93 protein-coding genes and 23 pseudogenes (2 of these 116 only partly in view) are annotated in these 115,343 nt (G+C 68.0%); 35 read left to right on the forward strand and 81 right to left on the reverse strand.

The features are described from left to right. On the reverse strand, positions 1-179 hold the 5' portion of the coding sequence (locus OG462_RS42240; RefSeq protein ID WP_406054091.1) for a zinc-ribbon domain-containing protein. The gene continues 121 nt to the left of window position 1, outside the view; 179 of the gene's 300 nt are visible here — the first part of the coding sequence; the start codon lies at positions 177-179; its stop codon lies beyond the left edge, outside the window. A gap of 496 nt (positions 180-675) precedes the next feature. Here OG462_RS42240 and OG462_RS42245 point away from each other — a divergent pair. Beyond that, a pseudogene (locus tag OG462_RS42245) lies at positions 676-895 on the forward strand (transcriptional repressor NrdR); the annotation flags it as partial. 417 nt (positions 896-1,312) lie between these two features. On the opposite strand, the gene OG462_RS42250 reads toward OG462_RS42245, so the two are convergent. Continuing rightward, positions 1,313-1,486: a hypothetical protein gene (locus tag OG462_RS42250; protein WP_406054090.1), complete on the reverse strand. Its 174-nt coding sequence runs from the start codon at positions 1,484-1,486 to the stop codon at positions 1,313-1,315. 626 nt (positions 1,487-2,112) lie between these two features. Beyond that, a complete protein-coding gene (locus tag OG462_RS42255; protein ID WP_406054088.1) occupies positions 2,113-2,484 on the reverse strand; it encodes a hypothetical protein in 372 nt (123 codons plus the stop codon). Between the two features lie 1,029 nt (positions 2,485-3,513). Between OG462_RS42255 and OG462_RS42260 the strand changes: the two genes are divergently transcribed. Beyond that, complete coding sequence (locus OG462_RS42260) at positions 3,514-4,074, forward strand: winged helix-turn-helix domain-containing protein (RefSeq protein ID WP_266977486.1); 561 nt, start codon at positions 3,514-3,516, stop codon at positions 4,072-4,074. Further along, a complete protein-coding gene (locus OG462_RS42265) occupies positions 3,960-4,568 on the forward strand; it encodes a transposase (RefSeq protein WP_406066281.1) in 609 nt (202 codons plus the stop codon). The genes OG462_RS42260 and OG462_RS42265 overlap by 115 nt, the downstream gene beginning before the upstream one ends. Before the next feature lie 524 nt (positions 4,569-5,092). Here OG462_RS42265 and OG462_RS42270 read toward each other — a convergent pair. The 11 genes and pseudogenes from OG462_RS42270 to OG462_RS42320 all read right to left on the reverse strand — a co-directional run bounded on the left by OG462_RS42270 (position 5,093) and on the right by OG462_RS42320 (position 17,337). Next, entirely contained in the window at positions 5,093-6,730 is a 1,638-nt protein-coding gene (locus tag OG462_RS42270) for an ABC transporter substrate-binding protein (protein WP_406066329.1), read from the reverse strand. 566 nt (positions 6,731-7,296) lie between these two features. Further along, a complete protein-coding gene (locus tag OG462_RS42275; RefSeq protein WP_406054086.1) occupies positions 7,297-7,431 on the reverse strand; it encodes a hypothetical protein in 135 nt (44 codons plus the stop codon). A 523-nt stretch (positions 7,432-7,954) separates the two neighbouring features. Then, positions 7,955-10,648 (reverse strand): class IV lanthionine synthetase LanL, encoded by a 2,694-nt coding sequence (gene lanL / locus OG462_RS42280; protein ID WP_406054084.1) that lies wholly within the window; start codon positions 10,646-10,648, stop codon positions 7,955-7,957. Between the two features lie 118 nt (positions 10,649-10,766). Beyond that, entirely contained in the window at positions 10,767-11,624 is an 858-nt protein-coding gene (locus OG462_RS42285; protein WP_406054082.1) for an ABC transporter permease, read from the reverse strand. Then, positions 11,621-12,676 carry an ATP-binding cassette domain-containing protein gene (locus tag OG462_RS42290; protein ID WP_406054080.1) on the reverse strand — a complete coding sequence of 352 codons (1,056 nt, stop codon included), beginning with the start codon at positions 12,674-12,676 and terminating at the stop codon, positions 11,621-11,623. Before OG462_RS42290 ends, OG462_RS42285 begins: the two co-directional genes overlap by 4 nt. 1,175 nt (positions 12,677-13,851) lie before the next feature. Then, a pseudogene (locus OG462_RS42295) lies at positions 13,852-14,106 on the reverse strand (DDE-type integrase/transposase/recombinase); the annotation flags it as partial. A gap of 608 nt (positions 14,107-14,714) precedes the next feature. Continuing rightward, the gene (locus OG462_RS42300; protein WP_406054078.1) at positions 14,715-15,191 is read right to left on the reverse strand and encodes an ATP-binding protein; all 477 of its coding nucleotides are present in this window, start codon (positions 15,189-15,191) and stop codon (positions 14,715-14,717) included. Between the two features lie 442 nt (positions 15,192-15,633). Further along, positions 15,634-15,807, reverse strand: a pseudogene (locus OG462_RS42305) (putative ATP-grasp-modified RiPP); the annotation flags it as partial. A 589-nt stretch (positions 15,808-16,396) separates the two neighbouring features. Continuing rightward, positions 16,397-16,531, reverse strand: a complete 135-nt coding sequence (locus OG462_RS42310; protein ID WP_406054076.1) for a hypothetical protein — start codon at positions 16,529-16,531, stop codon at positions 16,397-16,399. Positions 16,532-16,617: 86 nt separating this feature from the next. Then, on the reverse strand, positions 16,618-17,037 hold the full coding sequence (locus tag OG462_RS42315) for an IS30 family transposase (RefSeq protein ID WP_406054074.1): 420 nt from the start codon (positions 17,035-17,037) through the stop codon (positions 16,618-16,620). 51 nt (positions 17,038-17,088) lie between these two features. Then, complete coding sequence (locus OG462_RS42320; protein WP_406054072.1) at positions 17,089-17,337, reverse strand: transposase family protein; 249 nt, start codon at positions 17,335-17,337, stop codon at positions 17,089-17,091. A 382-nt stretch (positions 17,338-17,719) separates the two neighbouring features. On the opposite strand from OG462_RS42320, the gene OG462_RS42325 reads away from it, so the two are divergent. Next, positions 17,720-18,481, forward strand: coding sequence for an isocitrate lyase/phosphoenolpyruvate mutase family protein (locus tag OG462_RS42325; RefSeq protein WP_406054070.1), 762 nt, complete (start codon positions 17,720-17,722; stop codon positions 18,479-18,481). A gap of 871 nt (positions 18,482-19,352) precedes the next feature. Here the strand turns inward: OG462_RS42325 and OG462_RS42330 are convergent. The 4 genes and pseudogenes from OG462_RS42330 to OG462_RS42345 form a co-directional block, all read right to left on the reverse strand. Further along, positions 19,353-19,829 carry a hypothetical protein gene (locus tag OG462_RS42330; RefSeq protein WP_406054068.1) on the reverse strand — a complete coding sequence of 159 codons (477 nt, stop codon included), beginning with the start codon at positions 19,827-19,829 and terminating at the stop codon, positions 19,353-19,355. A 1,317-nt stretch (positions 19,830-21,146) separates the two neighbouring features. Continuing rightward, on the reverse strand, positions 21,147-21,935 hold the full coding sequence (locus OG462_RS42335; protein ID WP_406054067.1) for an IS5 family transposase: 789 nt from the start codon (positions 21,933-21,935) through the stop codon (positions 21,147-21,149). A 201-nt stretch (positions 21,936-22,136) separates the two neighbouring features. Beyond that, positions 22,137-22,410: pseudogene (locus tag OG462_RS42340) on the reverse strand (ISL3 family transposase); the annotation flags it as partial. Positions 22,411-22,816: 406 nt separating this feature from the next. Beyond that, positions 22,817-23,806, reverse strand: a complete 990-nt coding sequence (locus tag OG462_RS42345) for a LuxR C-terminal-related transcriptional regulator (protein ID WP_406054065.1) — start codon at positions 23,804-23,806, stop codon at positions 22,817-22,819. Positions 23,807-24,576: 770 nt separating this feature from the next. Between OG462_RS42345 and OG462_RS42350 the strand changes: the two are divergent. Continuing rightward, positions 24,577-24,804 (forward strand): annotated as a pseudogene (locus tag OG462_RS42350) (IS5/IS1182 family transposase); the annotation flags it as partial. 25 nt (positions 24,805-24,829) lie between these two features. Here OG462_RS42350 and OG462_RS42355 read toward each other — a convergent pair. Further along, positions 24,830-25,202: pseudogene (locus tag OG462_RS42355) on the reverse strand (transposase); the annotation flags it as partial. Between the two features lie 114 nt (positions 25,203-25,316). On the opposite strand from OG462_RS42355, the gene OG462_RS42360 reads away from it, so the two are divergent. Further along, a complete protein-coding gene (locus OG462_RS42360) occupies positions 25,317-25,700 on the forward strand; it encodes a hypothetical protein (RefSeq protein WP_406054063.1) in 384 nt (127 codons plus the stop codon). A gap of 172 nt (positions 25,701-25,872) precedes the next feature. On the opposite strand, the gene OG462_RS42365 is transcribed toward OG462_RS42360, so the two are convergent. Beyond that, entirely contained in the window at positions 25,873-26,334 is a 462-nt protein-coding gene (locus tag OG462_RS42365) for a gamma-glutamylcyclotransferase family protein (RefSeq protein ID WP_406054061.1), read from the reverse strand. Between the two features lie 1,047 nt (positions 26,335-27,381). After that, positions 27,382-28,101: pseudogene (locus OG462_RS42370) on the reverse strand (PhoH family protein); the annotation flags it as partial. 615 nt (positions 28,102-28,716) lie between these two features. On the opposite strand from OG462_RS42370, the pseudogene OG462_RS42375 reads away from it, so the two are divergent. After that, positions 28,717-30,018 (forward strand): annotated as a pseudogene (locus tag OG462_RS42375) (NF041680 family putative transposase); the annotation flags it as partial. Between the two features lie 13 nt (positions 30,019-30,031). On the opposite strand, the pseudogene secF reads toward OG462_RS42375, so the two are convergent. Continuing rightward, a pseudogene (gene secF, locus OG462_RS42380) lies at positions 30,032-30,586 on the reverse strand (protein translocase subunit SecF); the annotation flags it as partial. Between the two features lie 427 nt (positions 30,587-31,013). Then, complete coding sequence (locus OG462_RS42385; RefSeq protein WP_406054059.1) at positions 31,014-31,406, reverse strand: hypothetical protein; 393 nt, start codon at positions 31,404-31,406, stop codon at positions 31,014-31,016. 184 nt (positions 31,407-31,590) lie between these two features. Here OG462_RS42385 and OG462_RS42390 point away from each other — a divergent pair. Both OG462_RS42390 and OG462_RS42395 read left to right on the forward strand, forming a co-directional pair. Next, positions 31,591-31,852, forward strand: a pseudogene (locus OG462_RS42390) (IS5/IS1182 family transposase); the annotation flags it as partial. An 89-nt stretch (positions 31,853-31,941) separates the two neighbouring features. Then, entirely contained in the window at positions 31,942-32,103 is a 162-nt protein-coding gene (locus OG462_RS42395) for a hypothetical protein (RefSeq protein WP_406054058.1), read from the forward strand. Positions 32,104-32,603: 500 nt separating this feature from the next. Here OG462_RS42395 and OG462_RS42400 read toward each other — a convergent pair whose 3' ends face one another. The 27 genes from OG462_RS42400 to OG462_RS42530 all read right to left on the reverse strand — a co-directional run bounded on the left by OG462_RS42400 (position 32,604) and on the right by OG462_RS42530 (position 61,363). Continuing rightward, positions 32,604-36,230, reverse strand: a complete 3,627-nt coding sequence (locus tag OG462_RS42400) for a LysM peptidoglycan-binding domain-containing protein (protein ID WP_406054056.1) — start codon at positions 36,228-36,230, stop codon at positions 32,604-32,606. A gap of 6 nt (positions 36,231-36,236) precedes the next feature. Next, positions 36,237-36,680, reverse strand: coding sequence for a hypothetical protein (locus OG462_RS42405; protein WP_406054054.1), 444 nt, complete (start codon positions 36,678-36,680; stop codon positions 36,237-36,239). Continuing rightward, on the reverse strand, positions 36,677-37,165 hold the full coding sequence (locus OG462_RS42410) for a TadE/TadG family type IV pilus assembly protein (protein WP_406066232.1): 489 nt from the start codon (positions 37,163-37,165) through the stop codon (positions 36,677-36,679). The genes OG462_RS42405 and OG462_RS42410 overlap by 4 nt, the downstream gene beginning before the upstream one ends. Continuing rightward, positions 37,138-37,548: a TadE/TadG family type IV pilus assembly protein gene (locus OG462_RS42415; protein ID WP_406054052.1), complete on the reverse strand. Its 411-nt coding sequence runs from the start codon at positions 37,546-37,548 to the stop codon at positions 37,138-37,140. The genes OG462_RS42410 and OG462_RS42415 overlap by 28 nt, the downstream gene beginning before the upstream one ends. 22 nt (positions 37,549-37,570) lie before the next feature. Next, a complete protein-coding gene (locus OG462_RS42420; RefSeq protein ID WP_406054050.1) occupies positions 37,571-37,810 on the reverse strand; it encodes a hypothetical protein in 240 nt (79 codons plus the stop codon). 38 nt (positions 37,811-37,848) lie between these two features. Next, positions 37,849-38,730 (reverse strand): type II secretion system F family protein, encoded by an 882-nt coding sequence (locus tag OG462_RS42425; protein ID WP_406054049.1) that lies wholly within the window; start codon positions 38,728-38,730, stop codon positions 37,849-37,851. Next, positions 38,727-39,650, reverse strand: coding sequence for a type II secretion system F family protein (locus tag OG462_RS42430; protein WP_406054047.1), 924 nt, complete (start codon positions 39,648-39,650; stop codon positions 38,727-38,729). The genes OG462_RS42425 and OG462_RS42430 overlap by 4 nt, the downstream gene beginning before the upstream one ends. Next, the gene (locus tag OG462_RS42435) at positions 39,650-41,092 is read right to left on the reverse strand and encodes a CpaF family protein (RefSeq protein WP_406054045.1); all 1,443 of its coding nucleotides are present in this window, start codon (positions 41,090-41,092) and stop codon (positions 39,650-39,652) included. The genes OG462_RS42430 and OG462_RS42435 overlap by 1 nt, the downstream gene beginning before the upstream one ends. A 67-nt stretch (positions 41,093-41,159) precedes the next feature. Then, on the reverse strand, positions 41,160-42,002 hold the full coding sequence (locus OG462_RS42440) for a hypothetical protein (protein WP_406054043.1): 843 nt from the start codon (positions 42,000-42,002) through the stop codon (positions 41,160-41,162). Next, complete coding sequence (locus OG462_RS42445) at positions 42,002-42,706, reverse strand: SAF domain-containing protein (RefSeq protein ID WP_406054041.1); 705 nt, start codon at positions 42,704-42,706, stop codon at positions 42,002-42,004. The genes OG462_RS42440 and OG462_RS42445 overlap by 1 nt, the downstream gene beginning before the upstream one ends. Positions 42,707-42,749: 43 nt before the next feature. Continuing rightward, positions 42,750-43,229: an ATP/GTP-binding protein gene (locus OG462_RS42450; RefSeq protein WP_406054039.1), complete on the reverse strand. Its 480-nt coding sequence runs from the start codon at positions 43,227-43,229 to the stop codon at positions 42,750-42,752. A gap of 407 nt (positions 43,230-43,636) precedes the next feature. Further along, positions 43,637-44,356: a hypothetical protein gene (locus tag OG462_RS42455; RefSeq protein ID WP_406054037.1), complete on the reverse strand. Its 720-nt coding sequence runs from the start codon at positions 44,354-44,356 to the stop codon at positions 43,637-43,639. Between the two features lie 253 nt (positions 44,357-44,609). Next, positions 44,610-45,557, reverse strand: a complete 948-nt coding sequence (locus tag OG462_RS42460; RefSeq protein WP_406054036.1) for a replication-relaxation family protein — start codon at positions 45,555-45,557, stop codon at positions 44,610-44,612. Further along, complete coding sequence (locus OG462_RS42465; protein WP_406054034.1) at positions 45,557-47,890, reverse strand: hypothetical protein; 2,334 nt, start codon at positions 47,888-47,890, stop codon at positions 45,557-45,559. Before OG462_RS42465 ends, OG462_RS42460 begins: the two co-directional genes overlap by 1 nt. Then, the gene (locus OG462_RS42470) at positions 47,890-48,390 is read right to left on the reverse strand and encodes a hypothetical protein (protein ID WP_406054032.1); all 501 of its coding nucleotides are present in this window, start codon (positions 48,388-48,390) and stop codon (positions 47,890-47,892) included. The genes OG462_RS42465 and OG462_RS42470 overlap by 1 nt, the downstream gene beginning before the upstream one ends. Positions 48,391-48,495: 105 nt before the next feature. Beyond that, the gene (locus tag OG462_RS42475; protein ID WP_406054030.1) at positions 48,496-48,732 is read right to left on the reverse strand and encodes a hypothetical protein; all 237 of its coding nucleotides are present in this window, start codon (positions 48,730-48,732) and stop codon (positions 48,496-48,498) included. Positions 48,733-49,139: 407 nt separating this feature from the next. Further along, the gene (locus tag OG462_RS42480; RefSeq protein WP_406066326.1) at positions 49,140-51,566 is read right to left on the reverse strand and encodes a helicase-associated domain-containing protein; all 2,427 of its coding nucleotides are present in this window, start codon (positions 51,564-51,566) and stop codon (positions 49,140-49,142) included. Positions 51,567-52,293: 727 nt separating this feature from the next. Beyond that, entirely contained in the window at positions 52,294-53,508 is a 1,215-nt protein-coding gene (locus tag OG462_RS42485; RefSeq protein WP_406054029.1) for a protein-L-isoaspartate(D-aspartate) O-methyltransferase, read from the reverse strand. A 31-nt stretch (positions 53,509-53,539) separates the two neighbouring features. Further along, on the reverse strand, positions 53,540-54,403 hold the full coding sequence (locus OG462_RS42490) for a radical SAM protein (RefSeq protein ID WP_406054027.1): 864 nt from the start codon (positions 54,401-54,403) through the stop codon (positions 53,540-53,542). A 66-nt stretch (positions 54,404-54,469) separates the two neighbouring features. Further along, on the reverse strand, positions 54,470-55,663 hold the full coding sequence (locus tag OG462_RS42495) for a radical SAM protein (RefSeq protein ID WP_406054025.1): 1,194 nt from the start codon (positions 55,661-55,663) through the stop codon (positions 54,470-54,472). Further along, positions 55,660-56,397 (reverse strand): hypothetical protein, encoded by a 738-nt coding sequence (locus tag OG462_RS42500; RefSeq protein ID WP_406054023.1) that lies wholly within the window; start codon positions 56,395-56,397, stop codon positions 55,660-55,662. Before OG462_RS42500 ends, OG462_RS42495 begins: the two co-directional genes overlap by 4 nt. Continuing rightward, a complete protein-coding gene (locus tag OG462_RS42505; protein WP_406054021.1) occupies positions 56,394-57,275 on the reverse strand; it encodes an NAD(P)-binding domain-containing protein in 882 nt (293 codons plus the stop codon). The genes OG462_RS42500 and OG462_RS42505 overlap by 4 nt, the downstream gene beginning before the upstream one ends. Next, complete coding sequence (galE, locus tag OG462_RS42510) at positions 57,272-58,285, reverse strand: UDP-glucose 4-epimerase GalE (protein ID WP_406054020.1); 1,014 nt, start codon at positions 58,283-58,285, stop codon at positions 57,272-57,274. The genes OG462_RS42505 and galE overlap by 4 nt, the downstream gene beginning before the upstream one ends. A 55-nt stretch (positions 58,286-58,340) precedes the next feature. Next, a complete protein-coding gene (locus OG462_RS42515) occupies positions 58,341-58,964 on the reverse strand; it encodes a hypothetical protein (protein WP_406054018.1) in 624 nt (207 codons plus the stop codon). Between the two features lie 173 nt (positions 58,965-59,137). Beyond that, positions 59,138-59,734, reverse strand: coding sequence for a hypothetical protein (locus OG462_RS42520; RefSeq protein WP_406054016.1), 597 nt, complete (start codon positions 59,732-59,734; stop codon positions 59,138-59,140). Between the two features lie 136 nt (positions 59,735-59,870). Next, a complete protein-coding gene (locus OG462_RS42525) occupies positions 59,871-60,362 on the reverse strand; it encodes a hypothetical protein (RefSeq protein ID WP_406054014.1) in 492 nt (163 codons plus the stop codon). Between the two features lie 26 nt (positions 60,363-60,388). Continuing rightward, positions 60,389-61,363: an ATP-binding protein gene (locus OG462_RS42530; protein WP_406054012.1), complete on the reverse strand. Its 975-nt coding sequence runs from the start codon at positions 61,361-61,363 to the stop codon at positions 60,389-60,391. Between the two features lie 290 nt (positions 61,364-61,653). Between OG462_RS42530 and OG462_RS42535 the strand changes: the two genes are divergently transcribed. Next, the gene (locus tag OG462_RS42535; RefSeq protein WP_406054010.1) at positions 61,654-62,532 is read left to right on the forward strand and encodes a helix-turn-helix domain-containing protein; all 879 of its coding nucleotides are present in this window, start codon (positions 61,654-61,656) and stop codon (positions 62,530-62,532) included. 16 nt (positions 62,533-62,548) lie between these two features. Then, positions 62,549-62,734 carry a DUF397 domain-containing protein gene (locus OG462_RS42540; protein ID WP_406054008.1) on the forward strand — a complete coding sequence of 62 codons (186 nt, stop codon included), beginning with the start codon at positions 62,549-62,551 and terminating at the stop codon, positions 62,732-62,734. 83 nt (positions 62,735-62,817) lie between these two features. Here OG462_RS42540 and OG462_RS42545 read toward each other — a convergent pair whose 3' ends face one another. Then, positions 62,818-63,501, reverse strand: coding sequence for a hypothetical protein (locus OG462_RS42545; protein ID WP_406054006.1), 684 nt, complete (start codon positions 63,499-63,501; stop codon positions 62,818-62,820). 295 nt (positions 63,502-63,796) lie between these two features. Beyond that, a pseudogene (locus OG462_RS42550) lies at positions 63,797-64,434 on the reverse strand (helix-turn-helix domain-containing protein); the annotation flags it as partial. Positions 64,435-64,550: 116 nt separating this feature from the next. Between OG462_RS42550 and OG462_RS42555 the strand changes: the two are divergent. Together OG462_RS42555 and OG462_RS42560 are read left to right on the forward strand one after the other, a co-directional pair. After that, positions 64,551-65,481 (forward strand): annotated as a pseudogene (locus OG462_RS42555) (transcriptional regulator); the annotation flags it as partial. Then, entirely contained in the window at positions 65,478-66,005 is a 528-nt protein-coding gene (locus OG462_RS42560; protein ID WP_406054004.1) for a flavoprotein, read from the forward strand. The pseudogene OG462_RS42555 and the gene OG462_RS42560, both read left to right, overlap by 4 nt. A gap of 162 nt (positions 66,006-66,167) precedes the next feature. Here OG462_RS42560 and OG462_RS42565 read toward each other — a convergent pair whose 3' ends face one another. Beyond that, positions 66,168-66,389, reverse strand: coding sequence for a hypothetical protein (locus OG462_RS42565; protein WP_406054002.1), 222 nt, complete (start codon positions 66,387-66,389; stop codon positions 66,168-66,170). Between the two features lie 117 nt (positions 66,390-66,506). Between OG462_RS42565 and OG462_RS42570 the strand changes: the two genes are divergently transcribed. Beyond that, positions 66,507-66,869, forward strand: coding sequence for a hypothetical protein (locus tag OG462_RS42570; protein ID WP_406054000.1), 363 nt, complete (start codon positions 66,507-66,509; stop codon positions 66,867-66,869). Continuing rightward, positions 66,866-67,536, forward strand: a pseudogene (locus OG462_RS42575) (nucleotidyl transferase AbiEii/AbiGii toxin family protein). The gene OG462_RS42570 and the pseudogene OG462_RS42575 overlap by 4 nt, the downstream one beginning before the upstream one ends. Positions 67,537-68,289: 753 nt before the next feature. Here OG462_RS42575 and OG462_RS42580 read toward each other — a convergent pair. After that, a protein-coding gene (locus OG462_RS42580; RefSeq protein WP_406053589.1) for an IS3 family transposase occupies positions 68,290-69,491 on the reverse strand; the annotation gives its coding sequence in 2 pieces (ribosomal slippage) (positions 68,290-69,206 and positions 69,206-69,491; 1,203 coding nt in all). Between the two features lie 246 nt (positions 69,492-69,737). Between OG462_RS42580 and OG462_RS42585 the strand changes: the two are divergent. Both OG462_RS42585 and OG462_RS42590 read left to right on the forward strand, forming a co-directional pair. Beyond that, positions 69,738-70,022, forward strand: a pseudogene (locus OG462_RS42585) (transposase); the annotation flags it as partial. Positions 70,023-70,131: 109 nt separating this feature from the next. Continuing rightward, the gene (locus tag OG462_RS42590; protein WP_406053998.1) at positions 70,132-72,801 is read left to right on the forward strand and encodes a LuxR C-terminal-related transcriptional regulator; all 2,670 of its coding nucleotides are present in this window, start codon (positions 70,132-70,134) and stop codon (positions 72,799-72,801) included. A 746-nt stretch (positions 72,802-73,547) separates the two neighbouring features. On the opposite strand, the gene OG462_RS42595 is transcribed toward OG462_RS42590, so the two are convergent. From OG462_RS42595 to OG462_RS42605, 3 genes are all read right to left on the reverse strand, one after another. Beyond that, positions 73,548-74,018: an ATP-binding protein gene (locus OG462_RS42595; RefSeq protein ID WP_406053996.1), complete on the reverse strand. Its 471-nt coding sequence runs from the start codon at positions 74,016-74,018 to the stop codon at positions 73,548-73,550. Between the two features lie 222 nt (positions 74,019-74,240). Next, the gene (locus OG462_RS42600) at positions 74,241-75,404 is read right to left on the reverse strand and encodes a hypothetical protein (protein ID WP_406066234.1); all 1,164 of its coding nucleotides are present in this window, start codon (positions 75,402-75,404) and stop codon (positions 74,241-74,243) included. 352 nt (positions 75,405-75,756) lie between these two features. Continuing rightward, the gene (locus tag OG462_RS42605) at positions 75,757-76,611 is read right to left on the reverse strand and encodes a helix-turn-helix transcriptional regulator (protein WP_406053992.1); all 855 of its coding nucleotides are present in this window, start codon (positions 76,609-76,611) and stop codon (positions 75,757-75,759) included. Between the two features lie 202 nt (positions 76,612-76,813). Here OG462_RS42605 and OG462_RS42610 point away from each other — a divergent pair, with 202 nt between their 5' ends. The 3 genes and pseudogenes from OG462_RS42610 to OG462_RS42620 all read left to right on the forward strand — a co-directional run. Further along, positions 76,814-77,176 (forward strand): VOC family protein, encoded by a 363-nt coding sequence (locus OG462_RS42610; RefSeq protein ID WP_406053991.1) that lies wholly within the window; start codon positions 76,814-76,816, stop codon positions 77,174-77,176. Between the two features lie 42 nt (positions 77,177-77,218). Continuing rightward, positions 77,219-77,965: a GNAT family N-acetyltransferase gene (locus OG462_RS42615; RefSeq protein ID WP_406053989.1), complete on the forward strand. Its 747-nt coding sequence runs from the start codon at positions 77,219-77,221 to the stop codon at positions 77,963-77,965. Between the two features lie 241 nt (positions 77,966-78,206). Beyond that, a pseudogene (locus OG462_RS42620) lies at positions 78,207-78,458 on the forward strand (transposase); the annotation flags it as partial. Between the two features lie 169 nt (positions 78,459-78,627). On the opposite strand, the gene OG462_RS42625 reads toward OG462_RS42620, so the two are convergent. From OG462_RS42625 to OG462_RS42635, 3 genes are all read right to left on the reverse strand, one after another. Beyond that, positions 78,628-78,876, reverse strand: a complete 249-nt coding sequence (locus OG462_RS42625; RefSeq protein WP_406053987.1) for a type II toxin-antitoxin system RelE/ParE family toxin — start codon at positions 78,874-78,876, stop codon at positions 78,628-78,630. Further along, on the reverse strand, positions 78,876-79,142 hold the full coding sequence (locus OG462_RS42630) for a type II toxin-antitoxin system Phd/YefM family antitoxin (protein ID WP_406053985.1): 267 nt from the start codon (positions 79,140-79,142) through the stop codon (positions 78,876-78,878). Before OG462_RS42630 ends, OG462_RS42625 begins: the two co-directional genes overlap by 1 nt. A gap of 564 nt (positions 79,143-79,706) precedes the next feature. Next, entirely contained in the window at positions 79,707-79,856 is a 150-nt protein-coding gene (locus tag OG462_RS42635) for a hypothetical protein (protein ID WP_406053983.1), read from the reverse strand. 885 nt (positions 79,857-80,741) lie between these two features. Between OG462_RS42635 and OG462_RS42640 the strand changes: the two genes are divergently transcribed. From OG462_RS42640 to OG462_RS42680, 9 genes and pseudogenes are all read left to right on the forward strand, one after another. Next, positions 80,742-80,933: a hypothetical protein gene (locus OG462_RS42640; protein ID WP_406066325.1), complete on the forward strand. Its 192-nt coding sequence runs from the start codon at positions 80,742-80,744 to the stop codon at positions 80,931-80,933. Positions 80,934-81,416: 483 nt separating this feature from the next. Further along, positions 81,417-81,797, forward strand: a complete 381-nt coding sequence (locus OG462_RS42645) for a hypothetical protein (protein WP_406053981.1) — start codon at positions 81,417-81,419, stop codon at positions 81,795-81,797. 548 nt (positions 81,798-82,345) lie between these two features. Then, the gene (locus OG462_RS42650; RefSeq protein ID WP_406053979.1) at positions 82,346-82,906 is read left to right on the forward strand and encodes a hypothetical protein; all 561 of its coding nucleotides are present in this window, start codon (positions 82,346-82,348) and stop codon (positions 82,904-82,906) included. A gap of 169 nt (positions 82,907-83,075) precedes the next feature. Then, positions 83,076-83,825 (forward strand): transposase family protein, encoded by a 750-nt coding sequence (locus tag OG462_RS42655; protein WP_406066236.1) that lies wholly within the window; start codon positions 83,076-83,078, stop codon positions 83,823-83,825. Positions 83,826-84,550: 725 nt separating this feature from the next. Next, positions 84,551-84,742 (forward strand): hypothetical protein, encoded by a 192-nt coding sequence (locus OG462_RS42660; protein WP_406053978.1) that lies wholly within the window; start codon positions 84,551-84,553, stop codon positions 84,740-84,742. A gap of 466 nt (positions 84,743-85,208) precedes the next feature. Continuing rightward, the gene (locus OG462_RS42665) at positions 85,209-85,958 is read left to right on the forward strand and encodes a transposase family protein (protein ID WP_406053872.1); all 750 of its coding nucleotides are present in this window, start codon (positions 85,209-85,211) and stop codon (positions 85,956-85,958) included. Between the two features lie 212 nt (positions 85,959-86,170). Beyond that, positions 86,171-86,956, forward strand: coding sequence for a VOC family protein (locus OG462_RS42670; protein ID WP_406066323.1), 786 nt, complete (start codon positions 86,171-86,173; stop codon positions 86,954-86,956). Between the two features lie 212 nt (positions 86,957-87,168). Then, positions 87,169-87,336: pseudogene (locus tag OG462_RS42675) on the forward strand (isochorismatase family protein); the annotation flags it as partial. 85 nt (positions 87,337-87,421) lie between these two features. Next, a pseudogene (locus OG462_RS42680) lies at positions 87,422-88,117 on the forward strand (pyridine nucleotide-disulfide oxidoreductase); the annotation flags it as partial. A 68-nt stretch (positions 88,118-88,185) separates the two neighbouring features. Here OG462_RS42680 and OG462_RS42685 read toward each other — a convergent pair. Together OG462_RS42685 and OG462_RS42690 are read right to left on the reverse strand one after the other, a co-directional pair. Beyond that, a pseudogene (locus OG462_RS42685) lies at positions 88,186-88,692 on the reverse strand (transposase); the annotation flags it as partial. Then, positions 88,680-89,200, reverse strand: a pseudogene (locus OG462_RS42690) (winged helix-turn-helix domain-containing protein). The pseudogenes OG462_RS42685 and OG462_RS42690, both read right to left, overlap by 13 nt. A gap of 817 nt (positions 89,201-90,017) precedes the next feature. Between OG462_RS42690 and OG462_RS42695 the strand changes: the two are divergent. Further along, positions 90,018-90,617 (forward strand): annotated as a pseudogene (locus OG462_RS42695) (transposase family protein); the annotation flags it as partial. A 473-nt stretch (positions 90,618-91,090) separates the two neighbouring features. Here the strand turns inward: OG462_RS42695 and OG462_RS42700 are convergent. Then, a pseudogene (locus OG462_RS42700) lies at positions 91,091-91,281 on the reverse strand (transposase family protein); the annotation flags it as partial. A 105-nt stretch (positions 91,282-91,386) separates the two neighbouring features. Between OG462_RS42700 and OG462_RS42705 the strand changes: the two are divergent. Next, positions 91,387-91,602, forward strand: a complete 216-nt coding sequence (locus OG462_RS42705) for a hypothetical protein (protein WP_406066922.1) — start codon at positions 91,387-91,389, stop codon at positions 91,600-91,602. A gap of 293 nt (positions 91,603-91,895) precedes the next feature. Beyond that, positions 91,896-92,651, forward strand: coding sequence for a hypothetical protein (locus OG462_RS42710; protein ID WP_406053976.1), 756 nt, complete (start codon positions 91,896-91,898; stop codon positions 92,649-92,651). A 961-nt stretch (positions 92,652-93,612) separates the two neighbouring features. On the opposite strand, the pseudogene OG462_RS42715 reads toward OG462_RS42710, so the two are convergent. From OG462_RS42715 to OG462_RS42735, 5 genes and pseudogenes are all read right to left on the reverse strand, one after another. Further along, a pseudogene (locus tag OG462_RS42715) lies at positions 93,613-93,885 on the reverse strand (transposase); the annotation flags it as partial. A 14-nt stretch (positions 93,886-93,899) separates the two neighbouring features. Next, positions 93,900-94,976, reverse strand: coding sequence for an IS110 family transposase (locus tag OG462_RS42720; protein WP_406066321.1), 1,077 nt, complete (start codon positions 94,974-94,976; stop codon positions 93,900-93,902). A gap of 223 nt (positions 94,977-95,199) precedes the next feature. Then, positions 95,200-95,478: pseudogene (locus tag OG462_RS42725) on the reverse strand (IS630 family transposase); the annotation flags it as partial. Beyond that, positions 95,475-96,014, reverse strand: a complete 540-nt coding sequence (locus OG462_RS42730; RefSeq protein WP_406053974.1) for a transposase — start codon at positions 96,012-96,014, stop codon at positions 95,475-95,477. The pseudogene OG462_RS42725 and the gene OG462_RS42730, both read right to left, overlap by 4 nt. A 1,623-nt stretch (positions 96,015-97,637) precedes the next feature. After that, positions 97,638-97,781 carry a hypothetical protein gene (locus OG462_RS42735; RefSeq protein WP_406053972.1) on the reverse strand — a complete coding sequence of 48 codons (144 nt, stop codon included), beginning with the start codon at positions 97,779-97,781 and terminating at the stop codon, positions 97,638-97,640. A 622-nt stretch (positions 97,782-98,403) separates the two neighbouring features. On the opposite strand from OG462_RS42735, the gene OG462_RS42740 reads away from it, so the two are divergent. Continuing rightward, complete coding sequence (locus OG462_RS42740; protein ID WP_406053970.1) at positions 98,404-98,634, forward strand: hypothetical protein; 231 nt, start codon at positions 98,404-98,406, stop codon at positions 98,632-98,634. A 39-nt stretch (positions 98,635-98,673) separates the two neighbouring features. Here the strand turns inward: OG462_RS42740 and OG462_RS42745 are convergent, their stop codons facing one another. The 9 genes from OG462_RS42745 to OG462_RS42785 all read right to left on the reverse strand — a co-directional run bounded on the left by OG462_RS42745 (position 98,674) and on the right by OG462_RS42785 (position 109,170). Further along, positions 98,674-98,841 carry a hypothetical protein gene (locus tag OG462_RS42745; RefSeq protein WP_406053968.1) on the reverse strand — a complete coding sequence of 56 codons (168 nt, stop codon included), beginning with the start codon at positions 98,839-98,841 and terminating at the stop codon, positions 98,674-98,676. Positions 98,842-99,491: 650 nt separating this feature from the next. Then, on the reverse strand, positions 99,492-99,911 hold the full coding sequence (locus OG462_RS42750; RefSeq protein WP_406066904.1) for a transposase: 420 nt from the start codon (positions 99,909-99,911) through the stop codon (positions 99,492-99,494). Positions 99,912-100,377: 466 nt separating this feature from the next. Then, positions 100,378-101,556 (reverse strand): NlpC/P60 family protein, encoded by a 1,179-nt coding sequence (locus OG462_RS42755; protein ID WP_406053966.1) that lies wholly within the window; start codon positions 101,554-101,556, stop codon positions 100,378-100,380. Further along, positions 101,553-104,189 carry a hypothetical protein gene (locus OG462_RS42760; protein ID WP_406053964.1) on the reverse strand — a complete coding sequence of 879 codons (2,637 nt, stop codon included), beginning with the start codon at positions 104,187-104,189 and terminating at the stop codon, positions 101,553-101,555. Before OG462_RS42760 ends, OG462_RS42755 begins: the two co-directional genes overlap by 4 nt. A gap of 137 nt (positions 104,190-104,326) precedes the next feature. Then, positions 104,327-106,891 carry an ATP-binding protein gene (locus tag OG462_RS42765; protein WP_406066317.1) on the reverse strand — a complete coding sequence of 855 codons (2,565 nt, stop codon included), beginning with the start codon at positions 106,889-106,891 and terminating at the stop codon, positions 104,327-104,329. 2 nt (positions 106,892-106,893) lie between these two features. Next, on the reverse strand, positions 106,894-107,505 hold the full coding sequence (locus OG462_RS42770) for a hypothetical protein (RefSeq protein WP_406053962.1): 612 nt from the start codon (positions 107,503-107,505) through the stop codon (positions 106,894-106,896). Next, positions 107,502-107,846, reverse strand: coding sequence for a hypothetical protein (locus tag OG462_RS42775; protein ID WP_406053960.1), 345 nt, complete (start codon positions 107,844-107,846; stop codon positions 107,502-107,504). The genes OG462_RS42770 and OG462_RS42775 overlap by 4 nt, the downstream gene beginning before the upstream one ends. Beyond that, positions 107,846-108,856 (reverse strand): conjugal transfer protein, encoded by a 1,011-nt coding sequence (locus tag OG462_RS42780; RefSeq protein WP_406053959.1) that lies wholly within the window; start codon positions 108,854-108,856, stop codon positions 107,846-107,848. Before OG462_RS42780 ends, OG462_RS42775 begins: the two co-directional genes overlap by 1 nt. A gap of 89 nt (positions 108,857-108,945) precedes the next feature. Next, positions 108,946-109,170 (reverse strand): hypothetical protein, encoded by a 225-nt coding sequence (locus tag OG462_RS42785; RefSeq protein ID WP_406053957.1) that lies wholly within the window; start codon positions 109,168-109,170, stop codon positions 108,946-108,948. 325 nt (positions 109,171-109,495) lie between these two features. Here OG462_RS42785 and OG462_RS42790 point away from each other — a divergent pair, with 325 nt between their 5' ends. Then, positions 109,496-110,698: an IS110 family transposase gene (locus tag OG462_RS42790; protein ID WP_406053863.1), complete on the forward strand. Its 1,203-nt coding sequence runs from the start codon at positions 109,496-109,498 to the stop codon at positions 110,696-110,698. A gap of 10 nt (positions 110,699-110,708) precedes the next feature. On the opposite strand, the gene OG462_RS42795 is transcribed toward OG462_RS42790, so the two are convergent. The 4 genes from OG462_RS42795 to OG462_RS42810 form a co-directional block, all read right to left on the reverse strand. Next, positions 110,709-110,951 (reverse strand): hypothetical protein, encoded by a 243-nt coding sequence (locus OG462_RS42795; RefSeq protein WP_406053861.1) that lies wholly within the window; start codon positions 110,949-110,951, stop codon positions 110,709-110,711. Between the two features lie 106 nt (positions 110,952-111,057). After that, positions 111,058-111,870, reverse strand: a complete 813-nt coding sequence (locus OG462_RS42800) for a hypothetical protein (protein ID WP_406053955.1) — start codon at positions 111,868-111,870, stop codon at positions 111,058-111,060. Between the two features lie 502 nt (positions 111,871-112,372). Beyond that, complete coding sequence (locus OG462_RS42805; RefSeq protein ID WP_406053953.1) at positions 112,373-112,909, reverse strand: hypothetical protein; 537 nt, start codon at positions 112,907-112,909, stop codon at positions 112,373-112,375. Between the two features lie 339 nt (positions 112,910-113,248). Then, positions 113,249-113,518, reverse strand: coding sequence for a DUF6296 family protein (locus OG462_RS42810; protein ID WP_406053951.1), 270 nt, complete (start codon positions 113,516-113,518; stop codon positions 113,249-113,251). Between the two features lie 1,788 nt (positions 113,519-115,306). On the opposite strand from OG462_RS42810, the gene OG462_RS42815 reads away from it, so the two are divergent. Further along, positions 115,307-115,343, forward strand: the 5' portion of a protein-coding gene (locus OG462_RS42815; protein WP_406066905.1) for a helicase associated domain-containing protein. 494 nt of this gene lie beyond the right edge of the window; 37 of the gene's 531 nt are visible here — the first part of the coding sequence; it begins with the start codon at positions 115,307-115,309; its stop codon lies beyond the right edge, outside the window.

The following is a 115,343-nucleotide window of genomic DNA, read 5'->3' on the forward strand; positions in this document are numbered from 1 at the left end:
CACATGACCTTGTTCGATCTCGGCCGCACATCCTCAGGACGCAGACCGTCGTTCAACGCCGGGTGCCAGATCGCAGTGACCGCCGGGTACACCACAGCCAAATTGGCACGTGGTGCGCCCCACTGACAGCCGAGTCGGCAGCTGTCGGTTCGGCTCAGCTCCCCGGGGGCACTCGCCATGACATGGTGCAGTGGGACTCGGGCGACTCCCAGCCTCGCGGGGGCCGGGAATGCTTCACGCCGAGGGTGACGCTGGCTTCCGCCAGGATCACGCCTTGTTCCCCGCGCACCCTGCGATGGCCTCTCCCGCCAGAACCCATCGAAACGAAAGTGCCACAGCGCTCTGGCGTCTTGGTTTCGAAGGCTTCTATGCGGATGCCAGGCTGAATTCAGCAAGCGCGTAAGCCCTCGGCTGCACGGGCCGGCCCTCTTGGAGGGAGAGCCTCAGCTGCGCCGGACACCCGTGAAAGCCAACCTGGAGTGCATGGACAGCGTCTACTGGCACCGGCGGCCGCGGCCGCCGGAGCTAGATCTACCCGGTCGGCCGGACCGCGTCCCGGCCCAACGCTCCTGCCTCGGCGGCCTTCAGCAGCGATTCAGGACCGTCCGGTACGGGTTACCGCGGCTCTATGAAACCGAGCCGAGGACATGGACGTGACCAGCGATTGCTCACTTGCTCCGCACGGCGCGCCAGGGGCGACCGGTCACCGGGGACGCCCTTGCCGAGCTCGGCCACTGGGAGTGGGCCGAGGAAGCGGTGCGCGCCACCGCCAGCGCCGAGCTGACCACCCATGACGTGGGTCTGGCTATTCTCGGCCCGTTGCAGAAGCTCGACCTCGTCGCGTACTTGCGCTTCGCGTCCGCGTACAAGGCTTTCGACAGCCTTAAAGACCTCGATGCCGACGAGAACGGAAGGCACCTGCCGGTACTCGGCAACGGCGGGACGAGGGCCGCCACCTACGCCCGCAGCCAGCGCTTTTGTCCCGGGCCTGGGGCGAGCGGCACACGGCGTCTTGCCGGTCGGCACCGAGCTGCTGTCCGAAGCCATCGATATCCGACGCGGGCAGCGCCTCCCGAACCGCCCGAGAAACGCTGCTCCTCGTCATCGGCAGAGCCATCGGCTCGGTGCGGCTCCGCCCCCTCACGATGCGTATCCGTGTCCTATCGGCGGCTGTCGGGGGCAGGCTTGGTGAGGTCCTTCATCTGCCAGGCGACAACCCCGAAAGAATCAAGTCCGAAGCTGCACTCACCGAGCTTGCGGGCATCGCTCCAGTACCCACTGGCTCCGGCATGACCCAGCGGCAGGCATCGCATCAACCACGGCGGGCCACAGGCAGCTGAATGCCGCGATCTCCCGAACCGTCATCGTCCGGATGTGATTCCATCAGCCCGCGATCGACTACGTCGCGAGCCGCACTGTCGAGGGCAAGACGAAACGGAAGATCATCCGCCGCCTCGAGCGCCACGCCGCCCGCGAGGTCCAGCACCTGCTCCGACCCGCGGCGCAAGCACACTACGCGGCCAGTTGACGACTATAGGAGCGTCAACGTGCTGATGAAGTCCACGACCGGCCTCGTCGAAACCGAGGTGATCAAGCCGCAGCGGCCGTGATGATCCCTCGCCCAGGCGCCACTCGCTACCGCCGAATGGGCCGACTGGGCAGCCACACCCGGCTGCACGGCGAGGTAGGGCACACCCCGCCCTCCGAGTACGAAGCCACCCGCTACCTGACCACCACGAAACCCCAGGTCACAACCAACATCTGAGATCTCTGCCGAACCCGGAACGGTTCAAGGTCCAGTGTGGCTGGAAAGGTGGCCGACGAGGGTTCCTTACCGCAGTAGTTGAGTCTGAAGCTTCAATCATGAGTGCCTCATACTCGTGCGGGCACAAACCCATTCGTGCGATTCATAGATGCGCGGGCGGCCGGCGCCGTCGGATATAAATCTGAATCAAGTCGTCCGTCAGCAGGATTAAATTTCACACCGGGTCGTATCTTGCTTAATGCATGCATTAAGTGCGAGCTGGCGACTGCCGGTTCTCTCGTCTTCCAGGAAATGGACACCGTGCAAGCCAAGAATTTCAGCATCAATGAATCCGTGCGACGGGTAACCTACCTAGCCGTCGCTGCCGGAATGATCGGAGCTTCGCTCTCCATGGTCATGCAGGGTCCGATCACATTCTCATCTGAAAGCAGACCGAAATCGCCGCGATCAACAAGACTGAAGCGATAACGATAAAGCAGAGAGACTACGTCTAACATTGTTTGCGGAATGAGATCAGGATGCTTTCCGGCCACGGTTCTGGCGAGTGTGACATAGCCTCCTGTTGAAGCGGGAGGGACGCGCGGGGCATCTCCATGGCTGGACGGGCACCACAACAAGCCTAGGACAGCAGAGACGCCCCGGCGTTCGCCTGTCCTGCCGCGTGTGACCTTGACCTGATCAAGAACCTGAATGAACGAATCGGTGATGGTCGAGATCACCTTGAGGCATCAGCGGCTCCTGCTCGTAATAGTGCCGCAGGCCGCATTCAAAGTCCCGGCCGTCCCCGCGCGGTTTCGGTCGGGATCTTGGATGCGGCCTTCGCCGTGTCCATCGTGGTCCAGGCTTGCGGGCCTGACCGTCCGTGTCGCATGGTGCCCCGTCAACCCCGGCCAGACAGTCCGTGCCCGTCACCTTTGTCAAGCGCCCGCGAATCCCCTCCACCCCCTTCCCGCTGGGTGTCCAACGGTGAGAACTGGATCAGCCGCCCGCCAGGCCGGACGCAGCGGAGATTCGTCAGCTGGTTGTCGGTGGTGAAGCCTCAACGGCCTGGTGCTGTGCGCGAGCACCAGGAGGCATTTGCGTGATTGTGGGAGAACGATCTTCCTCGCCGTGTGCGAGTACCGTGGTGTCGCTCAGGGGCGTTTCGATCCGCGGGTAGGCGTCGTGTCGTGAGGTAGCCGGCCGCCATGGTGGATCCGGCGGTCAGGGTGAGGCTCATGCCCATGGTGAGACCGGGCGGACCGGAGCCGGCACTCGGATGCACCGGTGGCACGGTGGTAGAGCGCGGGGTCACCGGCGGCACAGCGCCTGCGCTGTTGCGCCTGGGGAGCGCTTCGCAGGCGATGCCGTCGTCAGGTCCCTGATCTTCGTCGAGCCGGTTCGGGTCGCTTGGGTCCCGGTCGAGTTCCGCCTGGGCGTCTTCCCGGAAGCGGAAGTGGCGGCAGTCGAGATCCTGAGCGTGAGCGACGCCGGACATGGGGGCGACAGGCGATCGCGAGGGCTATGCCTGCGCTTCCGGCGCCTGCGCGTCCGATGGGAAAGACGCGACGGCATCCCCGACGCGTTCCTCGGCCTCGCCGCCTGCCTCATCACCCACCGACACGTCCAACGCCCTTTGTCAGGACCTCTTGGAGCTCCCTCGTGTGCTTACTGACTTCAGCTCGTCGGGGTGAATCTGTGTGAAGTCCCTGACGGGTGAAGGCGGGTGGCTGTATCCGTGAGGTGTGAGATATGCAGATGGGGGCGGGCTGACGCCGACGGGGCGCCGGCGTCGGGAGACGGTTCGGATGCAGGCGGCTGAACTGTTCGAGCAGCAGATCAAGCCGTCGGAAGTCGCACGGCGGCTGCGGGTGAGTGTGAAGTCGGCTTATCAGTGGCACCAGTTGTGGCGGGATGGCGGTGTTCAGGCGCTGGCCTCCCGTGGTCCGAGCGGGTCGCGGTGCCGGCTGTCCCCGCGGTCTTTGGAGAAGCTGGCCGCGTATCTGGAGCAGGGGCCGGCCGCGCATGGCTGGGTGGAGGACCAGGTGTGGACCGCCTCGCGGGTGGCCACGCTGATCGGCAGGAAGTTCCATGTCTCCTACAGCGTCTCGGGTGCGACCCGGCTGATGCACCGGCTGGGCTTCAGCCCGCAGGTGCCCGCCCGGCGGGTCGCGGAGCGCGATGAGCAGGCTGTCGCCGTATGGAAGGAGGCGACCTGGGCGGAGGTAAAAGGGCGAGGGCGGCCTGCGGGGGCTACGTCTGCTTCGAGGACGAAGCCGGGTTCACCCGCAGGCCGCCGCGGGGACGGACCTGGGGCCGGCGCGGAGTGACCCCGGTTGTCACCATCAGCGGCCGCCGTTCGGGCCGGCTGTCAGTGGCCGGGCTGATTGCAATGCGGCCGGGTTCCCGGACCCGGCTGTGTCACCGCCTGCGGAGTCATCCCGCGGGGAAAAGTGCCCGTCGCAGTATGGGCGAGCGGGACTTCATCGCGCTGATCGACGGTGTCCACCAGCTGGTCGGGGCACCAATCGTGCTGGTCTGGGACCGGTTGAACACCCACGTGTCCCGCAGGATGCAGGCCCTCGTGGCCGAGCGGGCATGGCTGACGGTGTTCCTGCTGCCCGCCTACTCGCCCGACCTCAACCCCGTCGAGTGGGTATGGGCCCACGTCAAACGCAGCCTCGCCAACCTCGCCGTCATGGCCCTCGACCAGCTCGAAGCCCTTGTCCGTAACAGGCTCAAACGCCTTCAATACCGGTCCCACACCCTCGACGGCTTCATAGCGGGGACCGGCTTGACCCTCGTCGAGCAACTATCACCCTGACGAGCTGACGTCAGTATAGGCCGTCTTGGGCCGTACGGTGTAGTCCGCCGGGCAGGCAGGCCGGGTCCAGCCGTAGCAGCGCGGCCACGAACCCGACGTGGACGCCGGTGCCGCGGGGCTGGGTCGTCGACCAGAATCGTGTCGAGCATCCGGACGGTGTCCATTGCACGGCGAACCCGAGCTTCGTCGTGTTCCGGCGCTTGTCGGCGAGGAGCGTGCCCACGTCCAGAACATGCCGTCCCCGCGCCCGCGAGGGCCCACTGGGCACAGCTCATGGACCGTGCACGATTGCGCGAACCTCACAAGGCGGCTCGTATGGCTGTCCCAGTGTCATGGCCGCGACCGTGTATCGGGTCCTCGGTTCGATGCGCTGCCGCGGGCAGTCGAGTCGGACTTGTGCCGGCTGATCGTCGACGGTTCACCGGTGCGGTGCGTGATCCGGCAGTCTTGCAACGCAGAGCTGCAGAGGGTGGGGCTGACTGTCCGTCAGCCCCACCCTCTGCAGGTGGACTACGCTTGAGTGATTACTTCTTGACCTCGACGCCGGTCAGGATCGGGTCGCCGTCCTGGCCGTACGCCACGCCCGAAACCTTCTCGGAGTAGCCCGCGTTGACCTTGTAGTACCAGAGCGGGATGGACGGCATGTAGTTGACCAGGTCCTTCTCGATGGCCTGGTACGCCTTCACCGACTCCTCCAGGGTGGCCGCCGAGTCCGCCTTGGCGATCCGGGCGTCCAGCTCCTTGTTGGAGAAGCCGCCCTGGTTGCCGCCGGCATCCGTACGGAACAGGTCCGAGATGAAGTTGGCGTTCACCGGGTAGTCGAGCACCCAGCCGGAGCGGTACAGCGACTTGACCTGCTTCGACTTACGAGCGGTCAGGTCGGCCTGGAAGTCCGGCTTGCCGTCGCCGACGCACTGGACGCCGGTGGCCTGCTGGATGGAGTTGCAGACAGCGTCCACCCACTCCTTGTGGCCACCGTCGGCGTTGAACTGGATGGAGATCTTGTTGCCGGGGACGCCGCCGCCGGCCTTGATGAGCTCCTTGGCCTTGGCCGGGTCGAACTTGGTGACGCCGGCGCCACCGTCTTCCTGGAAGCCCAGGACACCCTTGGCGACCCAGCCGGTCGCGGGCTCACGCGTGCCGTTCAGCACCGTCTTGGTGATGGTGGCGCGGTCGATCGCCATCGACAGACCCTGGATGACGCGCGGGTCGACCTTCTTCGGCTTCTTCCACTGGTCGGCGTAGAAGGCGACGGCGATGCTCTGGATCGCGGAGAACGGCTGGTCCACTGCGCGGTCGCCGAGGTCCTGGCGGTAGACCGGGAGGTCCTTCGGCGCGATTGCGCGCACAACATCGACGTTGCCCGACTTCAGGTCCTCGTACCCGGCCTCGAGGCTGGTGTAGTTCTTGAAGACCACACCGCCGTTCTTCGCCTTGTTCGGGCCCTTGTAGGCGTCGTATCGAGTGATCTCGATCTTTCTCTTGTGGTCCCAGCTCTTGAACTTGTAGGGACCGTTGCCGACCGGCTTCTGGCCACCGGCGGCCGGGTCCTTGTAGAAGGACTCGGCCAGCGGGGCGAAGACGATGTAGGCGAGCTTGTGGCCGAAGTACGGAACGGCCTTGGTGAGCTCGATGGTGAAGGTGGTCTCGTCGACGACCGTGAGACCGTCCATCTTGTCGGCGGCGGGCTTGGCGCCCTCGGCCTCGGGGTGGACCTTGTCGTAGCCCCTGATGTCCGCGAACCACGAGGACAGACCCTGGGCGTTCTTGACGTTGGCGTTCCAGTTCCACGCGTCCACGTAGGACTTGGAGGTCACCGGGGTGCCGTCGTGGAAGGTCCAGCCCGGCTTGAGCTTGACGGTCCACGTCTTCGAGTCGGTCGTGGTGACCGATTCGGCGTTGATCATCTCCAGGGAGCCGTCGGCCTTGTAGTCGACCAGGGTCGAGAACAGGCCGGCCATCACGGCGGAGCCGTTGGACTCCATCGTGTCACCGGTGAGCAGGGGCTTCTCGGGCTCGCCCAGCTCGACGGAGAAGATTCCGTTCGGGTCGACAGCGCCCTTGGCGTCGCCGCTGTCGCTCTTACCCCCGCCACAGGCAGTCGCAGCAAGGGCAACGATGATCGCGCCCGTTACCCACTTGGCGCTCTTGGCACCGCGCACGGCTTCCTCCTCATGAGTCTGCATGGATTCTGTGCAGCCGGTCACCCGTCCCGAAGGTCTTCGAGGACGGCATCGCCTACGATCGGAACCAGGCATTCGGCGGTCGAATGCGGTGCCGGATGGGCGTGGTCGCATGCGAGGGGAGTTAATCCTGTGATCACGACCTACTGATGAGTAGCCGCTACTCGACTCGCCTCGCGGATCCCGGCCGCAGCCTCGTGGAAGCGGGGCAGCGCAGCAGGTGTCCCGCCGCCGCACTGCCGGACAGCTCGCCGGGCGGCCGCGGAATCCGATATGGAGTATTGCCTGCTCAGTTCCATTCGAGTGAGTACGTGACAAGGTCCTTGTGAGTCACTCGTCCAGCGACCCTCTCTGACCCGAGTTCGCGCCTTGGTGACTTCGCAGTCGGCCGCATTCCGGTGTGGCCGACTGCGCGCACGAGTGGGCCTGCCCAGCAGACGCTGCAACCGGGCGGTCTTGTGGGGCAGATGTGGCCTGGGCGACGTGTCCGCCGAAGGCCGCCCAGCACAGTCGGCCTGTGAACCTGTTGAGAGAGTCCGGGGGCATCAGGCATCTTTCGGGTGCGGCCCGGTGACGGGCCGCCGTCCGGCGACGACCACTCGGTGGATCGTGATGCCCAGGACGACGACGGCGTCACCGGCCGGCTGCGGCCCGCAGCAGTCCCGGGCAGCTGCCGGCATCGAACCGTGGCGTTCGAACGGGCCTTGTCCCTGGCGCTGGTCCCGCCGCCCGACATGGGCGCCGCCCACGCCACCCCCTGCTCCGAGCGCTCAAACCCGCGGCAAAGACCACCCGGCCTGCCCCCCGGGACCAGCGGGCAGCCTTGCCGGACACGCCCCGGCATTTCAATGCCCCGGGCACAGCGTGCGGGTACGCACGCCCGGCCGCGCAGATGCCATCCCCGTAGGCCCGGTGACGGAGTGGCACCGACGGCGTTCGACGGGCAGAGCTCACACCCCAAACCCCCGCCGGGTGCCTCGGACAGGACGCTGAGCACTCCGCCCAGGCTTTCCCGGCCCCGCACCCGGACTCCGCCGCCCCGGGGCAGGCGGATCGTGCTGCGGTGCGCCTCATCCTGAAGGAGTACGCCCCGGCGTTCCGCGAGGCACCCTGCCCCGGACCGATCCACAGGTCCCGAGCATGCTCGCGGATGGCGAGGGGTGTAGCGGTGCGCGGGATGTCCGCGTGGGCCGGCAGGGGCATTTACGCGTGCTCGGGCATCCAGGGGTGGGGGCCGCCGTGGCGGAGGCGGAGGTGGAAGCGGAGGATTCCCGCGACGCCGCTCTGGTAGCTGTGGTCGGGTTGGGGTTGCCCGGGGCCGCGGGAGGTTGTGGTGGTGCGGGTGTGGATGACGGCTGCGAGGCCGCGGGCCTGTTGGTGGTAGGTGTCCTGGCCGGTGTGGTGGGCCATGTCGAGGAGGAAGTGTCCCGCTCCAGCGAGCCCGCAGCATGCGCCGGTGGCGTGGGGCCAGGGGTTGCGGGTGATGGCGGCGGCGGCCTGTTCGGCGTGGTCCGCGAAGCGCTGCTCGCGGGTGGCGGTCCACAGGCGGATGAGGAAAGCACCGATTCCTCCGACTCCGTTGCACCAGAACATCCCGTTCATGGCGTCCCCCGAGCCGCCCTTCTTGGTGTTGCCGGGCCAGGTTGTGCTGGTCTTGGCGGTCACCGCGGCGCGGATGAGGGTGTCGCCCGCGCCGAGTGCCGCTTCATGGAACCGCTGTCCGGAGCCGGGTGTGTTCCGTTCGGCGGCCTGTGAGGCGGCGAGCAGGAAGGCTCCGGTGCCGGCGACACCGTGGGCGAACCCATAGGTGCTCTGCCCGGCGAGCGTGGAGTCCGTTTTCTCGGGGGTGGGCCAGGTCCATTCGTCGCCGTCGCGGCGGGCAGCGGTGAGTACGGCGCCGGCGCAGGCCAGGGCCTGCTCGAGGCTTTCGGGCTTGCCTGCGGCATGCCAGAGGCGCAGGTGGGTCATGCCGGCGCCGGACAGGCCGTGGGTGATGTCCGCGATGGGCCACCGGGTGGGAAGTTTCGCGGCCAGTTCGATGGCGCGGGACTGCAGGCTGGGGTCTTCGAGCAGCTGGCCGGCATCGTGGAGTGCCCAGGCGGTGCCGGCGCGGCCGAAGGCGAGGCCAGGCAGGAGCCTGGGGATGGCGGACAGCCGCTGGTCGATCCATGCGGCGGCGGTGGTGACGGTCTCGGACAGGGTGGTGTCGTGTGCGGCGGCATGGGTGAGTGCGCTCAGGCCCCCGGCGGCGCCGTTCCACAGCGAGCAGACGTCCTGGTCGTCCTGGGACTGCTTCCACAGCTGCTGGGCTCGCGGGGTCATCGAGGTCCGCAGTAGGTGTGTCTGTTCGTCGATGAGGGCGTCGAGACGTTCGTCGGTGAGTGCGCGCTGGTGAGGAGCCGTTGCCGGCAGCGCGCCGTTGCCGTCGGCGAGAGCGGTGAGCCGGTCGCCGACCTGGGCGAGAGTCCAGCGTTGTTCCGGATCTGTTTCGGTCAGACTGAGGATCAGCCTGGCGAAGCCGGTCAGGGCGGGATGGTCGCCGGCGATCTGGGCGAGGATCTCTTCGGTGTCCTGCTGCGTCGCGTCGTTCTGGCGGGCCAGCCACGAGGGCATGAGTCCGGTGACCGTGTGGAAGAGGGTGGCGCCCAGGCTGTAGCAGTCTGCGGCCACCGTGGCCTCGCTGTTGGCGCCGTCGGTTTTGGGCAGTTCAGGGGCCATGAAATACGGCGTGCCGACGGGACGGCACACGGTGCCGCTCCGGGTCACGTACTCGACGTCGATGAGCCGCAGATCCCCGTCGGGGAGGACCATGACATTGCTGGACTTGAGGTCACGGATCACATATCCGTTGCCGTGGATCTTCTCGACGAGGTCCACAAGGCCGGATGCCGTCTTCAACGCCTCAGAAACAGACAGGGCTCCGTCGCCGTGTTCCTGGGCCCACCTCTCCAGAGTCTGTCCGGGGACCTGCTCCTGGACCAGGAAGAGATCGTCCTCCACCCGCATGAGCTCGACCCAGCGCGGGGAGACGCCCAGCTGCTGCAGTTCCTGCAGGACCTCGGATTCCTGGCGCAGGCGGTCGCGTATGTCGGTGCCGTCGAGGCCGGAGCTGACGTGGGCGCGGGCCTGCTTGATCACCACGTCCGAGCCGTCGCGCTCGTCTGTGGCCCGGTAGACGCCGCCCTTGTTCGCGTGCCGGATCGCCTTCCGCACCCGGTACCGGCCGCCCAGAAGCACCGAATCGGGTACCTGCGGTGTCTCAGCTTCTTCGTCGGGGAACGGCGAAGAAGCCCACGGCGGCGGCGAGAACCACGCGTTGCGCTCGTCCTCGACAGCCGTGCCGTCCGGACCCAGCATCTGCCGCTTGAACACACCGTCGTCGGTGAAGACACGGTGGCCGCCGCCGCTGATCTCACCGTAGCGGTAGTAGACCAGACTCCCCGGGCGCAATTGCTTGTCCGACAGAATGTCCGGCCCGGGCAGCCCCTCCGTCACCTTGTGCAGCCGCTCGGCCAGCTCACGGAACTGCTCGTCATCTTTCGGATACACCGTGATGAACTTGCCCCCGCCCCCACGCGAGTACCACTGGTCCACCAGCTCCGCCACGCGGCGCAAATCGGTACCGAACTTGAACGCGCATCCCGCGCTCACGAGCACCTCACCGGCACGCGCCAACACCAGCGGCGCCGACAGGGGCGTCGCCGACACGTGCAGCTTCCACCCGTGCTCACGCGAATGATCGTCCGGCGGGGACAGATAGCACCAGGCATCCTCCGGATTGATCGACCACCGCTGCCCACCGCATCGGTCCAGCACCGCACGTGCCACATCGATCAGCAACACCGAGTCCGCCCTCACCGAAACCGGACCGGCATCCGGCGATCCACTGCCCGTCATATCTCCTCCTCAACATTCTTCGAATACCGGCATTCGGATATCGTCATGCCGTGAGAATCCGGCAGTCATTGTCCTTTTCTGGCCAGACGCGATCGCCTTTGGAATTCCTGCCTCGTTGTCACATCTTCGGTTCGGACCGGTATTTACGTACGGAGAGGGCACGGAAGACGAGGATGATGAGAAGGCTCCAGAATACGGATGCCTGGATGGGGTGTTGCATGGGCCAGGCGGTGGATTCGCTGAGGCTGGTGTTGCCGAAGAGGGTGCGGGTGGCTTGGACGGTGGCGCTGAAGGGGTTCCATTCGGCGATGTGGCGCAGCCAGGGGGTCATGTTGCTGGAGTCGGCGAAGGCGTTGGAGATGAAGGTGAGGGGGAAGACCCAGAGGAGGCCGGCGGAGCCCGCGGTTTCGGGGGTGCGGGCGCAGAGGGCGGTCAGGGATCCGACCCAGGAGAAGGCGTAGCCGAGGAGCAGGAGGAGCGCGAAAGCCGCCATCGCGTGTGCGGCCGAGGTATGGACGCGCCAGCCGATCAGCAGCGCGACGACGGTGAGGACGGTGAGGGTGAGCGCGGTCCGGGCGAGGTTGGCTATGTGGCAGCCGGTCAGGACAGCGCCGCGGCTCATGGGAAGTGCGCGGAATCGGTCCCAGAGACCGGTGTGCATGTCGTCGGCGATGCCGACGCAGGCGGTGGTGGCGGCGACTGTGACAGTCTGGGCGAGGATGCCGGGGATCAGGAATTCGCGGTAGGCGGACGGGTCCGTGGTGTCGCCGATGTTCATGGATCCGCCGAAGACGTAGCTGAACATCACGGTGAACATGATGGGCTGGATGACCGCGAAGATGATTGTCTGGGGTATTCGGGATATTCGGATGAGGTGGCGTTTGGCGATGATGAGTGAGTCGGTCACGGACCACTGAAACTGCGTGATCCACTGAGAGAGCGCGGTGCGCGGTACGGCTTCTGTGTCACTCATCATGCGGCCTCGCCTTGGGCGGTACGGAACCCTGGGCCCGGGGAGCCCGATGCTGTTGGAAGGCCCTCTTTCCCGCTGTCTTCCACCGGTGTTGTGGTGGCGTGGCCGGTGAGGGTGAGGAAGACGTTGTCGAGGGTGGGGCGGGTCAGGGCGATGTCGTCGATCTCGATTCCCGCGGCGTCCAGCCGGCGGATGGTTTCGGCAAGGGCTCTGGCCCCTCCGGTGACCGGGACGGTGACTTTGCGTGTGTGGGGGTCGCAGGTGAGTAGGTCCGCGCCGAGGGGCCGCAGAATGTCTGCGGCGGCCGTGATCTGCGTGTGGTGATGGATCACGGCTTCTATACGGTCGCCGCCTGTCCGGGCTTTGAGTTCGTCGGGGCTGCCGCGGGCGATGACCCTGCCACGGTCGACGACACACACGGCGTCGGCCAGGAAATCGGCCTCTTCCAGATACTGGGTGGTGAGCAGCACGGTGGTGCCCTCGCTCACGAGTTCCCTGACGGTGTCCCACAGCATCATCCGGTTAGGCGGATCCAGACCCGCGGTGGGCTCGTCCAGGAACATCACCGGCGGGGAGACGACCAGCGCGGCCGCCAGGTCCAGCCGGCGGCGCATGCCACCGGAATACGACCGGGCCGTGCGGTCCGCCGCCTCCGCCAGGCCGAACCGCTCGAGCAACTCGCACGCCCTGGCCTTCGCGGCCTTCACAGAGAGCCGGTACAGCCGGCCGGTCATGTGAAGGTTCTCCCGGCCGGTCAAGTGCTGGTCGACGGCCGTGGACTGGCCCGCCAGGCCGATCCTGCGCCGCACCTCGTCCGGATGCTTCACGACATCGACGCCCGCGACAGCCGCGTGGCCGCGGTCCGGCCGGAGCAGCGTCGTCAGCACCCGGACCGTGGTGGTCTTGCCCGCACCGTTGGGGCCGAGCAGTCCCAGGACAGTGCCCTGGGGCACGTCCAGATCGATACCGTCCAAGGCCCGTACGCTGCCGTAGGACTTCACCAGGCCCTCGGCGCGGATACCGGCCGAAGCGATGTAGGGCTGATTGATCTTCATGTCAGGGAGTCCAGGGTGCGGCGGGCCGTGGCGAGGGCGGGGTGGGCCGCGGGGCCTGCCTGGGGGGCAAGGATGTGCACGGCCCTTTCCAGGCACCGCCGGGCCCGCTGGCGCGGAACATCGAGCATGGCAATACCGGCAACCAACGTGAAGCCCTGGTGTTCGTGGACATGATCTTGGCAGACCTGTCCTGCCAGGGGCTCCACGTCCGTCCATGACGGGGCAAGCGGTCCGGCCGGCCCGCGGCTGCCAGACTATTTCGCCGAGAAAGCCTCATTGGTGATTGATTCCACCGCGGCCGGCCAGAGTCCGGACTGGTTGCTGCCCGTTACTTGACGTGAGGGGGTGCGAATCCCGTCGGCGTAATACCGCAGTGGGTATTGCGGGTGGAGCAGACAAGCGTGATGTCACAAATGCTATGGCACACGTGCTGGTCCAGCGCAGTTTCCTCTTCAGTGAGCTGCTGAAGGGACTTAATGGCTGCCATCACTCTCTCCTTGTCTCGATGTGCTGCAATCACAAACAGCGTGACCTCACCGATGCTGTCTCGTATGAGTAATCCATACTCAGATGGGCGCCGCGGACAGGGGCACCGCACATATCCCGCATTCCGGCGCCCTGACGGTCGGCGTCTCCTCCGGCCAGGTCGTCTGCAACATCGGAGCCGTGTTCTACGGTGCCAGGACCCGCCTACGTTCTGGGCCGGGGCGTGCGCGACGCGATCATCGACCCGGTGCAGTCATCCTCAGTGCGGGAGTTGGGGCGGCGCGCCCTCGCTGATCACCCGTACGGCCAATGACTCGGCAGAGATCCAGATGCTGGAAATGGTCCTCTCGCTCACGGGGAAGGGCTGACGTCCGGGGAAGATTGTGAACTGCCCGTCTTGCCGAGGTCTGCGGAATCACCACGTTGAAAAATTCGAAGGAATGTGACGGAGAGATCTGAGACATGCCGGGTGGCGGGATGGCAGCCGCGTTGATCAGGCTGGGGACGCTGAACCGGTCTGTCCGGCCGGTGCTGCAGGTGCTGGCTGTGTGACGCTGCCTCCCTCACCGATGCAGAGTCCCTCGCCGAGCGGGCCAACGCCGACGCTCCACGGCAGCAGGAGCAATAGTCAAGACTCGTGGATCAGTTGATGTGGCTCATGCCGCGAGGGGGCGTTGTCACGTTGTGCGGGGCGAGATTCCGGTGAACGCAGCCGGGAACCGTTGTGCTGCGCTGGCGCAGCGGAAGCCCTTCATTGCGCATTCACCCTGCCTCGTCTGCTGGTGGGAGTTCTCCGCCCGGTTGTTCAGGCTCTTGTGCGAGCAGTGCTCCACCGGCGGCATCACCTCCCGATGGGCGGCACTGCAGGAGCGGAGCTTGTCGGTGACGATCACACGGGGCACCGACCGGGTCTTCTTCATCAGCTCCCGGAAGAAGCGCCTGGCATCTGGATGAGGTGTTCATCAAGATCAGCGGCGAGGGGAAACTTCGGTGGCGGGCAGTCGATGCAGAGGGGATGTTCTCGACGAAGCCCGGTCCCACTCCCACACGGCCCCGGGCTCCTGCGTCGTCGGTCTTGTCTGCGGTGATGATGAGCCCGGTGTTCGCGATAGTCGTCACGAGCCGGCCGCCAGGGGCGAGTGCCTGCAGCCACGAGGCGGGGATATGCGGCATGGACACCATGGGCAAGATCCGGTCGAAGGTGCCGGGCAGAGCTGCTCAGCGCCGGCGGTGCCGACAGCCGGCTGCCAGCCGATCCGGCCGAGACGTTCGGCCGCAGCCTGCGTCAGGCAGGGATCGACGTCCAGCGTCGTCACGGCCTGGTCGCCGGCCCGTTCACAGGCCCCGCGTCCGGGAGGCCGCCAACTGGCCCCTGCGAGAGCCGGATCAGCAACACCCGACTCCTCCTCGGTGCCGTTGCGAATCCAGCGCCCGCTTCGGCGGTGTGCCGCTCCGGCCCGGTCCGGTTGTCACCCCGCCACAGTGCGTGGGCCTGCAGCGGGTTTCGAGCGCCGGCCGTGGCCGGGTTTCTTCCAGGATGCCGGATGGTTGTTCAGGCTGCGTCGAGGTCGGCCCAGTGATCGATGAGCCCGTTGAGGCCGGGGTCGGTCTCGCTGCCGGTTCCGGTGCTGCCGGCGAGTGCGGTGATGATGAGGTCGCCGCGGCCGTGTTCGCCGTCGGGCCTGCCGGCCGCCCAGCTGCCGTGGCGGGCCGCGTTGTTGGGGCCGCCGTCGGTGACGTGGACCTGGACCCGTCCTGAGCCGTCCATGGTGCCGTGCAGGTGCAGGACAACCGGGGGCAGCGCATGTGTGACGGCGTTGGTGACCAGCTCGGAGATCACCAGCAGTGTGTCGTAGACCCGGTCCTCTGCCAGGCCCCAGGCCTCCAGGACCGGGCGGGCGGCATGACGCGCGGCGGCCGGCGCGAGGTGCCCGTGCTCCAGAGACAGACTGAACACACGGCTGCCGGCCGGCACGGCCTGCAGCACGGGAGGCTGCGGCCCGCCTGGGGAGATCGTGGTCGTCGTCATCGGGATCACTGCCTGTCCAGTGCGGGATCGGAAGCCTTCTCTGGTACCTCCAGCACACTCCCGCAGAGCACAGAATCCCTGAGCAAGCAATACCCAAAAGCCAAGAACAGCGTGTTCTTGCACGCTCTCGCCCCCACCGAAGGGCTGCGCCCCCCTACCGTGGCCCGCTCGCTCACACCACCGCCCCCAAGCTCAACGGCTCCAATCCCACCACCGACCCTGAAGTCCAGCACACCCGCAGGCTGCCCCCTGCCAACCGGCCGACCACGTGCCCGAGATGATCTGCGGCTGCTGCAAACCTTGTTGCCAGAACCACTCTCATGAGGACGGGGACACCAGGCACTCGAAGCCGTCTGGCAGCAGCTCTCCTGCGAAGGCTTGCTGATCACCACGATGGTGGGGTCGTACAGGCTGGTGACGACCAACACCGGACGTGTGTCAGTCACTGGTCGCCGTCGCTGCCGGTGTCGCCGTCCTGGGTGGAGCCGTTGCCGTCGGGGCTGGTGCCGGTAGAAGGGGTACCGGTCGACGTTGCGTGGCCCGGCATCTTCATCACCTCGCCGGCCGCGTCGTAGAACACGGCGCTCTGAGTGCCGGGGGTGATCCGGGCAGACGTGTACCCAGTGGGCCACGGTGGGGTACAGCGTCATCCGGCGCACACCCCACGGAGGCGGGGCGATGGTTCCCTGCGGAACCGGGGAGCTGGAGAGGAAACGCCGGAGTGGGCGGGGACCGGGCGTATGCCCTCCTGAGCAATGGCGGCCTAGGCTTCCGGCAGGAGTCCGCAGGGAGGGGGGAATCGGTGCGTCTCAAGGGGATAACGTTCGGGTTCTGGGCAGCAGTCGGCGTTGTGGGATGCGCGCCCCGGACGGGTGCCGCGTCGCACCGAGCACCTGGGCAATAGCCCCCGGCAACATCGGGCCTGGATGCTCCTGATTGGCATCTGCGGTGTCGTGGTGGCGGCGATCATGGCCGTCCGCGCCGAACTGTGCCGATAGCAACGAAAGGGCCCCTCACCATCCATGAGGCGAATTCCAGCAGTCGTCGCAACAGGTGGTGGAGCATGACGACGATCAGCCTACGCGGCTGCGCGACTCGGAATGCTCACCGGCTCGGATGGTTCGGGACCATGGTGCTGGGGATTAAGCAACACGCCCTGGAGGAGTCGCTCAGTAGCGACTCCTCCAGGGATGTCATATTCGTACCTACTCGGCACCTTCAGCGACGATAATCTCGTTGTGGTTGCCGATCCAGTCGCCAGTCCCAGCCGCCATGCAGCCCTGTACGGGCTCGCCTTCGGGGACCTCGGCGGGAAGCAGTTCAAGATTGAGTGCATCCATAATTCTGCTCACATCCTTGGGAGTGGACCTTTCATCCGACTCTGACTGAGAACGCTCTACGCGGCCCTGAGTATGAGCTACTCATTTCAGGTCTTACGGCACTCCTGGTCTGCCATGAGCAGGGCAGCGAACCGGGCGGCCGGGGCGTCCCAGCCGAGCGTCTTACATGGTCGGCTGTTTAGCTCGGCCGCGACCTCATGCAGGTCTTCGCGGCTGTATCGGGAGAGGCCGGCGTGTTTCGGGAAGCACTGACGCAGCAGGCCATTCGCATTTTCGTTCGCACCGCGTTGCCACGGACTGCCCGGGTCGCAGAAGTAGACCAGCATGCCGGCATCACGCATGAACGCGGCATGGCCCGCCATCTCGTAACTCTGATCCCAGGTAAGCGACCCTCGCAGTTGGCTCGGTAGCGGACGCATGACGTTGGCCAGGGCCCGCTGAAAGAGCTCGGCCGGATGCCCATCGGGAAGGTACACGAGCATCGTGAACCGGGCGGACCGCTCCACCCGACGTTCGGCCGCAGCCTGCGTCAGGTAGGGGGGCGACGTCCAGTGTCGTCACGGAACGTTTTTAGCGGTAAGTCTCCAGGCCCTGGAGATTGACGTGATCTTGTTGGGGCTGCAGCGTGCTTTGCGGGGGATGCGCCAGGTCTTGATCCGGGCGATGGCTCTCTCGGCGGGCCATCGCAGGCGGGAATGTGCCCGGTTGACGGACTTCTGTGCGGTCGTGAGGTCTTTGCCGATTTTATGCCGACGGGCCGCGGTCAGGTCGTGAGCCCGGCCGGGCAGTACGGGTGAGATCCACACGAGCGTCCCGTCTCGCCACCGCCCACCGTCACCCGATCAGTGGCCAAGTTGAAAATGCTCACGGCCTGGTCGCCGACCCGTTCACAGGTCCCGCGTCCGGGAAGCCGCCAACTGGCTCCTGCGAGGGCCGGATCAGCAACACCCGGCTCGTCCTCGGTGCCGCTGCGAAACCAGCGCCCGCTTCGGCGGTGTGCCGCTCCGGCCCCCGGTCCGGTGGCTGACCCGGGGGCCCGTGAGGGTTCGCCGGTGTGCGGCCGGGCACGCCGGCAGCCGACCCCGGCCCGCGCTGTATGCCCGCAGAAGAACGCCCGGCTGCCGGCAGCGGGTCGGGCGGCGGGTGTCCGGCCACGCGGAGGTTCGATCGCGGGGTAGCGTCCCCGGCATGGACTTTCGCACCACCGTTGAGCGCGCTCAACGCCTCAAGCAGCTGCACGCCGAGTACAAGCCGCTCGTGCTGCCGACCGTCTGGGACGCCTGGTCCGCGCGAACGGCAGCCGACGCCGGGTTCCCCGCACTGACGGTCGGCAGTCATCCGCTCGCCGACTCCCGGGGGGCCGCCGACCAGGAGGGGCAGACCTTCGAGGAGGTACTCGCCGCCGTCAGGCCGATCATCGCGGCGGTCGACGTCCCCGTGTCCGTGGACCTGGAGTCCGGGTACGGACAGGAGCCCGCGGATCTCGTCGCCGGACTCACCGAGGCCGGCGGCGTCGGTCTCAACATCGAGGACACCGTCCACTCGGACGGCGGACGCATGCGCAGCACGCAGGAACACGCGAACTACATCGCCGGCCTGCGCGCGGCGGCTGACAAAGCCGGGATCCCGGTCTGGGTCAACGGGCGCACTGACCTCTTCCTGCACGCCGAGGATGCCTCCAGCGTCCTCGGCGAGGCGATCGAGCGGCTGCGGGCCCTGGAACAGGCCGGCGCCGACAGTGTCTACCCGGTGGGTATTCAGGACAACGACGAACTGCTCGCGGCGGTGACCGGCGCCGTCGCCATTCCCGTGAACTCCACAGCCCATCCCGTCAAGCACGATCTTGAGCGCTTTCGCCGCCTCGGCGTCGGCCGGATCACCTACGGCCCGCGGCTGCAGATCGCGATGACGAATGCCATGAAGGACGTGCTCGGGCCGTGGGCACAGTGAAGAGCCGACGAGCGACGTAGGCGGCCGCAGGAGGTTTCTCACCTCTGCGACGACACTCTTGCCTCCGTAGAGCCGCTCTCCGCCCGGGTGTTCACTCAGCCGAGTGAGATCGCTCTACGAGGCGGCGTTCGAGACCCTCGGCAGCATGGCAGAGCAGGGCTCTGCCGTTCGGACTCTGATCGTCGATGCGATCGACGTTCTCGCTGGCGCGCAGGACTCCGGCAGCAGATGCCGGCAACACACCGAACCGGGCGGACAGAAGAGCCTCGGGCAGCCGGGGCCTTTCTTTCATTCGCCGGCCGCACCCGCCTCGCGGCGCGCCCAGGCCTTGTCTGTAAGCCGGAGCGGATGGTCTGCGGGCTGAATCACTTCGGCCGGCTCCGTCGGATCATCGAAGGTCACGGTGCGGTGGCCCCGGTCTCGAGGCGGCCTGCCGGGGATTCTCCGAGCGGTGAGCCTGTGATGACGAATCCGCGGGCAGGCGGTCGGCGGAGGCCACGCGGGCGAGACGGCCTCAGTGGTATCACGCCGGCCGGCGGGGCCGACTCCCGCCGGGGCCCTTGGGGGCCTTCGGTACGGGGCCCCGGGGATCCGTGCAGTCATCTCCCAGCCGTCAGGCCAGGTCCGTCACCGCCTTCGGCGAGGCCGTGCCGGTGGCCGCCCGCCCGCTTCAGATACCGGGGCCGACAAGCAGCGCAACGCGGTCGAACGCTGGATCAACCGCCTCAGGAGTGGCGCGGTCTGGCCGGCACGAACCTGCAGACTCGCTATCGCTTACCAAGCCGCACTCCACCTCGCCGCCATCCTCATCCGGGCGCGAAGCCAGGAAACCGGGCAATGGCGCCCGCGGAAACGCCGGTACCGGCAAGGGTCATTCCAGCGAAGCCTTTAGCCATCCTTGCGTTTTCCCGGCGAAATCCCGTGTAGTAAAGAAAAATGCCGCGTCGGCAATGGGTTCACCGTTCAGGCCGGTGGTGACATCGCTGCGCTGCGGGCGGCGTGCCCCTTCGGAGCGTGCCGCGCCGGCGCAGATGACGATGTCCTCGCTTCTGTCGTTCCTGACACTGTCCGCCGCCGGGACGGAGTCGCGACGCTGGACCGGGACAGTACTCGGGGTCACTGATTCTGCGGCATCTGCGTGCGCGGCGACAGCAGGAAGGGAGAGTGCCATGGCGACGCCAGTGACAGTGAGAACACCACGCACGCGAGAGAAAGGAGACATTGTCTGGGGCCTTTCAGGGTTCCGGCAATGCCGGGAGCGGTGGATAACACTGCCTGAAATAGACCAGATGTCACGAGGATCTCGACAGAGTATCTGATACCTGTCCCAGTCATGATCGTAACGCATGGGCTCTCCTCCGTCAGGCAACGCCACGGACGCGAGGCATCACGCTGTTTCGCCGGTCTTTTTCCGGCGAGCAGACGCGCGGATCGTCGACTGCATCAGTTGAAGCCGTCTGAGTATTTCTTCTCCATGACTCACGGCTGGCGTTCCGGCGAAATCGTCCTTCCGGCTCACCGCAGGAAGGACGCGCCGATGCGAAACCTGACAAGCCGGGAAAACAACAGCCACTGCAGTCCGGCGCATGACCATGGCCCCGGCCGGCCTCTCGCCGGCGGTCGGCGCGGCAGCGATCTCACACTCAAGCAACTGCCGCACCGGCCAGCCGGCACCGACTCGACGGATGGACCAGCCACTCGCTCGCGGTGACGCGAGCCATGGGAATCCCTGGGCCAGGCCAAGCCGGTTCTCGCCGTAGAGGGCCCGTTCGTTCTCTGGCAGCCGCTTCAGCATCCGGCCGGGACGGACGATGCCGGGAGAACAGGGTGCGGCCCTGCCCGTTGCTGTAGGTTCGCGACGATGCCTCTCGATCACGGCCTGTCATGGACCGGCTAACTCCTCGACCAGACAAGCCAGATGATCCCGGGAGACCCCGATGAACACTTGATGCGCTGTAACCGTCCGACTGACCACGATCGGCACATCAGGTCATGCCGCCCACCAGCAAGAACGTCTCACCCATGATCACGCACCAGCTCGTCACGACATCTTCCTGCATGGGGGCTGCATGATGCTGACACCTGCATGACTATTTCTTCTTTCGGCAGGGTGAAATATTTCCTTCACAAGAGATCAGGCTCCGGGGCGGCCAGGACAGGCGATTGCTACGGCTGCAGATCAATAGTGCTGGAATATGTTCTTGAAGGATGGAATTTCGATGACGGTAATCCGACGCGGCATTCTGGCCGCGGGTGTCGCAACTGCCGCTGCGGCAGGTGTTCTGCTCAGCATCATTCCGGCGCAGGCAGCGGACGGCTCCTACCAGGATCCGAGTTCCTGTGCGGCGTGCACGAGCGAGCTGCCGCCCCCTCCTCCCCCGGCCTCCCCGCGACTGATTGCACAGAACACCAATCTTTAATGATCGTTTCAGAGTGAATTCGATGTCCTGCACCCTGTGCCGCTGAGATCATCACAGAGCTGGCCCTGCTGGTTGGGCTTGGCCAGGACCTTGCCTCCGAGGCCGTCCGTCTCCAGCCGGCTGCTTTGGTCATTCCTCGGCCTTGACGCCGGGCTCTTGTGTGCCGCGTCGTGAACATGGGCATGGGTGATCTGGACTGCGGAGGCTCAAGCGGTGCGCCGGAGAGAGGGGCGGCGGGGTGTCTCTCAGCCGATCTCGCTGACATGCGTCGGGGAACCCGGCTCTATCTCCCAGGTGAGCAACGGCCTGCCACGGGCCGGCTGACTCCTCGACCAGACAGGCGGGATGCTGCCGGGAGATCCCCGTGAACAACTGATGCGCGAGAGCCGCCCGACTGGCCGTGACCGCCATACTCCGATGTCCAGCTCGCGGCCGAGGATCTGAGCGGTCCAATCGACCAGGCGTCCGGCGAAGCCCTGGTCCGCCCAGATCTTCTTCACACCCGGGTGGTCGAGGCGGGTCCACAGCAGCGGACGCCTGGCGCCGTCGCGGTCCTGGATGTTCGCGGCGACGACGTGGACGGCCAGGATGAGGCCGAGGGTGTCGGTGACGATGAACCGCTTGCGGCCCTTGACCTGCTTGCCCGCATCGAAGCCTCTGGTAGCGGCGGGGACGGTATCGGCAGTGCGCACGGACTGCGAGTCGATCAGTCCGGCACTCGGTTCAGGGTTGCGTCCGTCGGCCTCGCGGACCCGGTCACTCAGTGCGTCGTGGACGCGCTCGACGGTGCCGTCGTCGTGCCACCAGGTGAAGTACCAGTAGACCGCGGGCCAGGGCGGGAAGTCTTTCGGCAGCTGCCGCCAGGCGCACCCTGCCCGCACCACGTAGAAGATCGCGTCCACGATCCGACGCCGCGGATGCTTCTCCCGCCGCCCGCCCTTCGGCCCCACCCGCGCCGGCGGCAGCAACGGCTCCACCAACGCCCACTGCTCGTCCGTCAGGTCCGACGGATACCCGCCCCCAGAACCACTCACGGAGAGTTCAACGAGCACGTCAGCCCACGGCTACGGCAGATCTCAAACGCGGTCTCAGATCCTCAGGATCCAGTGTCTCGTGTGTCCAAGATCAGGGGGCAAGGCTCCATGCACCAGCTCGTTACGGGTTGTTTCTTGGGTTGTCTGTCCTGTACCTGATTGGCGGCAAGGGCGGTCGCCGAGGAGGATGTCGAATTCGGCGAACGCTTGCAGACGGGGCAGACCGGTTGCGCGGACCTGGACGATCCAGCGGGAGAGACCGTCGTCGTTTCCTTCGCGGGGCTCAGGAGTGCGGCGAAGTCCCGGACTCTGGCGGCCAGGTCGGTCATCTCGGAGCAGGCTGAGGTGAGTCGGTCCAGGAGATCGCTATGTTTGGCCTTGAGGTTGTCGGGGCCTGGTGAGAAGTGTCCGGGCGAGCCGGCGCGGGGATATGTGACTGCGGCCCGGCGTCCGCGCGCCCCTGGTTGACGTACTGCTGACCGGGTCGCTCCCGCTCCGGAACGCGGCCCTCGCGACGCGAGCCGCCGGGCCAGGAACGATCCACAGGAGACACAGTGGCCAAGACCGCCGGCCCCCTCGAGCCGCAGCCGCGCGGGCCATCACTCACCTGAAGCACCGCAAGCCCCTCTCGCTATCGCGGCCTTCTCACGCGCTTCACACTCGCCGCCCGGGCCTGCCTCTCTACTGCCAAATGTTCACGGCATTCCCCTTCACGTAGACTTGCCGACTGCCGATTTTTCACCGTGCACCGATGCCGCAAAACCGTCAGAATGCTCTGGGTTGAAGCTGTCGGCATTGCAAGCCGGAGGCCTGCCGAAGATCAGAAAATGAGGCGAGCGATTAGAGCTTCAATTATGAAGCGCTCGCGCCGGCAGTTCCGATCAGAGCCAGCCCTTATTCTTCGCAAGCAGCGCAGCCTGAAATCTGCTCCCTGCACCAAGTTGCAGCATCAGATCAGCCACGTGGCGACGGAAGGTGCGCACGGATATACCCATTTCCCGCGCGGCGGCCTCATCTTTCTCCGATCGTGAAAGAAGGAGAAGAACCTGGCGTTCCGTCTCGGAAAGTATTCCCGTGCTGGTGTCTCCGTGAGGCTCGACTGTCTCTTCCGCATCGCCCCAGAGCTTCTCAAAAAATGAGACGATCCCGGAGACCAGTCCCGGCTGCTGCACGAGTACAGCTCTGGAATCAAAACGATCCGGATGTTCAGGGACTACCGCAGTTTCATGATCGTAGACCAGGAACCCGTCCCCGGGATCCTTCATGATCCGCACCTGAGCCCCCAAGGAAACCACTTCGGTGATGTAGGCAGCGGACACTGGGTCGGACAGCATGTCACTGCTCACGATGGTGCGCAGCGAGATTCCGCGCCGCAGGCAGCGCAGGTCGAGGGGACGTGCAGCAGCGATCGCTTCAGGGAGCAGTCTGCTGCCCGGGATCAGGGAGAGGATTTCACGGAAAGCGAAGAAGGATAAATCTTCAAGACGGGTCCGGATCTGCTCCACATCCTCCACTCGCTCCAGCTCGCGGAAATGAGAACCAATTTTTCCGCGGCCTCGCTCCTGGACCAGCCATGGGATCACGCGCCGGGTGGCACTGACCTTCTGCAGTTCAAGGCTAATGGATTCCAGTCGATCCTCGATCAGCCTCTCAACAGCAACGGCGGGATCGGCTACTTCGAAACCGAAACCGTGGCTCCCGGAGCGGACGAGGAGGCCCTTTTCTAGCTGCTTCAGTGCTGCATCTGCAGAATCACGGGCCATATCGAGATCTGCGAGAAGATCATCTCCGCTGGAACCCGGATGAGCCAGGAGATAGCGATATATCCTTTCGGCACCGGCGGAAATTCCAAGTGCTGCTAGATCTGACAAGGCTTCTCCTCCCGTTGTCGAGCCAGGGGTAAGCGGCCTTCCGCCGTCCTCCTTGTTCGAATTGGCAACAGCATCATCCCCCGGAAAATTACCGCCGAGTTGAGAACGGGCTACTCAACTCGACAGGCCCTGGTGAGTACGGCCAGCGCCCCTGCGGGATGAGGATGAGTTACTCAGATTGATAAGCGCAGTGAGCACGGCCAGCCTTCCGGGCCTGGGTACCCCCATATCCCAGGTGCGGACGAAAGGGGCTTACTGTGGCAAGGGGTGCGTGATGAGGGGCCCTGGCAGACAGCGGGATGGGCCTTGTTCCTGTCTCATTCCAGAACGTCCGCCCTTTGTTGCCTGCGTGCTTCCGGAGCCACGGCTGTGCGCCTGGGCGCATTCGGTCTGCGGCGGCACGCAGGAAGCACGACAAAGCGACGCCCGCATTCTGGGTGATCTGGCCGATGCCCGCTGGGAGGTCTTCACGAACACGGCCACGCGCAGCCGCCCCGCCATCACCGGGGCGACATCGTCGCGCTCGCAGATCAGCAGGTACTCGGCCAGGCCCCGGGCGCAGGCGTCGATCGTCCTCGGAGCCCTCCCAGGATCCGCCCGCACCCGCAGCCACTCGGCCGCCCGCTCATGCAGGCCAAGGACCGACCGCTTCTCCTCCAGCACCACCGCGCTGCCCAACACGCCTCCTCAGCCCATGGGGACGCCGCAGGATACGAGATGGCTCCCGCGGCGCGTGATTCCACGTAACTGACAGGAACGCGGTCTGCGGCTACTTCGCCAAATGGGCGGATGAGGGCGTGTTCGCCCAGCTCAACGGACTCCTCAGGCAACTTCTGCGCGAGAAGGAGGGGCGGGACGCACAGCCCTCGGCGTGGGTGATCGACGCCCAGAGCGTCAAGACCTCCACCAGTGTTCCCGCCTCCAGTCAGGGCATCGACGCAGGCAAGAAGACTGTGGGCCGCAAACGCAGCATTGTCACCGACACGCTTGGCCTTCTCCCGCAGTGCTGGTCACTGCCAGCACTTCCCAGCGGATCCGCAGCCGGCGGAACCGGTCAAGGTGGGCGAAGGTCCGTTCGGCGCCCCAGTGGTCGGTGCCGAGGCCGGATCCGTGGGGGACGCCGCCCCGGGCGATCACGTGTTTCACGCCCAGGGCACGGGCCATGCGACGGCACTTGTCGTGGTCGTAGCCGCGGTCTCCGGGCACACGGTGCCGGGCCTTCGGCGGGGATGGCCGCGTTTGCCGCGGACCGGCGGGATGGCCTGGAGCAGGGGGATGAACTGGGTGACGCCGTTGCGGTTCCCGCCGGTCAGGGTGGCGGCAAACGGAATGCCGTGGCGTCGGTGATCAGGTGGTGCCTGCTGCCGGTGGTCTGCCGGCCAGCGGGCAGTCGGCCACGGGTTCTGTGTCAGCGTGAAGTTCTGGTTCGAAACCGGTGGGGCTGATCATGCCCAGACTTGAGTGCAGCCGGTGGTTGTCGTCCCGCTCTCCTCGTATTCCAGGGGCCGTCGTGGAAGACCTTTGTGCGGATGTACTCGGACTTGCAGAAGCCGGTTATGGTGTCCATCAGCGTGTTGTCGTATGCGTCACCGATGCGCCCGATCGAGGGGCTGATGCCCTCAAGTCGGAGATGTTCGGTGAACTGCACGCTCGTCTATTGCCCGGAATCAACCGGTCGTTGCAACACCGGCCGATGCCGGTGGAAAGGCTTTCGTGGCCGGGTACTCGGGGGGAGTTGACGCAGATCATCACGACGTCTCTGATGGACGCTGTGCTGGCGCAGACCTGGCGGGTGCAACCTGCCTGTGTGCGGGCTGTCGTGTACTTCGTTCTGGCTAAGCTAAGTCAATTCATGGATGAACGACTGCGGCAGGCTCCGGCGCTGCACGGATAAAAGCAGGAAATCCGTGGACTTCTACGACCTCGCAATGACTGGGTCGCCATCGGCAGACCTTGAACGCACCATGCCCCAGCTCGTCACCTGCCGTCGGCACCAACGACGCTACGAACGCAAAGCAGGACCGGGCTGTACTGGGGGATCGGAGCCCACTGAGATTCCGCCTTGACTAAGCGTGAGGGAGCTGCCTGCTCTCCAGCTTCGACGGCTCTGGGAACGGTCCCTGGAGCCCCGCGCGCATCATCGCCTCGCGCAGAGACTGGGCGTAGCCAGGATTCTCCTCGTGCTCTGCTGGTGGCTGCAGAAGGTTGCAGCACAGGACGGAAATGACCTTGCCGTCCGACGTCCGCACCAGTAGAGGCTCTGCCCGGTACTCGTCCAGCCCCGCGCCCCAGTAGAGCCGGTCGAGTTCAGCGTGCGTTAGCGAGTAGACCATGCCGCACGCTGCTGTTCCGGGTGCGCGAAGCAGCGTTGCCTTGTGCCCGATTCGTAGCGAGTAGCCCTCTGCCGTGGCTTGCTGCCCATCCCGCGGCTCGATGTCTTTCCCTCTTAGGACATCAGGGTCCATGTACAGGCCGTAGAAGAAGACGCTGATCGTTCTGTCTGAGGAGTTGTCAGGAAAAGCATGCATGGGTCAGTGTCCTTATGACTTTCTGAATCTCGGGTCGGAAACCTGACTCACTCGGTTATCCTTTCCGGATTTCTGAGAATTTGATGTTGGGGTATGGTGACGTCCTCGACTGAAATTCTTCAGCCTTCGCAGACCATTGGCACCGAAGAGGTCATGCCCTAGCTTCTGCTATCCCCTTCCCGTCCCCTCCGGAGGGATTCGGGCGTGTCGCCGTCTCATGCCCCTGAAGGATGGAGTGGTGAATACATACTCTGCAATCGATTACTCGGTCATCAATTGAGCAATGGATGCTCAAAGTGCCCCTGCGGATACGGCATGGTGGGAACGCTCGATAAAATCCCCGCCGGCGCCCGGGGTGAGGCATCCCGTACCCTTCTACGCTCGACGTCCTCGTACGCATGACAGCGCGCCCATGGACGATCATGCAGGAGTGCATGTCCGGCTCCGCACGGCCCTCGATCGCTTGGTGACCGCCATGCAGCCGCTTCGCCGAGTGGGCGCCCCTCGGGCTCAACGGCGCCCGGCTCGGAGAACTCCTGGCGAGCGACGAGCGCCTGCGCAACCTGCAGGAACAGAACCAACGAGTCGCTCACATCCAGGGCCGGATCTCCGAGGCACTCACCCGCACAGGCACAGACAGCGTCATCACCCGGCTGCGCCACAACCCTGTCCTCGCCCATGAAAACGCCGCCACGCTTGAACAACTCGTCGACGAAGACGACGTCACAGCCGAAACCGAGCGCCGCCTTGCCGATATCGCCATCGGTATGACTGCCTGGGCCAAGCGACTCAACCTCGGAGGAGCCGCGGACGCCACCGAAGCAGGGATCAGCCTCAAGCTCTTCAACGTCGTTCTCGGACGCCCCGCCCGACGGCTGCCCCTCACCGCATCGGCAGCGCCAAGAACCGCATCGGCTACCACCTGATTGCCCACCTCGCCCTGCACACCTACGCGGGGGGAAGCCCAGGCCAGGTCCGTGACGGTGAGTGTGCGCGCCGAGAGGGTCTCGCGCCGGCCGTGCCCGGCCTCGCGGTCGTATCGGCGGGCGGATGTCCCTTGAGCCTTTCCACCACGGCCACCACGCCGTCCTGGCGGCCCACTCTGAGATTGTCCCGCTGCGCCACGTCGTGCGTGAGTACCACGCGTGACCCTTCGCCGATCCGGGAGAGCATGAGCAAGATGTTTCCAGCGACTGGGCCTCGTCGACGATCACGAAGGCATCGTGGAGGGACCGGCCACGGATGTGGGTGAGCGGGAGAACTTCCAGCATGTCCCCGGCGAGCAGCTCCTCGATCACCTCTGGGGTGGTGGAATGTCGAAGACTGCCTGCGCCCAGGGTCCCCTCTTGCCCGCCTCGGCCCCGGGCAGGCAGCTCAGCTGCCTGCCCGGGGCCGAGGCGGACAAGAGGGCGGAAGAACCATGACCTTCCGGTGCTGGCGGCGCTGCGGCCCTTGACGCCAAAGGCATTCCGGTCCCCGCATACCAGTTGCACCCGCCCGTCCGGGGTGACCCGGCCCAGGGTACGCCTGCGCTCTGAGGTGATCACCAGTCCGGTGTGGGAGGGCAGGTTCTGGGTGCCGTCCAGGTCGGCAGCGGCACTGTGGCCCGCTGCGAAAAGTGCGCCCACCTGGTCACTGGCGGCGACGAGTTCGCAAATGCCTGTCCACCCAGAGGAGTTCGCTAGTTCTGCCCGGAATCCTCGGCGGCAGGCCGACCGAGCTCGCCTTGATCCGCAACGGCAGGTCTTTGGAGGCGATAGTGGCGTCGCTGAGTAACCAATACTCTCAATTCGCGTTCACGAGAAAGTTAACTTTCATGGAAGAAGTTACCAACTATGGCGACACGACAGGGGAAGCCTAGCTATGCGACACACCAGTAAGACGCATGGGCGTCATGGCAAGATTGCGAAACTGATCGGAGCAGCATTTGCTGCAGTGTTTGCGGTTTCCCTCCCTCTGGGGGGTGTAGCATCCGCCGATGGTGGAGTGAACCCGACGGGTGAATCCGTCCCCATTAAGATCGAGGGCCCTCCGTGCTGCAAGTGACCGGAGCGTCACAGTCTTACCTTTGGTTTTAACCTCCGGTGCCGAAATATTCCTCGCCCAGGTCGCTGCCCCGGGTATTCGCCGGACTCTGAGGTGGCCTTCGTCTGATCACCTGCTCCACCCGAGGTGCACTGGCCATGACGAAGGCCTTAGCTTGGCGTTTATCGTCTGCGCTCGAACGTGACCTCGAACTTGCCGGGGTTTTCGACTGTTTTCCAGACATGAGGAACGGCCTTCGTCTGATGCTGTGCTCCGTCACAGAGGCACCTGATCACTACGAAGGCCGCGTGGATGAGTCTGCTGCAGCGGGGCGACCCAGGGGATGCGTTTGCACCGCGCGGTCACGGCGCCTTGTACGGCGGGGTGAACCGCGGGCGGCTGGATGCGGCACGGCTGCGCAGGACTCTGGCCAGTCTGCCGCTGCCGAGGGCTGCGGACGGGCGGCTCGTCCCGGCGGTCGATGTCAGCAACTGGCTGCGCCCGGACGCGAATACCAGCCCGGAGAGGCTGTTCTGCCATACCTACGGTCGTGGCAGGGGCTCGGCCCAGATGGTCCCCGGCTGGCCTTATTCCTTCGTCGCTGCTCTGGAGCCTGGGCGGACTTCCTGGACGGCCATGCTGGACATGGTCCGCATGCGTCCGTGGGATGACGGAATCGCTGTCACTGCCGGACAGGTCCGAGATGTCATCCAGCGACTGCTGGCGGCTGGGCAGTGGCAGACCGGTGACCCGCCCATCCTGATCGTCCTCGATGCAGGCTACGACGTGACCCGCCTGGCCTTCCTGCTCGCCGACCTGCCGGTTGAACTGCTGGGCCGGATGCGTTCGGACCGCGTCCTCTACTTCCCGCCCCCGCCGCAACCGGCAGGGAAGCGAGGGCGCAAACCGCAGCGCGGGGCAGAGTTCAAGTTCGAGGATCCCGCCACCTGGCCCGCCCCGGCCGTCTCCACGGCGACCGACACCACGCACTATGGACAGGCCGAAGCCGCTGCCGGGGACCGGCTGCACCCGTTGCTGGTCCGGCGCTCGGCCTGGTCCGACTACCCCGAAGGCCGGCTGCGGTCATCGAAGGCACCGTCATCCGTCTTCGCGTGGAGCACCTGCGCGGGGACCGCAACCCCAGGCCGGTCTGGCTGTGGTGGTCCGGCACCAGTGCAACGGCCGGGGATGTCGACCGACTCTGGCAAGGGTTCCTGCGCAGGTTCGATCTTGAACATGCCTTCAGGGTGATCAAGCAGACGCTGGGCTGGACCGTTCCCGAACTCCGCGAGCCCGCAGCCGCCGATCGCTGGACCTGGCTGGTCGTCGTCGCCTACACCCAACTCCGACTCGCCCGGCCACTTGCAGAAGACCTCCGTAAACCCTGGGAGCGGCCCGCGCGCCGAGGACGCCTCACGCCCGCCCGCGTCCGCCGAGGATTTCGCCGCCTCCACGGGAAGACCCCCCCAGCCGGCCAGCGCACCGAAACTCGGCACCGCAGGCCCCGGCCGGCCAACAGGCTCGAAGAATCGGCACCGTGCACGCGAACACCCTGTTGGAAAACAAGGCCAACCAGCCATCACAGAGGGCGTCACGAACAGTCGCGCTGCGCCAAGCTTAGGGCTCGCAGAGAATCAAGTTGCGTGTTTTAGGCCTTGACGCAGCAGGTCAGCGCGTTGCTCGTCCGCGTGTTGTTCTTCTGCGAGCCCTTACGAGCTGGTGCGTGATTGCGGTTGTTCTTGAGTGCCCTGATCGCCGGCTCGCGCTCCTTGAGGTCGGCGACGAGCGGGGTGGCGATGAAGATCGAGGAGTACGCACCGGCGGCGAGACCGACGAACAGCGACAGCGAGATGTCGTTGAGCATGCCGGCGCCGAGGACGCCGCCACCGATGAAGAGCAGGCCGGCGACCGGCAGCAGCGCGACGACGGTGGTGTTGATCGAACGGACCAGGGTGCCGTTGATCGAGCGGTTGGCCAGCTCGCTGTACGTGAAGCGGGTCTGCTTCGTGATGTCCTTCGTCTGTTCCTTGAGGGAGTCGAAGACGACGACCGTGTCGTACAGCGAATAACCGAGGATCGTCAGCAGACCGATGACCGTACCGACGGTGACCTCGAAGCCGACCAGCGAGTAGATGCCGACCGTGATCGTGAGGTCGTGGATCAGCGCGATGAGCGCCGCGACCGCCATTCTCCACTCGAAGGCGATGGCCAGATAGATCACCACGAGATGACCGGCGGCCTGACGCTCTCGTCCAGTGCCTGTAAGGGGCGCGAGGCTGCAGCGTGATCCTGCACTGCGCAGGCGAATCAGTGAATCCTCGGGCGGGACGGGAGCAGTCCAGGGTGCCGGCCAGAGGGCACGGCCGCTGCTGACGGAGTCACCGCGCGTCTCGCCAGCGGTACAACCGGCCCGGCCGGTGCCGCCGCCCGCGGACCCTGCGGATGCGTGGTACCGCGCCCGGCAGGCGGCAGCGGTGGCATCGTGACGGCACCTGCTGGGCAGAGCGGGGGCCAGAGGCGTGCCGGGCCGCCGGCCTGGCGGTGGCTGCTGCCGGGACGCGCGCGGGCCGCCGGCGGAGGTCTGGTGCGAACCCTCCTTTGAGGGCCTTGACGAGGGGCCGGACAGGGGAATTCCTGGTCTCGGATGCAACCGGTCAGATGTCAACCGGCAAGGCCGCCCTCAGAGGTCCAAGATCGCCGTACAGGGCGGCGTGGAGGGCGGCTGCCAGTTCCCGGGCTCTGTCTTCGGCCGCGATGTCGTGGAGCACGAAGTAGACCGGGCCGGTGAAGGCGTCGAAGCGGATCTCCCGGCGGCGGGCCAGGTACAGGAAAGCGGCGCCGATGGCGGCGGAGGCAGCGTCGTCTGTGGTGTGTTCAGGGCCTGCGGCGCGCGTATCGGCCTTCACCGCCCAGTGCGAGCCCTGGTACTCGACGGCGATGAACACCGCCTGCCGCATCCTGGCGGCCTTGTACGCGGTGTCCAGGGCGGCAAGCGCGGTGACATCCGGTACCAGAGGTGCGGGGCAGGGAATCGGCGACGGCTCCATGCCAGGCATCGTCCCAGGTGAACGTAGAGACAGCAGGTTGACGCCAGCCGTGTCCTCTCCCCGCCTTGCGCCATGCCGGCCGGGATGATGATCAGGGAGACTGTCTGCCGACCGGCGGCTGAAGCGGTGCAGGTACGGTCCTTGGGCATGGGGTTCTCGCACTTCATGATCATGAGGGTTGTTCTTCGGCTGTCTGGTGCACGTTCTGGTGTCCGGCTGCGGATCTGGCGCGCCGCCGACGGGCAGTGCTGCTGCGGCGCCGCCGGGATGAGTGGATCAGGCCCGGAGTCATGGAGGGCCTGTGGCTGCTGGTCCTGTCTGCCTGCGGCCGCATAGCCGGCCCCGGCTTGGACGGTCTCATCGCGGACGGCTGCGTCACCAAGGCTGCGGGCGGCGAGTGTGCCGGAAGAAGCCCGGCCAGCCGCGGGCTCAAACGCTCGCCTTTGCCCGTGAGGCAGCCGCTCCGGCCGAGCGGGAAGCCGACGGTGTTGCCCGCCTGAGCCCCCGCGAGCGGGGCGAGCGACGGGTGGCCAGCATGATCCTGGCCGCTCACCATGCTCTCCCCGAGCACGAGCGGCCCGTCGAGCCGGACATGCACGCCGTGAACCTGGAGGAGAGCGGCAGCCTTTTCAACCCAGCCCGCATGGCTGTCGGCGAGCGTCGGAAAGGCCGTCGCCGGCATCATCAAAACGGTTGAACCGGCTGCCCCGCTCCGTCTGAGCCGACAGGGCGGCACCATCTCCTGCGAGGGGTGCCCTGCGGCGTTCGAGGACGGCCACCTGACATCAGGTCAAACGGCGCATCGCCGGCCCGGACGGCCTGCCAGTCGAGGCGGGGAGCGGGCCCGTGAGCGGACTGTCCAAGCCTGCCCCCGCCTGCTCAACCGGTGACCGGATCCGGCTCTGCCGGCGATCGGGCACTACCCCCATTCAGGAGTGACCCGCCGCATCTGACCTGCACTTCTAGTGTTGGGTCACTGTCTGGGCCGCTGTTGCGACGGTGACCCAGACAGTGACCCGCCACATGGCTTGCGTCCCTCGGGACGCGGCACCGGAAGGTCAGGGTAAGGACATGGGCCCGTCTGCGGGTGGGGACGTGTCGGCCGTTGCCAAGAGCCCGCGAAGTATTCCGAAGCTGGTCGGGAACCGAGAAAGGGTGGGACCACCGGCTCAGCGGCCCCCCTTTCTCGGTGATGGGTCAGCGGCGGGTGGCCTGCACCATGCGAATGGTCTGGGAGGTCTCTTCCTCCATGGCCCACCCGTGGTCCACGAGGAGAGTCTCCAGCCGCTGAATGGCTTCCTCGAGTCCGGGGTGGTCACCCAGGAGAGCCAGGGCACGGAAGCGGTGGCGCCAGAGCTCTTCGCGTTCCCGGGCGACTTCCAGGCCGCGGCTGGCTGCCCACAGCGCGCCCGGGCCGTCACCGGCTTCGAGGTACCAGTCCGCCAGCAGGCTGGCGCTGTTGACGACTTTGTCATTGATGTCCTCCACGATCGGTTCGGCCCAGCTGTAGTAGGTGGAGCTGACGCCGGAGAAGGGGCGGCCGCGGACCAGCTCGAGGGCGCGGCGGAGCAGGCCCTGGCCCTGGTCGCGGGGGACCTGGAGGGCGACGTCGTGGAGGAGCTGGAACTGGATCCAGTCGCACTCCACCCCGACGAGCCGATGCCCTTCGGCGTGTTTGGTCATGCGGCGGAAGAAGGGCTGGCCCTCGTCGTCGAGGCCGAGCCACCGCCGCACATCACGCAGGCGGGTGTTGCGGGTTTTGGGGTTGGTCAGCCCGCCGCGAGGCGAGAGGACCTCGTCGATCTGCGGGGCCGTGGCGCCGGGGTGAAGGACGAGGAACGCGGCCAGTTCCATGGCCCGGGTGCGCCGGTTGGAGTCGACCGTGCCGCGGGCCCCGGTGACCTCCACCGCGCCCAGGATGCTGACTACGGGCCGGTCCTGGGGGAAGCCGACGTCCGGTTGCTCTGCCCCGGGTGAGCCATCGGGCGCAGGGGTGGTGGCGGGGGGCTGGGCCGGGGGAGAGGACGGGACCGGGCTGGGAAGCCGGACACTGATCTGTGGCAGGGCCCGCGAGGTGGGCAGGACAACGTGTCCCGGCGCCGCTGAGGCAGGCAGCACCGGCACTACCGGAACGACGTCGGCGCTGGCGCCCGTGGCGACGGCAGCGGATGAGGAAGGACGGGCGGTCACCGAAACCCCGGCAACGGCTTCGCCGCCGGCCTCAGACCCCTCCTCCTCTTGATCTCCTTCTTCCTCACCCGCGTCTGCAGGATCCTCATCGAGATCGGCGAGGACTGACAGCAGACTCGGCGCCGCCCCACATCTACCCGAGCCCGGCTCCGGTGAAGGAACGGTGGCCGTGGCGGTCTCGAGGCCGGGGAGGAGCTTGGCCAGTGGGACAGGTTCCGCGGCAGGTACGCCGGTGGGGGAGTCCGCTGTCACCGCGAGCGTGAGGATGTCGGCGTACTCGTCGTCGCTGCACATCGACAGCACGCAGTGCAGCGAGGTGTTCGGCACCGCAAGGACGGGGGCATCGGTGTCGATCTCCCACACCTCGCTGGCGGCCGCACGGGCGGGCTGCGCACCGCTGGTGATCACGGCGGTGGATGACAGAGGCTCGGCGTCCAAGATGTCGTCGAGCCGGCTGACGGCTTCGGGAGCCGGGCAGGTATCGAGATCGCAGAGCACCGCCAGGGGCTGGAACTCCTCGGCATTGTCCGACACACGGGCGTGGAACAGATCCGGCAGATCCACATCGGCCATGAGCTGCTGCTGGCCGGCATGGTGTGCACCGGCTGCAGCGGCAGCCGATTCGAGGCCCTGATGCGGCTGGACCCGCTGGGCGTCGAGCAGCGACAGACCCGGGGCGGTGTCCTCACCCGCGACCAGGACATCGACCTGCCCCAGCGGAGACAAGGCCAGAGAGATGCCCAAGGTGCGCAGCATCTGCAGGCGGCGGCTTCCCGTCAGGTGCAGCGCACCGAACTCCTCCAGGTCGATGAGGAGGACGCCGCCGGCGGTGTCTTCCCCCAGCGGTACGAGCCCTGGATACGGAGCGGCGACCTCGGAAAGCTCATCGTTGTCCAGAAGCTCGGTGGAGCCGGCCGGGCACCACCACAGCTCTGGCCGGTCCTTGACGGCGGTGAACGGAGCCACCGCCTCAAGCGGGCTCTTCCCGTCGTACCTGTCCGTGGTCTTGGACAGGTGCAGCAGGACGCCCTCGGCACCCAGTTGAACCGCCGCCACAGGCGGCAGCGCCCGATCTTCGGCAGCAAGGCGGGAGGCGAGTGTACGCAGCGCGGTGTCCAGGAGCAGCAGCTCCGAGGTGGAGTCCATGCTGCGCAGTGCCTGCTCGGTGACCGCTGCACGACCGGTGGGCATCGTGATGGTCCGGCCGTTTTCACGGCGGCGCCGCTGCAGGGTGCGCCGTCGCCGGAGCATCAGTACGACGCCACCGGCGACCAGCGTGCCCCCCGCTGCGGACAGGAGGGTGCTCATGGCGGAGTTGTTGGCGCTGTGATCGACGGCGGGCGGAGTGCTGGTGCCGGGGATGGGGACGGGGCTGCTCGGAGACTGGGCGGTGGGGAAGGGGGACGGGGTGGCGGTGGGCGGGGTGTCCTGGTCGGCATCGGGGGTGCTCGGGGACGGCGGCTTCTCTGAGTGCTGGGTGTCCTCGGGCGGCGCGGGTGTCTTTGGCTTGGCCGTGCTGCGGTCCGGGGCCGGTGCGCTGGGGGCCTTGGTCCCGGGCAGCTCCAGCACCTGTCCGGGGAGGATCACGTCGGGGTTGTCGAAGGTGCCGCCGCCCGGCATCGGTTCACCCTTGTTCGCCTCGTAGATGGCGGGCCAGCCCTCAGGGTCGCCATGTGCGTCGGCGATCGACCAGAGGCTGTCACCCTCGCGAACCGTCACTTCCGCAGACTGCTCGCCACCAGATGCGCCCGGAGCGGGGCGGCTGCCGCTGTCGTTGCGGGCCGCCGGATCTGCGGTGTGCTGCAGCCCAGGGTCCGGCCCGGACACCACTGTCTGGCCCGCCGCAGCGTCGGCATGGGCGGCTTCTACCGCGCGCTGATGAGTGCTGCTCTCCTCCTTCACCGTATGCACGGCGGGGCCTGCCTCGGCAGCCGGGGGCGTGGTGTCTGTGGGGGCGTGGGGGAGAGCGAGGATCCATCCGGGCTGGAGAGGTGCGTCGACACTGAAGATGGTGCCGTCGGCCATCCGCTGGCCCTCGTTCGCGTCGGCGATCTTCGTGTAGAGCTCGCCGTGGCCGTAGAGCTTCTCGGCGATGCTCCACAGGCTCTCGGCAGGACGCGCGTCGCGGACGGTGTATGTACGCGACGCCGCCCGCTCCGTACCGGCCGTCTCGGCGGCACGCTCGGCCGCCGTCGCTGCAGAGCCCGGGTGGACGATCTCAGCCGCCGAGGTGGCGGTGATGGGCGCTGCGAGGGCGGGTGTTGCGGAGGCGAGGGTGCTGGAGGCAAAGGCGACGAGGATCCCGGAAACGAGGGTTCCGGCGGCGCGCTGGGACAGGTGCAGTCCGGGAAGGGCCGGGGCTCTGCGGCCGCGGAGTTGGGCGGGGATCTCCAGCAGGACGGAGAGGGTGAAGCCGGCCCAGGCGATCCAGCCGATCGCGCACAGGGCGAGCATGAAGGCGGCGCCGGTGTCCTGGCGGGTGAACAGGTGGGCGATGGCTTCGGTGCCCTGGGCCCAGACGGCGGTGGTGGTGGCGTAGAGCAGCCAGGGCATGCCGGCCAGGAGAGCGGTCAGGACGACCGTGGACACCAGGGCGCGCAGTAGGCGCCGCCCGAGGGAGCGGGGAGCGGGCATCAGCGGTCAGTCCTTCACAGGTCGGGTCGTGCCGTGCAGCAGGGTCGCGGAGCTGCTGGCGTGGACGGTCCAGGTGTTGGGGACGAACACGCCGCGGTAGGTGCCGGTCGCGCGGACGGTGATGCGGCGGCCGTCACCGGAGACGGTGACCGTGCCGACGGCGCCGGCCTGGTTGAGGTAGGCGCGGGCGGCGGAGGCGGCCGCCTCGGGGTCGGCGACGACGCCCTCGCCGGTGACGGCGCGGGCGGGATCGATGGCCTGGGCGGCGGCTCGGGCGGCTTCGGTGGCGATGCCGTCGGTGCGTTCATGGGCGCGGGTGACGCCGAAGGCGTCGACAGCGAGGAAGCCGCCGAGGAAGAGAAGCGGGACGGTGATGATGGCGGCGAAGGGAGATACCGCGCCTCGGTCCTCGCCGAAGTTCCAGCGTCTGGCGGGGTGCCTGGGGCTCATCCACGTTCCCTAAAAGCGTCAACGATCGAGGTGAATGAAGAGGTCGTGGTCCGTACCCCCGGCCCGCCGCCGAACAGAAGCAGGTCGCCCAGGGGGACGGTGCACGAGACGGTCACGGTGACGGTAGAGACCTGTCCCAGCTGGGCGCCCAGGCCACGGGTGTTGGCCGTGACACGGGTGGAGGTGCAGGACTGGTTCCGCTCGCCGAGGGCGTCAGCGGCCGCGCGGCGGGCCGCCGATTGTCCGGCGGCGGGAGTGCGTTCGAGAGACGCGGCGCGGGCGGCGGCCTGGGCGGCAGCGTCGGTCTTCTGCCCGGCGAGGGAGAGACGGGCCCCGGCCATGACGACCAGGGCGATCGCGATCAGGAGGGGCACAACGATGACCGCCTCAATCGCAGCGTCGCCCCGCTCCGCGTCGTGTCGCACGGATCGACGAACGAGGTGGAGCGGGCTGCGCATCATCGGCCTCCTGCCGCGGTCGTCCATCGCTCGACGGGCCCCGACGCGGCGGCGGTGACCGGCCAGCCGCCCATGCCGGGAAGGAGGGAGATCGCGCGGCCCTGGACGGTTATCCGGATGCGGTCGGTGGTGCTGCCCGCGGTGGAGACGCGGGCGTCGACGAGGAGATCTCCGCCGAGCGTGTTCACCGCGGCGCGTGCCTTGGCCGCCCCGTCCCCTGGTCCTGCTCCGTACATGCGGCCGGCGGAGACGCCTTCGCGTGCGGCGGTCGCGGCGACGTTGTGGGCGTAGGCGGCGAGGAAGGCCTGCACGATCGCGAAGATCAGCAGGATCACGACCGGGAAGAGGATCGCCACCTGGATCGGTGACGACCCCCTGTCCCGGTCGGCGGGTTCGAGGGCGGTGAACATGAGGCGTCTGAGTTCCCCGGGGTCAGCCGCCGAGGATGCCGCTGAGCTTGCCGTTGGCCCGCCCGTAAGCGGCCGCGAGACCGCCGGCGATGATGAGGGCGCCGGCGACGGCCGCGACGATGATGACCACGGTGGATATCGGGCTGTCTCCGCGGTCCCCACGGTCCTTCGCCTCCTGCTGGACTTGTTCGAGGCGCGAACGGATCGCCCAGGCGCAGGCGGTCACGGCGGCCTGGGCACGGAGCAGCGGGCTGGTCTTCATGAGGTGGGCTTCCCTTCGGGTGGTGCGGGCTGTGCGGGTCAGATGGAAAAGATGTTGAGGACCGCCGGGAACGCCATCGCGATCATGACGATGACGGCGAGGAGGGCGGCGGGGGTGTGGAGTTTCTCGCTGTCGGCGTTGGCGCGGGCGGCCTCAGCGGTGAGCAGTTCGTTGGTCAGGCTCTTGGCGCGGTTGCGCAGGGTGTCGTAGACGGACGCGCCGTCGTCGGAGGACAGGCGCATGATGTCGGCGACGTCGCCCAGGACGGGCAGGCGCAGCTGGGTGCCGAGATCGGCGAGGGCCTGCCACGGGGAGGACTTCTCGGTACGGGCGCGCAGGAGGGCCTCCTGGATGCGGGTGAAGGCCCAGCCCCGGCCGATGCGGGCGGCGTCTTCCAGTGCCTGGTCGGCGGCGACGTTGGAGGCCATGCGGGTGGCGACCAGGTCCATCCAGGCGGCTGCGGCGTGCGCGAACTCGGTGCGGGCCTTGGTGGCTTCGGTCGCGACGGCCCAGTCGGGCACGAACCACAGGACAGCGGCGAGCAGCAGGCCAGCGACGGCAGGGACGAAGAGGGGGACGGGCAGGCCCATCAGGGCCCAGCCGACCGCCGGGACGAGCGGGACGAGCAGGCCGAGGAGCCCGAGGGCGAGCTTGTTCGTGACGAACTGCTCCGGACTCTGGTGGAGCAGGTCGAGGTCGGCGCGCGGGATCCTGCCGGGCATACGCTCGGCGAGGCGTCCGGCCCACACGGCGCCGACGACGTTCGCACGGCTCGGCTGGTCGCCGGGGCGGACCGGGGGCGGGTCGAGGCGGCGTAGCGCGGGCCCGAGGCGGGGTGCGGCGGGAACGAGTTCGCGTACGAGGAGGGCGATGCCCGCGCCGGTGGCGGCGCCGCAGACGATCAGGGCGGTCTGGCTCATGCGGCCGACACCTCCGCAGTGGGTTCGGCGGGGCCGGGCTGCTTGACCTGGCTTCGGGGGTCGTTGATGAGGAAGCGGGGGACCGGCTGGTGGGTGGCGAGCTTGCGGGTCCACCACAGGACCGCGGCGAACGCGGCACCGAGCAGGGCGAGGACGAGCTGGCCCAGCAGAGTCGCGTACGGGGCGGTGTAGGGGATGAGGAAGCCGATGAGGACCAGGGCCATGCAGATGAGGGTCATGGTGCGCATCGCGGTACGGGACTTGGCGCGGTCGGCCTCGATGCGGCGGCGTGCGGCGACTTCCTCGCGGACCTGTGCGGCGACGTCCTCGAGGACCTGGGCGAGTCCGGGGCCGGGATCGACGGCGCACAGCATCAGGGCGGCGCAGGCCTTGTCGCCGGTGACGTCGTCGAGCCGGCCGGCGAAGTCACGTAGCGCGTCGACCGGGAGCCAGCCGGCTTTCAGTTTGTCGGCGAGCTCGCCGACCTCGTCCTCGATCGCCGGGGGCGGGTTCTTCCGGCTGGTGATCAGGGCCTGTTCCAGGGCGAAACCGAGGCGGAGGATCTCGGAGAGGCGCTGGGTCCAGTCGGCGAGTGCCTCCAGTTTGGCGATCCGGCCCTTCGCCGATGTCGCGGAGGCAAGCAGCCACGGCACCCCGATCACGGAGCCGCCCAGGATCAGAGCGGCAACGAACACTCCGGAAACCAGCCACACCACAGCCGTCGTGGCCACAGCGGCGACGATCAGGAGACGGCGGCGGGCGGCACGCTGCTGTCCGTCGGGGCCGCCCGACCACTCGGCCCGCCACCGGGCCGTACGGCCCTGGCCCTTGGGGGCACTCGTGCCGATCGTGGCGACGACCGCGGCCACCAGGCCGCCGGCGAGCATCGACCCGCAAAGCGTCCACCACAACGCGCCCATCACAGCCCCCTGTTCCAGGCCGCAGCCTGATCCAGGACATGGGTGGAGAACCCGGCCAGCTCCAGACGCCGCCGCGAACGCGGTGAGAGCGGGGCTGCCGGGACGGCGCGCAGATCGTCCTCGGAAGCGGGGCGGAAGATCTCGTTGTAGGCGGGGCGGCCACTCTCGCCGATGCCGGTGATCTCCCAGACGTGGCTGACGAGCCGCCTTGGTGCGGGGCCGGACTCGTCGACGGACATGAAGACGACGAAGTGCAGCCCGTTGGCGATCTGCCGGTAGGCGAGCTGCTCGGAAAAGTTGCCCCGGGCCAGGAGGTACAGCTCGGCGATGCGGTCGAAGACGACGTGCGGCTCGGAGGCGTGCATCGTGCACATGGACCCGGGCCGGTCACTGGTGAGGGCCTGCATCATCGCGGTGATCTCAGGACCCCGGACCTCGCCGACGACGACGCGCCTGAGGGACATGCGCTTGGCCCGGTACATCAGATCGAGGAGGGTGATCTCGCCGACCGCGCGGCCATCGACCCGCTCGCCGTTGGACTCACGGGCCTCCATCGGCACGACCTGGGTGTGGTAGCCGTTCTGGTGTGCCCACAGCTCGAACTCGGTTTCCACCGTGCCGAACCGCTCGTGCTGCGGGATCTCCCGCAACAACGCCCGCATCAGAGTCGTCTTCCCCGACGATTGCTCGCCCACCACGATCACGTTGCGCCGCGCCCGTACGCAGGCGCGCAGCAGACCGGCGACGGTGGTGTCCATGGCGCCGACGGTGACGAGGTCGTCCAGGGTGGCGTTCTGCAGACGGTGGCGGCGGATCGTGACGAACGTCCGCTCGCCGGTGATCTCCGGGTGCAGGGCCTGGAGCCGGGAGCCGTCGGGCAGGCGGATCGCGGCATCAGGGGACGCGGTGGAGAACGTACGGCCGGACTGCCCGCTGGCGCGGATCAGATCACGGACCAGCTCCTGAAGTTCTTCCTCAGACTCGGCGACGGGTTCGGCCGCGACGGCTTCACTGTCGCCGCTGTACTTGAGGAACACCCGGTCACAGCCGTTGATCCAGATGTCCTCCACCCGCTGGTCGTCGAGATGGCGCTGGAGACGGCCGGAGCGGAAGAGCATGTCGAACACGAGCGCGGCAAGCTGCTGCTCCTCACCGGCCGTGACCGTACGAGAGGTGCGGGCAGCGTCGCCCCACACCGCGACCCGCTCGTTGATCAGAGCCCGGGCCCGCTGCTCACGCACGGCACCGACCAGGCCGCGGTTCAGCTTCGCCTCGGCCAGGAGCAGGTCGTTGACCTGCCGCTTGATCTCACCAGCCGCACGGGCGTCAACGCTCACCTGCGGCACGGACGGCGCGTTGACCATCGCCGGCGCGGCGGCCCGCCCACCACGGCGCGGATCGTAGCTGGCACCCGGCAGCCCCGGCTGCGCGACGGCACCCATCCCGGGAACGCGAGCCGGAGCCGGAGACGGAACAGCAGGCGGAGGGACGGCCGCGGGGTACATCGGGTCAGCGCGCATCCGTCACCGCCTTCATCAGCCGCTGTTGCAACGGAGAGGCGACCCGCGCCCGTCGGGAGGCGACCGTCTGCCGAATCGGGGTCGATGCGTCACGCGCGGCACTCATCAGCTTCGACGTCATGAACCCACGGCCCTCGGACGCACCGTCGGACAGCACGGCCGCTTCCTCCGGCCGGTACGGCAGCGTTGCGACAACCCGCACGCCGAGCTCGTCCTGAACCTCGCGGGAGCCGTAGGGACCCTGGCGGATGAGGAGGATGCCAAGCGCGCCGGCTCCCTGGCCGGAGTCACCATCCATCAAGGTCCGCAGAGCCTGGATGCGGGACCGGGCGGCGTGCATGCTGCGCAGCGTTCCCCGCATCACCACCAAGACGGTGTCCGCGCGCAGGGCGAGGACGCCGGCGGGGCCGAACGCGCCGGAGCGGCCGAGGTCGACCAGGACGTCGTGGGCGTGGATCTCGATCCCGGTGAACAGGTCGGCGAGCTGTCCCCATACGGGGGCCAGGCTGGAGGCCTGGTGCATCGCCGTCAGGCCGGGCAACAGCAGCCGGTTGCGCTCCGAGCACTTTTCGTCGTTCTCCAGAGCGATCAGCTGCGGCCAGAACGCAGTGACGAGATCCTGCGTACGGGAGGACTCCGTCAGATTCCGCAGCCCACGGTCGGCGACCACCGCGCTCTGGAGAGCGCCCGGCAGCACGGCGCCGCCATCCGGGTCGCACTCCGCAAGGACCAGACGCCGGCCGGCTTCCAGCGGCCAGGTCCGCAGCAACGCAAGCGCCGAACTCGTCGCTCCCGGAGCGCCCGGAAGTCCCACCAGGGTGATCACCGCCATCAGGACTCTCCCGGTCCATCGACGACGAGCGCGACATTCCCGGTCGCGGCCTGCGCCGCGAGCGCAGGCCCGAACTGCGAGGGCACCGCGACATCGACGACCTGCTCACCCGTCGTCTGCTGCCGCTCTCCCACCCGCACGACCCGCGCGGCAATCTGCTGCGGGCCAGCGCCCTCGCCGGCTTTCTCTCCGGCGATCTGGCCGTCGGCGGGAGTGGAGACGACGAGGATCTTGTCGCCGGGCGAGAGACGGCTCGCGGGCATCTGCGACGTCTTCAGCCCGATACCGACCAGCCGCTCACCCGGCTTGACCAGAGTGCGAGTGGTGACCTGGCCCTGCGTCAGCAGTGCGCCCGGCGTCAGGGCGACCGAGGCCCGCTTGCCGACCACCTTCTCCCGCTCGGAAGCCAGCACCGGCTTCAGCACCGGGTCGAGCTGGACTTGGGCCTCGATCAGGTCGGAGTCCTTGATGACATCCCCGGCCTCAACGCCCTGGGCAACCGCCAGGACCGGCGTGCGTTCCCCCGTCGCCTGGAAGGCGAGGAACCCGCCGCCCCCACCAGCCGCGATCAGCGCGATCGCCAGCGCATACATACCGGGACGCCGCCTGCGCCCCTTGAACCCGACTGCCGCACCCGGGATCAGGGAGTGCGTCGGCTGCACGGGGACCTGGCCCGCGCCGACCGGAACCGCCGTCTTGCTCACGATCTCTCGCCTTCGCCTTCTTCGTTGGAACCGACGGGAAGCTTCAGCTGCCGACGGCCTGGAGCTCGCCGACCCGGATGTCCACGGCACTCTGCCGGGTCTCGGCCAGCTGCCCGGACTGCCCCGTCGTGGCCTGCCAGTCGATCGTCCAGGTCGACGTCGCGACCACGTGATACGTCCCAGAGCCGGCCGTCGACGGCCTGGCGTAACGGTGACCGCAGTCCGGCGACGACTTCGTGCCGAACGAAGCCTTGTAGGGAGTACCGGCGGTAGTGCAGGTGACGGTCTTCCCGTCTCCCATCTGCCACACGATCCGCGCCACCTTCGCCGTAGCGGTCACCGTGATCCCGCCCGCGGACGCCGAGGCGACGTTTGGCCCGTACGTCTCCGGGCCCCGCTCCGTCCACAGATAGACCGGCATCCCGACCAAGCCCATCCCACTTGGCTTCGGAGTGATCCCGATCTCCGGGCCGCGCAGGACCATGCTGTCGACGGCCTGCCGCGCGAGGACAGCTGGGTCCACTACCGGAGCAGTAGGTCCTCCAGGGCCCCCAATGAGCGGCTCTGTGATCATCGTTGAGGATCCGTCTGCCATGAAGTAGCGGCAGGTCCGCGTGTAGAGGAAAGCGCCCTTGGCGGGGTCCCGGCCTTCCCAAACATCACTCTCGGCGGGCGGCTGCGGGTCGACCCTCTCGGCCGGTGTGCACTCGGGCGGCTTGGATCGAGGCCCCTTGCCGCCTCCCCCGCCGCCGTTGTTGCCGCCCGCGGTGCTCCCACCGTCGGAGCCGGGCACGTTGACCTCTACATCGCAGGAGAACAAGGTGCAGCCAGTCCCGGCGGATCCTTCGGGATCGTCCGCTGCGTGGGCAGTGGCTGCGGGGAGAGCTGCGGCGCTCAGCGCGAGGAATGCCGTGGCTACTGCCTGTCGGGTCAGCATTTCTTGCCCTGCGGCTTGTCTTCGATGACGACCCATCCCTTGTCCCACTTCTCGACGGTCGCCTTGATGACGTACCGCAGGAGCCGGTTGGACGGCATGGCCGCTGGCTTCCCGGTTTTGGTGTGGATGGTCTGCCAATGGGTGATGTCGAGGCAGCTGGAGAGGACAATCTTGGGCACTTTGCGGCCGACATCCGCGCTGACTGCGGTTGGGTTGCCCACGGCGATGGTGCCGGTAGTGACCATCCCCCGCTGGTGGAGGTTCTCAGCGTCCTTTTCGACCTGGATCTGCGCGACGGCGGCGGCGTACTTCTTCAGGTCGCCAGCCTTGTTTGTCTTGTCGGCGTAGCGCTTCTCCACTTCCTTCCAGTGTGAAAGGTAGGTGGCGATCGCTTCCTTCTTCGCTGCTTCCACGGGGTCAACTGGGCCCACCGGGGTCTTCGTCTTGGACGGCGTCACTTTGGGTGTGGAGTGCGTGGACGGCTTCGCCTCCGGCTTCGCCTCCGGCTTCGCCTCCGGCTTCGCCTCCGGCTTCGCCTCCGGCTTCGCCTCCGGCTTCGCCTCCGGCGTCTCTGGATCACTGCTGCATGCGGTAAGGAGGATTGAGCCAGCAAGGAGAAGTGCGACTGCCGGTTGGAACGACGTCATTCGCGAGCGAACGCGTCGCATGTGCGTATGGGTCATCACGATGTCTCCCGATGCATGTGCGGTCACCGGCGCGCCACCTGCGCCTGTCGATCCTGAGGAGTTCACTGAGTACCGCGGGACCACGTTGAAAATGCGGAGGACCAGACTAAGCAAGATCACACCAACCACACCGGGCGTAACGGATGTTAAGGGCCGCGGACTGCGATGCAATCAGCCAAATCGGGCCGAGAATGAATATGACTGTGTCAGGTCAATTGCCGCGTGAGGAGAACGCGCTGGCCAGATCCCGGCACGTACGTTGGACAGCAGTTGTGCTGCCTCATGAGGCCGACGGGGTGGAGAGGAGGACATCACCGGGGGTTGGCTCGCCAAGGAGTGGGGTGACGATCGGCGCGAACGGGCCCTGAGATGTCAGCTGGTCGAGGGTGGTGATACCGACGGCGAGCTGGGGGGTGCGCCGGACGCGGGCGTCAGCGGCGGCCAAGGCACGCAGGTCCTCGGTACGGCTACGCAGGACTGTCTCGCTGGCTCCTGTGAGGACGACGAGGAGGCGGGGTACGGCCGGGTAGCGGTCGCGCCAGGCCTCGCGGCCTGCTCCCGTGGCGGCGGCGAAGCGGCGGCCGGGCGGGGGAGCGGGCACGTAGGTGGCGTAGCGGGCGTAGGAGGTGAGTTTCCGGCCGAGGCGTGCGACCTGCATGGTGGACCGGTCGATCTCGAGGAAGTAGGTGAGGAGGCGGCGCCCGGTGGGTGTGGTGCGGGTGTAGCGCAGGACGGCGTCAGGGATGAGCAGGGCGTCGTCTCCGAGGCGGTTCTCGCCGTCGCGGACGCGGTGGACGAGTTCAGGGTCCCAGTCCAGTGGCCCGCACTCGTCGCCGAGAGCCTGGGCCCAGGTGCTGAACGCGAGCCCGGTCTCGACGACGGCCAGCGTGTGTTCCTGGAGCTGGGAGGCTGCGGTCTCGGGATTGATGCGGTAGGCCCGGGAGGTGACTTCCCGGCTGGCCTCGACGATGTCTGCGCCGCGCGGGGTGACGAACCACAACAGTTCAGCGCCGCCCATCCTCCCGGCCCGGCGCGTGGTGCAGTCCGCAAGCCCCTGATCGCGCATCTGATTCAGGACGCGCCGAAGGTAGACGGGCCGTTGAACGTGGGGAGTCAGCATCCGGTGAAGCTGGCCGGTAGCGACAAGGCGGTGCTGGTACAGGATGGGCAGCAGCTCCTGCCCGAGGCGGGGCAGGCTGGTTGCGGCGGGGGACAGGGTGCTGGTCATCAGCCGATCTCGCTTCCGCTGGCCGCAGGCCGGAATCCGGCTGCGGGCATGGCCGGTTCGGTGGTTCGCTCCGGCCGCGCCTTCGGCGCGGGCCGGGGGATGATGAGCTCGGCGAGGATCCGGTCGTCCAGGCCGGGCCGGCTGCCGGCGTCGTCGCCTTCGAGGTCACGCAGAATCTCGGCGACCGTGCGGCGCCGCAGGTTGCCATCCACGGCCCGCTCCAGATCCGGCAGGAGCTCGGGATGGTGGTAGTCGGCGAGGGCCTGGTGCAGGGCCACGCCGGCGACACGGAACGGGGTGGTGCGCTCGCCGTGGAGCATCGTGGACATCACGTAATTCCACTTCGGCAGTGACAACAGGGTCTGAGGGGAGACCGGCTCCATGCGCTTGGTGACGAACGCCGCCTCGTCGCTGTCGGCGGCCGACGCGGACAGCAGCGACTGGTTCTGCATCAGCGCCATCCGCGTCTCAGCGCTGAGCCGCATTGCCATCTGGGTCATCCCCATCAGCCTCAGCTCGTACTTGCGCAACTGCTCCAGGATCGCGGCGACATAGCCGCGCGATGCCCCGTCGATGGCGGTCAGCTCATCGCAGAACGCGAACATCGTCTCCAGCACGTCCTGGTCGACGCCCTCCCGCGAGCATCCGGCCAGGAACAGGTCGAACAGCAGCAACGAGGTGATGACCTGGTCGGATGAACCCGTACCGGAGCAGCGCAGCAGCACGATCTTCGAAGTGTCCATGGCGTGCCGCATGTCGTAGGTCGACCGCGGCTGGCCCAGGAACGCCCGCAGCGAGTCCGACGTCTCCAGCTGCTCCAGCGTCTGGGTGACCACCGGGACCGCGTTCCCCTCGTACTTGGGGAAGGTTGTGGTCCAGAACCGGCGCAGCTTGACCGGGAGATGCTCCAGGACACCCTCGCGCCACTCCTCATCGGTGAGCAGCCGGGTGATCGAGAAAATGGTGGGCTGCAGATCCGGACGCCCCCGGCGGCACATCGCCAGCGCGAGGTGCGCCAGGACCTGCACCGCGTGGGACAGGATCGCCCTGGCGCGCGGCGCACCGTCGCCCCAGCCCTGTGCCGAGGCCAGCCCGCCCACCACCGCGCCGATCACGTCCTGGACCTGCGCGGCGCCGCGATGCTCCATCGACAGCGGATTCCACGCCCCGACCCGCGCCGTGGGGTTCTTCACGCTCAGGTCGATCACCCACACCCTCTCGCGCAGCGCCGGATGGGACAGATACGGCATCGCCCGCTTCACCGCCGCACCATGCGGGTCGAGGAACCACACCCCCAGCCCCCCGTACGCCAGAGAGATCGCCTGCAGCAAGGCCAGCTCGCTCTTGCCGAACCCGGACTTCCCGAACGACGCACCGAACAACACGTCCCTCTGCGGCACCGCAGCCAGACGAACCCGGCCGTCCGCACCCACAACGCGCCCCAACGGCACCATGCCCGGTTGCCCCGCCCACTCCGGCAGCCGCGGCGGCGCCGACGGCACCAACCCGCCGGTACGCACCACGTTCGCCGCCTCACAGTGCACCGAGGCCGGCTTCAACAATGCGGCGATCTCCCTCACCGTCACCCACTGCCGCCTCGACGGAGCGAACTCGCCCGTGCGAAACCTGCGGTCGAAAGAGGACCGCCGCCACCACACGTTGCTGTACGGCCGCCATCCCGTACGACGCGGCCCCACCGGACGCCACCAGTTCTCGCCACTCCAGGCATCCATCACCGCCATCACCTGATGCAACAGCGCCTGCGCCCGCGCCGGATGCCGCGCCTCGACCCGGACGAGGACTTGCACCGCAAAGACCTGTCCGTCCACTCCGGGCAGGAACTTCCCCACTCCGTCGGCCAGGTCCGTCTGCCGAGGCCGCGGTGCGGACCCGCGCCGTGAGCGACCGGAACCGAACGGCTTCCCCCCGTTCAGCCCCTCCAGCACCTGACCGAACACCGACCCGGCCCGGCCACCGCCCGGGCCGGAGCCGAGCTGCTCCCCGTACGCCGACGGTCCCCGCTTCGCTGCTCGCCGCATGAGCCGCCGCCGCCAACGCGCCACCTTCCGTCCGGACACCGGCACCAGATCCACGACCAGCTCAGCCCGCTCGCCCCGCTCACTGTCGACGTGCGCGCACGCGGCCGCCATCATCTGCAGCGGATCGGGATCAAGACTCGCCGCCGCCAGCCGCCGGTGATCTGGGCGGGCGAGCACGAGCTCCGCCCGCGCCACATAGCCCCCGCGCCCTTCCCGATTCGCCTCCCCTTTCTCCTCGCGCCGACGACGTGGGGCCAGGGGAGCGGTGACCCTGTCCATCAGCACCTGGCTCATCAGCCCTCCTGCTCGTTGTCCATCACGCCGAGCGGCGCGATGTTGGTAAACCGGACCGGCCGTACCTCGCTGCGGCCGCGGCCCGCCTCCAGAACATCCACGCCCGGAAACGACGACAGGCGCAGCAGCCCCGCAGCCCGTGCGGGGCCTTCCAGCCGGGTCGCCAGCTTCCCCTCGACAGTCACGTGCCGCATCCGCACCCCCGACGCCCTGCGCGGCAGCCATCCGACAGCCGCCGGCACCCGCGCCAGACGTGCCGCGTGCCGCCCGATCTCCTCCACCGACGGATCAAAGCCACGCGACGGCACCAGATCGACCACCGTCCGGCACCCAAGCGCGGCAAGGGTGCGGCGACGCCACCACACCCAGCATCCCCCCCACAATGCAGCCCCGGCCAGTACGGACAGCCCCAGCCACCACTGATGCGCCTGGACGCTCTCCACCACCGAAGCGGCCACGCCCGACACAGACGTGACCGGGGCGAACAGGGGCTCATCCATTACCAGTTGGCCTTCGGCAAGGGGAATCGAAGCGGGCCGCGCGGATACCAACGCCCCGGATGCATACCGCGGATCCGGCCAGCGACCGCGTACAGCCACACCGCATCAGGACCGCCCCGCACGTAGTGAAAAGCAGCGGCACTCGGGCCAACCTCGGTGCGCGGCCGCAGCCTCGGCCACCGACTCCCCTGTGAACGGCAGGCCGCTCAGGTCACCGCCCCACCACCAGCCCGGAACGCAGCCGACCACGAAAGCGATCGCCACGAGCCAGCCGATCCAGTTCACCAACACGTCGACCACCACGTCCCACTGCCCGAGCGGGTGGTGTTCATCCGTTGCCATCGGGCACTCCACGCAGGCCGGGGAGGCCTCACGCCGCCCGTACACCACCCGCAAGGTCGCGCAGCCTGCACAGCGTGACCGGCCACGCAAAGAAAATTTCCAGCGTGGCTTTGAGCGTCCGCCAGTAGGTCATCGGACGCGTGGTGTGTGGGGTTGTATGTCCCATCGGTTGTGGGTCCAGGCCCGGCGGATGAGGTGGCGGACGGTGACGAAATTACATGCCAGAACGATGTAGGGGCCGTGGTCTTCCGTCGCTCGGTGCAGCGGCGGGGTTTGCCGGAGTTGTTCAGCCGGGAGTTCGTCCGCTCGACCACCCAGCGGCCGCCGTTGTGCTGGTCACCCGATGCGCTAGCCTCCGCGAGGGATGGCATCGCGGGAGATACCGTCCCCGCCGATCTCGTCTTCCCTCATTCAGGTGCGATGCTCATGACGCTGTGGATGCGCGAGAGGGTGAAAACGCGCTCGCTGTCCCGGAGGTGGCACCACGCTTCGAGGTAGGGCGGGTCGAGTGCGAGGTGGCTGAGGGCGCGCACGGTTCGGCTGCCCGAGGTAGCGACGTACTCGATGGTGATGCCCTGACCAGCGTCGATGGCATGGGCGAGCTGGCGGATGTCGCTGTAGGGCAAGCGCTTCGCCCACGCTGTGACGATCTCCTCGGTGTCCGTGGCGAAGGGCACTCCGCCGTCGAGTGGCTCTGGTTCGTGAGCGGCGGGTGGGGCGGCCAGCAACCGGGTCGCCAAGGTGCTCGGATCGACAGCGGCGGATTTCTTCGCCGGGTGAGCCACTGCGATCCGGCCTCCTCTCGCGTTGGAGCCACGCGGAGCCGGAAGGGGAGCGGAGGCCCGCCGGGGCCGGGCGTTTTCGATGCGTACCGTGCCCTCGGCAGTCTCGGCGACGGGGGCGTATCCCTCGGCCCGTAGTGCGGCGAGAGTCGCGCCGAGCGGGCTACGGCTGATCAGCACCGTCGGCGCCAATTGCCGTAGCCCAAGCTTGGCGAGCTTGCGGTGGGCAGCCAGCTCCGCCAGGAGCGCGGGCTCATCGCCGTAGAGGACACAGGCGGCGGGTGCGACGCGCACGCGCCCGTGGCCGCGTGCGGTGTCGGCGATCAGGTACGACAGAGGCTGTGGCAGTGGCCCGGCGACGACGGTCAGGTCGGCCGCGATGTCTTCGGGGATGCGTCCGGCGTCCAGCGCGCGGCGGACGCTGCCGGCACTGAACCGCCACACCGATGCCGTGGCGCTGGTCTCCCGGTCGGCGACGGAGTCCAGCAGTGAGGCCAGCCGCGCGGACGGGGTGCCGGTGACAATGGCGGTGAGGTCGGCTCCGATCCGTGCCGTCGTGGTGGCCGAGGGCAGCAGCCGGCGGCACTCGATGCCCAGCCCCTCCGTGTCGCCGGTCCGCAGGTGGATGCCGATGGCAGACAGAGCACCGCGTGCGAGCACGCCGAGGAGTTCGGCCTCCCGGATCACGGTGGCGAACGGTGGACCGTCAGCCGACGAGTCGGCGAGGGGCCGGTACCAGGCGATCAGCGGCCCCAGGTCCGACGCGACCCGCGTGCCCTGCCCTGCTGGGAGCCGAGAGGCTGCAGCCAGCAGCCCGTGGCGGGCCTCCACACAACCGCTGCAAGGTGGTGCGCCGACGAGGGCGGGGAGAGCCTTGTTGTCTTCGTCGCGCGCCCGGGTGGGGGTGAGCGGCAGGTTCCGCCATGCCTGGAGCAGTACGGCGAACTGCTCCGGGGGTTCCTGTTCCGCCCAGGCGTCGTATGCCTCGGTGGGTGCCATGCGATCGCCGTCCCGGGCCAGCAGGCCGACGGCGGACGCCGTCTCCAGGGCAAGGCGTACGACGGCGTCGCCGACCTGGGCGGCCTTGCCGATCCGCGCCAGTTCACGCACACCGATCCCGCCGGACTTCAGCCGGGCCAGCGCGGTTGCAGAGCAGGCCGACAGAACCGAGGCAGCACCGGCGGTGAACGCCGAGGCGGCGGCCGACGCCTCGCCGTCGACTTCTCTCAGGGGAACGGGCGCCAATCCCACAGAAGGCGACACGGGCTGGAATGGGGCGTGCCAGCCGGGCCCCCGCAGCGCGAGCGCCACCTCGGCGGGCATACGGGCCCGGCCGTAGCGGTGACGGTCCTGAATCAGGAACCCCCGGTCCAGTGCCCATCGGACGCCCGGTTCGGGACCGGGGCCCAGACTCCCGGACACGCTGAATCGAGGGGGCCTCGGCCCAGCCCCCGCTCGGCCTTCGAGCAGCTCCCGGGCCGCCGCTGGGGCCTTGGCGACCACTGAGGAGATCCGGGCCGGGTCGCTGTGGTGTTCCACCAGTGCGGCCAGGCGCTGCGACTTGCTGCCCGGAGGCTTCACGCCCAGTGCCGCCAGCATTCCGCGCAGCTCGTCAGAGGCCGTGCCGGAGAGCAGTTCCTCCAGCGGGCCATCCAGACCCAGAGGCGTGTCCCACGCCTGCCGCAGCGGTCCGGCCATGCAGAGCTTCCCTCCGCCGTCCGCCCAGACCAGAGCATGATCAGCCAGAACCTCCAGCACAGCCTCCAGCCCGCGGGTAGTGTCACCGTCGGCTGCTCCCAGCAGTTCGGCCAGGGCATCGCGCGACGCCGGCACGCGCAGAGCCGCCAGCGCTTCGGCGACCTGGAGATGAGGCAGCGCGAGCTGCGGCAGCGCAAGCGCCACCGATCCAGGGCGCTGAAGACGGTCGGCCAGTTCTCCCACCGATCGCGGCTCCGGAGGCAACGCGGCATCCTTCCGCGCCCCGAGCACGCGTGCCAGACGAGAGCCGTCGAGGCTGCCCAGCCAGGTCGCCAGCGTTGATCGAGAGTTCATGAACGGTGCACCCCGCGAGTCAAGGAACGTCAGCCATGGACCGGAGCCCGGCGCCGAGACCAAGGATCGCGTATCCCCATGATCCGCGGGCACCGTATGAAGGCGGATTCCCTCTCGGCGCGCGGAGCCAGCGCGCGGCACTCGCCGTCTCCGCCGCTGGCATCGGGCGACGCCCACAAGCTGATCACCGCTGCGCAGGAGTGGGACTGACCAACCGACGGCAGGCCCGAGGGAGCTGGCTGGACACCGTCGGGGTGCCGCTCGCCGGGGCGCAGCTGGTAGGAGCGGCCGCTGCGCCGGTTGCTGCTGCGGTAGATGAGCGCTTCCTCGATGTCGAGGTGAGTCATCAAGGCGGTGCTGATGTCCCGGGCCTCGACACCCAGCGCATCGCGAGGACCGCGGCCGTGGGTAAGGGTCTCGCCGCACTCGTAGCGGGTCAGATGCTGGCGGAGCTGGACGACCACGGCGAGTCGTCGCCATCCGAACTCGCGCTCTTTGTCGGACAGCTCGTCGTGTGTGGTGCTTATGCTGCGGGCTCCGGTGGGGCGGTACAGGGGGATGATCTTCCCGTTCGGCAGCAGCTCCGCGGTGTCGGCTCGAAGGTGAGCTGGTCGGTGGCGTCGAGAACGGTCGGCACGGTCAGGTTCCTCTCGGGGGCGCTACAGCAGGCGGTGGCCGAGCGTCAACGGCTGGCCGTCTACTTGGACGGAGTGACCGCTGTTTGCCGTTACACCAAGAGCTGCGCCCCCGAGCAGGGCTTAGGGCCTCGGGGGCGCAGCAGGAAGCGGGTCAGGTGGGCTACAGAACGGCCTGCCAGTTCCCGCGAGTGAGGGTGGTCTCGCCATCGGGGGTGATGGTGGCGCGGGCGCCGTACACGGGCAACTCGCCCATCCAGTTGAGGCGGTCGAGGATGTCCTCCAGGGAGTCCCACAGGCGGCGCGGGCCGCCCTGGTACACGGTGGGGGCTTCCCGGGGGGGCGGCGGCGTGGGCGCGGGCCCATGAGCCGTCGGGGTGGGTCATCCAGACTGTGTGGCCGCGGTCCGGATACCACCGGCGGCGGTGCTCGATTCCCGGGGCGTGGAGCTGGAGCATGGAGCGGACGCTCCAGGTCTCCGGGACGAATACGAGCAGGTGGCGGCTGACGCTCGGCTCGCCGTCGCCGTACTTCGCCTCGTCCCAGACGGACGCCGGAACCGTCTCCTCGTAGTCGTCGCCCTGGCGGGCGCCCATGAAGGAGGCCGGCTCGTAGGCGGTCCGCCCCAGGGCGCCGCCGTCCGGGGTCTTGTCGGCGTAGAGGATCAGGCCGGTACCAGTGATCGTGGTGACCAGCCGGCCGCCGGGACGCAAGGCCTTGAGCCAGGCGGCCGGGATGGCCGGCACGGACACGGTGGACACGATCCGGTCGTACTGGCCTGGGAGCGGCCCCTGGGTGAGGTCGCAGACGGCGGTCTTGGGGCGGAGCCCAAAAGAGGCGAGCCGGTCGGTGGCGGAGGCGACGAGGTAGGGGTCGATGTCGACGCTCGTCACCAGGTCTGAGCCGAGGCGGTGGCAGGCTAGGGCCGTGCCGTAGCCGGTGCCGGTGGTCACCAGCGTGCGGCAGCCGTCGGTGAGCTCCGCGTGCCGGTACATCCCGACGACCAACCCCGGCTCCGTCGAGGATGACGTCGACACCCCGGAGGTGACGACGGTGCCGGGTTCGGCGTCGTCGGCGTGCAGGGCCCCGACCCGCGTCACCAGCGTGGTGTCGCTGTACGCGGTGGCGAGCCACGCCTCCGGGTCGGCCGCGCCGTCGCGGACCACCCGGCCGCCTGCCGCCTGGTCCCTCTGGTACCACCGGGGCACGAGCAGGTGCCGGGGGATGTCCGCGACGGCGGCCCCCCAGCGGGAACCTGGCCGGTCGACCTCGTCGGCCAGCCGCCTCGCGTGTATCTGCCAGTCCACGTCCGCTCCTCTTCCTCTTCGTCGGTCGTCCTCAGCCCATCGGCTGGCAGGAGCCGCCCCCGGACGAGCTGTCGTCCGAGGGGCCGCAGTCCGGCCTGCACGGGTCCGCCGACGTCCGGGCCGGGACGCTCGCGCGCGCCTGCGCCCACTCGGGGCTGGCCAGGACCGCCGCGAGCGGCGTCTCGCGCACGTTGCCCGCGGCCAAGAAGCGGCCGATCTCGCAGGGTGCCACCCGGCCGTCCGGCAGGATGGCGGCCTTGCCGTTGCCACACCGCCCGCACAGCGACGACGTGGACGGCAGAAGGCCGCCGGCGGCGCGCCCGACCGCGCGGACCTTGTCGACGGTGGCGGTGACCCCGAGGGCTTCCATCTCGGCACGGGCCTGCTGCGCCCGCTGGCCGTCCCCGTGGTCAACGATGGCGACCCGTAGCTTCACACCCCGGCCTACGGCCTTGACGATGGCGGCGCGCGTCGCCGCATGGGACCCGACCCGGTCGGTGATCGCGTCGTGCTTGGCGGCGATGTCGCTGTGGTAGGTGGTCGCCACGCTCACCCGCAGGTCCTCGAAGAGCGGCCAGTGCTCGTCACGGACCTTGTAGAAGTTGGTGTGGACCCGGACGTTCAGGCCGACGCGCAGCGCGTGCTCGACGAGCTCGGTGAAGGCCGGGTGCAGGGTGGGCTCGCCGCCGATGAACTGCACGGTGCTCGTGCCGAGGGCGGCGGCCTCGTCGATGAGTCGGTGCCAGTCCTGGGCGGTCATGCTGCCGTGGTCGCGGGTCGGGCCGGCCTCGGTGTAGCACTGGCTGGGGCAGACGAACTGGCAGCGGGAGGTGAGTTCCAGCGAGAGGAAGTCGGGCGAAATGGCAGGGGCGTGGCCAGTGGTCAGCGCGGTCATCAGGCGCTCCTCGTTCGTACGGGCCCAGCATGCCGGGCCAGGACGGGGCTTGTGGGCGGGACGGTGTTATCTGCGGGGTGTAACGGGGACGCCACGGCTCATGGCCCGGTGGTCGAGGATCGGGTGGCTGGCGATGGTCTCGACGTCGTCGAGCAGGAGGTCGCCGATGATGAACTCTTCCTCGGAGCCGGAGCCGAAGGTCACGACCTGGCCGCTGCTGAGGACCATCCAGTTGAGGAACTCGCGGACGGCGGTGTCGGCGAGGATGACGTCGGCGTCGGGGTACTTCTCCTTGATCTTCGTGATCTTTGCGCGGATGGGCTCAGCGTCGATTCGGAGTTCCTCCCGCAGCGCGTCGGTGGCGCGGCGGTCCCACCACTGGAAGATCACCCACTGTCGTACAGAGGGGCGCGGCAGGACGTTGTCGGCGATGGCGGCGAGGTCGTGGATGTTCGTCTTGGAGGCGACGGTGTGGACCCTCACCTTGTGGAACTCCGAGCGGTCGCACAGGTCGAGGGATTCGTTGAGCGCTTGGGTGAGGTTCGGGTCCTTGCTGCGGCGGAAGGCCCGTTGGATGGCGGGGGTGGTGCCGTCCAGGGGGAGGCGCAGGGATGCGAGCCGTCCGAGGCGGGCGAGCCGGTCTGCTGTGAGGGTGTAGCCAGTGGTGTCGAGTGCGACCTTGAGCCCGGCGTCGACCGCGTAGTCGATGACGTCGAAGATGGGCCTCCAAAGGAGTGGGTCGCCGCCAGCGAGGACAACGTCGGTGACGCCGTGGTCGGCGAGTTTGTCCACGATGGTGGTGGCCTGTCGGAAGGTGATCTGTCCGTCGACGAATGCGTTGTAGCAGCCCCGGCAGGCCATGGGGCACCGGTTGTTGATCGACCAGTTCACCCGACGCACCTGCCCCGGTCCCGCCGTGGCCGAGGCGCGGTGGCGGATGCCGTCGATGAACGTCAGGAGCCGTTCACTGCCGGGGTGCGGGTTGCAGGCGAGGTGCTCGGCGGCCTGCTCCACGAGTGCGAGGGTGGTGTTGTTCTGGAGCAGGAGAAACGCGAGTTGGTAGCGCAGATCGGGGTCCTGAGGCGCGGCCGCGAGCGCCTGCTCGATGCGGCCGGTGAGCGCGGTGAAGAACACTGGGTTGAAGTTCGCGGGCTCCAGACGGCGCTGGAAGTCGTCGGCGATGCTGCCCCGGGCGTGGGCCCGGTTGTATCCGGCGCTGGGCGGGTGGGGCGGGAGGATCGAGATGTCGAGGCGGGTCACGAGGCCTCCTGGATCGGCTGGTGGCGACGCGGCGCAGTCAGCGCGGAGTCGGGGAAGGGGATGCCCTGGTTCTCCATGAACACCAGGTCGCGGACGGCCTGGAACCGGCCCGGGGAGGTGGGGGCGTTGAGGTAAGCAGCGGAGGAGGGCAGGAGGGTGACGTCGTAGCGCTCGTACACCTCCCGGACGGTGTGCGGTAGGTCGCGCAGGGTGTCGGGGTCGTCGAGCCCGAGGTGACTGGTGAGGTGGAGGGCTGCGGATCTCGCCTTGGTCAGGTTGGTGACCGGGTCCTCGTGACAGGCCTTGGCCAGGTAGTAGGTGATGGGCTGGATGAGCCAGGGCAGGCGCTCGTCGGGGTCCTGCGCCGCGGGCGGGACGGCGGGCCCGACGTGCAGCGGGTCGGTCAGGAAGGCCTGGCCGGTCATGCTGGTGACGTACGCGGCGCAGGGGACACGCCGGTAGGCGTCGAGGAGGGTGATCGCCGCGGTGGCGTCGATGGCAAACCGGTCGGTGACGGCCTGGAGCACGGGGGTGATCTGGCGGCGGGCGGCCGGCACATCGGTGGCGCGGACGACCAGGGGGATGAGGTCGAGGTCGGAGGTGATCGTCCCGTCGCTGGTGGTGCGGAAGTCACCGCGGGCCAGGGAACCGGACAGGGCCACAGACATGGCATCCAACTGGGCCAGCTCGCTCCGCAGGAAGTCCAGGAGCGCGGGCCGGTCGGCGGCCCTCATGACGCGCCCGGGGCGGCGACGGCGGTGAAGTCCGCGTACGGACCGTGGACCTCCACGGTCTCCTCGAAGGCGTCCAGGGTGAGGTCGATGAGCGGCGAGCTGCCCAGGAGGTTACGGGCGTAGTGCAGGTCTTTGGCCATGTGGGTGGCGGCGAAGTCGGGGTCGCTGTAGTCGCCGCCGAGGATCCGTTCCAGCTTCATGGAGGCGATGACGGACATCCATCCGTCGGTGGTGACGATCTCGCGAGCGGTCGCGGCGTCCTCGCCCAGGTGCTGCGGAAGGAGCCGGGCGTAGACGCCGAGGGAGTGCAGGATGGCCGCGCCCCACGCGTTGTAGAGGAGCTTGAACCGGGCGGGGCGCCCCGCTGCGGTGAAGCGGTGGCGGTTCCGGGTGAACGCCGCCAGCACCCTCTCAGCGCGCTCGTCCACGGACGGCGAGTACACGAACGCGGTGAGAGCCCCCGCGCGGGCGCCGGGCCGACTGCCGGTGACGGGACTCTCGACCGGCACCGTCCCGTGGTGCTGGAGACGCTGGTGCCACTCCTCCGCCCAGGTAGGGCTGACGGTCGACAGCTCGATGCACGCGGGCCGGCAGTCGGTGAGGGCGGTCGTGGTGCTGGGGTGTTCCCAGAATGCCTGGCTGCGCTCGTCGTCGGCGAAGCAGCCGACGATCACGTCGGGCCGGACCTGGTCGACGTGATCGGGCTGGATCAGGACGGCCAATGGGTCGGGGGAGGCGGTGAGGTGACGGCTCGCGAGGGTGACGGCCGCGTCCGGGAGGCTGGTCAGGTGCGGCAGGATCCCGGAGGTCAGGGCGCCATACCCGGCGACGAGGATCCTCGTCGTCGGACGGACGCCCTGTAAGGGCGAAGGGGTCATTCTTCACTTCCTTCGGTCAGGACAAGGGGGCGCCGGGCGAACCAGGCGAGGGAGTCGGAGATGCCCTGCTCGACGGAGAGGGCCGGTTCCCACCCGAGGAGTTCTCCGGCAAGGGTGATGTCGGGGTAGGCGCCCGCGTTGTCGCCAGGCCGCCGGCCGACGGTCTCGGTGGCGAGCGCCCGGCCGGTGACGTTCTCGAACGCCTTGATCAGCTCGAACACGGTCGTGCCGGTGCCTGAGCCGAGATTGATCACGCGGTAGGGCGCGGCGGCGTCGGCATCGTTCGAGGTGATGGTGTCGAAGCGGCGGACGGCGGCGATGTGTGCGCGGGCGAGGTCGTGGACGTGGACGTAGTCGCGGATGCCGGTGCCGTCGCGGGTCTCCCAGTCGGTGCCGGTGACCGGGAAGGGGCGTCCGGCGTGGAAGGCGTCGATCAGGACGCCGAGTGCGTGGGTGGGCTGCATGACCTGGAGCCCGGAACGGAGCTTGGGGTCGCAGCCGATCGGGTTGAAGTACCGCAGGGAGATGGCGCGCAGCGGCGTCCCGGCGGCGATGTCCTCCAGCGCGTTTTCGAAGTGTGCCTTCGTCCGGGCGTAGGGGCTCATGGGGTTGAGCGGCGCCGTCTCGGTGATGCCCTGCCCGGCCTCGTAGATCGCGGCCGAGGAGGAGAACAGGAACCGCTCGCAGCCGTTGCGGTTTAGGTGGCCCAGGAGCGCCAGGCCCTTGGCCACGTTCTCGGTGTAGTAGAACAGCGGGTCCGCGACGGACTCGGGGACGACGATCTTCGCGGCGCAGCCGATGCTGGCGTGGATGTCGGGGTGCTCGGCGAAGATCCGGTCGATGAGGTCGCCGTCGGCGATGTCGCCGCGGTACCAGGTCCGGCCTTCCACGAACTCGGTGCGGCCTGTCGACAGGTCGTCCAGGATCACGACGTCGATGCCGTTGTCGAGGCAGGCCGAGGCGATGGTCGAGCCGATGAACCCGGCACCGCCGGTGATCAGGACCTTCATGAGGTGTCTCCCGAGTTGGACGCGGACCGGTCCGCCAATGTGGAGACCGGGGCTGTCAGGCGCCCGACAGTAGCAGTGATTTGACATGGTTCATGGTGGTTCGCGGAGAAGGTAACTCGCCCTGAACGAGGGGCTGATAGAGGACCCAGACCATCGTCGGATGGAAGACCTCCCGCACCGTCAGCTCCGGATGACGCTCGACGACGTCCACGGAGCCGATGCAGCCGTCCACGGCACCCTCGGCGGCCCGCTGGGCGGCGAGAGGCTTGGCGTTGACGTACAGGCGCTCGGCACCCGGCGTGAACTGGCCGGCGAACACGTCCGTCGCCGGGTGCAGCGCGATCGACCGGACGTCCGCGAGGCAGGCGACGCGAGGGCCCGTCGCGGCGCACATCGGCTTGGTCGGGCTCTCCCACACCCCGACGATCCGCATGCGGTCCAGGTGCCGGAAGTGCAGGTCGACCCAAAGGTCCGTCACCTGGGCGCCGGTCCGCTGCACGAACCCAGCCGCCACCAACGCGTGCGTCCCGCTGTCGAGCGCCGCCCGCATTGCGCCCTCGAAGGAGTCCGCAAGGACGACGTCGTCGAAGAAGCGCCGGGCCTCGGCCTCGGCGTCGGTGCCGGCCGGGCCGAGCGTCGCGACCCGGTGCCGAACAGCGTGCTCGTGAGTGTGTTCCACAGGTACCACCTCCGGTGGTCAGGGGTCGGCGTCTACGGGAGCTGGGGCCCGTAGGGGCTGGCTCGCGGCGGCCAGCACCTCTCAGCCGGTTCTCCGGCGAGGGGGTCAAGCCCTCCGTCACGTGTCCGATCCCAGGGGGACTGGTGAGTACGGTCGGCGTGCCGGAGGGCGGTTCAAGGGGTGGATTCCAGGTGCGGAGCGGCTGCCATTCCGTACGAAGTGGGGAGACCATTCAGCCATCGGTCCGGAGTGTCGTAGAGGACCACGGCGTCAGGATCAGGTTCTACGGATTCACCGAAGCGAGGATGGAGGGTTCCCCTGACGCCGACCTTCTCGGCCTCCCTGACGCGGAGCTCGACATGGCCGTCGAGCAGCCGGGGACAGTTCTCCTTGGCCTCGTCCGCGCAGTCCTCGCACATGGGCGGGATCACGGTACGGACGCCTTCCCAGACTGTGTCCAGGGCGTCGTCGAGGAGGCGAAGGAGCAACAGCGTCCCGCGCTCGTCGCGCTCGGGCAGCTCCTTGCACCCTGCGCACAGAGGACGCATCATCACGGCCTTCTGCCGCATCGGATGCAGCTCCTTGGCGTACGCGGGTCCGCCGGTCTGAGTCCCCCCGCACAACGCCCACAGCACGCCGTCCAAGTCAGCCTGGTACGCGTCCCGAACCGGGTTGGCGTAGGCGACACCGAGCGCGCTGATCACGATGTCGCCGAGCGGAGTGGTCTCTCCCGTCCACGGGACCACGTACGGCACTGACGGTCTGGGCACTGCGTTCCCCTGTAGGTCGGTTACTGAAAGGCGATGAGGTGCCCTGTGGACCGGAGCCGGGTCCGCTCTGGTCCACAGGGCGCTTGGGCCGTGCCTGCCACGTGTGGGGGGACACCCTCTCGGGCAGGCACGGGGTCTACGGGGTCACGCCGAGCTGCGCTGCGGCGGCCAGTGGGGGGGCGTCCCAGAGCGGGCCGGCCGGGACCAGGCGGTCGCTCGCCGAGGGCCGGAGCCAGTACGGGCCCGGCGGGAGGGCGCGGCTCAGCGGCGGCAGGATGATGGTGTGAGGCGCGCCCAGGCATGCGGCGTACGGGTGCGGCTCCCACCGTTGGCTGGACCCGGGCGGCACCAGCCAGTAGAGCCAGCCGGCGTCCGGGTCCTCGATCACGGGCCCGCACCGTCCCTGGACCACGTCCATCTCTGCCACGGCCGCACGCGCTTGCGCATCGGAGCCGGTGATGACGACGTCGAAGAGCTCGTCACCAAGCTGCACACGGGTCTCACGCTGAGCCGTGACGTCCTGGAAGGTGCGGAGGACGGCGGTGAGGTCCTCCATGGCGGGGGCGATCTCCCAGCTCGGGCCAGCCGCCCGGATCAGGTGATCCGTCAGCTCGGCAATCGTGTTCACGACCAGAGGTGTCATGGCGGGGGTGCTCACAGGTCTGCCTGAGCGGGCCGCAGGGCGACTCGTACGGTCTTGCCACCAGTTGGGGCGGGGAACCAGGAGACGGCAGCTCCGAATCGACGCAGGGCCTCCAGGCCACGTCCCAGGTTCCCGCGGACAGCCTGTTCGAAGTCGGGAAACGACGGGTACGGGTCCATGACGTCGATGACAAGCTCGCGGGCTTCGGTGATACGTAGCCAGGCTTCGAGCTTCTGGTCCGGCTCGCCCGGTGTGATGCCGTGTCGAAGGGCGTTGTCCACCAGAACGTGCAGCGCCTGGACGGCGGTGTGCTGGTTGCCCTCCCAGTGCATGAGGGTGAGCAGCATGCGGCCCTGGATGCTGGCCATGCTCAGTGCTCGGGGGTTGGCCGGCAAGGACATCGACGTGTCGTGGCGGATCGGCGCGGTCGCCGTCGCCGGGTCCGTCTCTAGGGCGTGCTCGGCCAGCAGGAGGAGGCACCATGCCGTCGTGCGGTCGTCACTGACGCCCCATCGGTCAGCCAGGGCGTCCACGAGAAGAAGCCCGCGGCCGTGCTCGTCCTCAAGGCCGGCACGCCGCGGCATGGCGCCATGGCGACAGCCGTCGTTGACCTCGATCACAAGGTGGGGGCCTTGGACATAGACACGGACCCGGATGGTCGGACCGTCCGTGTGCAGCAGGGCGTTGGTCACCAGCTCGGTGAGGAGGAGCTCCGCCGTACACACGAGGTCGGGACGACCCCAGTGCTCCGAGTTCTCCCGGAGAGTTCGGCGCAGCCGCTTCGGCCAGGCGGCGTCCGTCTCGGCGAGAACCTCACCTTGCGGGGCGGAGCGCTTGATGACCTCGTCGAGCGTCGTCCGGCTGTGTACCTGCCTGCTTAATTGTTCGATGGTGGTCGCAGCTCGTCGGGTGCGTTCCTGGTCCCTGGAGCTGCCGGGAGCATCGCTCGTTCGTGCCACATCGTCGACGCCTCGTTTGGGTTGCATGGTGAGCCTCTCCACTGACCGTGAGGGCAGGCCGAAGCCGCTAAAAGCTGATCAGGACGGGCCGGTCGGAAGGGTTCAACCCGCGTATCCTCTGGCTCAACTACCGTCGTGCATGTGAGAGTTAATGTGCAAGCGCATGCGCGAGGTAGCGAAAATTGGCATGTGCCAGAGCGCCAACAGGAGCATGTTCAGAGGGGACAGGGGGTGGCACACTCGGGGACAGACAGCGCGGCGGCAACAGACAGAGGTCTCGGTGAGCACCAACTCGTAGCAGGAGAGGACGGCACAGGGTGGCAGCGCGGCGAGGAGCTACATTCCGACGACGTGAGCTCGGCAGGGAACTTCGGCGACTACGAGAAGCGCAGCGCCTGACACAGGAGGAAGTGGGTCAGCAGCTCGGCTTCTCCCACACGAAGCTGGGGCGAGTCGAGTCGGGCGACATTGATCTGCCCCGAACCACCGACCTAGAGAACCTGATGACCCTGTACGGCCTGATCGACAAGGGGGATCGTGAAACGCTCCTCCAACTGCACCGTGAGTCCCTGAGTAAGGACCCCTGGACGCCGTACAAGGGCTTCATGCCCTCCAAGATGCCCACGTACCGGGGCCTGGAGGAGGCCGCGCACGTCATGCGGGCCTTCCAGCCCGACGTCGTCTTCGGCATGCTCCAGACCGAGGAGTACACCCGGGCGCTGTTCCAGCTTGCCAAGCCCGTCGACGAGACCACCAGCGAGTTCATCGATACGAACATCAAGCTGCGGCTCGAACGCAAGGAGCTGATCACTCGCACGGACAGCCCCCTGGAGCTCAAGGTCATCATGGACGAGGCAGCGCTGGCACGGATGGTCGGCGGACCCGGCATAATGCGGGCCCAGTACGACGAGGTCATCGAGCTGAGCAAGCTGGACAACGTGACCGTTCTGATCCTTCCGAACCACACAGTCACGTACCGGGCCAGGTCCAACTTCATCCTTCTCGACTTCCCTGACGAGGTGGATCCGGTGGTTCAGACAGACCTACCGAACACTATCTCCGTCACGGACGACCGGCGGACGGTTGCCAACACCATCCGCGGTTTCGACGCCATGCGCGAGAGCGCGTTGGCACCGGCCGCAACGGCCGATTTCCTGTACCAACTCACGCAAGGATGGAAGAGCCATCGCTACTAACCTGCGGGCCTCCGAGGTGGCCCCCCCGACCGCTTGGTTCAAGTCTTCGTACAGCGACAGCAACGGCGGTGCCTGCGTTGAGGTCGCGGCCCTCGTCAGCGCGGTGGGCGTGACTGACTCTAAGGTCACCGACGGGCCGGCCTTCGTCGTACACCACGGTGCATGGGCAACCTTCGTGGCTTCGATGGAGCCGAACGCCTAGTCCCAGCCGTCCGAAGAATGGCGGCCCCCCTCAGATGCGTTGAGGGGGGCCGCCTTCGTTCGCCGCCAGTCTAGAGGCCCAGGTCACCCGGGGGCAGCCTCGGCACATGCTGCCGCACCGGTTGTCTTGACCTGGTGGCCCCCGATGGGCACGGAGTCCATCGGGTCCGTCGCCTCAACGATCTCGGGCCGGTGATAGACCGTATCGGCCGTACGGGACTCAGGCGCCCACCGGCCGCGCCGGTTCCGCTCAGCGAGCGGAACCTTGGCCGCGATCATGTCGGTGTTCGGGCCGGGGCGAAGGCTGTGGGCGGTGACCTTCTGCCCGGCGATGTACGGGATGCCTGCGCGGTCGGCGAGTAGCTGCACCCGGGCGTTGATCGCGTCGCCTTTCATGCGGTCGCCGCGCTTCGTGGCCAGGGTCCGTGAGGCGAGGTTGCCCCGCGGGGTGAGTGCGCGGAAGACGGGCTGGTCTGGCCCGTCTGCCCCGAGCTTTGCAAGCACCTCGAACCAGGCCTTCGCGCGGGCGACGAGCTGGGTGTCGGCACGGTCTTTCAGGAACTCGGGGGGTGTGCCCTTGCCGTCCTGGTCGGTCTTGGAGGAGGCGGTGACGACGAGCAGTCCCGACGACATGACGCGCACCTGCTTGACCAGCAGGTCCGTCAGTTCCACTCGGCGGTGCAGGTTGTGGTACGCGAGGGCCAGGGCGAAGGCGTCCCGGATCCTGATGTGCGTGGTCTCGTCGCACTGCTCCAGACACCTGAGCAAGTAGGGATCGTAAGCACTGCTGATCGATTGACCTCGCCACCGCTCTCCTTCCAGGCCTCGCGCCACACGCGGATCCTGGCTCGTACCTCGGTGGGGCCGGGCCGCATGCCCTCGGTCTGCCAGTTGTAGATGCGGCTCATGTACTGGCGGACGGTGTCCGGGACGAACTCGTCGGCCTTGCCGCGCCGGATGAGGTGCAGGCCGTACGAGGGGTACGTGGCCGTGGTGCATGGATGGGCGACCCGCTTTCGCTCGGCACACCATTCCTCGAAGGCACGAACGGTGGTGAGGGCGGCCTGGCGGGCGAGGCCGATGCGGTGCTCGCGTCGGCCCAGTCTGCGGTGGCCCACATGATGCTCAGGCGGCCCGCTCGCATGCGGTGGCGACCAGCTCGGGGTGGCCGAGCGCGTGGGCGGAGGTGTGGGCGAACTTGCAGCACACCGCGTAGATCCCGAACGCCTCTTCCTGCTCGTGACCACGCGACCGGTCGGCCAGGGCATGAGCCTCGCGCAGGAGGTCCGGCAGGCTGCGGAGTATCGCCACGTTCGCGGCCGCGTCGCGGAGACGGTGAAGGGGCGTCATGTCCGACCACAGCGAGGTCGACGAGCGAGGTTCGCCCGGGAACACGGGCGTGCGGTCGTAGCGGCGGAGTTCGCGCAGTATCGGCGCGGCCGCCGGCTGCCATTGCTCGTCGTTCGGACTGCCCAGGTAGGGGCGGGAGATGAGGTCGTTGGGGTGGCAGTGCAGCGCGGACGCGATCATGTTGATCAGCCCGGCCCGGTCCAGCTCGATCCGGCCCCGCTCGACCTTGGACACTCACCCCTGGGACTTGTGGATCGCCTCGCCCAAGTCGGCCTGGGCCATTCCGAGACCGAGTCGTCGCCGTTTGATCCGGCGGCCGATGGCCTCCTGTTCCTCCAGCTCGTACGCCATACGGCGAACGGTACCTGCGGCCGGACGGCCACGTGAGCCCCTTGGGCGATCGTGTCTGCCGGCAGGGGGCAGTAGCGGGTCTCGGCCATACCGAGGGGCCCCAGATCCGGCTTACAGCCCACGACGACCTTGTCCGCGCTCTACTCCCAGGCTCACGCACGGCTTCCGCCCAAGCGGACGGCACGGAGAAGAAGTCCCTGGAATCACGGGTCGCCGTGGCCCGCCGCCTCTGCTCACCTGCGATTGCGCAGCGCTGGAAGCCGCTCTTCCCGGAGTCATCGCCGACCTGCGCGAGGCAGCCGGCGGCCCCCATGGTGACGCGGCTATGGCGGGGCTCCTGGCGTCACCGCTTACCAGACCCCCACGAGCCTGCTGCTCAAGCAGGGAGACCATGGCGCGCCTGGCTCGCCGTAGGCCGCGCCATGGCCGAAGCAGAACACTCCGGCGACCCCGCCATTCTCGCCTCAAGCGTCCGCGCCCATGTCCTGACCCGCGAGAAACACACTGCCCAGGCCGTCACCCTTGTTCGGCACAGCGCGGGTGAGCTCGCAGGCTCATACGACCAGCGCTCCCCGCGCTACCGCGCGGCCATAGGTCTCCTCCTCCTACGCGGTATGACTGCCGCGAGCACGGCCGACGATTGCGAAGCCACCAGCGAGTTCCTCGACCGAGACCGGGGACATCGCTCGTTACGTCGCATTCGACCGCCCCGAGGCCTGGGCCAGCTTCAGCCCCACCGATTGCGCCCTCCACGCGGTGAGCGCTCCGTTGCCTTCGGCACGCCGGCATTGCCCTGAGCACCGCAGCACCCCTCATCGCCGCCACATCCCCGTCCCCGAACGCCGAGCGGCGCTGTGGGTCGAAGCCGCCCGCGCCTACGACCAGCAGGGCCGCCTCGCTGAGGGCTACCAGGCCCTCCGTATCGCCGAGACCTGTGCCGCCCAGGACGTACGCCGCCCCGCCGTCCGCGACCTGGTCGCCCGCGACCGGGGACGTACGCTGCCCGAGCTCCACCACTTCAGCCGCCGACTGGGAGTCCGCGCGTGACCGCACAACCGTTCCTGTACGTCGTCGTCTGCGCCGCCGGCATCGCGGGCGACGCTCACAAGCTGATCACCGCCGCGCAGGAGCAGGGTTGTGGTGTCGGCGTCATCGCCACACCTCAAGGGCACGGCTTCCTCGGCCCCGACGCGATCGAGGCCCAGACCGGCTACCCCATCCGCTCGGCTTGGCGCAGCCCTGGCGACTCGCGTCCACTCCCGCCCGCCGATGCCATCGCCGTTGCGCCCGCCACGTTCAACACGGTTAACAAGTGGGCCGCCGGCATCGCCGACAACCTTGCCCTGGGCATCCTGTGTGAGGCGTACGGGATGGGGATCCCGACCGTGGTCCTGCCGTACGTGAACGCGGCTATGGTCGCGCACCCGGCGTACGGCCGAAGTCTGGACCAACTACGGGAGATGGGTGTGATGGTGGGGTCGTACGAGCCGCACCGGCCGAAGGCAGGCGGGGGAGCGGAGCGCTTCCAGTGGGAGGAGGCGTTGGACCTGCTAGGCGGCAAGATCGACTGAACCTGATCCGACCTGCTCTCACCACTGTGGCGTGGGTCTTCCGAGACGGAACAGGTTCGCTGTTCCTCCAGGAAGCGCGTTCTGCGTTCCCTGGAGGAACAGGCCGGGCCCACGCAACCGACGGCCAACTACCGGACGATGACCGGGCATGCTCATCGCCTCTCATCCACCGCTTGGGAAGTATGGCGGTGCCCAGCCGAGGTACGTGGCGCCCCATACGGTTTCGATGTCGGTGGCGTTGACGGCGTCGATGTAGCCGTAGCGGCGGAACTCGTTGGAGGCGATCTTTCCGTCTCGCAGGCAGAGCGCGACGTGACCGGCTCGCTGTCCGGTGTCCCAGTACAGCAGCGCTCCGGGTGAGAGACCGCACCTGGGGCATCCCATACGGGAGCAACGACAGCCGCACCCCGCGTCGGCCGGGCACGGTCAACGGTGCGCCAAGCCGGTGAAAGCCACCCGCTGCGTAGCGTTGGCGAGCGACGGCGCGCCATAATCGGGGCTATGGCTTCCTCCAGTGCTGTTCCCGTGCCGTCGGCGTTCGACGTGCTGCGCACGCGCTACAGCAGGCGGCTGCCTGCCCGGCTGGAAGACCTGAACGGCCCCACTCAGGGCACGGTCGACCTGCCGTTGCATGTCGTTTGGTCGGGGCGGCGCAGCTATCAGCTTGAGGGCGTACGCTCGCGAATGGGCCTGTACCGTACCGTGCTCGCCGAGGGGCTGCGCGAGGACCTGGAAGCCTTCCTCGACCAGGACTTGCTGATCAGCCAGTGGCCGATCCTGCGCACCCTCATCAGCCGTCCCCTGCGCGAGGCATGGGAAGACGCCTTTCCCGAACTCGCCGCAGCTCGGAGGTCCGCCGCGTGAACTTGGACGGCCTGCACCGTCGGCTTCTGGCTGACGTCCTTGCCATCGGCGAGCCCTACCCTCTTGTGATCACCGGCGGCTACGTCGTCCAGGCCCACGGCCTGGTCAACCGGCTCAGCCAGGACCTGGACGACGCCACCGAAAACCCCGCCCCGATGGCAGAGATCGTCCACACCGTCAGAGTCGGCCTGACGGAGCTCGGCTGGCTGGTGCGGCAGATCGAGACCGACCAGCTCTCCAGCCGGCTCCTCATCACCGACCCCCAGCGGTGAGGAGTGCGAAGTCGACATCCTCAAAGAGGTTTTCTGGGCTTCGCCCACCGCCACCGAGTACGGGGCCCGTCCTCGCCCTCGATGACGTGATCGGCACCAAGGTTCGCGCTCTGGCCGACCGCGGCGCGGTCCGCGACCTGATCGACGTCCATGCCGCCTCCCGCCACCGCACCAACGCCGACCTCGAAGGCCTCGGCCGCCGCCACGCCAGGTTCGACTTCAGCCTCCATGACCTGCGTGACCGCCTCGCAGGCGCCGATTGGTGGGATGACCAGGACTACGCCGACTACCACCTCACCCCAGACCAGACAACCGACCTACGGGCCTGGGCCCTGGCCTGGGCTGCCGACCTCGACGCGCGACTCATGGCTGAGTACACCCCAGACGACGAGTAGAACGAGTTCACCCTGGCCCGACAGCCTGCACCGCCCTGGTCTCTTCGTGTGACGCGGCACCGGCGCCGGGTCACACACACGGCGTAGGCGGGGTTTCGCATCCTTCTCCCGATCAGCATGTGTGAACGCCCCCGGGTGGGACCCATCGTGTGCCAGCACCGATACGGCAGGGGCAGGGCGGGTTGGAACGGGCGGGAGCCAGACGGGCTTGGAGGTGGCCCGGATCTGTGGCCAGATCACAGGGTGAACCGTTCTGACTTCTCGGCCGCCGCGTGATCATTGCTACCCGTTTTCTCCCCATCACCTCAGGCCAGCCCGCAGACGCCGGAACCCAGGCCGTCCACCAAGCCTGGGCCCAGGCAGGCATCCAGCACATAGCTTGATCACACCGGCCCCGCGAGAACAGCGAAAGGTCGAGGGCTGCGGCATGCCGAGGAAATGCGCCGGTAAGAGGGGACGGGCGGCCGTCTCGGCGTGCCGGACAAGGTCGTCGGCGGGCGGCCGTTGCGGTAGTGCGGATGCGTCCGCAAGGGTGCGGCCGGGTCACAGCTTGATGGGCGGATGCCGGTCTTGGCGTAGTGCTGCGGTGCGGTGGTAGGACCGGGCGGCTGGTGGGCAAGTCCGCTGTGGGCTGAGCGAGATGGACGGCGTGAGCGGTGGGCCATTCGATGCCGGTGCGGACGAGTGCGCCGACGGCGGGGTAGTCGAGTTCGGTGACGTCGATGGGCCTTGACCCCGAATACTGGACACGGGTTATGCGGCTTGGGCCAGCGTAGTTGATGGTGTTGTGGCTGCTGTTTCGTAGGCGATGGGGCTGCGGTGTCCAAGGCGGGAGTGACGGCGCCGGGTGTTGTAGCGGTGGAGCCACCGGAATGCGTCGAGGCGGGCTTCGCGCTCGCTGGGCCAGGACTTTCTGCCTTGGAGTGTTTCCCGTTTGAAGGCTGCGTTGAAGGACTCGGCGAGTGCGTTGTCCGCGCTGGACCCGATCGTGCCCATGCTCTGGATCACCCCTGCTGACCTGCAGGCTTCGGCGAATGCCCGACTCACGTATTGCGCGCCGTGGTCGGTGTGCATGATCGCACCGGCGAGGCTGCCGCGGGTTCGCTGGGCGGCGGCCAGGGCGTCGGTGACGAGCTCGGTTCGCATGTGCTCCGCGAGTGCCCAGCCGGCCAGACGCCGTGAGGCGAGGTCGATGACGGTGGCCAGATACAAGAACTTCCCGCCTTCCAAAGGGAGATACGTGATGTCACCGACGTACTTACTGTTCACCGTGTCGGCCGTGAAGTCCCGTTTGATCATGTCGGGGGTCTTCGCGGCCGCCTCGTCCGGGATCGTGGTGCGGTGTCTGCGACGCAGCCGCACTCCTTGCAGATTGATGCTTCGCATCACGCGGGCGATCCGCTTGTGGTTGACATGTTCGCCGTCCGCGCGGAGCTCGGCGGTGATCCTGGGAACGCCGTAGGTGCCATCCGATTCGAGGTGCACGGCCCGTATCCGGGCTGCGAGGCGGGCGTCGGCCGCCTGGCGGGCGGCCCGGTCGGGGGCTGTCGCGCGCCAGTGGTAGAAGCTGGAGCGGGCGATACAGAGGATGGTGCACAGCCGCTTCACGCCGAAGCGGCGCTGATGGTCGGCGACGAACTGGAAGCGGTTCACCAGCGCGTCTCCCCGGCGAAATACTTCGCCGCCTTCCGCAGGATCTCGCGTTCCTCCTCCAGCTCACGGACCTTCTTGCGCAAAGCGGCGTTCTCCGCCTCCAGGGGCACCGGTGGCCGGGCCGGTTCCTCCGCCCGGTGACCGCGGGGACGGCTCGCGCCGCCCGCCCGGATCCAGTTGCGCAGCGTCTCGGGGTTGATCCCCAGATCAGCGGCGATCTGCCTGATCGTCGCTCCGGGCCGCGACTGGTACAGCGCGACAGCGTCCGCCTTGAACTCCGGCGGATAGTTCTTCATGACCACGAGATGTCCGTCCTCAGATCCACAGGATCCAGTCTCTCGTGTGTCCAAGATCAGGGGTCAAGGCCCGATGGAGGGCGAGGCGCTGACGTGCGCGGCCGGGCCGTCGCGGGCTGCTTCGGCGGCGGCCAGGCGGCACAGGTCGGTCTGAGCCTGGACGTACAGGTCGGTGGCGGCTACCCGGACCGCTCCACCCCGGTGCGCCACGGCCTCGCAGATGAGCTCGACAGCGGTGCTCGTGCCGCTGAGAACGCGTGGGCCGAGTTCGTCCCGTTCCTGCAGTTCGACGCCGAGATCCGCCAGACCGTCTGCACCACCACGCGATCGAGCCGGTGAACGCCCGCATCCGCCGGGCCATCCGGGCCCCGAAGCCACTTCCCCTGCGAGAACGCGGCTCTGAAGTGCGTCTACCTCGCGGTGATGTCCCTGGACCCGGCCGGCACAGGACGAAAACGCTGGACCACTCGCTGGAAGCCGGCCCTCCAGGCCTTCTGCATCGCTTTTGACGACCGCCTCACCAACAACCGAATCTGAGCCTACAAACCTACCCAGTACACCTAAAACCTTGCAGACTCCCGGCCGCGTCTCAGATGCGTATCGTGGAATGCGATGAGGTGTTCCTGGCCTCGCGGAGGAGGCTGGCATGGCCGTGCGGGAGCGTGGGGTGGTGCGGTGGCCGTTGACGGGGCGGGAAAAGGAGCTGCAGTCGTTTGCCGAGGGGTGGGCGGATCGGCGCTGTCGTGGGGTGGTGATCTGCGGTCCGGCCGGTGTGGGGAAGTCTCGGCTCGCTGAGGAGTGCCTGGCAAAGGCGGTGGGGGAGGGCTTTAAGGGTGGTCGGGCGACAGCGTCGCAGACTGCGGGCACGGTGCCGTTGTGGGCGATTGCGCATCTGGTGCCGGACGGGGTGGACATGTCGGACCCGGTGAAGGGCTTTGCGGCGATGGCCCGCGTGCTGGCGGGGCCGCAGCGTCAGCGATGGGCGTTCCTGGTGGATGACCTGCAGCTCTTGGATGCGACGTCGGCGGTGTTGCTGCAGCAGCTGTCTGATGCCGGGGTGGTGAGGGTGATCGGCACGATCCGCACCGGCGAACCATTGAGCGATGCGGTGGGGTCGCTGATCGGCGGGGATGCGGTGCACCGTATCGACCTCGAGGTGTTCGACCAGCAGCAGACGGAAGAGGTACTGCGCGCTGCGCTGGGTGGCCCAGTGAGGCGACGCACATTGCAGGAGCTATACGCCGCCTCTGGCGGGAACTCTCTGTACCTGTGGGAGCTGGTCCAGGGCGCGTTGCATGCCGGAACTCTAGTCGGTGACCCGGGTGCCTGGGAGCTGGCCGGGGATCTTGGGGTCGGTACTCCCCAACTGGCCGGGCTGATCGCCGCCCGCCTCAATGCCGCGCCGCCCGCCGCCCGCCCGGTGCTGGAGTTGCTGGCACTGGCCGAACCGCTGTCGCTGGCCGACGTTCAGAGCGAGACCACCCCCACGGCACTGACACGGCTGGAAGAGGCAGGGTTGATCACTGTCACCCTGGACCGGCGTCGTTCCACCGTGCAGCTCGCCCACCCCCTGTACGGGGAGGTTCTGCGAGAGCAGATCCCCGCTGTGCGCCGCCGTTCCTTGCTGGCGGGGCAGGTGCAGCGGGTGGAAAGCCACGGAGCCCGTCGCCGTGACGATCCCCTGCGCCTGGCCGCCGCCCAGCTGGCCGTCGGCGGTACCGCCGCACCCGGCCTGCTCATCCAGGCCGCCAGACTGGCCCGCCACGCCCACGACTACCGGCAGGTAATCGCCCTGCTGAGCGCCCTCGAGCCCCAGCAGCAGTCCTCTGCCACCGGTCTCCTTCTCGGCGAGGCCTACACGAGCTTGAAAGAGCTCGACGAAGCAGAGATCAGTTTCGCCCGCGCATACGAAACCGCCACAACCGAGGCGGAGATCATCGGTATCGCCCAGGCGCGGCAGATGAACTTCCAGACTCAAAGCCGGATGGACGACGCGCTTAAGGTGCTCATGCAGGCTCAAGATCGAGTCGAGGGAGGAACAGGGAGGAAGATCCTCCGGGTCAACGAGGGAATTCTGCGCTGCGTGACAGGGCAGACGTCTGAGGGGTTGCGCCTCCTTGAGGTGATGGACGACCTGGAAGAAGACATTGATGATCAGCAGGCCCTCGACGCATGGCTGTACGCGGCAGTGATAAGAGGTGCGACCCTGGCTTCTGCCGGGCACCCCTCCAAGACGATCGACATGGCCGCCAAGGCGTACGAGACCCACCTCCGCCATGAGTACAGGTCCCTTTTTCAACAGCCTCTGTTCCAGCGGATCCCCACTCTGATAGCTCTCGTGGAGGAAGGCAGATTCTCCGATGCCCTTTCTGTCGGCCACGAGATCATTGTGCAGTCCATATCGCAGAATCTTCCCATCGCATATCTGTGGGGAGCGTTCTACACGGGGCGCTGTGAGTTCATCGCAGGACATATGGGAGCGGCACGTGACCTGTACGACGAGGCGGCGGCGGAAGCCCACAAGCAGAACGACTTCTTCGGAATGCGGCTCTTCGACTCGAGCCTCGCAGCGTCCACCGCGCTCCTGGGAGACCTGCCCACTGCGCAGGCCATCGTCACTGAGAGCCACAAGCATCCGGTCTCGGGCATTCTGGTGGGCGAGGAGTCCCTTGGGGAAGCCTGGCTGCACGCCGCCCGAAACGATCTTGGCCGAGCCCGGACGACGCTGCTCGATGCGGCCGCGTCCGCCCGTGAGACGGGGCATGTCTCCTCGGAGGCACTGTTGCTGACGGATGTGGCCCGCCTGGGCGCTCCGCGTGATGTGGCCGGACGTCTGGCCGAGCTCGCGGAAGTCTGCGACGGCACACTGGTTCCCGCCCGGGCGCGTTTCGCAGCCGCTTTGGCGACAGACGATCCCGACCTGCTGCAGGCGGCCGCCGGCGAGCTGGAGGGGATGGGCGCCGACCTGCTCGCCGCCGAGGCTGCCAACAGCGCGGCCGTGGCCTGGGGCCGCGTCGGCAACCGTCGGCGCGCCACAGCAGCCGCCCTCCAGTCCCAGACGTGCGCTGACCGCTGCCACGCCCGCACCCGGCTGCTGGCACCGGCTGAGAGTACGGAAGTGCTCACCGGGCGTGAAAAGGAGGTCGCCCATTTGGCAGCGACCGGCGTGGCGAGTAAGGACATCGCCACGGCCCTGCACCTGTCGGTCCGCACCGTCGACAACCATCTCCAGCACGCCTACACCAAACTCGGCGTCACCAGCCGTAGAGAGCTCGCCAACACCCTTGCACCGCGCCCCCGGCCGGTCGACCCCTGAGGTAGGCCCTGCGCTGTGCCCTGCAACCGCGCTGCGCTGGTCGGCCACCGAAGCCTGCCCCGGCGCACGCCCCTGGCCGCCCGCCCCGCCCGGCGGATTCCAGGAGTCATCGCAACACAGAAGGAGTGACAGGCTGCAGCCGACGGTGGCTGAGAAGTGGAGTGGGGGCCCTGGGCGAGGCGTTGTCCGGAGCCCCCTTCACGAGGGCCGCGTCTCCATGTGACAGGGACGCACTTCACGCGTCCGTCAGCTTCAACGACGGCATGGGCTGTGACGTCACGCGTGCAGGGCCCGCCGTTTCGCCGGCGGGCCGCGGTCGTGGCGGCCCGCTGCTGCTTGTGGTGTCAGTGCAGGAGGGTGGGCGGGAGCCAGGGGTATGCGGACTGGAGAGGTGGAGGGTTCTTTGCCGGTCGGGGTTCCGGCTGGGCAGGTGGAGGTTCGTGCGGGCGGTGTGGATTTGGTGGGTGAGCTGGCTCGGCGCGCGCAGCCCCGTCCTGTCGCAGAAGGTGAGGCCGGTGAGGTCCAGGCAGGGGGCCCGGGGGCGCCCGGCCAGTGCCGTGGCGGCGGCCCCGGTTGACCAGCGGGGCGGTGGCGAGGCCGAGCTCTCCGGTCAGGCAGAGTAGGACGGTGTCCCCGTACCACATGGTGTGGGTCTGGAGCAGTTCGTCCGCTCGTATGTCCGCCTCCGGTTGCGGGTGGGCCGGGCCGGCTGTTGTGTCTTTTCCGGTATCGGGGCAGGGAGTGGGTCAGGCCGCTGAGAGGTCGGCCCAGTGGTTGATGAGCCCGTCGATGCCGGGGTCGGAGCCGGTTCCGGTGTGGTGGGCGAGGGCGGTGATGATGGTGTCGCCGCGGCCGTGTTCGTCGTCGGGGCGGGTGGCGGCCCAGCTGGTGGCGGCTGCGGCGGCTTGGGGGCCGCCGTCGCTGACGTGGACCTGCACATGGCCGGAACCGTCCGCCGTTGCGTGCAGGTGGAGGACGACGGGGGGCAGGGCGTGGGTGACGGCGTTGGTGACCAGTTCGGAGATGACCAGCAGGGTGTCGTAGATCTGGTCCTGGGTGAGTCCCCAGGAGGCCAGGACCGGGCGGGCGGCGTGTCGGGCGGTGGAGGGTGCGAGCGGCCCGTGTTCCAGCGGCATGCCGAACACACGCTCACCGGCCGGGACGGCCTGCGGCGCGGTGCGCTGCTGCCGGCTGCGGGAGATCGTGGTGGTCGTCATCGGGATCACAGCCTGTCCGGAACGGGGAGCCGGGATGCTTTTTCTGGTACTTCCAGCACACTCCCCTGGAGCACGGAAACCCTGAGCAGTCAATACCCAAAGTTGGAGAAATCGGGCAATTGGGTAGTGTTCTGGTCGAGATCGCGATCTTCGTGGCCGGGTAGTTCGTCGGAGGTTTCGGCTGGTCGAGCCGGCCCGGAAGCGCCGGATGGCGAGGTGCTCTCACACGGCGATGGTGTGGTGCGTGCTGGGGTCGGTTGGCGGTGTGGTGAGGAGTTGGCGGGCGCGCCCTGTGCTGAGGCCGAGGCGGCGGAGGCATTCGGGGCGGCTGAGGCCGTAGCGGGTGAGGAAGGCGAGTTCGTGCTGCAGGAGGAAAGGGTCCCAGAGCTGGGGGAGTCCGGGTATACGGGTGCCGTTGGGGGTGGCGTCGGGGTCGTCGATGCTGTGTTCGTCCCAGGCCAGAGGGGGGTCCCAGGCTTTTACCGCGGCGCGTCGCCGGGCTTGGGAGGAGGGTCCTGGCTGGTGGGAGAGGTGGGCCCAGGCGGTGAGGATGGCACCTCGGACCGCGGGCGTGCTGGTGCGGGTCTTCGTGAAGTCGGTGAGTGACTTTGCGGTGGTGTCGGCGGCCCCGGCGATGGCGGGGAGGGTCCAGCCTGCGGCGCACAAGCCGCGCAGGCGCCGCAGGAGCCCGGTCTCCGTGACATGGGTACGGCGCAGGAAGGCGGGCGGGGGCAGTTCGCGCAGGGCGAGGATCCGTCGAGCGACGTCCGTGTGGATCCCGCGCCGTGCGCCACGTTCGTGGTCGATCAAGGCGGAGGCGAGGGTGCTGGCGTTGACTTGGGCAGCCTTGGCGATGAAGGCCGTGCTGGCTCGGTCGTAGCGCAGCTGCAGAGACCGGACGTGGTTGACGACGTGCTGGGCGTCGACGGTGTCGCTGCGGCGCGTGGCGTGTCTGGGAAGGGGGGTGCGGTTGCCGAGGGCGAGCAGCCGGTCCGCGGCGGCGGCCTGGATTCTGCGGGGCCGGCCGGCGTCCACGTCGTGGAGCGCGGCCGCGAGTGTCGTCAGGGACATGCAGGCCGCGCGGGCCAGGGCGGCTTGTGACAGGTGGGGGTGGGCGGCCAGGAGTTCGCGTACGTGGCTGAGAGCGGGGGTGGCGTCGGTGGAACGTCCGCCGTAGCCACGGTCGCGGTGGGGCAGGTCGTCAGGCACGATGGCCAGCAGGCGGGCCGCTGTCGCGCGGCTGACCGTGCGTGCTGTGTCCGGGCGGCGCTGGGCGTCGGACAGGAGCGATTTGAGGGTGGAAGGGGCAACATCGGCTCGCCTGGCGATGGCCGTTACCGGCAGGTCCGGACGCTGGTCGATCAGACCCTGGACGTGATCCGTCACTGGGCGGGCGTCAACCCGGTCGGTGCGCATGCGATCGTGACCTGAGTCTTGAGGATTCATGGCTGGCAGAAGGGATTGTATGAGACCGGGTCGGTCCCGTGCCCGGGTGGGACTACCGCCCCCGGGCCTTCTCCCGAACGCTGTGGCCCGTCAGTTCGTTCGGCGTACGGCCTGCTGGTTCCGGCGGGTACGCGCGTTCATGCTGGAGCGGGCCGGTGAAGCGGACTCGGATCACAGGGACCCCTTCGCCCGGCGGCTTCTGCGTAACCTGGATGCCATCGACGAAGAGTGATGAGGCGGCTCAGCGGGGCGGCCCGTCTGGCCCACGCGTCCATGCGGGGCTCTTCACTCGCTACCGCGGTGGACGGTTGTGGGAGTCGGTAACTCCGGATGCGGGCACAAGTAGCTGCCGGAGAGCCGTTGGTGTATGGCCCACGAGCTGGCGCACAGTCCGGCACAGGTGCGCCTGGTCGGCAAAACCAAGATCGGCAGCGAGGGCGGCGAGGCTGTTCTCGCCCTGCTCCAGCCGGTCGAGGGCCTGGCCGACGCGGACCCGGTTGCGATACCGGGTGACGGACACTCCGAGCTCGCGGGAGAACGCGCGGCTCAAGCGGTAGGGGGAGACACCGAGCAGTTCGGCGAGCGGAAGCAGTGCCACCGAGGCCGGATGTCCATCGCTGATCACCTGGCGGGCGGACGTGACAAGGGCACGCTCGTCCTTGAGCGGGCGCCGTGTGGCACCGGCCGGTGTCGGGCCGGAAACAACCTGCCCGACCGTCGCGGCGAGCAGTCCCAGTAATGACTCCGAAAGTGCGTAGTCCGCGTCGCGGCCCTGAACAGCCGCGAGGACACGCCGGTGAGCGAGATCAAGCCGGGCATCAATGTAGAGCGCGTCGGCTCGCAGGCTGGGGCTTTCGCCGGCCAGATCCCGCCACCAATCGGGCGTCAGGCTGATCGACGTGCACTCGTCACCTCCTGCCGGGTGAGCGAAATGCTCCTCTTCGTCCGGCAGCCCGACGTAGCCCACCGTGGCATCCACATCGGTGGGAGTGCCGGCCACCCGGCGGCGGAACCGTCCCCGCCTCACCAGCACCACCCGATGGGTGTCGCACACCTCAGGTCCCGACCAGCGGACATGGTCGTCGCGACACGTCACCGCGCTGATGCTGTATTCGGGCCGACTGGCCAGACTGGAAACCGAGAGCACCCATGAAGGCTACGTGCGTGCTTCGGCAGCGCGGCATCCTGTGATGCGCACAACAAGAGGCGCAGACTCGACAGCCGCGCGCGCAAGGATGTTCAAGACGGGAACTATCGCTCCCGTCAAGCTGATCACCAGTGTGCACAGCCAGCAGCCCTATCAGGCCTGCGTGCTCGCTCCTTCTGGCCATCAGCACAACGGAGTCACCATGTCCACTTCCGCCACGTTCACTGCGGTTGTCATCGACTGCACCGACCCTGCCGCGCTCGCCGCCTTCTACCAGAAGGCGACCGGCTGGGAGCTCACCTACAGCGACGACGACTTCGCGTACCTGGGCAACGGCGGTCCTATCCAGCTCGGCTTCCAGCGCATCGACGGATATCAGGCACCGGCCTGGCCCGACGCAGGCAAGCACTCCCACCTCGACCGCTCCGTCGCCGATCTGGAGCACTCCACCACTGAGCTGGTCGGCCTTGGTGCTTCCAGGCCCGAGTTCCAGCCCGGCGAGGGCAAGTGGGTCGTACTCCTGGATCCCGAGGGACACCCGTTCTGCCTGGCCAGCGCAGGCTGAACCAGCGCGAAGATCGATTACGAATCAGACCTCAGGACGGGCATGGACATCAACGATCGGCGGGAGCATCCCGCATTCTCCGAGCTTGCCGAGAATCACTTCTCCTTCATGGCCGCACATCGTGGATCGATTCACCGGAGCTACGATGCGATCGAGCTGGTCGGGAAGGCAGACTTTCTGTCGTGCTGGATTCCTCTCGACGCGAGTGCCGGTATTCCGGAAACGGCCAGCAACGTGCGCCTGTACCCGTGGAGTGGAGAGTCCTGGCATGAGCGCCTCTTGGATTCTGGGTTTGCTCCCTCGGAAAAGCTCCACTACATGGAAGCGCAGGTCGCCCCAACTCCGCCACGGCTGCCAGACGGCGTCACCATCTCGGTGGTCCGCTCAGATGACGATGCCCTGGCCTTCGCCGGCGCCCAGGCGAACGGTTTCCTCCCTACCGGCCTCCCGTCGGCAGCGTGGTGGCGCACAACCTTTCGCGAGGTTGCCCTGCACAGTCATCGCGACCCCGAGCAGAATCTTTACCTGCTGCGGTACCGGGACGAACCCGCAGCAGTGACCCTCACTCTGCGAAGCCATGGAACATGCGGAATCTATGCGGTGACCACCATTCCGTCCCATCGCGGCAGGGGTCTCGCCAGTCTCTTGCTTGGGCAGATCCACCGCGACGCCGAAAAGTGCGGCGACATCAAGCTGGGGCTGCAAGTCGAGCCCGGATCCGACGCCGAGCGCTTGTATCTGAAATCCGGATTTGCATCGGCATTTATTTCCGATACATATAGGCGATAGCTCACTTGAAACGGTACCAATGGAGCTCGGGGAGGGTGTTCGCATGGACACCGCTTCCTCCCCCGGGTGTGCTCTGCAGCGTCATCCCCGGCCCGGCCTCCAACACAAAGTCCTCCCGAGCCTGGCCCTGGACGGGTCTTGGCCCTGGCGCCGTCGGAGGTCGCACGACGGCTGCGGGTGAGCGTGAAGTCGGCCTATCAGTGGTACCAGTTGTGGCGGGACGGTGGTGTCCAGGCTCAGGATGCGCGACCTCGTCGCCGAGCGGGAATGGCTGACGGTATTCCTGCTGCCCGCCTACTCACCCGATCTCAACCCCGTCGAGTGGGTATGGGCCCACGTCAAACGCAGCCTCGCCAACCTCGCCGTCATGGCCCTTGAGCAGCTCGAAACACTCGTCCGCAACCGCCCCAAACGTCTGCAATACCGGCCCCATGCACTCGACGGCTTCATAGCGGGGACCGGCCTGATCCTCCTCGAGCAACTCTCACCCTGACGAGCTCAAGTCAGTAACGACACGGGGTGTAGGAACCACCCCGATCGAGGGGTCATTTCGTGTCAGACCCCTTGGATCCCATGAATCTCAACTCCCTTGCAGTCACGGACTCCACGCTACGAGGGGAGGGCCACTTGCTGCCTCCCCCTGCGCCGGGCGGAGCTGGGTGTCAGGCACTGAACCCGACATGCTCGATGTGCAACGTGCGGTGCACATCGTCGATGCGATACAGGATCCGCCAGCGTCTCACGCGCAGTCGCCGGTGACTCGTCCCCCAGGGAATGCTCCCTGCCGGCTTGGGATCCTCGGCGAGCAGGTCGCTCGCCTCGAAGACCTCTGGGAGCATGTCCGGGTGTTCCTCCAGGAAGCGGACGGTGGCATTGACCGCGGCCGGCTCCCACGTGACCGTCCAGGTCATCAGACGGCGCCGCGGGCAGCGGCCCGCTTGAACAGGGTGCGGGCGTCCGCATCAGCAACGGGTTCAGCCGTGGCGCCGAGGGCCCGGTCGCGCTCCAGGCGGGCCAGAGCGAGGGCGTCCTCCATGTCCTCCAGCTCGGCCGGGGAGACTAGGACAGCTGTCGGCTGGCCGCGGTCGGTAAGGATGATGCGTTCATGCTGGGCTGCGCGCCGGGCAAGTTCACCAAGCTGGCCGCGAGCCTCCGTGATCGGATATGAGACTGTCATGCATCTACTGTACAGCTAGTGTGCACTGCTGGTGCTCTGTACGCCCGAGTCGGGGGAGCCGCCATGGACACCGGCGTCCTACCCACAATGCCGAGCACGCCGGGCGCCTCGGCGTAGGCTCCCGCGGGGTCCCGGCAGATGATTTCCATGCCAGGGTGGCGGAGCAGCCACGCGGCCAGCGGCCCGGCCCCGGTGCCCCGGTTGACCAGTCCGCACGGAGTCGGCGGAGGCGGGCGATCAGGACGACGTGGTGGTGGCGGAGAAGAGAGACGCCGGCTCGTCCGGCCATGAGGCGTTTCTAGCAGCTTGACGTCGGTGATACGCCCTTCGTGGATCCCTGAGTTGTAAGAGTCGTGATTCCCTGGGCAACGGCATGTCGGTCTTCGTCCAGGGCTCCTGCAAGGCTGGCGAGTGGCGCCAGTCCGCTGTTTGCGAGGTCGCTCAGCCAGCCCGGCAAGGGTTCGCCAGTAAGACGGGACGGGTGGCCGTCCCGGCGTGCCGGACAAGGTCGTCGGTGGGCGGCCGTTCCGGTAGTGCGGATGCGTCCGCAAGGGTGCGGGCGGGTCACAGCTTGATGGTGCGGATGCCGGTCTTGGCGTAGAGCTGTGGTTCGGTGGTGAGGACCGGCCGGCCGGTGGGCCAGTCCGCGGTGGGCTGGGCGAGATGGACGGCGTGAGCGGTGCGCCAGTCGATGCCGGTGCGGACGAGTGCCACCAGTCCGACAGGCGGGTGGCGAAGTCCTCGAGGTCCAGGAGCACCTCGTTCTGGCCGCCGCCCCCAGCGTCGGCCTGGGCGGGGGTTGACGTACATAGCCGGGCAGCGCGGCCAGGGTCGACTTCCCGCGATGGATGCCCGGGGGTGACCGTCACACCCATGATTGTGCTCGACGCGCACTCCGCGAACCGGGTGATCCATGGCCGGCGGGCAGCGTCCTCGGCATCGGCCAGAGCCTGGACGTGATCGGCTTCCTGGTTCCGTCACCCCCCGAGGCCGGGCCATTACTGCCTGAGTGCGTACATGTCCCGTCGGTGGGTGCTTTCAGCAAAGTAGGTAACTACTACCCGCGCGCTGGAAGCGGGGCGGGCGTTTGGTGGTAGGAAGCGTTATTCCCACTACGGGAGGAGGTCGGCAGATATGTCCCCGTCATGGCGTGCGGAAGATCTGGCTTGGCCCCTGCCTCCTATCTGCGGAGTTCTCGGTCCTGCTCTTGTCTGGCATCTCCCTGATCCGGCAGCTGCCGGATCCGCCCCGGCTGCCCAGATGACCCTTCGCCGCCGACTGGAACTGTGGACGATCCCCGAGCCGGTCATCCGCACAGCGGAACAGGTGATCGCAGAGCTCCTCGCCAGTGCTGCCCGGTATCGCAGCGGACCGCTCTTCCTGGAGCTCGCCTACGCCTCCCCCTGCATTGCCATAGCGGTGCGCCAGCGTACGGAGACCGGCTGGGCAAGCCCTGCCGCCTCCTGTATCAGCGACCGCGACCTGCACATTGCAGCCATCCTTGCTGACACCCTCCACGTGCAGCGCCTTCCCGACGACACCGGCTACGCCTTCATCACCCTGCTCCAGCAAGCTCCCACTCCCCGACGGAGACACACCATGAGCTCTCTGACCGCTCAGGACCGCTGCGACCGCTGCGGAGCCCAGGCCTACATCCGCGCCCACTTCAGCCACAACCGCGAACTCCTCTTCTGCGCCCATCACGGCCGGCGCTACCGGGCGGCGCTAGAGCCCCGGATTTCCGAATTCCACGACGAGACCCACCTCCTCACCACCGCCGCCCAGCCCTGAAAACCAGCACACGGCTTTGCACTGATGCTGTGATCCGCGAGGCTTGAACTGCGGCATTGTCAGGTTGAGTCACAGCGCCGCGAGGAGCCTGCAGTGCTGGTCGCTCAGGTTCACGCGGCGGACAGGGCTTCGGCGTAGTCGCTGGGCATCCGGTTCATGACGGTCTGCCAGGGAGAGCGGAACAGGCACGGCTACCAAGAACATGGAGTTCTCGACGCCCTGTGCCCTGCCTGGAAGGCCGTGCCTGCCGAAGCATCATCGCTGATCCCGCCTGCCCTTGACCAACTCCGAGAGCATCCGGAGGCCGCGCCGGAAGAAGTGCCCGGGCTGCTGGGCCCGCCTCGCCCAGGTGCCTGATCCGCGTGATCCCCGCGGAGTGCGCCACGCTCTCGTCGGTGTTCTTGCCCTGGCCGCCTGCGTGGTGCTGGTGGGGCAACGTCACTGCTGGCGGTCGGCGAATGGATCGCCGACGCTCCGGCCTGCGTGCTGGAACACGTCGGTGTGCGGCTCGACCCACTGTTCCCCAAACGGTCCCTGCCTGCGGAAACGACGGTCCGCTGGCCCGGATCGACGGCGATGTATTGGACCTGGCGGTCGACGGCAAGAGCCTTCGCGGAGCGGCCAGGGCCAGCGGCCGCAGGATCCGCCTGCTCGCGGCCCCTGGACCACACCACCGGCCTGGTCCTGGCCCAGCTGGACGTGCAGGAAATGACGAACGAAATCACCTGCTTCCAGCCGCTGCTGGATACCGTTGCAGACCTGGCCGGGGTGGTCGTCACCAGCGACGCCGTGCACACCCAGCGCGAGCACGCCGACTGCTCTTCTCGGCCGCGAAGCCCACTGCATCGTGATCGTCAAGGGTAACCAGAGGAAGCTCCGCAAGCAGCTCAGATCCCTTCTGCGGACAGAGATCCCGCTGCAGGGCCGCGTGAGGGACATCGGCCACGGGCGCCCGGAGATATGACGGATCAAGGTGGGCACAGTCAACGGCCTGCTCTTCCCCGGTGCCCGGCAAGCCGTCCAGATCAAGGCCACCGCTCCGGCCGCAAGACCGGCAACACCACCAGCAAGACCGTCTACGCCGTCACCAGCCTCACCGCCGGGCAAGGCCAGCCCCGCCCAGCTGGCGACCCTGATCCGTGATCACTGGCATCGAAGCCTGCATCACGTCAGGGACACCACGTTCGCCGAAGACGCCTCACAGCTGCGAACCGGCAACGCGCCCCGCGCGATGGCCACCTGACGCAACCTTGCCATCGGTGCCCTGCGGCAGGCCGACGCGACCAGCATCGCCGCTGTTCTCCGGCATAACGCCCGCAATGCGGACCGCCCGCTCGTCCCTGCTCGGGCTCAAACGATCACGAAACAGACGCCCGCCGACTACGCCGAAGTCTTGGGGGTCCGCTGACTGTGTGGAGCTGGCCGCCGCAGTACCGTGCTTCCCGAGGATGCGCGATGATACGACCGTGAGCGTCCATCTCCTCGATCCTGGTGTCACCCAGGGGGAACTCCTCCGTGCAGTGGGGGAGACCCCTCCCGGCCGCCTCGTCTATCACGGTCCGTTCCATGTTCGCCAGATGTCGACAGCGGGGTACGGCCTCGAGGCCGTACTGCGCTTCGAGCACCGTCACACCGCAGCACTCACGGAGATCCTCTCCGGCATGGACGACGAACGAGTCAAACTGCTGTTCAGGCTCAACCTGGAACCCAAGTCCTTCATCCGGGTCTACACCGACGCGGTATATCACCCTTACCAGGACTATGTCCGATGCATCGTCGCATTGGCTCCGTATCTCGCCGACGTCGACTTCTTGCTGTGCCTCGCGCATGAAGACGGTGCCGGTGAGGGGACCTACCTCGTCGACCATTACCGCATCGCCAAGGGGGAGCTGCGGTGGCTGCGCAGCCAGACACCGGACGAAGACCTGGACGCGTACCTCCTGGCGGCCCATGACGGCATCGGTCCTCGGTGACAACGTCCGGCGAAGCTCGGGGGCAGCATCAGGGGCAGAGTGAGCGTTTTCAGCGTGGCCACTGATCGGGTGACGCCGGTGAGGTTGAGGTGGGGGGCCGCAACGGACAAGGCCCCCGTGCCGTTGGGGGAGGTGTTCGAAGTCTCAACCCACCGGCACAGGAGCCTCGTTGGTTCCCTATCCTGCCGCACTCGACCTCCCGCATGCCCTGGTCGAGTGGGTCACGATGCTCGTCGTCACCCGTGAGGGTGACCGGCGGTGCAAGCTCCCGCCGCACCAGCGTGCGCTCGTCGCTCTGGTGTACCTGCGCCGCCACGACACCCTCGCCCGGATCGCGTCCGGGTTCGGGATATCCGTCGGCACCGCCCACGCGTATGTCACCGCCGTGACCGGCCTGCTTGCCGAACGGGCCCCGGGCCTGCTCGAGACGCTGCGCGAGCATGATCCGGAGTTCGTCCTCCTGGACGGGACCCTCGCCGAGTGCGACCGCGTCGGCGACAGCCGGGCCGATTACTCGGCCAAGCACCGCCGGCACGGCGTGAACGTCCAGGTCGTCACCGACCCCGCCGGCGAGGTGCTGTGGATCTCGCCCGCACTGCCGGGCCGCACCCACGACCTGACCGCGGCCCGCACCCACCGCATCATCCGGATCTGCGAACGCCAGGGCGTCCCGGTCCTCGCCGACCGCGCCTACCAGGGCGCCGGCCCCTGGGTCACCACCGGACTCAAACGCCCACCGGGCGGCGAACTCACCCTCACCCAGCGCACCGTCAACCGGGCCCTGGCCGCGGCAAGGGCACCGGTCGAACGCGGCATGGCACGACTGAAGTCATGGCAGATCTTCCGCAGATCCCGCATCAGCCCCAACCGCATGACCGTCATCGCCAAAGCTGTCCTCACCCTGGAGAGGCAACGTTGAAAACGCTCAGTGAACGAAACTGCAATGATTCAGGCATCCCTTCGTAAAACGAACGTCGCTCTGCTATGCCGAACCCCTAACGCGGCGGAGGTCTCCGCTATAGCGAGTTCGGGGAAGGCCCCTTCCCAGACCTCCCGCCGGTGCCCGCTGACCAAGGTGAGCAGGACAGGCCACTGGGCCAGGAGGCGGTCGCGGTTGAGGAGGCTGATCAGATCCTCGTGCCGGCCGTCGGCCAGGACAGTGCGGCACATGCCCATCCACAGACGCGGACGGTCCACGTTGTAGGCGCGCAGGCCGGACCAGGCAACGTGTGGGGGCGGGTGACCGTGCCATGGTCGGGACCGGTGAGCTCCGCCAGGGGGAGGGCAGCCGGCTTGCGTACCGGGCGTGGACTACCGCAGCCGCAGAAGAGCGTGAGCCTGAGAGATCGCGCGCCACCATGCACCCGCTTATTCCGTGCCCGACCCGCCCGGGAGACCGCAGATACGCTGCAGGACCGATTCAACGCCTGGGCGCGGCACCACACGGTCAGCCACCACTCTGCCGTCGCCCGTGCCTCTGGCCACTGCCTCCTCTCGCTTGCCCCTGACCTCTCAGAGGACACCTGACGTCCAGGCCGTCAGACTCCTCCCCATAGCCGTTCGTTGCGGGGAGGAGCGGTGGCGGGTTTCTAGCCGGCGGCGCGGGTTCTTCCAGCCCGGGTCAGGACAGGCCAGGATCACCCCATGGAGACTGCTGAGCCGGTGACCGGCGAATACACAGACACTGACGGCCCCCGCCTGCCGCTGCTCACTGCTGCGGAGGTCTTGCAGACCATCGGCTACCTGAAGAGGCTGGAATCTCTCGACACCACGCACCACGGCTACGCGGCCAGCCGGCTTGCCGCAGACCTCGCCCGGCGAGTCGCCCCGGCATAGCGGCGGCCGGCTGAATGCGGCGGAGACGATCTGCACGACGAACGTCAGGAACGGCCGCCTGTGGTGCCGGGCAAGACCATCATCGGGAATCCAGTCGTACCCGAGCGCTCGACCGCTACCACGTGGCCAGGGCTTGGCGCCTACCTGACTGACCTGTCTCCCGGGATCACCTCAATCACGGGGCCGGGGTGATCGCCCTCTTCTCCGGGAGACGTCACGGCAGTCCCTCATCCCAGAGGACTCCTCACGAGGCGTCGGGAAGACGGCACGGGAACTGTGAGGACCGGTCTGCATTCGGATTCGCGGCGCCGGGAAGCGCGGTGCCGTTCCTATGCCGGGTGTACCTCACTGAGCATTTTCAGCGTGGCCACCGATCGGGTGATGACCTTGGCGCCCGCAACGGACAGGGCTCCCGGGCCGTTGGGTGAGGTGTTCGAAGTCTCAACCTGCCGGCCCAGGAGCCCTGTTGGTTCCCTATCCTGCCGCACTCGACCTGCCTCATGCGCTGGTCGAGTGGGTCACGATGCTTATCGTCACCCGTGAGGGTGACCGCCGCTGCAAGCTCCCGCCGCACAAGCGCGCCCTCGTCGCTCTCACCTACCTGCGCAAGCACGACACTCTCGCGCAGATCGCCGCCGGGTTCGGCATATCCGTAGGCACCGCCCACGCCTACACCACCGCCGTCGTGCGGCTCCTCGCCGACCGGGCGCCGGGCCTGCTCAAGACCCTGCGCGAGCACGACCCGGACTACGTGCTCCTGGACGGCACCCTCAGCGAGTGCGACCGCCTGGGCGACGCACGCGCCGATTACTCCCACAAGCACCGGCGCCACGGCGTGAACGTGCAGATAGTCACCGATCCCCAAGGCCAGCTTCTGTGGATCTCGCCGGCCTTGCCGGGCCGCGCTCACGATCTGACCGCCGCACGCACCCACCGCATCATCCGAATCTGCGAACGCCAGGGCGTCCCGATCGTCGCCGACCGCGCCTACATCGGCGCAGGCTCCTGGGTCACCACCGCCATCCGCCGCCCGCCCAACGGCGAACTGTCACCGACCGAACGGACGCTGAACCGGGCACTCGCCCAGGCCCGCGCTCCTGTCGAACGAGGCGTCGCCCGCCTGAAGTCCTGGCGGATCTTCCGCCGGAGCCGCTGCAGCCCGAACCGCATGACGGACATCGCCGCCGCGGTCCTCACCCTGGAGAGGCAACGCTGAAAATGCTCACTGAGTCCGCGCACTCTGCACAGCTCAGTGAAGACCCGAGTGGTGGAATCGGCCCGACGCGCCCGGCGCGGTACCGTCCCACGGCTCAGTGCCTTTGCCGGGTTTACGGTTGAATAGTTCCCGTCCGTAGAAGTGATCCGAGGGTGACGGCCGTGTCGACGTCGAGTGATGAGATCGCGGGCGCCCCGTGCTGGGTCAGTCTGATGGCCCGGGACCTGGCAGCCGCGCAGCACTTCTACGCCGGCGTCCTGGGCTGGGAATTCCGTGCCAGCGGCCTCGGGGACACATTCTCGGTCGCTCTCCACGAGGGCCGGCCCATCGCGGGAATCGGCACACTCGCCGAGCACCCCGCCATGCCCGTGGCATGGACGCCGTACTTCGCCGTCGCGGACGCCGACGTCACCGCCGCACGGATCCGCGAACGCGGGGCCACCATGGCCGTAGGCCCCCTCGCCTTCGGCACCGGCCGGGCCGGACTGGCCGCCGACCCCGCCGGAGCAGTCTTCGGGTTCTGGCAGGGCACCGTCCTCCCGGACTGGTCCCTGGGCCGTGGCAGTGCCCCCGCCTGGCTGGAACTGCACACACGCGACGCTTTCGAAGCCTCGATCTTCTACGGGGAGGTTCTCGACTGGGCCGGGGAAGGATCCGGCTGCTGCGTGACATCCTACGAACACGACCACGTCGTCCTGCGCCACGGCCACGACACCGTCGCGCGCATCAGCGGCGCAGCGGTCGACGCGGCTCCGGACCCCTCGACCCGCCCGCGCTGGCACCTCCACTTCCCCGTACCGGACCTGGACGAGGCGATCGAGGCCACGAACGGGCTGGGAGGTGGAACCGTCGCCCCTGTAGTTACGACCGCAACAAGCCGATGGGTCGACCTCACCGACCCCGACGGAGCGCAATTCACCGTCGTAGCACCCCAGGACACGCTCACCTCAAGCCTCCATCGCCTCGGAACCGGAGGAGCACACGGACGAGGCCGGTAGCGGCTGCCCCGTCGTCGGTACGGGCGTATGCTTCGGCAAAACGCGTCCTGCTCACCGCCGGCATCATCCGGCGCGTGGACCCTCGACGCGGACCTGGCTGGCGCCGACTCCAGGAACCGCCCGAGACCGGCATTGTTCCCGGGCTCGCAGAAGTAACCACTCACGCACACGCGGTCGTCGGCAAGACCGGGTAGACGGTCTTCACTCCAGAGACTGCTGAACTTGTCCGCCGGGCAGGCTGGACCGATCTTGTCTTCTGCGGGATCGCCACGGAGAGCTGCGTTCTGAAGTCCGCCGCCGACGCCATCGAGTTACGCACCGCGGATGAGCGCGGACGCCTGCGCCAGCGACGTCGGCCCTCCTCGTCGCCCGCCGCCTGACCGGAAGCGGCCAGCTCGTCACCGCTGCCCCCCGTGATGGGCCGACTCACTGCACACGCTGGGGCCCCGGTGCTGGAATAGCCCCATGGCCGGCACGCCGCCCCGCACCGGGTCGCCCGCCACCCACAACACAGACCTGATCATCATCGGCGGTGGTCCGGCCGGCTGCGCCGCCGCCCGCATGGCTGCCAGCGTCGGCATGCCCTCGATCCTGGTCGAGCCGGACCGGCTGTGCCGCAACCTCTGCCGGATCCCGGCCCTGAACAACGTCCCCGGCCGCTGCACCAGCGGCCCGCACGGCACATCACCGGACTCCGCACCGACGAGGTCCGACTGTCACGGTCTGCACCGGTGCCCATCTCACCCCTTCGTACGTCGTCGTTTGCCACCGGCGCAGGCCTTCTCCAGCCCCGCAGTGTCGCCTGGATTGCGGCCCCCAGCGGCCTGACCCTGCCCCCGCTTTGGCAGGCCGAGGTGGACGACGCCGAAGGCCGCACTCTCCTCGTCTTCGGCGGCGACCGCCGATCGGCACGTTCCTGCGCGCTCACCCGGCCACCGGCACGTGCCTGCTCGTGGCGTACCCGGCGGCCGACGAGTACAAGATCGAAGAGGTCCGCGAGGACCCGGAGTCACACTCCTCCCCGTCGAGCACCTGATGCTCGGTCCCTCAGAAGGCACCTCGGCGTCAGCGGAAGCGATAGGCCAGGGCGGCGCACGGCAGGCGATCACGACGGATGCCGCCTGCCTCAGCATCGGGAACGTGCCGACCGCCCCGCCCGGGCGGCCTCATCCGCCCCAGTCGCAAACGCATGAACTTTGACCAGATGCCCTCTTACTGACGTCAGCTCGTCAGGGTGATAGTTGCTCGACGAGGGTCAAGCCGGTCCCCGCTATGAAGCCGTCGAGGGTGTGGGACCGGTATTGAAGGCGTTTGAGCCTGTTACGGACAAGGGCTTCGAGCTGGTCGAGGGCCATGACGGCGAGGTTGGCGAGGCTGCGTTTGACGTGGGCCCATACCCACTCGACGGGGTTGAGGTCGGGCGAGTAGGCGGGCAGCAGGAACACCGTCAGCCATGCCCGCTCGGCCACGAGGGCCTGCATCCTGCGGGACACGTGGGTGTTCAACCGGTCCCAGACCAGCACGATTGGTGCCCCGACCAGCTGGTGGACACCGTCGATCAGCGCGATGAAGTCCCGCTCGCCCATACTGCGACGGGCACTTTTCCCCGCGGGATGACTCCGCAGGCGGTGACACAGCCGGGTCCGGGAACCCGGCCGCATTGCAATCAGCCCGGCCACTGACAGCCGGCCCGAACGGCGGCCGCTGATGGTGACAACCGGGGTCACTCCGCGCCGGCCCCAGGTCCGTCCCCGCGGCGGCCTGCGGGTGAACCCGGCTTCGTCCTCGAAGCAGACGTAGCCCCCGCAGGCCGCCCTCGCCCTTTACCTCCGCCCAGGTCGCCTCCTTCCATACGGCGACAGCCTGCTCATCGCGCTCCGCGACCCGCCGGGCGGGCACCTGCGGGCTGAAGCCCAGCCGGTGCATCAGCCGGGTCGCACCCGAGACGCTGTAGGAGACATGGAACTTCCTGCCGATCAGCGTGGCCACCCGCGAGGCGGTCCACACCTGGTCCTCCACCCAGCCATGCGCGGCCGGCCCCTGCTCCAGATACGCGGCCAGCTTCTCCAAAGACCGCGGGGACAGCCGGCACCGCGACCCGCTCGGACCACGGGAGGCCAGCGCCTGAACACCGCCATCCCGCCACAACTGGTGCCACTGATAAGCCGACTTCACACTCACCCGCAGCCGCCGTGCGACTTCCGACGGCTTGATCTGCTGCTCGAACAGTTCAGCCGCCTGCATCCGAACCGTCTCCCGACGCCGGCGCCCCGTCGGCGTCAGCCCGCCCCCATCTGCATATCTCACACCTCACGGATACAGCCACCCGCCTTCACCCGTCAGGGACTTCACACAGATTCACCCCGACGAGCTGAAGTCAGTAAGGAACGCCAGGGCAGAAAGGGCTGACTATCGCATCTCGAGCATCGGCAGGTGCGATCATATCATACCTCTATGAGCAGGATGCCCGGCATCAACTCAAATGCCCCGGTTCGCCCAGATCTGGGGGTGCTGAGATTCCCGGCATGGAGTACTCAGTTGGCCGTCAATCGACAACGCTACTTTGGAGGCATGAGTAAAAATGACCTCCAGCTTTCTGTCATGGCTCCTGTCGCGACACGTCACGGCCTCAAGTCCAGCACTCTGATGCGTGCACCCGGAGTGCTCATTGCTGGCGCAGTAGTGTCCCTCACTCTCATTGAGCTTCTTCAGAGTGGCCACCGATCGGGTGACGATTGGGCCCACGAGAGCTTTGCGCTGCCGCAGCTCAGAGGGCAGTCAACCTCAGCCAGCCACTCATCCTCTGGAGTGACCGCTGAAGAAGCTCATTGCACCCTCCCACGCTGCACAGCCAGAGCGCCCCGTGTGCTCAGCATGCTCGGTAGGCATGGGGACGAAGGCCGGGCTCTGAGCACCTCTCTCGACAGGTATGGCTGGACGCGTGATGAGTCAGGGACGCTTCGAAGCGTGTTGCATCAGACTGCAGTGCGAGCATCTCCCCTGTGCGCGTGGGGCTTTGAGAGCTGAACCGCAGTGGGTGGAAACATTCACGGGTCTGCGTATGCGGCAGTTCGAGCGGCTGCTGAAGGCGGTCCGGGAACGGGGCGGTAGCGGGAACGGTCCTGGTGGTGGCCGACCGTGGTATCTGCCGCTGGCGGACCGGGTACTGCTGGTGGCCGTCTACTACCGCACGAACCTCACAATGAGGCAGCTCGCGCCGCTGTTCGACATCTCGCCCGCGACGGTGTGCCGGGTCATCCAGCGGCTGCGGCCGATCCTGGCCGTCGAGCCGGCCCCCCGCCCGGCCGACGCGGTGGAACGGCTGTGGATCGCGGACGGCACCCTCATCCCGTTCCGCGACCGGGAGGCCGGCGCATCCTCACGCAACTCCCGATTCTCGGCGAACGTGCAGGTCATCATCGACGCCGACACGAAACTCGTGATCGCCGCGGCCCGTCCGGCGCCCGGCAGCACCGCGGACGCGAGAGTCTAGCGGGACTCCGGCCTGGCCGTGGCATGCGAAGGCGTGACCGTGCTGGCCGACTGTGCCTGCATCAACACCGGCCTCGCCGTCCCGCACCGCAAACGCCAAGGACGGGCCCTCCTGCCCGGCGAAGAGGAAGATGACGGGGGTGGGCCAGGCCGACGCCGACGTTCGCGGCAGACATCTCGGGGGCACGGCAGAATCTGACGAGCCGCCAGTTACCTTGCTGGTCATGCCGGAACGTCGGTGCCGATCCTGACAGCAGCCCAGCCCAGCCCAGCCCAGCCCCGGGCCACAGTCCAACCATCACAATTACCTTGATGGCATTCTGTTGGACTTTAAGGACATTGGGCCGAATTCGGTCTCTTGCCTCCGGCGGGCCTGATCCCGTCATCGATGGCGCCCCCTCCAAAGCCGAGGCGGTCGACGTACAAGGCGGGTCAGGTAGGCCATCATCGAGGGGAGTCCGTCTCGCTGGACCGAATTCTCTTTGGTACCTGTGGTCATTGAGCTTCTTCAGAGTGGCCACCGATCGGGTGACGATTGGGCCCACGAGAGCTTTGCGCTGCCGCAGCTCAGAGGGCAGTCAACCTCAGCCAGCCACTCATCCTCTGGAGTGACCGCTGAAGAAGCTCATTCATTAAGGATCTTCAGCGTCGCCGCTCGAGGGTGAGGATGGCTTTGGTGATTGACGTGAGCCGGTTGGGGCTGATCCGGGCTTTGCGGAAGATCCGCCAAGCCTTGAACGGGCGAAGGCCCGCTCGACCGGCAAGCGGAGTCGGGCGTGCGCTCGATTGACGGCTGCTGGTCTGGGTGTGAGGGGGTGTCCGCGGCGTCGTTTGAACGGCACTTGGAACGTGCCGCCGACAAGGCCTACGCCAGGGCCGGCAGCACCGCGGACGCGAGAGTCTAGCGCGACTCCGGCCTGGCCGCGGCATGCGAAGGCGTGACCGTACTGGCCGACGTCGCCTACATCAACACCGGCCTCGCCGTCCTGCACCGCAAACGCCAAGGACGGGCCCTCCTGCCCGGCGAAGAGGAAGACAACGGGGTGGGCCTGGCCGACGCCGACGCTCGCGGCAGACATCTCGGGGGCACGGCAGAATCTGACGAGCCGCCAGTTACCTTGCAGGCCATGCCGGAACACCGGCGCCGGTCCTGACAGCAGCCCAACCCGGGCCACCGCACAACTATCACCAACACCTTGATGGCGTTCCGCTGGACTTTAAGGACATTGGGCCGATTTTGGTCTCTTGCCTCCGGCAGGCCCGATCCCGTCACTCACCGATGGCGCTCCCACCAACGCCGAGGCGGTCGATGCGCAAGGCCTCCGGAGGCTCGGCTGCCGTGACAGGCGGCCATCGACAGGCAGGCCATGCCTTCGATGAGAACGGACATGTACCATCCCGCCAATAGACGTCTTTCTCGCCAGCTGGCCGAAAGGGAAGGGCTGGCATGACCTTTGGAAACATCTTTGCCTTCATGTGCGCGCGCGACGATGCCTTCGCCAAGGCCGTAACTCCCGTACCTCATGACGTCATCGTCGCGGTGCAGCGGGAGCACAGGGTCGAGCTGCCCGCGACATACGTTGAGCTCCTGACCCTGCTCGGAGAGAAGGCCCCGGGCTACCATCCGTTCGGGCCCACCCAAGACCACGCCTTCTCCCGCCTTGTGGAGCTACTTCCTCCGCGGTTCTACCCCGGCCACGATTACTTCAAGATCAGCCGCTGCACGTCCTACGACATTGAACCCGAGGAGTACTACCTCGACCTCACCCGCGCCGCCGGAGACGACACTCCGCTAGTCCACCTCGGCTTCGCCGGCACGTTCTCCCGCAACCACGTGCACGACCTCCACCTCACACTGGCCGAGATGCTCAGCCGCACGGCTCTCATCGACTTCGAGCTCAGGCGTAAGCCGCACCACGCACAGGTCTACGCCCACGCCGACTCAACCAGAGAGGCGTTCACGCTCCGCGACCGCATCATCGCGCACCTGCAGAGGCTCCGAATGCAGATGCTTCTACCAGCCCAGCCTCACGTGACGGGCCTCGGAAACCACGGCCGCGCAGCCAAGGTCGAGATCGAGGACGAGCTCGTGGCGATCGACCTCGCGGGTTCTGACAAGGCCGCAGTACAGCAGGCGGCGGAGCACCTACTCAACAACGTGCCCAGGTCCAGTCAGCTCAACACGGATCCTGTCAAGGGCTGATCTGCGGCGGCCTGCCTCCCGCTGCGCACGTTTCCGTCTCCGTCAGCTCCGCGATGGACCTCCGGTCGGGCATGGGCTGCCCATCACAGTCAGTGTGACCACGCCAAACGACCCACCGCGCTGCCCATGGTCGAGTCCCGGGAGGACCCCTGGCGACATCAGAGCCGCCAGGTCTGCCGAGCCAGAATGCGGACCACTCACTGAACTTGTTCAGCGGTGCGTCTCGAGAGGTACGCCTCGGCGAGCCAGGAGAAGTACAGGGCCTTATCGCGCGCGTGCTCCTCCGGGAACCGGCTGAGCGCTGAGGACAGCACCGGAACGGAGCGTAAGGGGACGCCGGAGCCCCGTCCAGCAGCGCCCGGTCAGCCCTTGGGAAGGTGCTGGCGGAACAGTCGGTTCGTGCAGTCGGTCGCGTGCTCTCGGCGGTTACAGGTCCTGATCCCTCGCGCAACGGCTTCCGATGGTGCGAATCATGCGGTTGCCCGCCGCGATGGCGCCGGAGGCGTGCGCGTCGCGGGCTGCCCGAAGGAGAACAGCTTGGTTCCGTGGATGCCGAGCTCGGCCCAACGCCCGGCGGTCGCTGGCATGTCGGAGAGCTGGACGGTGCCGGGCCGCGCGTCCGGGCCGACCCCGTCGTCGGGCATTCAGAGCAGGGGCGCGCTGAGGTCTGCGGCCGTGAGGGGAGGCCGGCTGTAGGGGCTCGGACGACGTCGCGGGCCCGGGAGGGGTTGATGCCATCAGGGGTGGGCGCAGGGCGCTCGGAGAGGATGGTCATGGCGGCAGTGCACTCCCGAGGTCAGTCGCCAAACAGACCTCGGTAGGGATCCCCACCGAAGGGGCGAGTGCCGTAGCGCCGTGCGCCCAGGGGAGCTGTCGCGGAGTGATCTAGTAGAGCCGGAGGCCCGTAGCTAACCTGCACGAGCTTGTTACTGAGGTTGAACTCGTGATGTCGCTGGGTCGCTCAGGTGGGTCTGATGGTCAGGCCGATTTCGGCGAGGCAGCCGTCTATGAGGTCGCTGCGGTACTGGATGTGGGGTAGGCCGCGTCGGACGCGCTGGACGAGGTGTTCGGGGGTGCTGAATGCGACGTTGGAGAGCCAGCCACGCCGCAGCAGGGACCAGATCCCTTCCACGGGGTTGAGGTCGGGTGCGTAGGGCGGCAGGTAGTAGATGGTGAGCCAGTCCCGCGAGGCGGCGAACTCCCGCAGACCGGCGGCCTTGTGGACGTTCAGGATGCCCCTATGTTGCGTCAAGCGGCAGAAGACGAGGCAGCAAGGGCCGACGGCGGCTGGATCTGACGGTAGATCTCGCGAGCGACGTAGCGTTTGAGGCAGCGGATGATCTCGCGTTTCGACATGCCCTGTTTTGTGCGGCGGTCGACGTAGAGACGGGTGCGGGCATCACGGCGGATGCGTGTCACGACGATGCGGTAGAGGGCAGCGTTGGCCTGCCGGTTGCCCCCGCGGTTGAGCCTCCGGCGCTGGGTCTTTCCGGAAGACTGCTCGACGGGGCTGACGCCGCACAGAGCTGCGAATGATGCTTCGCTGGCCAGCCGTTCCGGATTGTCGCCGGCGGCGATCAGCAGGGCAGCGGCACTGTCGGGCCCGACACCGATGATGTCCAGGAGCTGCGGATGACAGCGGTGGACGGCTTTGCTGACCCGGCGGGTGAGTTCCTTGACCTCGACGGTGAGCTGCTGGATGCGCCGGGCCAGCAGCCGGAGCGTGAAGACGGCAGCGTGGCCGGCGTCGGGAAGGTCGGCACACCTGGCGATCAAGGCCGTGTTGCTGAGCATGGACAGTGCCTCGCGCAGCGCGGGATCGACACCGAGCAGCACGGCCTTGAGCTGGTTCTTTGCCTGCGTGCGGGCCTTGACGGCTGACTCCTTCGCCAGTCGCAGCACGCGCATGTCGGCCGCCGGGCCTTCTCCGGTCTTGGGCGTGACGTCGGCGCGTCCGGACAGCACCGCGCGGGCGGCGGCCTCCGCATCGACGGCGTCGGTCTTGCCGCGCTTGCGGCGCAGGGCGCGGTCGGGCTGATTGACCTCGATGACCTGGACGTTCTCCCGGCTCAGGAAGCGTGCCAGGGCCGCTCCGTAGGATCCGGTGCACTCCACACCGGCTCGGCGCAGGGCGCCGAAGGAGCGTGCCCAGGACAGGAGTTGGCGGTATCCGGCGGCGGTGGTCGGGAACTGCTGGTGGGCCAGGAGTGCTCCGAGAGCGGTGATCACGGCGGCGACGTGCACGTCCTTGTGGGTGTCCACTCCCAGGATCACGTCCTCTGCCAGCGGTTCTTCTGGCTGTGCGGGCAGGATCGGCTGGGGCATGCTGGTGATGGTCACGCGGCTCCTTCATCGGCTGGGGCTGATGGCCGACGCCGGGCCGGGTGGGCGGTCAGAACTGTGATGGTGCCTTGTGTGGCAAGGCCCCTATCGGGACACGCCCGCCGGTCCGGCGGCAGCAAGCACCGCCCGGGACCACGGGCCGACAGATCCTGAACAAGGCAGCCTGGGCCAGTTGTCCCACGGGTCAGACCCTGGCCCCGGACGGTGCCCCATGAGTCTCACAGTTGTCCCAGACGAGCACGATCGGGCCGCCGAGCTGCTGGTGGGCGGCGATCAGCAGGCCCCGGTAGTCGCGCCAGGAGAAGCTCTTGCGTCCGTCGCGTTGGCCGTCGTCCCGGCGCGGCCGGTAGATCAGCCGGGACCGGTGGCCAGGTTTGTAGCAGGTCAGCACGGCGATGGATATCCGTCTGCGGGAACGGCCACGGACCCGCACCACCGGGGTCCGGCCGCGCTGTGACCATGTCTTTGCCTGCGGCGGCGTCATGGAGAATCCGGCCTCGTCCTCGAAGACGAGCCAGGCTCCACGGGCCGCCGCGAGCCTTCCGCGCAGGGCCACACCTCCCGGGCCCACCCGGCCACCGCCTCGTCGTCCCGCTCGACCGCCCGTCGGGCCGGGACCTGGCAGGACCAGCCGTTACGCACCAGCAGCTTGCGCACGCCCTGGACCGTGTAGGTCAGGTGGAAGCGCCGGCCGATCACCGTCTTCACACGGCTCAGGGTCCAGCGTTGGTCTTCCCAGCCGTGCGCGGCCGGACCCTTGGCCAGCTCCGCTTCCAGCTGGGCGAACTGCTTCTCGCTCAGTCTCGGCAGCGACACCGGCCCCTGTGACCGCAGAGCCCTCGGACCGCCCTCGTCCCACATCTGCCGCCACCGCTGCACCGACCGGACGCTGACCCGCAGGTCCTTGGCGATCACCGCGATCGCCTCGCCCAGGGCGAACCTCTCGGCCGCCTTGAGCCGTAACTCCTCGCGGAACTGCTGCCGTTCGGGGGTCAGCCCGCCACCTTGTGGATACCGCATGCCCCGGTGATACCGCACGGGCGACGAGCCGTCAGCCCCTACGACACCACGAGTTCAACCTCAGTAGTCAGTGAGCTTCTTCAGCGGTCACTCCAGAGGATGAGTGGCTGGCTGAGGTTGACTGCCCTCTGAGCTGCGGCAGCGCAAAGCTCTCGTGGGCCCAATCGTCACCCGATCGGTGGCCACTCTGAAGAAGCTCAGTGGTATGACTGTGCTTTCGGTCAACCGCGAGCATTTCAGGCCCTGTTCCGTGCCGCTGACGGCACTATGCCCGGCGCGCTCACAGGGCGATGCAATCGTCAGCCACCAGGTGGCACAGCTCGAGGCCGATCATGCAGTCGCAGCAGTGGGCCTACCGCATCGCTGACCCGCGGGTTGCGCCGGCCAGCGAATGTCGATCCCCCTGCTTGAGAAACAAGGCGAGGAGCTGGTCGCGGAGCGGGTCAACAATGCAAGATGGGGCAGCAGGCATGGTCCCTGATCAGGGGCCATGCCTGCGTCATTATACTCGCCTGCTGGTGGACGCTCTAAGTGAAGCTTCCCGATCGAGCGAAGTCACTATACATCCGCGATGGTGACCGGGAGCGGTCACTGAGCTTCTTCAGCGGTCACTCCAGAGGATGAGTGGCTGGCTGAGGTTGACTGCCCTCTGAGCTGCGGCAGCGCAAAGCTCTCGTGGGCCCAATCGTCACCCGATCGGTGGCCACTCTGAAGAAGCTCACTGAATCGCTTTCGTCCTGTCTCTGAAGGGTGAAAGAGATTCATTGGCGAAGGTACCGACACGCCACCGCTCGCTGCTGCCACTGCCGGAGAAGAAGCAGCTCACGGACACGGTCCGACGCTGGGCAATCATTAGACAGACGCCCCCGTCTCTCGGCAGACACGACAGGGTCCCGCAGCTCTGAGAAGGCTGCTGGAGCGACCAGCGGCCCCTGGCCGGGCATTCGCCGACGGCTAGCCAGGTCAACCAAGGCATCGGTCGGGCCCGCTCTGGCGACGCTCTATCCACTGTGGTGACAACACACTGAAGGTTCAGCGGCACCCAACCCGCCCATCCGTCCCGACGGACGGATACGTCTGAAATTACTACGTGCGACGGGAGGGGTATGTGGGTGCCGCTGGACGGGCTTCTCTGCGTTGCCAATGAGCCGCCTACTCGGGCACGTGAGTTCCAGACTTCTTCAGGAAGACAACGACCGGCTCAGCTTCCGAGACACCTCCCGGAGCAATGAGGTCGACAAAGTCCGTGCAAGACGAGTCGCTGTATACAGATACTGCGTATTCGAGCCCATTGACCTTGGACCCCGCCGGAAGTGCGGTGCATTGATCCGACAGCGTGGCGGCTCCCGACGGCCCGGCGCCCAGAGACAGCACGGAGACGGCACCGGCCACGCTGGCGAGTACAGTCAAGGCCCAGTGACGCGTTTTCCTCATTCTCGTTCCATTTCTTTCATTTAGGGCTCAAGTGGATCTTATTCACCCGCCCTGGGGAATCGTTGAGCTTCTTCAGAGTGGCCACCGATCGGGTGACGATTGGGCCCACGAGAGCTTTGCGCTGCCGCAGCTCAGAGGGCAGTCAACCTCAGCCAGCCACTCATCCTCTGGAGTGACCGCTGAAGAAGCTCACTGCTGCAGCTTAAGGTTTTCGAGTTGCTTCTTCTTGAATTCGGCGAGCTCGGCGTCGGTGGCCACGGAAATGTCGGTGTCGCCTGCTTGCTGGGCGGCAGGGTCGGAGGCATCGGAAATCAGGAATTCGAGGAGACTCATTGGGTTATTCCATTCGATTTAAACGTAAGGGAACGTAGATTCCGCCTGACAGGCTTGTTTCTGCAGCATTAGACGTGGGTTTCACGGGAAGTATGGTGCTGCAGAATTCTGCGGGCAGTAGTCGAGGCGAAGCCTGCCCAGCTAGGGTAAAGTGACCGCGCCGTTGCTTTTATGGGCAGGTGGTACTCACTCAGGTTGCACGCCTTGAGGCCGTTTCCTGGTGAGGCTGAACGTGGGGTCGGAGCGGGGCGCCGGCATGCGGAGATCGCGAAGTTGCTGTTTCGCCCTCGAGAATGCGGTTCTGGTGACCTGAGTCAGAGATTCGTCGGCAATAGGCGGTGAATTCGTCGAGGATCTCGTCGGCTGTCTGGTCCAGACGAACGGCCTGTGAAGTACTCGTTCCAGTCGGCGAGGCCAGGACCGGATGTCGCGTTCGAGGACTTGGAACGAGCGGCGGACACCGCGCTTGAGCGTCTTCGGCGTGAGCTCGGCGAACCACCACTCGACCAGGTTCACCCACGACGCACTCGTGGGTGTGAAGTGCAGCTGGAACCGCGGGTGAAGCCAGAAGCCACTTCTTGATGTCGGGTGTTTTGTGGGTCGCGTAGTTGTCCAGGATCAGATGAACCTGGAGATCGGCCGGGACTTCCTTGTCCAGCTTGGCAAGGAACTCCTTGAACTCCGCTGGCCGGTGGCGGCGGTGGAGCGAGCCGATGCCCTTGCCACTGGCGGCCTCAAGGGCGGCGAACAGGGTCGCGGTGCAGGCCTGAACGTAGTCGTGGATGCGGCGTTCGGAAGCATCGGGCACTATCGGCAGGACCGGCTGGGACCGGTGCAGCGCCTGGATCTGTGAGCCCTCTGGGTTTCTCAGCGCTGATCGGCCCTGCGATTCCTAGGATTGAGAGGGCGCGGGTGTGGGGGTGTTGGACGGCACGGTGAAGTCGTTGTTGCCCCGCGGGTTGTCCATGTAGGGATCCGCGCTTGCGCCGGTGCTGAGCAGAAGGGCAGATGCCAGGCTGGCGAGCGCCAGTCCGCAGCCGGCCAGAACAGCCTTCTTCATGGTGACTCCTCTTCTGTGGGACGTTTTACCGTCCGAGCGTGACGCGAGGGCGCCGGGTCAGACACAGAGGCTAGGGAGATCGCACCCCAGAGGGCCTGAGCAACCGGTACCCAGGCTTGGGTCCTGCCTCGAGGTCAGATCCTGAGCGTGGATGATGAGAAGCGTGGCCTTGTCAGTTCGCTTCCCTGGCCACTGTGACGCTGCAGTCGACGGTGCCGCGGGTGATCAATGCTGCCTGGGCGGGTCTCTTCAGCGATTGCGGCTGCCGCGTTGCGCGCTTCTTGTAGCCGACAGGCCCCGTCTGCTTCCGCCGCGGTTTCGATCCGCCGTTCCCACTCCGCTGCCCGGGGGCCGCCGCAGTGCGGCAGCCCCCGGGTAAAAGGGGGAACGTGTGGGGGACGAACCGGGCCGGTCCGGTGCTGCGAAAGCTGACAGCCCGGAGTTGGAGGAGGTGGCCAGATCGGCGAGTGCCTGGGATGCTCCCGAGGAGGATTCACCACCAAAGTCCACATCACAGCCGACGGACGATGCTGGCCTCTCGCTCCCGTCCTGACGCCTGGGCACTACGGCGACGGCCCCCAGCTTGAGCGTGTTCTCGAGCGGTTCTCCGTGCCCCGGACCGGAGAGGTGGGCGACGATCTCCCCGGGCGTCAGTTGTTCCCTGTCAGAGAAGGAACTATTTCGTCGATGGTGCCGGTCCGCCGGGCGTATTGCGGCAGCAGTCCGGGACGGAAGGTGCCGCGCCGGTCACGCGGAACGTTCATGACGGCCGGACTGGCCTCGGTCATCACCTTCTTCGCCTGGTATCCATTGCGCATATTGTTGCCCGAACGCGAACCTCGACCGCCAGCGATCACCGGTTCATCGGCCAGATGAAGGCCCGCCTCTGATTCGAGCGCGGCCTGCATGAGGTGCTGCGCGAGTTCCGGGAGAATGCCTTGCCCATCAGGCGGAGACTGCCTGCCGCGGTCTCCTCCGCCGCGAGCGCGGCCAGTTCCTCCAGCAACCCGATCGTGTGACCCGTCGGCGTACCCATCAGATGACTCCTTCGAGGAAGGAACCCACCTAATTCATGACAGTCCCTGACTGGCCTGCCTGCAGGACCCAGCGCTCGGCGCGGTGGCCACCGTGTTCAGTCACTGAATGGAGCGACCGGTCAGTCAATGCCGCGCAGACGGGATCGTCGAGGAGGGCGTAGCCCTCTGGTGTCGTCCTCCTTGACCAGTCCCGAGGACAGTCACCCGATTACCACGGATCGCGATGGTGCCGAACACGTCGAGTGTCAGCCACGACCGGTCATCTCTGGTTCTGACGCCCGGCGCAACACTCCTTGATCATGATGGGTGTGCTGCTGGCGAGACGTGGGCGGATTCGATTGCCCGGCCGCGCGGCTCGGCGGTGTTTCCAGCAGATGGTGCTGTCGGTTCACTTGAGGCCGGCTCTCGGCGTTTGTGACGGGACTTGAAATGCCTGAACTGACGGCATGAGCACGGCCCGGCCTCGTTCAGGACCGTGGGTATGGCGGGATCGGACGTCTCATCCTCCCTTGGGGAAGTACGGCGGGGCCCAGCCGAGGTACGTGGCGCCCCACACGGTTTCGATGTCGGTGGCGTTGACGACGTCGATATAGCCCTTGCGGCGGATGTCGTTGGAGGCGATCTTCCCGTCTCCGAGGTAGAGCGCGACGTGACCGGCTCGCTGGCCGGTGTCCCAGTACATCAGTGCTCCGGGTGGGGGAGTGCGGTTGCGGTCGTGGCGCATGGCGGCGGGCATCTGCCGGTAGTGGTCGACGGCGTACTGGACGCCGGAGTAGGACCAGCCGTAGGTGCGGGCGACGAACGCGAGACAGGCCCGGTACCAGTCCCGGCCTCCGCCGGCGGCCTCCTGGAGTGCCCAGCCGATCGCCCCCGCTGTCGAGCGAGGGTTCTTAACAGAAGAGGGCCAGTTGGCGAGGCCGTCGTGGAATGCCGTGCCGCCCGGTGACGTACTGGCCGGGTTGGAGCCGGAAGTGGTGAGCTGGTCGTAGGTGTGAACGTGCGCGATGACTTCGTCCGCGTACGCCCCGGACTGGTTGTAGCGGAGCACCGCCTTGCGGAGCTGCGCGTCGTCGGTGAGGTTGCTGCTCCCTGTACCGCAGAGGTAGACGGCGGTGGCCTGGGCCGCGTCGAAGGCGTTGTGGGGGTCTTTGACGGTGTCGCCGTTGCCGTCCTGTCCGGAGGGGCCCTGCCAGGTGGAGGGGATGAACTGCATGGGTCCCACCGCCCGGTCGTACAGGGGGTCGCCGTCCAGGGCGCCGCCGTCGGTGTCGCTGTGGACGCTGGTGTTGCCGCCGGTCCCTGACCCGTTGAGCCGCACGCCGTAGATCCTGGGCGTCACGTCGCCGTTCGCCGCGATTTGGCGTGCGGCGGCGTGGCGGGATTCGACTTTGCCGATGCCTGCGATGACGGACCAGCGCATCCCCGCGCACTTCGGCCGGAGCGTGGTGACGGTGTGCGCGGCCTTGACGTAGGCGCTGAGGACGACCGGGCCGATCCCGGGGACGCTGGACGGAGTCGCGCCTGCTGGCCCCTGAGCGGAGCTTCCACTCTCCTTCTCGTGGCCGGTCGCCCCGCTGGCCACGGCGGCGATGAACAGGACGAGCAGTCCGACGACGAACGGCAGCGGGGCGAGCACGACCGCACCGACGGTCAGCGCCGTCTTCGTTGACGCGCTCATGGCCGGCCCGGCCGGCGCGGCGTCGGCCTTACCGGCGGAGCCTTCCGGGCGGGGCGAGGCGCGGCCCGTGGAGGAGTCTGCGCCGGGGGTGGCGTCTGCGGGGGAGCTGGAGGCGGCGTCTGCGGAAGGGGCGGGGCCGGCGTCTGTGCGGTGGGCGGGGCAGCCGGGGGCGGCGTCTGCGGAGGCTGCGAGCGAGATATGGGCCGGGGCGGTTGGGCCTGAAGGCGGTGCAGCCGTTGCCGGAGCATGGCCTGGGCCGGTCCGGCCGGAGGCTGTACGGCCCGTGGCGGCGCCGGACGCCGACGTACCGCAGGCACGGTCGGCACAGCAGGTACGGCAGGCACGGGAGGCACAGGAGCAGGAGTGCGCGGGCGGGGTGTCGGACGTGGGCGCCGTGCAGGCGATGCGGCCGGGTAGGGGCCGGGCCTGCGCGGGGCGTTGTAGCGGCCCAGTCCGCCCCGGCCGGTCACGATCCGGCCGAGCGAGCGCAGATTGTGGGTGTACTCCCCGCTGAAGTCCGCAACTGGTGCCACGACGCTTTGATGTACTGCCTGGACGGTCTCCTGCATGCCCTGAACCGTGTTGCCGGTCATGGAGGCAACCCGGTCGGGCAGGGCCGTGGCCGCGGCGCCGACCCGGCGGGCTGCACGCGGCCCGTACACCGGGAGCCCCGCGGTCGCCTTCAACGCGAACGCGGTGGTCTTCACCGCGCCCTTGGCGCCGGCGAGGGCGGTGCGGCCGGCGAAGTTCGCCGTCCCGGCCACAGCACGCCCGGCACCGTGCAGGGCCCCGCCACCCAGACGCGCGGCCACACGCCCCGTACCCACTCGGCCGATGCCGACGGCCGCGCTGGTGCCGCCGGTCGCAGCGAGCGCGCCGATCATGAGCCCGCCCATCAGCAGCTTCCTGCCCTTGCCGCCGCGGTTGGGCTGACCGAGCGAGGACGCAGTGGCCGCCCCGCCGGCCACGCTGCTGCCGACCCGGGCCCGGGCCCGCATGGTCAGACCGCGGGTGGCGCGGATCAGGCGCTTGCGGTAGACGAAGGCGCCGCCGCCGACGCAGTCCAGGACGACGAAGCGGATGGTGATGCCGCCGGGGATGTCGGTGTCGGAGGCGTTGAGGACGGCGTTGACGACGACGACGAACACCGCGATGGCGGTGACGGAGACGATAAGGAGGGCCAGGGCTCGGGCGATGGCGGTCGCACGGTCCCAGAGCCAGCCGCGCCCGGGCCCGGGCAGGACACCGAAAGCCAGCGCGACCTTCGCGATCATCGCCTCGAGGGCGATCTGCAGTTGCGCAAAGAGGAAGCCGAACGTCAGCGCGATCATGAAGAAGCAGGTCAGGAACGCGGCGATGACCATGAAGAAGGCGCCGCCGACCTTCTCCATGCTGGCCTTCTTCGCCGACGCGGCACCGTCCTTGACGCACGCGGCCTCGAACTCCTTCAACGGCCCCTTGGCGGCGAGCTTCTCGCGGACGACGGTCTCAGCCGGCTGAGTGGAGGCGTCCACGAGGTCGCTGAGAGGGCCGCCGATGAAGGGAACGTCCTGGACGTACCTGTTGTCGGCGGCCAGGATCTCGTCGATCTTCTGGTCGAAGACGGCCTGGGAGATACGGGACTGGCGGAACAGGGTGCCGCACTTCGGGCCGCGGCCGTTCTTCGGGTCCTCGAAGGTCCGCCCGTAGGAGAGCATCATCGCCGGGCGTGCGACGAACGCGTCGACCAGGGCATCGGTAATGGGCCGGGCGATCGAGCCGGCCGAACTGCGCACCCGCTGCCCGACCGTCGCTCCCTGCCCGGCCCTCTCCCACGTGCTGCCGGCTGTTGTAGTGGCGGTGCTGCCGGCGTCGATGGCCTCCTTGTCCAGGACGAGCGCGGCGGTCTCCACCGCCAGGTCGCGGACCGTGGCGACCGCGCCGTGATCCTTGGACAGCAGCAACTGGGGAGGCGAGGCGAGCGCGCCGACGGCGAGCGCGGAGATGACCATCGCAGCCGCCATCTCGCCCCAGCCCCGCGCCCGGTTGCCGAACAGCAGGTGCCAGGACGCCACCACGGCCGAGAACGTGAGGAACAGCGCGGGCAGACCCAGCTGCATGACCACCCCGCCGTACAGCGACGTCGAGACCGTCAGCGCGGGCTTGAGCAGCAGGCCGGCCAGGGAGAACGACAGCGCCCAGGTGAGCAGGAAGCAGGCGAAGGAGACGCCCCACTTGTTGCAGAGGAACATCATCTCGACGAGGAAGTGTTCGACCTTGAGGTCCCAGTCGTTCCAGTCGCCGGTGTCGGCATAGACCCGGTAGGCGGAGACAGGGATGTTGTTGCGGTCGGTGACCTCGAACGCAGACAGCACACCGCCCTGGGAGGCCTGGGTCTTGAGGTAGTTGTCCACCTCCTTGTCCCAGTCCTCCCTGGCCTTCTTCTCTTTCGCCTTCCGCTCGGCGGCTGCGTTCTTCTCCGCTTCCTGGCCGATCTCCTCCAGAGTGGTGCCGTTCTTGGGCGGAGTGAGGACGGGGGCAGGCGCGAGCGGGTTGTCCGGGTTGACCGGAGGCGCCAGTTGTTGGGGTGCCGTTGGGGACGGTGTCGGTTTCGGGGCGGCCGTGGCTACAGCGGCCAGGGTCAGTGACGACACGCTGGCGAGCATGAGAAGGATCACCGCGGCCAGCACCGCCCGGCCCGGCCGCGCCCACCGTGCCGCCGCGGTGGCATGGCCCCTGATACCCGTGCTCAGCCGCGCTGCGCTCTGCACGAGGGCCTGCTGCCGGGGCATCAGGCCGCCTGCCGGACGGGCTGGGAATGAATGTTGTCGGCGGCGGCCTGGTCGGCGGGGATGACGACCTGCATGGCGCCGATCCGGCCGGTCAGATCGCGGTGCAGGCACTCGCCGGCCCGCGCGGCGCGCTCCGCGTCGTTCATGTCCGGCCGGTTGGGGGACAGACCGGTGGTGACCACGTTCAGGAGGTCTTCGTCCTCGGGGTTGCAGCCCAGGAACGCCAGGCCTCGCCGGGCGAGGTTCCGGTTGGTGTGCCGGAAGAGGAACTTGCGCGGGATCAGCCCGCGCAGGATCTGGCCCTTGTCGCTGGAGGCGGGACCGATGTCGTCCTCGTCGTGCCCGCCGAACCAGGCGCCCGCGTTGTGCTTGCGGCCGTCCTTGACCAGCTCGATCGCCAGGTCCAGCCCCTCAGGGGAGGAAGTGAGCCACCAGCACTCGTCCCACACCACGACCGCGAACTCATCCGGCTGCGCGTAGACGATCTTCCGGCACAGCGCGGCGATCAGATACATCACCGCACGCCCGAAGGTCTTCTCGAACTGCAGCTTGTCCAGACGTCCCGCCTCAAGCTCGCTCTTCGACGGCAGAGCCAGAGACGCCACGGCGAAGACCACACTGTCTGCAGCCGAGTTGCGCACGACCGGCAGAGACTCGTCGAACACTGCGCGGGCGAGGTCCTTGCGGCGTACTGCCGCGAGCCGGCGCGCCGCCATCGCCGCGAACGTATCGCCGCCCGCGCCCCGGTTGGCGAGCTCCTCGACCAGGACCCGCATCGAAGGACTTGGCTCCTGAAGAGCCGCCTCGATCGCCTCCGACAGGGCGATGCCTTCTTCGCTCATCGGCGCCAGTCCCAGGAGCAGCGTGAGGAACGACTCGGTGAACCGCTGTGCCTCCGAGGCCTTGGTGAAGATCCGCAGCGGGTCCAGGGAGATCCGCGCCTGGTCGTCGATCGTGATGATCTCGCTCTCGCCGGGGCAGGCCTCGGCGAAGCGCACCCATTCCTGCTGCTCGGTCCGGTCCACCACCACGGCCCGCCCCCGCCTCACACCGCGAAGGCGCCGCCCGGCGGCGAGCACCGAGTACATGGCGCCCTTCATCCCCACCGACTTGCCGCTGCCCAGCTCACCCACCCACGCGGCCGCCGCCGAAGTGTTCTCCCTCGGGCCGCGCGACCAGTCACACAGCACCGGCCGCACACCGCCGCCGGCCAGCTGCAGCCCGTACAAAGGGCCGGTCTCATCCCCCAGCGCGCTGCCGGTGAACGGGCCGGCCATCGCGAAGTCACGCGCAAGGAGGTACTGCGCGTACTGGGCCATCACCGACGGCGTACGGGCGCCGGGCAGCATCCCGTACCAGAGGCTCTCCTGCTCACCGCGCGGCCGGACGAAGGTGTACTCGCCGCCGGCGAAATGCCCAGCCAGCTCACCCGCCCGACGCTCCGCCTCCTGCGGTGTGCCGCCCCACACGCACAGCGCGGTCATCGCCCGCACCTCCACCTCCGCCTTGGAGGACGTCAGACGCTCACGGAACTCATCCAGGCCCGACGCCGCCTTGCCGACGCTGGCCGGCACCCCCGCCGTCTCCCCGCCGTACTCCTGATACTGGTTGGCCAGCTCCCTCGCCTGGCGCCGGCTCTTGGCCTCCGCCTCCGCGCCGCCCGCCACGTTCAGACGCACCACCCAGTCCACCGGGAAGGAGAACTCATCGAGCCGGCCCAGATACTCCGAGCCAGGAAACGCGAACGCCTCGGGCATCTCGGCGAGCGCCAGCATCGCCTGGTACGACGGCCCCCACTCGGTCGTCACCTCCAGCCACCGCCGCGCGAACGGATTCCCTGGCTTCTTCGTCCCGCGACGGCCGGCCCTATCACTGTCCTGGTCCTGCCCGGCAAGAAGGTGGCCGCCCTCGGCGAGGACCACCTGCCCGAGCGCGGCCGCCCCCCGCCCACGCCCCCGCATCCGACGCTCACCCTCCCCACCACCGGGCAAGGCCGGCTCGACCAGACCGCGGCGCGCGCTGTGCCCATAGATCCACAGCACCTCCGCCGTCGACGCGGCACGCACACCGATCCCGGACGGCCACATCGACGCCAGACGCTCCGCCTGCCCCAGACGCAGCTCCTCCTCACCTGCGGAAACGGGCCGGGGAAGCAGCCCCAGCGACAAGGCGAACCCCGCGCGCGCGGCCGTGAACACCTCGCGCGCCGACTCCGCCCGCTGCATCGGCAGGGGAAGAGCCAGCCAGTCCGACCGTCCCGTCAGCTCCAACTGCCCCAACTGGCCCCGCAGCACTTCAACACTCTTGCGGTAGCGCGGCGACGCCCCCAGGTCGATGTCCGCGCACATCCTGGCCACCACCGACGCCGGGTCCACCGCCGGGCACAGGCTCAGCAGCATCGACTCCCCACGCAACTGCTTCACCAGCGCTTCCAGATACCCCAGACGCTGCTGCCTGGCCCGCCGCGAGGCATGAGCCGTATCAGCGCCCTCCACCCGGAAGACCGCCCAGACCGTCCCCTGCGTCGTCCACATGACGTTCCCGGCCACATGCCGGACCGGCATCCTCACCGCCCACACCCCCACCCATCCGCAGGCACCTCTTGGGCGGCGCGCTTTTGACGCAACGCAAGAAGACCCGCAGCCGCCGACACCGGCCGACCGGCCCGCGACCCCGAAGAAAAGACCTCCCCGACCGAACGCGCCACCTGCCGGTCCACCCGCCCGTCGACCACACGACGAGCCTGCGGCCGAGGCGTTGCAGGCCAGGTCACACTGCACACCCCCACCAGGCTCCGGCCGGGGCCCAGCGACTTCACGGGCCGCCCCCCGAGCCGCCCCCCGACCGGCGCCATCACAGTCCCGCCCGCACTCACCGCGACCAGAAGCGGATTCCGCCCGTCGACGTGGACATGACGCACCACCAGCGACAACACGTACGGCACACCGACCGCGATCACCAGGTTCACCAGCCCGAAGTGCGCCCACACCGAGCGCGTCAGCATCAAGACCCCGAACACCACGGCGATCACGATCACCTGCGGCACCGTGTACGGGCCGCCCCAGATCGACTGCCGGCCCCCCGGCCACTTTCCGATCATCAGCGGATGCCGACGCGCCTTGGTGTAGCACCGGCCGACCAGCACCTCGTCCTCAGCCGACGCTGCTTCCCCGCTCACTGCGCCTCACCGTCAGGCCCTGAACCAGCCGCCGGGTCGACGACCCGGACGACGCCCGGCCCCCGCCCCTCGGTCACCGGCGGCACAGCACCCCCGCCCGGCTTGATGGTCTGCCCGATGCTGTCGCGGAACACGATCGCGTTCATCACTGCGAACCACAGCGCCGCCGCCCCCAGAAAGGCCCCGGCCGCAGCCAGCACCGACTTCGACTGCCTCCACGTGACGACCACCGAGACCACCAGCATCACGGACATCACCGTGCCGGTCAGCACATCCCTAATCCGCACCCCCAGCCGGTCGACGTCGGTGAGCGCATCCGCCAGCACCACCCAGTTCCCCATCAGTTCCGTCCTTCCTTCGCCACACCAGAACCAGCCGGCGCGAGGAGCGGAGCCGCCTCGACGGCCTCCACCTCCCACCGCCCATCCCGCGCCTTCATCGCCACCGCATACGTCAGCGGCCGCTCGACGCCCACGGGATCAACCGCCGCGACGTCCACCAGCAGCCGCCGCCGGGTGCCATCCGCGATCTCCGCACCCTCGGAGAACGCAGCCCCCGGCGCGTTCGTCCCGTACTCCGCGATCCGCACCAACGCCACCGACGCGTACGGCACAGGCACGACCGACGCCAGCGCGCTGCCCGGCGACATGTACCGGTCCAGCTCGCCCTCGCCGGCCAGATACGAAGAGAAGAACCCTCCGAGCGTCCGCACCCCGGCATCCGCCTGGCTAGGCTCCACCCCCTGCCCGTACCCGAGCGCGGGTGCCTTCCCGGCAGGCGGCGCACCCACCTCCGCAGGCAGAGAAACCGCCGCGAGCGCCCCCGCGGGCCCGGACCGCACCGGCACCCGGAAGTACCGCAACACCGCCACCCCCGCCCCCGCATCGGCCCCCTCCTGCACGGCAGGCTTCACGGCGGCGGACTTGACCAGGCGGACACGAGCGGCGACCGTCACCGCCCAGTAGCCGTCCGAGACCGCACGCACCCGCACCGCCGCGACCTGCTCCACCACCTGGCTCCCGGGGCCGGCCAGGACCACCACCGACTCCGCGCCCGGCAAGAAACCCTCGAGCGAACCCTCCGTCCCCTCCCCGGCCTCCAGATACGCGTGCACGAACAACTCCGCAAACCCACCTGGACCGGAAGCCGACGTATCCGCGGCAGCGACTGCACCCCGCTCCGGCACGGCCCTACTCACCACCACCTCCGGCTGCGACAGCAGCGCCCACGCCCCCAGCGCCGGCCCTGCCAGCAGCAGCACCCACGCCGCGCGCCGCACGACCGTCACCGCGTTCGCCGCAGCACCCAGGGAACCCAGCGCCCACCCGCCGACCTCCCCGGGCAGCACCACCGAACCCTCCTCCGACCGACGCCCGCCCCGAGGACCGGACCGTCCATCCACACCTCCACGACCACGGACCGAGTCGTCCCTCCGGCGCCTCACGACGGGCCCTCCCTCAGCAGCGCGGCCCGCGTTCGCCGGGACTGCGCCGGCAACTCCGCCCACCGGGCAAACGCCTCACGCGCACTCGGAGCCTCATCCCGCAGATAGCAGCGCATCGCCTCCTCCGTGTCCGCCGAGAACGGCGCGACCTCCAGCAGCGAGGCCAGCTCCACCAGCCGACGGCGGGCCCGTACCAGCACCGCCTCATCCCTTTCCACCACAGCCGACTCCTCCCATACCGGCTCACCGGCGGCCGATCCGCCGTACCACCCCCGCAAGGAGCCGCCCCGGCCCGAACGTGACCCCCCCCGTTACCTTTTTCGTGGCTCCGCAATGGGGCCTCCGGCCTTCGGGTCCGGCATGACTTCCCCCCCTTGTTGTTCATGATCCGGGGGGTGGTGTCACCGGGCCCGGAGGCATCGACAGACCGCTAATGAGGGGCTTGAGCACCGGCTTCACCCAAGCCGGAAGAGCTCTCCGTAACGTGGATGTGGCAGCTCGGTGCCCTGGCAAGGCCGGACGAAAGCGTGATGGAGGGGCCTGCACGTGATCGATACCGGCGACATCGACGTCTTCCTCGGCCTGGACGTCGGCAAGGGCGAACACCACGCCACCGCCGTCACGCCGGCCGGGAAGAAGGCGTTCGACAAGCGGCTACCCAACACCGAACCCAAGCTTCGCGAGCTGTTCGCGAAGCTGAAGGCCAAGCACGGAACGGTGTTGGTCGTGGTCGACCAGCCGGCCTCGATCGGCGCTCTGCCGCTGGCCGTTGCCCGCGACATGGGCTGTCCGGTCGCCTACCTGCCTGGATTGACGATGCGGCGGATCGCCGACCTCTACCCGGGCGAGGCGAAGACCGACGCGCGGGACGCGTTCATCATCGCGGACGCGGCCCGCGCGATGCCGCACACGCTGCGGGCTATCGACGGCGAGGACGAGACGATCGCCGAGCTGGAGATGATCGTGGGCTTCGACGACGACCTGGCCGGCGAGGCGACCCGGGTCGCGAACCGGCTGCACGGCTTGCTCACCCAGATCCATCCGTCGCTGGAACGGGTGCTGGGGCCGCGATTGCAGCACCCGGCCGTCCTCACGCTGCTGGAACGGTTCGGATCACCGGCACAGATACGCAAGGCCGGCCGTCGGCGGCTGGTCACCCTGCTGCGGCCGAAGGCGCCGAGGACGGCCGAGCGTCTGGTCGAGGAGATCTTCGCCGCGTTGGACGAGCAGACCGTGACGGTCCCTGGGACCGAGGCGGCCGCACTGATCGTCCCGAGCCTCGCCGGCTCGCTGACGGCCGTGCTTGACCAGCGGAAACTCTTGGCCGGGCGGATCGAGGAACTCCTGGAGGACCACCCTCTTTCCAAAGTCCTGACCTCGATGCCAGGCATCGGCGTCAGGACCGGAGCCCGCATCCTGATCGAGGTCGGCGACGGCAGCACCTTCCCGACCGCCGGCCACCTCGCCGCCTACGCCGGCCTCGCCCCGGCCACCCGGAGCTCGGGCTCCTCGATCCGCGGCGAACAGCCATCCAGAAGAGGAAACAAGCAGCTCAAACGGGCCTTCTTCCTTTCCGCGTTCGCTGCCCTTGGCGACCCGACCTCGCGGGCCTACTACGACAAGAAAATCAGCCAGGGCAAGCACCACACTCAGGCCCTGCTCTGCCTCGCCAGACGACGAGCCGACGTCCTCTTCGCGATGCTCCGCGACGGAACCTTCTACGAACCCCAACCCGCAGGGGCCAGGTGACGGTTCAGACTCACCGGTCAGTCCTCCTCCGGCCGAAGCCGCTGCCGAGCGGCCTCAAGTCATGGTCATAGTCAGGCGCGAACAGCCCAGGAAGTGACTTGGCCAGCGTCCCCGCGATGCGATGGATCGGCGCCCAGACCGCCGGGTCGTCGACAACCCGGCTCAGGTCCGTCATCTGCAGCTTCTCCAGCCAGTCCGACAACACCAGCGCCTCGTCACTCGTGAGCTTGATCGTGACCTGGCTATCACCCATGCACACCCCTACGGCTCGGCCCCACCCTCGACCACACGAACCTACTGGTCCTCGACCTTGACCAAACACATAGGGGCACCCCCCGCACAAAGCACTCCGCCCACCCTCACGCCGCGTTCACCCACTGCTCCGCGACCGACCGCAGCCGCGCAACGTTCCGGCTGCGCCGCTTGCGCCACGTCACCGCCGAAACCCCCGCGGCCAACCGGGACTCCTCACACACCTCACCCGCGATCTGGCGCGCCCGCGCCCGCGTCAGCAAGCCCTTCCGCATCCCCCACAGCAGCAGCTCGGCCAGCTCGGCCTGCGCCGGATCCAACTCCTCGGGGGAGTCCGCGAGTCCACCGGCCACGGCCTGCTCCGCCAGGGCGTTGCGGCACGCGACCTCCGCGACGTTCTCGGCACCTGGACGCTCCGCCAGCGCCGGATCCCACTCCAGCCCCTGAGGGTCGTCCTCCCGCAGCTCCCGGCTCGCGCGGTGCAGCGTCTCCAACAACACGTTCGCGGCGACCTTCTGACTCCGGCGCAGCGGATAGGAGCGCACCACCCCGTACAGGTTCACCACCACGACCTGCCCGACCTCGTCGAAGTCCCGCCCGGGCCGCAGCAGCGACAGCGTCATCCGCACCGCCCCGTCCAACATCGCCTGGACGACCACCCGAGCCGCCAGCCGCGCCTCCGCGCCCTCGCCCGAGGCTTCCTCCAGAAGAACCCCCATCCACCGGTCGCTGTGCTCACGGCCCAGCCGCCGGTCCCGCACGCCGATCCAGCCGAGCAGCTCCTCCAACTCCGCAGGCCCCTCGCCCCGGCGCAGCACGCCGGCCTGCTCCAGCCAGCCCCGCACTCGCTCACCCGAGCCCGGCTCAGCACACACCAGTGCCCACTCGGCGTTCAGTCCCTTGAAGACACGGATGTCCACGACACGGCCCCACTTCCTCGATGACGTGTCGTCGACTGTCCTCAGCGCCCCTGACCCAGAAAGTGACCCAGAGCCATAAAACTGCAGGTCAAAAGGTTGCCCGACCGGCAACCCGACCCAAACCCCAGCCGGGTCACCCCTCCCGGTCCTCTGGGTCACCATCCGATGCGCAAAGGAGTCCCCCGGTTCCGCGTATCAGCGGCCGTTCACCCGAACTGCTCGACCCGCCAGGGAACCCGCCTCGTGACCCGGCTGCTGCTCCGCGCTACAACTACCCCGGCGGCTGGCTACCGCCGGTTTCGTTGGGGGAGCGCCCCAGGGGGCGGCTTCGAGCTGATCGCTCGGGGAGTCTCGGATGCGGCGATGCGAGGCTGCCCCTCACTCTGGGCGTCTCGCTCGGCTGGACGCCACTGACGGCGGGGACGGCGCCAGCGAGGGTCCGCAGCGGCGTCTGCGCACTCGCCCTGCTCGTGTTCCGTGAGGCGTCCCATGAGTCCGCCGTTCATCCGGGCCCTTCCTCACGAGCGGGACGCTGCTTGGAGTGCCCCGGGCACCGGCGGTGCCCGAACCTGGTTGCCCCATCGGCCAACTTGAGCCCGCCGAGCGGGTCGCGCTCGACCAGGGGGCGACGGCATGAGTGAAGGAAGCGCGGCTGCGAGCCGAGCGCGGGTGCCCGCTGTCGACGGAGGGAGCGGCGGGGGTCAGGGAGATCTGTGTGCCGGGGCCTTCGCCGGCGGGGCGGAGATCTTCGGCGGTCACGACGAGGCGGCGGATCCGCGCGCTGGAACGCCATCGAGTCCAGGCTCCGGAAGACGCTGACTCTGAGGTCGTCGGTGTGAGCGGAGGGCTGCGGGAGGGCGAGGGTGCGTTCGGTGGTGGAGCCGTCGGCGAACAGTACGGCTAGGGTGAGCTTGCGGGCGGTCGATCCGCGGCCGCGGATCCGCTGCCCGAGGGTGGTGGTCAGGTCCAGCAACGTTGCCCGCACGAGGAGGACGGGGCCGTACACGTCGCGGTCGAAGGCGCTGGTGGACTCGGGCATGTGTCGGCTTGTCGCACCCCACTGGAGACGCTCAGCCGTGAAGAGGCCCGCCGGGCGCTGGTCGAGGGCGGGATCCGACGTGCGGAGTCTGACGGCCCGATTCCGGACTCGGCGTCCTCGCTGACGTTCCGGAGCCGGGCCTGGCTGGGACGCAGCAGGCGGCGGCGCAGGCTCGGGTGGTTCCAGGGGCGTAGTTCTCCTGGTGGCGGGCGCAGACGAGAGAGTCGCTCGTTCGCCCGGCCCTGGCAGCCTCTGGCCGCGTCGCCGTGGGGGATCGTGAGGCGCCGGTACCCGAACGCGGAGTGCGCTCGCCGGCAGATGAGCCGGGTCGCGTACCGGTCAGGCCGCGGAGCTGGAGGGGCCGGGATCTTTGGGATCGGCGTCGGTGATTCGGCGGGCCAGGACGTGCTGGGCGGGAGCCTGGTGCCCGCCTGTGGCGAGGACGCGGACCTCGTCGTGGTCGCTGATCTCCGCCCGGATGATGCCGGTGGGGTCGGTGTAGACCGGATGGCCGCCGGGGCCTTTGGAAGAGGTGCGCTCGACGGTCACGACGTCCTGGGCCGAACCCGTGTCGTCGGAGAACACCAGCTCGTATCGGAGTGGGCTCATTCCGCTCATTTTACGCCGCAGGCTCGGCTACGCCCCCGGCCGACCGACCGAGAACCCGCTGGTTAGAGTGGTGCCAGGCCGCGCCGCCGCACCAGGGTCGGGCGCGAGACCGGGCCGACTGTCGACCACAGCGTCCCGGGCGACCGACCGCCCCCCGCTCCGTCTCGTCCGGCCCACGGCCGCCTGCCCCGGAAAGCCCCCCCGGCCCTGTCGCGTCCACCAGGATGCGCCCCGCGAGGATGCCGTACGCCCTCCTCTCGAGACGCATTGCCTGCCCCAGGTATTTGCGGTAGGCGACCGTGCGGAGCCATGCCCGGGGGTGCTCCAGCTCGCGCCACTTGTCCGGGAGCAATGTCAGGAACGCTTCGTGCGCGGCGTCAGCCGCGCCGTGCACACTGGCTCCCAGGTTCATCAGGAAGACAGTCACTTTTCGCATCTCGCCGATGTACAACAAGGCATCGAACTCGTCCTGATTCCGAGGCTGCGTCTGGCCGTGGCAGTCCGGATTCGGGATCTCTCCCCGCCATGTGGCCGTGATGGGGGCTGGAACCTCGGTCACAATCACCTCTCTCCGGCCGGGGTCAGCGCCGCCGACCAGAATCTCCACGGCATGCTCGGAGGACCGCTCCGAGAGCCGACTACCCGGGCGGCAGCAGCCTGACCCGCTCCGAGAGATCCTGCTGAGCGAGTTCGGCGCGCCGCATCTCAGCCCGATCCCGGACCGCCTTGTACCCCAGCCGTGCACAGAGCCCAGGGAGTGAGAGCACCCCCGTCACGATCACCGTCACCAACGTCGGATCCACGACCTGCCTCTCGACCTTCTCGGCGCTGTCGTCCGCATCTGGGCCTTAAGAAGTGCCATCACGTCGGGAATGGCGCGCTTGATCAGCTCTGCCTGCGCCGCATCCATGTCGCCGGAGCACTCCTACAGCAGCACTGTTACGTTGTCTGATGACGTGACAGTGCCCCGCCACGGCCTGAGCAACAGGCCGGCCAACGACCTCTTCCTGCCCTCATAGACCACGCCCTCGACAACGTGACAAGGCCCTCACAGCGCATCGAAGCTCCGTCGGCGACAAGCGACGGAGCTTCGATCTTTCCGGTGGCGCCTGACCCGACCAGCACATTTGCAAGATCACACTGACCTTGCAGGAGCCCCGGGGGTCGGCCTGGCCGTGCGGGAGGCCACCTGGCGAGGCACGTGCCGCGCGAAGCCGACAATGCTGCCTCACACCCAGTCAAGCCTGGTTCGTTTTAGAGGAACTCGTCAGAACTGCGTAGTGGAACACGAATTCTGACACTTGCCGTCGTCAGTGGCGCTGCACGTAAACATCCAACCGCAAGTGTACTGATCACGGCAAACGAATCCTGTCTCCGTGCCAGCATCAACAGGAAGGGTCTGCAGGGCATCAATCTCAGACATATTAGCTCCTAATGGATAGTATTTGAAACTTACGCAGCCGGAGAAACTGCCGCTGGCAAATTTCGCCCAGTTGCTGTCGATCTCATAAGATCGCGAGGTGCAACAAAAGGGAGGTTATGGGCGCCCGCGAGCAGTCGTCGTGAGTAGCTGATGCCTAGAAGGCCGATGAAGATCCTATTGAGAGGCCTGCGGGGCCGGACAGATGACCGGCCTGGTGCGCCCAGCGGCTAGAGAAGCTCGGCATGGTCTGGTCGCTGGCCGAAGAGCGGTTCCAGGAGAACCATCAGGCCGCGAAGGCGTACTACCAACAGCACTGGCGTTGTGCGCGCCTCACTGGACGTTGTGCGTGCCTCGGACCGGCGACCATGCTGGACAAGCCGATCGGGCAGTGGTTGTCGTGGC

Source organism: Streptomyces sp. NBC_01077 (assembly GCF_045162855.1).
In the GTDB taxonomy this organism is placed as follows: domain Bacteria; phylum Actinomycetota; class Actinomycetes; order Streptomycetales; family Streptomycetaceae; genus Streptomyces.

Excerpts from the sequence above, each read along its gene's own strand:
- OG462_RS42275 (WP_406054086.1), bottom strand. The coding sequence starts at position 7,431 with ATGCCGGCAGCTGCCCGGGACTGCTGCGGGCCGCAGCCGGCCGGTGAC.
- lanL (WP_406054084.1), bottom strand. The coding sequence starts at position 10,648 with ATGACGGGCAGTGGATCGCCGGATGCCGGTCCGGTTTCGGTGAGGGCG.
- OG462_RS42285 (WP_406054082.1), bottom strand. The coding sequence starts at position 11,624 with ATGATGAGTGACACAGAAGCCGTACCGCGCACCGCGCTCTCTCAGTGG.
- OG462_RS42290 (WP_406054080.1), bottom strand. The coding sequence starts at position 12,676 with ATGAAGATCAATCAGCCCTACATCGCTTCGGCCGGTATCCGCGCCGAG.
- OG462_RS42300 (WP_406054078.1), bottom strand. The coding sequence starts at position 15,191 with ATGACGACGACCACGATCTCCCCAGGCGGGCCGCAGCCTCCCGTGCTG.
- OG462_RS42310 (WP_406054076.1), bottom strand. The coding sequence starts at position 16,531 with ATGGATGCACTCAATCTTGAACTGCTTCCCGCCGAGGTCCCCGAAGGC.
- OG462_RS42325 (WP_406054070.1), top strand. The coding sequence starts at position 17,720 with ATGGACTTTCGCACCACCGTTGAGCGCGCTCAACGCCTCAAGCAGCTG.
- OG462_RS42330 (WP_406054068.1), bottom strand. The coding sequence starts at position 19,829 with ATGCGTTACGATCATGACTGGGACAGGTATCAGATACTCTGTCGAGAT.
- OG462_RS42365 (WP_406054061.1), bottom strand. The coding sequence starts at position 26,334 with ATGCATGCTTTTCCTGACAACTCCTCAGACAGAACGATCAGCGTCTTC.
- OG462_RS42385 (WP_406054059.1), bottom strand. The coding sequence starts at position 31,406 with ATGGAGCCGTCGCCGATTCCCTGCCCCGCACCTCTGGTACCGGATGTC.
- OG462_RS42395 (WP_406054058.1), top strand. The coding sequence starts at position 31,942 with ATGATCCTGGCCGCTCACCATGCTCTCCCCGAGCACGAGCGGCCCGTC.
- OG462_RS42400 (WP_406054056.1), bottom strand. The coding sequence starts at position 36,230 with ATGCCCGCTCCCCGCTCCCTCGGGCGGCGCCTACTGCGCGCCCTGGTG.
- OG462_RS42405 (WP_406054054.1), bottom strand. The coding sequence starts at position 36,680 with ATGAGCCCCAGGCACCCCGCCAGACGCTGGAACTTCGGCGAGGACCGA.
- OG462_RS42410 (WP_406066232.1), bottom strand. The coding sequence starts at position 37,165 with ATGGACGACCGCGGCAGGAGGCCGATGATGCGCAGCCCGCTCCACCTC.
- OG462_RS42415 (WP_406054052.1), bottom strand. The coding sequence starts at position 37,548 with ATGTTCACCGCCCTCGAACCCGCCGACCGGGACAGGGGGTCGTCACCG.
- OG462_RS42420 (WP_406054050.1), bottom strand. The coding sequence starts at position 37,810 with ATGAAGACCAGCCCGCTGCTCCGTGCCCAGGCCGCCGTGACCGCCTGC.
- OG462_RS42425 (WP_406054049.1), bottom strand. The coding sequence starts at position 38,730 with ATGAGCCAGACCGCCCTGATCGTCTGCGGCGCCGCCACCGGCGCGGGC.
- OG462_RS42430 (WP_406054047.1), bottom strand. The coding sequence starts at position 39,650 with ATGGGCGCGTTGTGGTGGACGCTTTGCGGGTCGATGCTCGCCGGCGGC.
- OG462_RS42435 (WP_406054045.1), bottom strand. The coding sequence starts at position 41,092 with ATGGGTGCCGTCGCGCAGCCGGGGCTGCCGGGTGCCAGCTACGATCCG.
- OG462_RS42440 (WP_406054043.1), bottom strand. The coding sequence starts at position 42,002 with ATGGCGGTGATCACCCTGGTGGGACTTCCGGGCGCTCCGGGAGCGACG.
- OG462_RS42460 (WP_406054036.1), bottom strand. The coding sequence starts at position 45,557 with ATGACCAGCACCCTGTCCCCCGCCGCAACCAGCCTGCCCCGCCTCGGG.
- OG462_RS42465 (WP_406054034.1), bottom strand. The coding sequence starts at position 47,890 with ATGAGCCAGGTGCTGATGGACAGGGTCACCGCTCCCCTGGCCCCACGT.
- OG462_RS42470 (WP_406054032.1), bottom strand. The coding sequence starts at position 48,390 with ATGGATGAGCCCCTGTTCGCCCCGGTCACGTCTGTGTCGGGCGTGGCC.
- OG462_RS42475 (WP_406054030.1), bottom strand. The coding sequence starts at position 48,732 with ATGGCAACGGATGAACACCACCCGCTCGGGCAGTGGGACGTGGTGGTC.
- OG462_RS42480 (WP_406066326.1), bottom strand. The coding sequence starts at position 51,566 with ATGAACTCTCGATCAACGCTGGCGACCTGGCTGGGCAGCCTCGACGGC.
- OG462_RS42490 (WP_406054027.1), bottom strand. The coding sequence starts at position 54,403 with ATGACCGCGCTGACCACTGGCCACGCCCCTGCCATTTCGCCCGACTTC.
- OG462_RS42500 (WP_406054023.1), bottom strand. The coding sequence starts at position 56,397 with ATGAGGGCCGCCGACCGGCCCGCGCTCCTGGACTTCCTGCGGAGCGAG.
- OG462_RS42505 (WP_406054021.1), bottom strand. The coding sequence starts at position 57,275 with ATGACCCCTTCGCCCTTACAGGGCGTCCGTCCGACGACGAGGATCCTC.
- galE (WP_406054020.1), bottom strand. The coding sequence starts at position 58,285 with ATGAAGGTCCTGATCACCGGCGGTGCCGGGTTCATCGGCTCGACCATC.
- OG462_RS42530 (WP_406054012.1), bottom strand. The coding sequence starts at position 61,363 with ATGCAACCCAAACGAGGCGTCGACGATGTGGCACGAACGAGCGATGCT.
- OG462_RS42565 (WP_406054002.1), bottom strand. The coding sequence starts at position 66,389 with ATGGGATGCCCCAGGTGCGGTCTCTCACCCGGAGCGCTGCTGTACTGG.
- OG462_RS42570 (WP_406054000.1), top strand. The coding sequence starts at position 66,507 with ATGGCTTCCTCCAGTGCTGTTCCCGTGCCGTCGGCGTTCGACGTGCTG.
- OG462_RS42590 (WP_406053998.1), top strand. The coding sequence starts at position 70,132 with ATGGCCGTGCGGGAGCGTGGGGTGGTGCGGTGGCCGTTGACGGGGCGG.
- OG462_RS42595 (WP_406053996.1), bottom strand. The coding sequence starts at position 74,018 with ATGACGACCACCACGATCTCCCGCAGCCGGCAGCAGCGCACCGCGCCG.
- OG462_RS42610 (WP_406053991.1), top strand. The coding sequence starts at position 76,814 with ATGTCCACTTCCGCCACGTTCACTGCGGTTGTCATCGACTGCACCGAC.
- OG462_RS42615 (WP_406053989.1), top strand. The coding sequence starts at position 77,219 with ATGGACATCAACGATCGGCGGGAGCATCCCGCATTCTCCGAGCTTGCC.
- OG462_RS42625 (WP_406053987.1), bottom strand. The coding sequence starts at position 78,876 with ATGACCTGGACGGTCACGTGGGAGCCGGCCGCGGTCAATGCCACCGTC.
- OG462_RS42630 (WP_406053985.1), bottom strand. The coding sequence starts at position 79,142 with ATGACAGTCTCATATCCGATCACGGAGGCTCGCGGCCAGCTTGGTGAA.
- OG462_RS42640 (WP_406066325.1), top strand. The coding sequence starts at position 80,742 with ATGAGCTCTCTGACCGCTCAGGACCGCTGCGACCGCTGCGGAGCCCAG.
- OG462_RS42660 (WP_406053978.1), top strand. The coding sequence starts at position 84,551 with ATGGAGACTGCTGAGCCGGTGACCGGCGAATACACAGACACTGACGGC.
- OG462_RS42670 (WP_406066323.1), top strand. The coding sequence starts at position 86,171 with ATGGCCCGGGACCTGGCAGCCGCGCAGCACTTCTACGCCGGCGTCCTG.
- OG462_RS42710 (WP_406053976.1), top strand. The coding sequence starts at position 91,896 with ATGACCTTTGGAAACATCTTTGCCTTCATGTGCGCGCGCGACGATGCC.
- OG462_RS42720 (WP_406066321.1), bottom strand. The coding sequence starts at position 94,976 with ATGCCCCAGCCGATCCTGCCCGCACAGCCAGAAGAACCGCTGGCAGAG.
- OG462_RS42730 (WP_406053974.1), bottom strand. The coding sequence starts at position 96,014 with ATGCGGTATCCACAAGGTGGCGGGCTGACCCCCGAACGGCAGCAGTTC.
- OG462_RS42735 (WP_406053972.1), bottom strand. The coding sequence starts at position 97,781 with ATGAGTCTCCTCGAATTCCTGATTTCCGATGCCTCCGACCCTGCCGCC.
- OG462_RS42740 (WP_406053970.1), top strand. The coding sequence starts at position 98,404 with ATGAACCTGGAGATCGGCCGGGACTTCCTTGTCCAGCTTGGCAAGGAA.
- OG462_RS42745 (WP_406053968.1), bottom strand. The coding sequence starts at position 98,841 with ATGAAGAAGGCTGTTCTGGCCGGCTGCGGACTGGCGCTCGCCAGCCTG.
- OG462_RS42755 (WP_406053966.1), bottom strand. The coding sequence starts at position 101,556 with ATGAGCGCGTCAACGAAGACGGCGCTGACCGTCGGTGCGGTCGTGCTC.
- OG462_RS42765 (WP_406066317.1), bottom strand. The coding sequence starts at position 106,891 with ATGCCGGTCCGGCATGTGGCCGGGAACGTCATGTGGACGACGCAGGGG.
- OG462_RS42775 (WP_406053960.1), bottom strand. The coding sequence starts at position 107,846 with ATGGGGAACTGGGTGGTGCTGGCGGATGCGCTCACCGACGTCGACCGG.
- OG462_RS42795 (WP_406053861.1), bottom strand. The coding sequence starts at position 110,951 with ATGGGTGATAGCCAGGTCACGATCAAGCTCACGAGTGACGAGGCGCTG.
- OG462_RS42805 (WP_406053953.1), bottom strand. The coding sequence starts at position 112,909 with ATGCCCGAGTCCACCAGCGCCTTCGACCGCGACGTGTACGGCCCCGTC.
- OG462_RS42810 (WP_406053951.1), bottom strand. The coding sequence starts at position 113,518 with ATGAGCCCACTCCGATACGAGCTGGTGTTCTCCGACGACACGGGTTCG.